Here is a 115,343-nt window from a genome sequence, read left to right as displayed (position 1 = left end):
AACATGCTCTACAGGGTACAAATCGTAATCCACCCCCGTAATATGTTCATTTTCAAATTTCTCCAGATAATATTTTTTTGAAAAAGAATGCCCTAACGGATAACCTATTAAACCAAGTTTTATCATCTATTGTGTCGTATATTTTTTTATTATCTCTAAAATAATATGATTGTCTTGCAACTGCGGCAGGTAATCAAATAAAATATGATGCTTTTCAGGGCCAAAAGCCAATGCCAACTCTAAGAAATTTAACGCCTCATTATACTGTCCGTTGGCAAAAAGATAGGCCACCAATCTATAATACAATTCTGCCGCTTCGGGGTTAATTTTTATCGCCTCCGATATTGTCTCAATGGCATTTTCAATTTTTTTCTGCTCAAAATATATCGACGAGAAATCTAGCCAAGCCTCAATATCCGTAGGGTTTAAGGCGACCACCTTTGCATAGGCGATTTCAGACGCTTCCACTTGCCCCAGTTTATAACGTGCATCAGCAATGGCAAACCAATAATCAGGGTTTGCATCATCAATATCTAAAGCCTTTTTATAAAAATGTAACGACTCGAAATAGCGCTCTTCAAAATCTAGTGTAACACCAATACCAAACCAAGCATCTGCCAAATCATTATCCAACTTTACCGCTTTCTTGTAAAACTCCCTAGCGGTATCCATTTGTTCCAACTTCTCATAACATTCGCCAATTGCGCAATACGTATCCGCATTCGGTGGTTCATACTCAAATGTTTGTTTGTACACCTCAATAGCATCCGCATATTTATCCAAATTTACCAAGGCATTCCCCTTATTGAAATACGCTGAAGCAAAACTTTCATTGATTAATATGGCATAATCGTATGCATCAATCGCTTCATTAAAACGTTGAAGTTTATGAAATGCATTCCCTAAGTTGTACCAGGCAATATAAGAGTAGGGGTCCCTATTTATAATCTCATTATAAAAGGTAATACTCTCTTCTTGGCGGTCCAAAATATCATAACAGAAAGCCAGTTCGTATAAGGCATCCTGATTATCCAGGTTTAGCTTTAATGTTTTCTTTAAATAATGTACTGCTTTTTCATATTCACCTTGCAGTTGGTATAAACCCGCCAGTTGATAGAATACGTCCTCCTTATTTTCGCTATTTTCCAAGGCCCGGTTTAAAGCCTCCTCAGCCTCCTTAAACTGGCCGTTAGAAGCAAATATAGAGCCCTTTATAAGCTGTATATCGCCTTCTGATGGCTCTAGCAGTGCCGCTTTTTCTAACGTTTCTAATGCCGCCGTAAACTGCTGCGTGCTTGCCAATAATTGTGCCTTCTTTAATAAGAAGGAAGTCTCAAAAGGATGCTGACTACCCGCAAATTCTATAACCTGTAAAGCCTTTACCGGATCATTTTTCTCCGTATAATAGTCAATGATGCTTTCAAAAGCTGCAGCGTCAAAAAAGTATTGGTCGTCATTTCGGATCATCTCCTCGTATCGATTCACCGAATTCTTTTGTTCCTCTGGTGATCCAAATTCAAATTCCTCTTCCATAAGCTACGATTTCGTGAAAAATACACTTTTTTATATATATTATAACACTTTATTTTCCACATTTACACATATTTAACAAATGGATAAATACCATAAAGCAGTAAAGCCACCACTAAAATAGTGGTGGCTTTTATTTTTAATACTTTGTAAGTAACTACAAATTATTTTTTGATTTCAACACGACGGTTTTGGATACGTCCTTCTTCAGTTGCGTTTGTAGCAACAGGATTAGCCTCACCGAAACCTTTAGCAGAAATGCTAGAAGCAGCAACACCAGCGTTAACTAAGTATTGTTTAACAGCATTAGCGCGGTCTTTAGATAAGTTCAAGTTGTAAGCATCTGAACCTTCAGAAGAAGCGTAACCATTCAAAGCTACAGAAGATTTACTGTCACGAAGTTCTTTCGCTAATTTGTCTAAAGTAGAGTATGATTCAGTTTTTAATACAGAGCTATCAAATTCAAATTGAATTGGAGCATAGTAACCGTTAGCTACGATAGTCTCTTTTACAGGCTCAGGAAATTTGATTGGACAACCAGAACCATCCACTACAGTACCTGCAGGAGTTCCAGGACATTTGTCAAATTTATCAGAAACACCGTCACCATCAGAGTCTTTGCTTAATTGATCAACTGTAGATTCTAAAGAAGATACACGTTGTTTTAAAGCTTCAACTTCATTACGTAATGAAGGGTCTTTTAACTCATCGTAAAGGTTTGAAACAGGGTTAGCAAAAGTTAAGCTTTCTTTAGATCTAGATCCTAAAGTAAACTCTAAACCACCGTAAACATTAGAGAATTTACCTTTGTAGTCTGTTCTTGCTGATCCGTATAATAAGTTATCATCCGTGAAGTTCATGGTGTAACCTAAGTTCAAGGCAACAACTTCAGATAATTTGAATTTAACACCAACACCAACTGGGACGTAAGTAGCTAATTTGTAGTCTTTATCGCCACCGGTACGTTCGCCAGAAAGTTCTCCATTCCAATTTCCTTTGTTGTTGTATACAACATTGTTAAAATCTTTATCGCCGTATTGAACAGGGTTGTTAGCCAATACCCCGAAACCCACTTTAGCGTAGAAGTTAACTGCGTTTTCTCTTCTTAAGAAGTCAATTGTACCCAATTGGAAAACCCCGTTTAAGCTCGCTGCCCAGTTTACATCTGTTTTTACAGAAGAAGCGTTGTTCTTACCTTCTGCAGCACCGTTGCTATTGAAAGTTTTGATCGAACCGCGGTTACCTTCAACTTCTAAACCGAATAAGTGAGAGAATTGTTTACGAACAGTTAAACCGTAGTACTCACCAACTTTGTTTTTGAAGTAACCAACTTGTTGACCGAAAGCGTTAGAACCACCAACGATAACGTTAGGAGTAGTAATACCACCTTGAACACCAATAGACCAAGTTCTATATTGACTACGGCCACCAAAAACTTGCGCTTGCGCTTGTGCATTTTCAGCGTAACCAAGAGCGGCTACTAAAGAAGCTGCAATAGCTGTTTTTTTAATTGTAGAATAGTTCATACTCTTTGTTTTAAGATTATTAAATTTTTAATTGTTCTCTTCGAAATTTAACATAACTTAACAATAACAATGCCAAAATAATTTAGCAAACCTGTTATGTATAAATAATTGTGTTATTATATATTCGACTGTAAAACTAAACATTTATACACTATATAACAAATGTTTAGTGCGAAATTCAACGTTTAACAATAAAAAAATTACAACCTATTTTTAAAAATTATTCGCTATATCAGATTCTTAAAAGAAATAATGAATAATTGCTAAAGTTGCTCCACCCAGTATAGCACTAACCGGTATGGTTAAAATCCAAGCCCACAGTAAACTGATTGTTACACCCCAGCGAACCGCAGAAACACGTTTTACCACACCAACACCAATGATAGCACCCGTAATGGTATGGGTAGTAGAAGCAGGGATACCAAAATGCTCCGTGATACCTAAAGTCAAGGCACCCGCAGTCTCGGCACTCACCCCCTCTAAAGGCGTAACTTTAGTAATCTTCGTGCCCATAGTTTTTACAATCTTCCAGCCGCCACTCATGGTACCGGCAGCAATGGCCACATAACAAGATAGAGGCACCCATTCCGGCATTTCCTCGAAAGAACCGATTACATTTTGAGCAATTAAAGCCGTAGCAATAATACCCATTACCTTTTGAGCATCGTTACCACCGTGCGCAAAACTTAACCCTGCAGATGAAATAAGCTGTAAAATTTTAAACCATTTCTCTGCGACACTAGGTTTTGTTTTTTTACAGATATTGATAATGATTAAGGTAATAATAATGGAAATTGTCATACCGATGACCGGTGCTAAAACAATAAAAGAAAGAATCTTTAAGGTCGCACTTAAGTTGATCGCATCTATAGGGTTGGTGCCCATAAATAAGGCATAAGCCATTCCCGAGCCTGCAAAACCACCGATTAAAGTGTGCGATGACGACGAAGGGATACCATAATACCAAGTAAATAAATTCCAAGCAATGGCTGCTACTAAACCAGCAAAAATTACTTCCAAAGTAATATACTCTTCAATAACCGTCTTTGCAATGGTATTAGCAACCTTATGGTCTGTAAATACAAAGTAGGCAATAAAGTTAAAAAGTGCCGCCCAAAGTACCGCTACAAAAGGTGTTAATACCTTTGTGGATACAATAGTTGCTATAGAATTGGCTGCATCATGGAAACCATTGATATAATCAAAGGCGATGGCCAAAACGATAACCACGACTAATAATGTTGTTATCATAATATTATATTTCTACGCTATTTGGTAATAGCCTTACGCATTTTTAACTAGAATACTTTCCAAAACGTTGGCTACATCCTCACACTTGTCTGTAGCATCCTCCATCGCCGATAAAACTTCTTTTTGTTTAATAAGGGTGATAGCGTCCTTTTCGTATTCAAACAGTTCAGCCAATGCTTTATCAAAAATATAGTCGGCTTTATTTTCTACACTATTAATGCGAACACAAGAGTCGGTAATATTACGGATGTTTTTAAGGTCCTTCAGTTCAAATAAGGCCTTAGCAACATATTCAGTAGCTTCCAATATCAGTTCCGAGATTTCAATCATCGGCTGTGTTGGTTTTTCAACCTTATATAATTGCATGCGGTTAGATGCGCCATGAATAAAATCGGCCACATCATCCAAAGAGCTTGCCAACGCATGAATATCCTCTCGATCAAAAGGGGTAATAAAGTTACGCCCCAATTCCAAATGAATTTGATGGGTAATATTATCGCCGGTATGTTCCAAATCTTCAATTGTTTTGGAAATTTCTTTTCTTTTTTCTAAGTCAACACAGTTAACACTCTCCTTTAGCAATTTAGCCATATCAATCAGATTAGCTCCTGCTTGTTCAAATAAAGGGAAGAATTTTTTGTCCTTAGGGACAAAATATTGAAAAATGCTATTTAAAGACATATTACTTATAGTTTGCTACAAAAGTATAACCTTAATGTTAATTTAATGTTAAGTTTGGTTTGACTTAGTTGTTTTTCGATTTGGACAATGTAAAACCAAAGGTCGTTCCCACCCCTTCGGTACTGCGAACGTTTACCGTTTGCTGGTGCGCCTCCATAATATGTTTTACGATCGAGAGCCCTAAACCCGAGCCGCCAACATCCCTGGATCTGCTCTTGTCGGTTCTGAAGAAACGCTCAAAAACGCGGGGGAGGTATTTTTCTTCAATCCCGTGTCCATTATCCGTAACCTCAATTAAAATCTGGTCTAAGAGCGGGAATATGCTGATGGTCGTTTTACCACCGTTTCGTCCATACTTAATGGAATTGTCGATTAAATTAATTAATACCTGTTGAATTTTTAAAAGATCCGCTTTCACAAACTGCGGGGTATGGTTTTTTATATCCACTTTCAGCACGATATTATGGCGGGAAGCCTTATCGACCAAATGATCAACCGTATCAAAAATTAAAGCCACAATATCGAATTTTTGAATATTTAACGATATTTTACCGGTTTCCAGTTTAGAGATCTCATCCAAATCATTGATAAGATACGTTAAGCGGTCGATATTTTTCGCCGCCTTATCCAAGAACATCGTCGCCATATCAGGGTCCTCCGCCAGCATGCCATCCTGTAACGTTTCTATATAACCCTGCACCGCAAACAAAGGCGTTTTAAATTCGTGAGAGATATTCGATAGAAATTCACGGCGGAATTTCTCCTGAGCCCTTAACTGATCAATTTCTGTAGACTTTTGCCGTGCCCAGTCGCGCACCTCCTGTTCAGCGCTCTTTACAGGGTCGTCAATCGCATGCTCGGCGAGCACCTCTTTCATCTCCTTGCCAAGTTTTAAGCTACGAATTAACTTATAAATATTACTTATACGTTCATTAATATAGCGATGGAAGAGCTGCGTTATCAGCATAAAAGATACCACAAAAGATACCGTGATAATTATAAAAAAATGATACCAGCTACGCTCGTAATAAAAGCTTAATACAGCTAAAGACGAAGCAATAGTTAGCGCAATATAAAAAACCAGAATTCTATAATTCATAAAAAAAGCCTCAAAAAATATGAGGCTAAAATTAGGTATATTAATATTAAGATACTATTAAAATCTAGCGATTACGGTTTTTCCACCCACGACTTTATCATCGATATTTACCTCCACCTTAGTTCCCAACGGCAAGAACAAGTCGACACGCGAACCAAACTTTATAAAGCCAAACTCTTCCCCTTGCTGTACCGTTTGGTTTTCCTCGACATACCATACAATTCGGCGTGCTAAGGCTCCTGCAATTTGACGGAAAAGCACTTCAACGCCATTATTTTTCTTTACGACTACGGTTGTTCTTTCATTTTCTGTGGAAGACTTCGGATGCCAAGCCACCAAAAATTTCCCGGGGTGATATTTAAAGTATGATACAATTCCAGAAATTGGGTTTCTATTTACGTGTACGTTTACGGGCGACATAAATACCGACACCTGAATACGTTTATCGTTGAAATATTCGGTCTCCACCGCTTCCTCAATAACCACAACCTTACCGTCGGCAGGACAAAGCACCACATTATCATCCAATTGGATGCTTTTATTCGGGCTTCTGAAGAATTGTACAATTGTAATAAAAAGAAATGCCGAAATAATGTATAATATCCATTGCACAACCTGATTTGCATCGAAATAGTTGGCAACAGCATTAATAACGAAAATGAATAATACGACTAAAGCTAAACTGGTGTAACCCTCTTTATGAAATTTCATGCTGAAAATAATTTTTACAAATATAGTTATCTATGTCAAATAAAAAACTACTGTCCTTTTTCTCTTTTAATTTCTACCGGAGGAATAAAAAACTGCTCACCCCTCGTTTTTAAATTTACGGTAACCGTCAGCTTATCTTGTATTGGTTTATCGTTTAAGTAAGACGGCAGGTAATAATAAATCTGATTGAATGCCTGTTTAAGCTTTGAAACGTTTGTTTTAGAAAGGTTTTCAGGCATGTTTATTATTTCTATTCGAGAGGGGTTCCCATCCTTAGACACCTGCACTTGGTAAACCAGTGTAGCATCTAAATCATCCGGACTCTGAAATAAAAGCTTCTCCAAAACAAAGCTGAATTTTTCGGCAATGAAAGACGAGAATCCTGTAAACTGGTCAAAAGTACAGTCTTTAGCCATTAAAGCCTCCGCCCGAGGGAAGAAATCTACCGGTATCAATTCAAATTTTTCCAGCGGAATATACATATCGCTAAAATCTGCATCCAACTGATGGCCGATGAGGCTACCATTTTCAAAGCGTTCCGTAAGCACCAAGTAACGCTGTGGTTTTTTTTCTGTCGTCACAAAAGAAGTATACCAAATTCCTGTAGGTTTACCATTGCTCACCCTACCGCTACGATTGTATAAAGGAAAGCCATGTTCGGTGAATCCATACACCGGAAAGGTCATATTATACTCCCCCTCACCATCTTTTACCTGTTGTTTTCCCAGCCGATCCCAAAATTGATTAATAAAAAAATCACTTTTGCTTATCGTTAAAAACAACATCGGTTTACCATCCGGATAATAATACTTCCATGAACCCTCAATTTCATTGTCTACAAATGCAGTTTCCCATTTCAGCTGTCCATTTGGGTGATACGCCTTAAACGAGCCATTCTTTTTTCCATCCGTATAGGAACCTGCCAAAAGCAGACGACCATTCGGGTCAAAATCCTTGAATTCGCCATTAAATTTCTGGGTTGCGGCATCAAAAACAGCAACCCTTTCCATAAATTTATAAGGACAATCTTTATCGACTAAGAAATAATTTTTATCATAATACAGGCGTGTCGTACCCTCAGGACCTTTTTCAAAGTATACCGATTTCTGTTCCTGCGCAGATAAAGACGGCGTTAGGAAACAAACAAAAAGGAAACAATAAATAATTCTGTACATAATTATAAAAATAAATTAATGTGCTTCAAGCCAATTCTTTCCTTCACCAATTTCTACCTCCAAAGGAACACGCATAGCAATGGCATTTTTCATACGATCCATAATAATAGCTTTAAAAGCGTCGACTTCGGCTTTCGGAACGTCGAACACCAACTCATCGTGAACCTGCATAATCATTTTTCCCTGAAGCTTCTGTGTTTTAATATCCTGTTGTATATTAAGCATAGCCACCTTAATCATATCCGCTGCAGACCCCTGTATTGGCGCATTTATAGCATTACGTTCGGCAAAACCGCGCACCGTCATATTAGCCGAGTTTATATCCCTTAAATAACGTCTTCTTTTTAGAATGGTTTCCACATATCCTTTTTCTTTGGCATTTTCTATGGCAGTAGACATATAATTCTTAATCCCCTTGTACTGCTCAAAATACTGCGCAATCATATCCGCGGCCTCCTTACGCGGAATACCGAGGCTCTGCGATAAACCAAAAGCAGACTGCCCATAAATAATACCAAAGTTTACAGCCTTTGCATTTCTACGTTGGTCCGATGTTACCTCCTCCAAGGCGACGCCATAAACTTTGGCCGCCGTGGCGCGGTGAATATCATGGCCTTTAGCAAAAGCATCCAACATATTTTCATCCTGACTTAATTCGGCCATAATACGCAATTCAATTTGCGAGTAATCGGCAGATAGTAAGATATGGTCTTCACTACGTGCAATAAAGGCCTTCCGTACCTCTCTACCCTTTTCGGTGCGAATAGGGATATTCTGTAAGTTGGGGTTGGTCGAACTTAAACGCCCCGTTGCCGCCACCGCCTGGTTGTAGGAGGTGTGAATCAAACCTGTTTCGGTATTTATTAAGGACGGTAAAGCGTCTACATACGTAGATTTCAATTTTTGATACTGCCTAAAATCCAGGATATCCTGAACAATATCCGATTTATGCGCTAAGGTAACAAGCACCTCTTCACCCGTTTTATACTGTCCGGTTTTTGTTTTTTTAGCCTTAGGATCCAGCTGCAGCTTGTCAAACAGCACCTCGCCCAACTGCTTAGGCGAAGCAATATTAAATTTTACTCCCGCCTTTTCATAAATACTATTTTCCAGCACATTAATATCCTTCTCTAAGGCTGCAGAAAAGTTTTTGAGCGTGTCGACATCAATTTTAACACCATTTTTCTCGATCTCCGACAGCACATACACCAAAGGGAACTCCACCTGTTCGGCCAAATCCTTTGTTGCTGTTTCAGCCAATAAAGGTTCAAATTTCTGGTAAAGCTGATACGTAATATCGGCATCTTCGCCCGCATATTCGCTCACCTTTTCTACGTCTACATCGCGCATATTACCCTGGTTTTTACCCTTACCCCCAATTAACTCGGTTATCGAAACCGGCGTATAATTCAAATAAGTTTCCGCCAAGATATCCATCCCATGGCGCGTATCCGGGTCAATCAAATAATGCGCCAGCATGGTATCAAACAAAGGCCCTTTCACCGTAATATTATAACGCGATAAAAGGAGGATATCATATTTAATATTTTGGCCGATTTTAAGGATATTTTCGTCCTCCAATACCGGTTTAAAGAAGTCAACAATACGCTGTGCCTCTGAAGGATCTTTCGGTGTAGGCACATAAAAAGCCTTGCCAGCCTCCATAGAAAAGGAGAGGCCAACGATCTCCACCGTTAGCGCATCCAGACCAGTAGACTCCGTATCAAAACATACGGCCTTTTGAGCAGACAATTTAGCGACCAGCTCCTTAATAGCTGTATCGCCTTGAACTAAGGTATAACTATGTGCAGTATTATGTATGTTGGACGCTGTAGCCGTAGCCGCCGCCTGCAGGTCGGCAGCATTACCCACATTAGCGCTTTCAACTACCGCAGCAAAAAGGTCCATCTGTCCGGCAGCAGCTTTAGCACCCGTTTCAGGAACAGAAAAATCATCGCCAAAGACACGCTTCCCTAAGGTACGGAATTCCAACTCCGCAAAAAGTGGTTCCAATAAAGACCTATCCGGAGCCTCCAGCAACAATTTATTTTCATCCAGTTCGATAGGGACATCCAATAAAATAGTCGCTAATTTTTTAGAAATCAAACCCTGCTCTGCGAAATTAATAACATTCTCCTGCTGTTTGCCTTTAAGTTTATCCGTATTCGCAATCAAGCCCTCAACCGAGCCATATTCAGCGATCAGTTTTTTTGCTGTTTTTTCGCCGATTCCCGGGATCCCTGGGATATTATCTACCGCATCGCCCCACAGGCCTAAGATATCAATAACTTGCTCCACCTTCGTAATTTCCCACTTGTCCAAGATCTCCTGCACACCCAATACCTCAGCACCATTGCCCATACGGGCAGGCTTTAAAATAAAAATATTTTCCGATACCAGCTGACCAAAATCCTTGTCAGGCGTCATACAATACACCGTATAACCCGCTTTTTCGGCCTTCTTTGCCAAAGTTCCAATAATATCATCAGCCTCAAATCCATCCTTTGTGATGATAGGGATATTAAAGCCCTCAATAAGTTTAAAGATATAAGGAATAGACTTACTTAAGTCCTCCGGCATCTCCTGGCGGTGAGCTTTATAAGCTTCAAATTCTATATGTCGGATGGTGGGTGCCGAAGTATCAAAAACAACCGCAATATGCGAAGGGCTATGGTTTTTCAACACCTCCAATAAGGTATTTGTGAAGCCCATGATCGCCCCAGTATTTAAGCCGTACGACGTTAAGCGAGGCGTTTTGCTCAAGGCAAAATACGCTCTGTAAATCAGCGCCATTCCGTCCAGAAGAAATAATTTTTTCACTAAAAATGTAATTATGTGTCCTATACAAAGGTAATAAAATCAATACACGATGATATTAATATTTTTTTGCGACTTTTGTAAAATGGTAACAATTTTTAACCCTTTAGTATAATTCGGTAATGAGAGGTTTGGTGATGAAATCGACAGGGAGTTGGTATTTGGTCGGTGCCGCGGATGGGCAGTATTACAGCTGTAGAATAAAAGGAAAGTTCCGTACCAAAGGCATGAAAACCACAAACCCAATTGCCGTAGGAGATTGGGTGGAGTTTGATAGGGAAGCGGAAGAAAATGTCGGAACCATTCATACCTTGGTACCGCGGCGAAACTATATTATCCGCAGGTCGGTTAACCTTTCCAAGCAAACCCAAATTATAGGGGCAAACCTTGACCAAGCTATTTTAGTCGTTACGCTAGCATCGCCACCGACATCCTTAGGCTTTATTGACCGCTTTTTAGTTACTGCAGAAGCCTATGATATTCCTGCAGTTTTGGTGTTTAATAAACTCGACCTATTTAGCGATGAAGGGTTAGCAATCCTTGAAGAATATATGCGTATCTACAAAGATATTGGATACCCTTGTTATACCGTATCGGCAATGGAAGGCACCCATATCGATGTTATTAAAGAGCTGTTGAAAGACAAGGTAACCTTAGTATCGGGGCATTCGGGGGTCGGTAAATCCACCCTAATTAACAGTATTATTCCCGATGCCGAGCTACGTACTGGAAAAATCTCAGCCTGGTCGGACAAGGGGAAACACACCACCACCTTTGCCGAAATGTTTGCTCTACCCTTTGGCGGCCATTTAATCGATACACCCGGTATTCGCGAGCTAGGCGTTGTAGATATCGAAAAACAAGAGCTATCCCATTACTTTCCTGAAATGCGACAGCTAATGAACCAATGTAGGTTTAATAACTGCCGACACATAAACGAACCCGGTTGTGTGGTGTTAGCCGCTGTAGAAGAAGGAGATATTGAAGTCTCTCGTTATGAAAGCTACCTTTCTATCTACCATAATGAAGACAATCGAAACTAAGGCAATCCTTTTGAAAGTCTATTTTTTCGCATTTCCATCAGGTTATCAAGCTTTTTTATCTCAGGGATAAAACAAAAAGCTATTTCGTATTGTTGTTTGTTATAAAACAATAAAATTTAACCATAATGAAGGCCGTTTGGAAATGGATTTTAGGAATTTTGCTTGCTATAATATTAATTTTAGCGGGGCTTATCTGGTATTTTAGCCGCAATTGGAAACCTATTGTCGACACAAAACTAAAAGAGGTCGTGCACAATGCAACCGATGGTCTATACAGGTTAAATTACGACAACCTGGATTTAAATATCGCCCTGGGGAATGTAACATTGTCCAATGCCGAGTTGATCCCCGATTCTACGGTATATCAGCAGCAAGTGGCTACGAAAGATGCCCCCAACAACCGATACCATATCAAATTAAAGGCATTAAAAGTGCGCAGCTTTAGTTTAATGGATATCCTGGCCAAGAAAAAGCTAAACATCCGTTCTATAGCGCTTATAGAGCCTAATATACAGCTTATATCGGAGTACCACGCCTATAACGACACCGTTTCTACCAAACCTAAAAAGACCCTTTATGAAAATGTTAAAGACATCTTCAACTCCATCAATGTTCGCGATATCCAGCTGGATAAGATAAAATTTAAATACTCCAAAATTGATCAGGGTAAAAGTAGCGACATCGACTTGGAAGAGGTGAATATTAAGGTGCATGATGTGTTGGTCGATGAGACATCCTTGAAAGATAGTACCCGATTTTTCTATACCAAAATGATAACGGTGGATGTACCCGGCTTTGCCTATAACCTGCCTGATGATTTTTACCAGGTGAAATTCGACAACCTGAGCATAAATACCCGCGAGCATAATGTATTGCTTACCAAGGTTGTCTACCAGCCCAAAATGAGCCGAGCAGCATTTTATAAGAAACAAAATAAAAATGTGACCATGGCAGTGTTGAAGTTTGATACGCTAAGATTTGAAAACCTCGACTTTAAGCAGCTCTTAGATAACCAACAAACGATTGCCTCGAAAATACAGGTTAAAAATGGCAGTGCCGATTTATATGCCGACAAACGCTACTACAGCAAGCCGGTGAATAAAATCGGTAAGTCTCCACATCAACTCTTAATGAAAGCGCAAAAGCTACTGCGTATAGACACCGTTTTTGTCGACAATATCTCTGTTACATACCACGAGTTTTCACAAAAGTACAACCGGGAAGGGTCGATAAGCTTCAACGGCGCCACTGGCACATTAACGAATGTAACAAACGATATACAGCAACTAAATAAAGACAAATTTATGCGCGCCGATCTTAAAGCGCAGATAATGAATTCAGGAAGCCTACATGCTAAATTTGGTTTCGATATGTTAAGCAGCAGCGGGTACTACACCTACAGTGGTACAGTAGGTAGCATGAAAGCACCTGCATTTAACCGTATTTTACAGCCGCTGTTGAATGTAGAAATCGGGTCTGGAAATATCAAAAGAATAGCTTTTAATATGGAAGGTACAGATCGAAAAAACTGGGGCTCCTTTACGTTTGACTATAATGAGCTTAAAATTAAACTCCTGGCAGCACCAGGGGAGGAGGAGAAGAAGAAAGGCCTAAAGGTAGCCTCCTTTTTGGTAAACCAGATTTTAATCAACGACAGCAATCCAGACGCGAATGAGGTATATCATAAAGGGAAAATAAACTATACCCGCGTGCCGGAATACCCATTTTTTAAAACCCTCTGGCAAAGTTTACTCGACGGCATAAAACAATGCGCCGGTATAGGGCCAGAGCGAGAAGCGAAGCTGATGGGAACGGCAGAGACAACAAAAAATGTAGTAACCGGAGCGAAATCTGCAGTGCAGAAAACAGGGGATTTTATTAAAGGGATTTTTAAGAAGAAAGATAAATCCAACGAAGAGGAAGAAAAGTAATTGCGATAAACGTAAGTATATTACTATGTTTGTACGATGGCGGCAATTTTAAGTTTTTTAAAATACGTTTTTCGGTATAGAAGTAAGGTAGTCGATCAAGTGATGTTATACATCAGTCTGCTCTGTACATTTACCGTTATTATACATGTAGGCTATATTACCGATGCAGCAGTAGGGCATAAAACACAATTCGCTATTCTGTGTATGTTTTATGGGCTTTTTATACTGGAGATTGTACGCACCACGTCTTCAATTTATGTACAGCGGCGCATTAATTTTTCGCACTATTCCGGTTTAGGGATTATTTTTTACTTTTTCTTTATCAGTATAGCACGTGTTGGCGACCTGCCATTTATGGCATTTATAGGCCATAACGAATGGCTGTATGTCGGTATAGGGCTGGTATGCCTATCCGAGTTGTCCAAGGGCAGCCTTTTCTTTGATAATTTCTATTTTAACCCCACCATATTATTCGTTATCAGCTTTATAGGACTAATACTTGTCGGCACCATATTGTTAATGTTGCCGCGTACCACTTTAATGGAGCCGCTGGGTTTTCTCGACGCCCTATTTATGGCTACCAGTGCGGTATGTATAACGGGGCTGACGGTAACCGATATATCGACAAATTTTTCACTCTTCGGACAGTCGGTCGTATTGCTTTTAATACAAGTTGGGGGGCTGGGTATTATGACCTTTACAGGCTTTTTCGGATATTTCTTTTCCGGTGGTTTTTCTTTTAAAAACCAGTTGATGTTTGGCGAAATCCTTGGCGAGAATAAGTTAAACTCTGTTATTTCTACCCTGTTAAAGATAATATTTATTACCCTGTTGTTCGAGTTGGTAGGTGCGGTGTTTATTTATTTTTCCTTAGAGCAGCAGCTGTTTAAAAATATGGGCGACCGGATTTTTTTCTCCGTATTTCATGCTATATCCTCCTTTTGTAATTCTGGGTTCAGTATCCTGCACGATGGAATAAGAAATGAAGGATACCGCTATAACTATAGCTTTCAGCTTGTGTTATCCCTAATCTTTGTTTTAGGGGGCCTCGGTTTCGGTACCGTGTACAACTTCTATACCTTTTTTCGAGCCAAGATAAGCCAGCTGACGAATTTGTTGCGCCACAAACAGCCTTTTGTCCATAAAGCACAGCCATTTAGCTTTAACACCAAATTTATATTGTTATGCAATGCCATTATGATTGTGCTCGCTACAGCCTCCTATTTCCTGCTAGAGCATAAGCATAGCCTCAACGATGACAGCCACCTCAGTGGGCAATGGATAACCTCTTTTTTTATGGCCAACTCCTCTCGTTCGGCAGGTTTTAATTCGGTAGATATGGGCGCAGTGGCCATGCCCACATTAATCATGATTAGCACACTTATGTGGATCGGCGCATCACCGGGCTCTACGGGTGGCGGCGTAAAGGTTACTACCGTTGCTGTAGCGCTCATGAATATCTTTTCGCTGGCACGAGGGAAGGACTCTTTGGAAGTATTTCGACGTAAAATTGCAACGGAATCCATTAATAAAGCCTTTGCGATAATACTATTGTCGATCCTTACTATTGCTATAGCTTTTGTGTTGTTAAATTTTTCAGATCCTGATAAAGCGATGAAATCCTTGTTGTTCGAGGCAGTATCCGCCTACACCACCTGTGGCCTTAGCCTTGGTGTAACGCCCAGCCTAAGTGCTGCGGGAAAATGTGTTATTATTCTTACTATGTTTGTCGGTCGGGTGGGCATGTTAACACTATTAGTAGCCTTTATAAAAAATACGAGAAGCAAAACCTATATTTATCCTACCGAAAAGTTATTGTTTTAAATGATTTAGCTAGAATTTATTGCCTATGAAATATATTGTTTTAGGGTTAGGGCATTTTGGCCGTTCCTTAGGTATCTACCTGACCGAGTTGGGGCATGAGGTGATCGGTGCAGACCGCAGTATCCAAATTGTCGAACAGTTAAAAGATAAAATTACCCATACCGTTTGCCTGGATACCACCGATAGGGAGGCCGTATCGTCGTTACCTATAAAAGATTCCGATGCCGTTATTGTCGCTATTGGTGAAGACGAGGGCGCTTCTTTGTTGACTACAGCCGTATTAAAACAGTTGGGTGTAAATCGTATTATCGGCAGGGTGGTGTCGGATTTACAGAAAACCGTGATGGAGGCCATGCAGATTGATGAATATATTATGCCTGAAGAGGAAGCGGCAGAAAGGCTTGCCATGCGGCTTGACAATATAGATATTGTCGATTCTTTTAAGGTGTCAGATCGCTATTCCATTATCGAAACCCGGGTGCCGGCCAAGTATGTCGGCAAAACCTTGCGCGAGGCAGACCTCACAAATCAGTACAAGGTGATTGTGCTGACCACGGTGCGCTTCGCCGACCAGTATAAAAAAGGTCGTCTCATACAGAATAAAGAAGCCTCCGGTATTGCTAAGTCGGATACCCTATTAAATGAAAATGATTTGTTGGTGCTATTTGGGGAGTTGTCGGATATAAAAAAATTGATCGAAAAAGGAAACTAATAGGAAAGCGTGCACGATTATTAAAATCTATTCTATATTTTTACGTTTTTAATACAAAGTGTAACCACTAAATTATTCATGAAAAACTGGTTTAAGGAAAACTCTTCCCATCTTATTGTTATTGCCCTTTTCGTGGCATTAGTGTTCTTCTATTTTTCGCCCATATGGCAAGGAAAAGCATTAATCCAACACGATGTTATGCAGGCTGTGGGTAGCCAAAAAGAAATCTTTGATTATAAAGCCAAGGATGGGCACGGCCCGCAATGGACAAACTCCATGTTTGGTGGTATGCCAACGTATCAGATATGGTACGAGCATGTTTCCAATGTTACCACCTATATCAATAGAGCGGTAAAAGCTGTTTTTCCAGTGCCCACCGATATTGTCCTATTATATCTTCTGGGATCTTACTTCCTTTTGGCCGTGTTGCGGTTAAAACCCTGGTTAGCGGCTATTGGCGCCGTAGCCATTACCTTTTCGTCGTATAATTTTATTTATATCGAAGCGGGACACTTAAATAAGGTTTACGCTTTGGCTTACCTGGCGCCAATTATCGGTGCTATCATCCTGTGTTACCGTGGTAATAGACTTTGGGGCCCTATTTTGTTAGCCTTGTTTTTAGCCTTGGAGATTCGCGCTAATCACATTCAGATGACCTATTACCTATTCTTGGCCTTATTGGTATTTATAGGTTTTGAATTGTACTACGCCATCCGCGATAAAAAATTAAAAAACTTCCTGCAGGCAACAGCTATACAGTTGGCTGCCGTAGTGCTTGCCGTTGGCGTCAATGCAACCATGTTGTTTCCTACATACGAGTATAGTAAACTCACTACCCGTGGGAAAGCCAATATCGTTAAGGTAGAAGAAGGCGGTAAGAAAGCGGGTTTAGACAAGGAGTATGCTTATGCCTGGAGTCAAGGTGTTGGCGAGACCCTGACATTCCTTATCCCCAATGCCTATGGTGGTTTAACTGCAGGGTCGACGGACGATAACTCGAATGTCGTTAAATTTTTTGTGGACTTAGGTGCTCCAAAAGATCAAGCCAAGGAATTGTCGCGTCAAGCATTCCCAACGTATTGGGGGGAGAAAAGTTTCACCTCAGGGCCTTGGTATTTTGGTGCTGGTGTAATCTTCCTATTTGTCCTTGGTATTTTTGTTGTTAAAGATCGTTTGAAATGGTGGATTGTTTCGGCTACGGTATTGACCTTACTGTTATCGTTTGGAAGACATTTACCCCTTATATCGGATATTTTCTTCGATTATTTTCCGCTGTACAATAAATTCAGAGCGGTAGAGTCTATTCTGGTTATACCAGCGATTTTAATTCCTTTGTTAGCCGTGCTTACGGTCAATGAGTTGATCAACCGTTCCGCAGAAATCCCTAACCTTAGCAAAAAAGTGCTCTACAGCTTTGCTGCTGTTGCGGCAGTATGTCTGCTGGTAGCATTAATGCCAAACGTTTTAGCTCTCCGTACGTCGACACATCAGGAGTATATTGCCATGCTGGCGCAGCAGTTTCAAGATCAGGAGCTCGCCTCTCGTGCGGCACAGGCCTTGCTTTCAGATCGTGCGGCCATGGCGGCGGCCGATGGATGGCGTTCTTTCTTTATTGTGGCTATCTTTTTTATGGCCGTATGGTTTTTTGTAAAGAAGAAATTAAGCAGTACCGTATTTATTGCGATTATCGGTGTCGTTACGTTGGTAGATTTATGGTCGGTAGATAAAAGGTACCTGAACAACGATACCTTTATGGACGAAAGTCTTACTAAAAACCCAATTCCTGAACGGGAAGTAGATCAGCTAATCCGTATGGATAAAGATCCGAGCTACCGGGTATTAGACCTATCTACAAGTCCGTTTTCGGATGCCAGAACTTCCTATTATCACAAAAGTTTAGGCGGCTACCATGCTGCAAAACTTATGCGTTTTCAAGAACTGTTAGAGCATCAGTTTAATGGTGCTGTAAATGAAGATGTATTGGATATGTTTAATGTACGGTATGTCGTTACGCGCGACCCGAGCAATAATGCAGAGCGTATTCAGCGCCGATCGTCGGCAGCCGGAAATGCCTGGTTTGTAGACCGTGTAACTTTCGTAAAAGATAACAGCCAAGAGATGCAAGCGATCAGTAGTTTTGATCCGTCAAAAGAGGCTTTTGTACATGAAGAGTTTAAGGGTAAGCTGAATGCCTCGCGCTTAGGCCAGCCTTCGAATGCAGAGATTAAGCTTACCTCCTACCATCCCGATACGTTGAAGTACGAGTATACGGCGCCAAACGATGTTTTTGCGGTATTCTCGGAGGTGTATTACGATAAAGGCTGGAAGGCATATGTGGATGGTGCTGAGGTGCCGATTATCCGTGCCGATTATATTTTACGCGGTTTGCAACTCCCTGGAGGGAACCATAAAGTCGAGTTTATCTTCGACCCGCAGACTATGAGAATATCCAATATTATCTCGTGGTTAGGTTCTGGAATATTGGTTTTAGGGTTAATAGCAACAATTTACCTGGCCAATAGAAAACAAAAGAAAGCTTAGGCTTTTATACCCAATACAAATTCAATATCCCCCTACAGTGTGCAGCACCTTTAGGGGGATATTTTTGTATACCCGCCACGCAGCATTAAAATAATTTTAACTGGGGGTCGCTGACGCGGAAGGTTTTGCGGTGGTGCGGACTAAGTCCGTATTTCAAAACGGCATTTCTATGCACTATCGTGGGGTAGCCCTTATTGGATGACCATTCGTACTGTGGAAATTCGTTCGCCAGCCCTAACATATAATCGTCACGGTAGGTTTTTGCCAATATACTCGCCGCAGCAATAGAAAGGTATTTTCCGTCTCCCTTTACAATGCATTCATGTGGAACACCGCTGTATGGAATAAACCTATTCCCGTCAATCAAAAGCAGCTCTGGTTTTAGGGGTAGCAGATCTAATGCTACATGCATGGCTTTGTAGGAGGCATTATGAATATTGATTTTGTCGATTTCTTGTGGAGAGATTTGTGCTACAGCAAAGGCCAATGCTTCCTGTTCAATTATGGGGCGTAAGGCCATACGCTTTTTTTCGGATAGCTTTTTCGAGTCGTTAAGTGTTGCGTTGAAATAATCCTTTGGGAATATGACTGCAGCAGCAAACACGGGTCCTGCCAAACATCCGCGGCCGGCTTCATCGCAACCCGCTTCCACCAAAATATCTTGGTAATGTGATAATAACATATTATTTGTATATCTATTTTAGCTGGCATGCTGTTCATGCTCAGTATTGTAACTTCTATGCGACAAAATTGGGTTTACACTAATTTACACTACTTATTAGTTTTTTTGTGCATTACTTCGCGTCGAAAAATGTATTAACCTAATTTTTCGCCGTAAATGTAAGTATAAATATAGGAGGAAGAAATAAACACTTCCTATGTGCGCTGTTGTTTTCCTTTTTTACGGGGTAAAGGCAGCAGGGGCTTTATACAGGGCGAGAGTTGGAAGCTATCCAGGTGGATGCTGATGTAAGCGAAGGGAATAGTGCCCTGCCGGGTGATGCTACTGCCTTAAACAAACGAAGAGCACCATTATAGGGACTGCTGAACGGAATATATTTTCTGCTGCTACCTGTTTTTGGTTTTTATAGGGATATTAAATAGAGAGAACTTATAGATTATGCGTTATTTAAAATTTGTCGTAGCCTTTATGGGGCTGCTATTTAGCGTCGGTGCTTCGGCACAAACAGGTAAAGTGCTGCAGGGGCTGCTGCGCGACTCTTTGTCGAGGGTGGTGTCAGGTGCTTCCGTTAAATTAATTCAAGGGAAGGATACCCTCAGTACAAGTAGTTCGGTGGGCGGCGTATTTACCTTTAATGAGGTAAAGGGCAACACCTTCACGGTAAAAATAAGTAGTGTAGGTTTCGAACCCTTTGAAAAGGAATTTACCTTTCCACAAAGTGAGACCAAGTTTATGGTGCCTGCTATTATTTTAAACGGAAACCCTAAAATGTTGGAAGAGGTAGTCGTTTCTGGCGTCCTCACGGTTCAGGTGAAGGGTGATACGGTCGAGTATACCACGAAAGACCTTAAACTGCGGGAGGGATCTGTTGCCGAAGATGCCTTAAAGAAGCTGCAGGGTGTAGAGGTCGATAATCAGGGAAATGTTACGGCCCAAGGGGAGGCTGTAACGCGGGTACGTATCAATGGTAAGGATTACTTCGGTGGCGATGTGAAAACTGCAACTCAGAATCTTCCTGCCAATATTATTGAAAAAATGCAGATTGTCGACGACTATGGCGATATGGCCAATATTACGGGTAATAAAACCGGGGAGTCGACGAAGGTTTTAAATATTCAGATCGACCCTAAATATAACAAAGGGTTTATGACCACACTTCGTGTTGGTGGTGGTACAAACGAGCGCTACCAGGCTACGGGGATGGTCATGGCGATGAACAATAAAACCCAGATCTCCATCCTCGGCAATCTTAATAATATGAATGCAGATCTATTTGACTTCAATGCCATGGGTGGGGGTGCGCGCGGTCGTCAAGGGGCTGCCGGTGGCCGTGGGCCTGGTTCGGGGATGTTCGGCGGTACGCCGGATGGTATCACCAAAACGGGTTCTTTGGGTGTAAACTTTCGACACGATTTTAGCGATAAATTAAAGCTGTATGGCAGTTATTCGTACGGTCATAATAACAACAATACCATCGCTAAGACCCATACCGAAAATGTGGGCGTAGATAGTAAAGGTAATATGATTACCGATGCCGAGTCTAATAGCACCAATATCAGGGCAAGCCATCGGTTTGAAGCTAACCTGGAGTGGAATATTTCGCCCAAGGACTACCTTAAAATAACGCCTCAATTTGGGTTTAACAATACGCGTGCCGACGCATGGTCGCATTCGGAGGTCCTGCTAAATGATCGATTAAACAATACACAGGATCAAACAAGCTGGTCCAAAGGAAACTCACCCCGGTATAATATCTCGGGTTTGTATAACCGTAAATTAAACGATAAAGGGCGTAACTTATTTGTAAACTTTAACTACGATAATGGTGCTACCAATAGCGATGTCGATCAGATTTTAGATCAGTATGTTGCAGACCCTGCTAATAGGGATGAGCCACTCAAGAACTTTTATACCCGTATCAATCGGGAGATAGAAAATAAAAGCTGGAATGCAGGATCTACAGTTTCCTATACCGAGCCGTTGACTTTAAAAAGTAAACTGGAGTTTTCTTATGATTTTAATACCAACGATTACGACAATAGAAATACCCAGATCGGGCGCGATTCCTTAGGCAATATTCTAACCGAAAAGGGTACCAATTACGATTATAATTACGATTATGCCTTTACGACGCATCGTGTGGGAGCAAGTTATATTTTTAGCGGAGAAAAACTGTCGTACTCCTTGGGCGCTGCAGTGCAACCTTCGTTATTGCGGGGTAATGCTTATGGGCAAAATGAAGCAGCCGTTATAGACCGTAAAAATTTTAATTTCGTGCCTATTGCGCGTTTGGAGTATAAATTCTCGAGACAGTCGAATATTACCGTAAACTATAGTGGTAGGTCAAATGAGCCTTCGGTTACGCAGATATTACCTTTTGAGGTTAGTACCAGCCAGGTGATGACAACCATAGGTAATGAAAACCTAAACCCGGAGTTTAGGCATTCCTTAAATGCGCGTTATCGTGCCGGTGATTTCCAAAAAGGAAAGACATTTTTCGCCATGTTGCGTGCCGACCTAACGCAGGATAAGATTGTATCGATGGTGCGTCGTATTCCTTCCGAAAGAAACGGTATTGTTCAGGAGGTAGGGTATGAAAACGAAAGTGCGCCGGTGTATAATATTGGGTCTTTTTATTTTATGGGGCGCTCGCTAAAGAACAAAACCTATACAATTAACTATGGCGGTGGTGTTAACTATTCGCGAAATATCTCTTATTTAAATGTGAATGCTACAGGCGGAACATTTGATAAACTAATTACCAATAATACGGTTATCAGCCAGATGTTATCCTTCCGCTATAACCCATCCGAGAAGTTTGAAATCGCTCCTGGTGTGCGTTATGCCTATAATATTTCGAGTACTACCTTGGCGCGGTTAAATGCCGCTAATACCTCCAAGTTAACGCCAAATCTTATCGGGTCGGTCAATATTACGCCTACATTAGTTTTTGGAGCCGATTTATCGAAAGAGTTTAACTACGGCTACCAAAACAATGCAAACCCTTTTGTTATCAATAGTTATGTAGAGCAGAAGTTTCTAAAAGGTCAACGTGGAGCATTCCGTTTGCAGGCCTATGATTTATTAAACCAGCAGGTAAACATCAACCGTACGGTAGGGGAGGCTTTGGTTGATAGCCAGACAAACCGTTTAGGGCGTTATTTTATGCTTAGCTTTACCTTTAAGCTGCAGAAATTCTCGGGCATAGCACCGGTGGAAGACAATCCATTTCCAGCAGGAATGAGACCCATGCGTCGTTAACGTCGCCAGCCTGTTACCCTGGAAAAAGGAGTGCCAATCGAAAAGGCGCTCCTTTTTTAGTACCTTTGCCCTTGAAAATGAAGGAATACAATATTATTCAATTAGATAATGGCATTAGGGTACTGTTGCATTATCAAAAATCGCCTATTACGCATACCTGTATGATTGTAAATGCCGGAGCACGGCATGAGGAGCAGGGCATGTATGGGGTGGCACATTTTATTGAGCATCTCTTGTTTAAGCGCACTGAACGTCGCTCGACCAATCAGATATTAAATCGTCTCGAAGAAGTGGGAGGCGACTTAAATGCGTATACTACCAAAGAGTATACCTGTATCCATGCTTCGTTTTTAAACCCCTACTTAGGGCGTGCGTTAGATCTTTTTGAAGATGTACTTTTTCATTCTACGTTTCCAGATACGGAAGTGGAAAAGGAAAAAGGTGTTATTCTCGATGAAATTGCCTCTTATCTGGATAGCCCTGAGGAGTCTATTATGGACGATTTTGAAGACCTCTTATTCCAAGGTTCTGGCTTAGGGCACAATATTCTGGGGCTTGCTGAAGATTTGGATAGCATGAAAAGAAGCCATATCGAAGCGTTTATACAGGCCAACTATAATACCGATGAATTGGTTGTCGCTATTGCGGGTGACTATTCTTTAAAGCAGGTGGAGCGCTTGGCGCAAAAGATTTTTGGCCCTATTGCAGCCAATCGTGTGGTTAAGCCGGCGCAGCAAATACCGGCACTTGTCGTGCAACAGACAGTCATTGAAAAGCCTATAAACCAGGCGCATTATATGCTGGGCACCCAAACTTTTGGTACCTTTGACGACCGTAAGATGGGGATGCTTTTGCTTAATAATATCTTGGGTGGTATAGGTATGAGTTCTATTTTGAACCTCGGCATTCGCGAAAAATATGGTATCGCATATACCATAGAATCTAACCTTACTTTATATAAAGATACCGGAAACTTCAGCATCTACTTAGGGACCGATGAGGAGAAGCTTAAAAAAGCCGTATCTCTAGTCTTCAAAGAGCTTGACAAATTGAAGAAGGCGCCTATATCTGCTATGCAATTGCGCAAGGCTAAAGACAAGTTTAAAGGGCAGATCGCGTTGGCGGAAGAGGGCCGTATGAGTATGATTATTGCTGAAGCAAAAAATATTATCGACTATGGAGACGTGGTCCGGCTTTCTGATGTGTTAGCAAAGATCGATGCGGTAAGCAGTGAGGCGCTGCTCGAACTGGCGCAGCTTTACTTCGATCGGGATAATTTAATGTCGTTAACCTTTATTCCCGAAGATTAATCGCTCCGTAGTAAATTAGTATATTTGTCGGATCGACATATTTTATCGTAGAAAAGTACAAATCAACTATATGAAAACAGCTTATATTTTCCCGGGCCAAGGAGCCCAGTTTGTTGGAATGGGCCAAGACCTGTATAATCAGAACGAAGCGTCGAAAGCCTTATTTGAAAAAGCTAACGAAATTTTAGGTTTCCGTATTACGGATATCATGTTCAATGGTACCGACGAAGATCTTAAACAAACAAAAGTAACTCAACCGGCGATATTTTTGCAGTCTGTAATTTTGGCGAAGGCACTGGGTGATAGCTTCCAGCCGAGCATGGTTGCAGGGCACTCGTTGGGCGAGTTTTCTGCCTTGGTAGCGGCCGGGGCGCTGTCTTTTGAGGATGGCCTTAAGCTTGTCGCACAGCGTGCGAATGCCATGCAGAAAGCCTGTGAAGTAGAGCCTTCAACAATGGCGGCAATTCTAGGTTTAGACGACGAAACAGTAGAGCGTATTTGTGCAGAGGTAGCAGATGTTGTTGTTGCAGCAAACTATAACTGTCCAGGGCAATTGGTAATCTCGGGGTCTATTGCCGGCGTAGATAAAGCCTGTGCCTTATTGACCGAGGCCGGAGCAAAGCGTGCTTTAAAATTGAATGTTGGGGGCGCCTTCCATTCGCCATTAATGGAGCCCGCAAAGCTAGAGTTGCAAGCGGCAATTGAAGCCACAAATATTCAGGCTCCAGTATGTCCAATTTACCAAAATATAGATGCCAAAGCGTATACAGACCCTGCAGCGATTAAAGCGAATCTTATCGCGCAGTTAACCGGCGCAGTACGCTGGACACAAACGGTACAAAACATGTTGGCAGATGGTGCTGACGCTTTTGTGGAAGTAGGTCCGGGTAATGTTTTACAGGGATTGGTGAAGAAGGTAGATCGACAAGCGCAAACTTCCTCCGCCGCGATTTAAAAATCGTTGCCAAGTGCGACAGGAAGCCTATAACATCATAACATAAGCAAAGACTGTAACGGTCTTTGCTTACTGTCTAAAGAACATGTAATAATGATCTTGTATGACCTGATTTATAAATACTTCAGGCGCTACCGGAGCCTTTACCTCTAACAGCAGCTCCAGCTTTGCCGCCAATGCCTGTGTAATCTGATAGTTTTTCTTTTTATAACTTAGCTGTAATACCGCTTTAATTTCATTGACATCGTGGTCCGTTAATCGAATAACCTCCGGATAGATAATTTGATGTTCAGCTGTTATTTCCTCGAAAAGTGTATTCTTTAGGTTCGTATTATCCGCTACCGTTATAACCGCAGTATCGGCCGCCATATCGCCAATACGTTGGCTCTTGTTGCTCAGGATAATCGTCGTCAGCCCTATACCGCCGAAGCCTATAAATATATCTACCGTATTACAGACCCAGCGGATGAAATACTGGTAAATGCTGGCCCGGGTGCCATCAATCATGACCACTTTAATTTTCATAATCTTCTTGCCTATGGTTTGTCCGTCCATAAAGGTTTCCAGCAGTAGCGGGTAGAATATCAAGGGTAAAAACAACAAAGACACTATACCAGCTATTAACCAATCGTCTTTACCCTCATATAGTCCAGATTTACTTAATACTACATTTATAAGAATCGCATAGACTGTCATTATGCCGATGTCGATAGCGAAGGAAATTATTCTTTTCCCTACAGGAGCTATGCTATAGGCGAAATTTACGTTCTGCGGTGTGTTTATTAATAGCTTATTCATATATTTGAGACCAAGTAAATATAGCTTAAATTATGCGAGAAGCATCCTTCATAGAACGAAATAAGCAAAAATGGATCTCAATAGAAAATAATTTGTTGAATAAAGACCGTGTTGATCCAGATGTCTTAGCCAGCGATTATTTAGAGCTGACCAATGATTTAGCTTATGCCCAGACGTTTTATACCAAAAGCAAAACCCAAGCCTACCTCAATGAATTGGCCATACAGGCGCATCAATTAATATACCGGGATCAGAAGTCGTCGAACAATAAATTGGCACATTTTTTTAAAATTGAAGTCTTTGAAGCCATTTGGCATATCCGTCGGCAACTGCTGTATGCGTTCCTTATTTTTTTGCTGGCCAGCCTTATAGGCGTGGTCTCGGCGCACTACGACGATAGCTTTATACGATTTATCCTGGGCGACCAATATGTTCATATGACCATCGAAAATATTAAAGAAGGCAATCCGGCAGCTGTATATCAATCGGGGAGCAATGTGGGGGGCGCATTAGCGATTACCATTAATAATATTAAAGTTGCTTTTTATGCTTTTGTCTTCGGGGTATTTGTAAGCTTAGGTACCGGTTATATCTTATTTACGAATGGGATAATGCTAGGCGCTTTTCATTATATGTTTTATAAGTACGAGGTACTGGGCAAGGCCATGTCGGCGATATGGATTCATGGCACCCTGGAGATTTCCGTTATTATTATCGCCGGTGGCTGCGGTATGGCGCTCGGAAACAGCATTTTATTTCCGAAGACGTACACCCGTCTGGAGTCGTTTAAACGGCAAACAAAACAGGCCGCAAAGGTACTGATCAGCACGATTCCATTTTTTATTGTTGCCGGTACCTTAGAAGGTTTTGTAACACGTTATTACCAGGTTTCCATAGGCTTGTGTTTAGGTATTATTTTTGTGTCGCTATGCAGTATAATATATTTTTACGGCATTAGACCACAGCAATTAGCTAAAAAATACGGATGGAATTAAAGGATTTTGATTTTAGTAAGGAGCGGAGCCTAAGCGAATTTGTTCAGGATTATATTAATTTACTTAAAATTATCATTACCCATTTTATGGGCACCTTGCTGCAGATGCTCGTATTTCCAATTGGCGTAATGCTGCTGTTAGGGTATTTTGTGTCTACCAAGTTGAACCTTAATATCGATTATACGGCACAAGATTTTAATGCACTAATGCTGGTATTGCTATGTGCTGGCGGAGCCTTGATGCTTGTCGCCTTACTGGCCTTTGGTTTTGCGACCGAATATTTTGTTCTGTTACGAAATAGCAAAAGTTTAAACTTTACCCATCGTGATGTATGGCAGTCGTTTAAGCGGCATAGCAGGCAATACCTGCGTTTTCTACTGGCCAGTATAGGGGTATGTATTCTTATTTGTATACCCGTGGGTATTGCCCTATTTATTTCCCTGTTTATTCCGCTGATAGGATTTGTATTATCTGGGGTTAGCGTAGCCCTCTTAGAACTCTGGTTTTTTATGGCTTTTATGCTATACCGGGAAGAGGAATACAGGATTGGAGGAAGTTTTAAAGCTGCCTTTAATATGGTAAAAAATAAGATGGTAGACTATGGCATGGCCGCATTTTTGGTGTCGTTTATTTTCCGTATCCTTATGTCGCTTATATTTATTTTGCCAAGCTTAATCCTCTGGATTTTATCGTTAAACTTTCTAGGCATGACGGAACAGTTTTATGAAACCTTCTCCGGACACCTGGTCATAACATTCCTCAGCCTTATGGGAACATTGTTTGTTATCTTCTCCTATATCCTATCCGTAATATGTTACGGTATAATCTATGAGGCAGCCAAAGAATTGCGGTTTGGCGATACGATATTCGATCGAATTCATGCCATTGGAAGGAGAAGCTCCGATGTGTAAACCGCTGTATTTACTGCTCTTTTTTACCATAACCACAACGTTACTCTATGCCCAGGACACGGCAGAGGAGGATACGGTAGCCGAGGTATCAAATCCCGATACCGTCGTTAGGAATCGGTATAGCTATTGGAAAAAAGGATACTATAAAGATATCCCTGTTGCACGGGATTGGGGTACAGCTCCCCAATCATCCTTTGATACGATGGTGGCGCACTATAAGAATAAAGATTTCGTGTATATACAAAGCATTAGCGATAAGGTGAATATTTTTGATACGCTGGTAGAGCGTTTCAACAGGCTGCTACGTCATCTTTTTCCCGAAAAGAAAGGAAACAGCAAATGGTTAAACGACAATTTATTTACCCTATTGGCTATAGTTGGACTTGCCGGAGTGCTTCTTTTGGGCTACAAACTGCTCTTTAACCGAAAAAAGATCTTTCTAAAACTAGCCACTGAAGGGCAAGACGAGGACGAGGAGCTTGCCTATGTAGAAAAGCACCTTATGGATATTGATTTAACTGGTTTTGTCGCTAAAGCTGTAGACCTTCAAAATTATGCCTTAGCGATCCGTTATCTTCAACTTCAAAATATACAACTCCTAAATCGCAAAGAAGTGTTCCGATGGAAGCCCAGTAAAACCAACGCTGAGCTGATGGACGAGCTGGAAGATCCAGCCTTAAAGGCAGACTTTAAAAGCTGTACGGTTCTGTTCGACCGGGTTTGGTTTGGCGGGTTCCCCCTGAACAAAATGGTTTTCAATGGGTATGCATCGCAGTTTGACGCATTTCAAAGGAGGTGGTCATGAAGCAGACCCTAATTTTCAGTGTGATGGCCCTATGCCTTGTTGTGCTCGGTATCGCGCTCATCGATGCGAGTTCGCAACGCCCCCTCGATTGGAATAAATCACTACGCTATCAAGCAAAGGCACCTTATGGGCTGTATGTCTTTCGGCAAGAGCTGCAGCAAGTCTTAGGCGGAAACAGGGAAATCAGTGACTTTTCAGTGTCTTATTATACTAAATTCAGCCAGTTAGACTCCCTAGGTTCTAGCGACAATGCCGTTGTTGGTATCAAATATTATAATTATTTGGATGAATATGAAACGACAAAAATGCTGGACTTTGTGGGGCAGGGGGGAGAGGTTTTTTTAGCTGGTTATGCTTTTAGTGATTCCCTTTTAGATAGTTTGGGAATAAAGCTGGAGGAGCTTAATGAGGTTAAATTTAGGCCTAAAGCGACTACTGTAGCGTATTCATTGGGCAACGATACGGCACTTCTACGTATGGATAAAGTGTCTGATTTTCTTATTTTCTCCAAGTTAGATCCTAAAACATGCACCATTATGGGGCAGCTGCAGGTAAACCAACAAAGTTTCCCGATGTTTATCCGTATAGCGTTTGGCAAGGGCTATTTATACCTGCACAGTCTGCCGGAACTGTTTACAAATTATTATATGCTACAGCAGCAGAGCTACCTTTTTGCAAGCCGTACCATAAATGTGATGCGAAGTACTAAGGTACATATTTACGACAGCCATTTTAAGGGTGTACAACCTGAAACACCCTTACGGGTAATATTAAGTATGCCCGGGTTTAACCAAGCATGGTACCTACTTCTGGTCGGTCTACTGGCATTGCTGCTCTTTAAGAGTAAGCGCGAGCAAGCTGCGATCCCGATACTACGACCCGAGCCCAACCGTTCTAAAGCGTTTGCGCAGGTGATAGGTTCACTTTATTATGAAAATGGCAACCCGGGAAATATTATACACAAGAAAATTGAATATTTTTTATATAGTATACGCGTAACGTATACCCTGGATACGACGGATTTGACCGACGAGCGGTTTATACGTCAGCTGGCCTCAAAATCTACGGTAAGTTTAAAGGATACGGAAGCACTTATAGCCCTTTTAAACCGGTATAAACAGCAGGAACACGTCACCTTTGCAGAGGTGAAAATGGTAAATCAACAGATTGAAGAATTTAAAAGCAAAGCGAATACATTATGATAAACGAAGAATCGTCTTTAGAAAACACCTATACACCTGATTTTGAAAATCGTTTGGATTTAACCCCCCTGCAGACAAAAATAGATGCGGTCCGCAAGGAGGTAAAAAAGGTGATTATTGGGCAGGATAAGGTTATTAATCTGTTGCTGGTTTCTATCCTTACCGGGGGCCATACTTTAATCGAAGGATTACCAGGGGTAGCCAAAACGCTGCTAGCTAAACTTATCGCTAAAGCGATTAGCAGCGATTTTAAACGTATACAATTTACCCCAGATTTAATGCCTTCGGATGTTACGGGCTCTTCCGTTCTAGACCTCAAGACCAATGAATTTGAGTTCCGTAAAGGCCCTATATTTGGTAATATTGTACTAATAGACGAAATAAATCGTGCTCCAGCAAAAACACAAGCCTCCCTGTTTGAATGTATGAGCGAGCGCCAAATAACTGTCGATGGCAATACCTATACCTTAGCCCAGCCCTTTATCGTATTGGCCACCCAGAACCCTATCGACCATGAAGGGACCTACCGTCTGCCAGAAGCACAGCTGGATCGCTTTTTGTTTAAGATCAATATGGGGTATCCTGAAATGGAACAGGAGCTTCGTATTTTACAAGAGCACCACCAACAACAGTCTCTTCGTAAAGAAGATCTTGTGCAGGCTGTAGTAAGCGGGGCGGAGCTTGTCGCTTTTCAGTCGCTCGTAAAACAATTGTATGTGCACGACGCTATATTAACCTATATTACCCATATTGTTTTGCAAACGCGTGTTAACCCAAATCTGTACCTCGGTGCTTCGCCACGGGCATCTATTGCGCTGCTGGAGGCTTCAAAAGGCTATGCCGCAATAAGTGGGCGCGATTTTGTAACACCGGAGGATGTGAAATACGTGGCTGCAGAAATATTGGGGCACCGCGTACAGCTTACACCCGAGAAGGAAATGGAAGGTTTTTCTCCATCATTTATCATCCATCAGCTTATTGAATCCATAGAAATTCCACGCTAATGAAAAGCTTAAAACGATTGTATATAAAAAATTTGTTTTTCTATATGCTACTAGGGCTGGCAGCATTATTTATCCTGTCGTTTTACGTGGAACATTTGCGTGTGCTGGGCTCCATATTGCTATGGCTGTTTATAGCGGTATGTTGCTGGGATATTATATTTCTGTTTTACCCTAAAAATAGGGTTGAAATTGAACGGAGGTACCCCGATAAGCTATCTAATGGCGACAAAAATCCACTTTCCTTGCAGGTCTGCAGTCGCTATCCGGTACAGATTAAAATTCGTATTTTAGAAGAGCTACCCGTACAGCTACAGTTGCGGAATCAGGAGTTTAAGCTTTTCTTATTACCCAATAGGCCCCAAGAAATTGACTTCGCGTTGTCGCCAAAGCAACGAGGCATTTACGCTTTTGGCTTCTGCAATGTCCTGGTCGCTTACCTCGGGCTTTTTGAGCGTAGGTTTGTACTTTCGCAGCCCCAGGAAATTCCCTGCTATCCCTCCTTTATACAAATGAGAAAATACCAGCTGCTGGCGACGACAGATCGTTTAGTCGAGTTGGGTGTTAAACGTATCCGACGCATCGGTAGCACGTTGGAGTTCGACCACATCCGAGCGTATGTGCGTGGCGACGAGTATAAACATATGAACTGGAGAGCGTCGGCGAAAAACAAGAAGCTGATGGTAAATCAATTTCAAGAAGAAAGATCACAGCCTATTTATTCTTTTATTGATCTGGGGAGGGTGATGCGTATGCCATTTAATGAAATGACCTTGTTGGATTACGCCATTAACGCATCCTTGGTCTTATCGAGCGCCGCCTTGTTGAAGCAAGATCGCGCGGGTTTACTTACCTTCGGTAAAGAGGTAACAAACCATATTCCAGCAGAAAAGCATAATGCGCAGTTAAAAAAAATATCCGATAATCTGTACAACATCACTACGGCATTTGAAGAGTCGGAATTTGGTAACCTATATGCCTTTGCGCGTAAACATATAAATAAGCGCGCGTTAATATTTTTATACAGCAATTTCGAAACCATAGCGGCCTTAAACCGGCAGATGCCTTATCTACGGATGTTAAACCAAAGCCATATTGTTGTGGTTATCGTTTTTAAAAATACCGAGTTGATCGATATGGCCAAGGAACCGGCAAAAAAAATGATAGCAATCTATTCTAAAATTATCGCCGAGAAGTTTGTCTACGAAAAGCAGCTCCTGATCCAAGAATTAACGCGAAATGGTTTACAAACGATTTATACCGCTCCAGAAGAACTAAGTATTCAAGCCATAAATAAATACCTAGAGATAAAAGCACGTGGCCTTATATAAAAATACGAGCGCATAAAAAAAGAGCGGTATTGCTACAGCTCTTTCTTATACTTATAAACCAAAAGAAGTTTTGATTTTATCGACATAGTCTAGTTTTTCCCAGGTAAACAACTCCACCTCTAAAGTCTTCTTGTCGCCATTAGAGTTTTCAAATGTTTTCGTAACACGTTTCGGCGTTCTCCCCATATGTCCGTAAGCTGCAGTTTCGGCATAAATAGGATTACGTAAGCCCAATCGTGTCTCAATACCGTACGGGGTCATATCGAATATCGATGCTATCTTAGTGGCAATTTCACCATCAGTAAAGTCTACTTTGCTGGTGCCATATGTATTAACATAAATCCCCATCGGGTCTTTAACACCAATAGCATACGAAATTTGCACCAAAATCTCGTCCGCAATTCCTGCGGCAACAAGGTTTTTGGCAATATGGCGTGTCGCATAAGCTGCCGAGCGGTCTACTTTCGAAGGGTCTTTGCCCGAGAAAGCACCACCACCGTGGCCACCTTTACCGCCATAAGTATCCACAATAATCTTACGGCCAGTAAGGCCCGTATCTCCATGTGGACCACCGATTACAAATTTACCGGTAGGGTTAATATGGAATTTAATATCATCGTTAAACAAGGCCTGCAACTCCGGCTTAAGCTGCGCTTTAACCCGAGGAATAAGGATATTTTTGATGTCTTCCGTAATTTTTTGAAGCATCGCTTTCTCCTCTGCAAAGTCGTCGTGCTGGGTAGAAATAACAATAGCATCTATACGCTGCGGTTTGTGGTCGTCGCTATAGGCTAGCGTTACCTGCGATTTGGCATCAGGTCGAAGGTACGTAATTTCGTTGTTCTCCCGACGTAAAGCCGCCAACTCAAACAACAAACGATGTGCAAGGTCTAATGCCAAAGGCATATAGTTTTCCGTTTCATTATTGGCATAGCCAAACATAATCCCCTGGTCGCCGGCACCTTGATCCTGTTTAGTTTTGCGGTCTACCCCCTGGTTAATATCTGCCGATTGCTCATGAATGGCCGAAAGTACACCACAGGAATTGGCCTCGAACATGTATTCAGACTTGGTATATCCGATTTTCTGAATCACCGAACGTGTGATTTTTTGAACATCTAAATAAATTTTGGATTTTACCTCTCCCGCCAATACTACCTGTCCGGTTGTTACCAATGTTTCTATGGCAACACGTGAATCTTCATCCCAAGCAAGGAAATTGTCAATTAATGCATCGGATATTTGATCGGCAATTTTGTCTGGATGGCCTTCCGATACCGATTCGGATGTAAATAAATATGCCATATTTAATTATTTGTTAGAAATTAAAAATGTAAGGAAAGCCGCATATAGGAAAGAAGTGGTAAACGTTGCTTAAAGAATATGGTTTTAGCACTTTTTTTCCGTGGTTGCAATCTCCCTTTACTACGCTATAGTAAAATGCAAATCAGTCCACATTTTGTGGGTACAAAGCTACAACTCTTTTATAATTATTAAAAATGAATTTTGTGGAATGCTGATATTAATCCAGTTAATGTCAAGGAGCGACGTAAAAATAGCCAAGTTAAATTTCGCGTGCCTCTGCTTTTGCGAATAACCTTTTAGAGGGCTTATGTACAAACTCATCTTTTGACGCTGGAGATAATAATTTTTACTAGGTAATTAATTCCTACGGATTACTATCTTTACCACGGGAAAAATTATTATGGTTGAGCAAAAGAAGATACTCTTTGTTGTGAACCCAATATCTGGGGGAAAGAAAAAGACAGCTTTTAATAAGCAGGTGTTGGAAGTCTTGGACTTAAAAAAGTTTAATCCTACCTTTCAGCAAACGACCAAACCTAATCATGCCTATGAATTGGGAAAAAAGGCCATCGAAGAAAAGTACGATGCCGTTATTGCGGTTGGTGGCGATGGTACCATTAATGAATTAGGCTCGGCTTTGGTGGGCTCGGATATTCCATTGGGTATTATTCCCGAAGGATCCGGAAATGGACTGGCCTTATATTTAGGTATACCCATGAATGAAACCGCGGCCATACGTAGAATAAACAAGTTCGAAACTGTAGCGGTAGATTCTGGAATTATAAACGGTAGGCCATTTTTTAATATCGCTGGTCTTGGTTTTGATGCCTCCGTAAGCGACCGCTTTGCCAACGACACTATCCGTGGGCCTATTGGCTACCTCCGCTCTGTAATCGATGTTTTAAAAAACTATAAACCCTGCCATTACACGTTAGAAATTGATGGCGTTAGTTTGGAGCGCGAAGCGTTTATGATATCGGTAGCAAACTCCCCCCAATATGGCAACAACGCCTATATTGCACCAAATGCTTCCGTAAGTGATGGTATGCTGGATGTTTGTATCGTGCGCAAGTTTCCCATGTACATCTTGCCCAAAATGGTCTTTCATTTATTTAACCGATCGGCAGATCAATCGGAATACGTAGAAATCATACCCGGGAAAAATATTAAAATTATACGTAAAGACAATGGTCCGGTGCATATCGATGGCGAGCCTTTGTCTTTAGTAGGCGACCTCGATATTCAAGTAAACCCGGGATCGTTAAATATTATTTGTTAAAAATGGCTAAACAGAAGAAACAACGCTTTGAGGGTATTGTGTACTCTACAGATGCAGACTTTTCGTATGATGTTGGGGAGGATAGTGTACCCGAGACATTAAGCAATGCACAGCAAAAGCTAAAAATCTCCTTGGATAAAAAGGCGCGTAAGGGAAAAATGGTTACCCTGATCGCCGGATTTATTGGTACAAATGAGGATTTGGAAACCCTAGCAAAATGGGTTAAACAGAAGTGTGGCGTAGGGGGATCTGCCAAAGACGGTGAAATTTTGATACAAGGAGATTTTAGGCAGAAGGTTTTTGATTTGTTGAAGGCCGAAGGTTATAATGTAAAAGGTATTGGCTTTTAATGGCCTTGAATTACTGTAACTTCCTTACTTTCAGCGCCTTTATTTTGCTTGCAAAAATGTTTTAGCGTGGCACGGTTGCAGAGTTGGGTGAGTGACAGCTCACTTATTTTTAAGCGTTAACGATTTATTAATTTGCATATCATAAAAAAAATAGTTTTTATTGCATAATATTCACAATCGGAAATACGTAAAAGGTATATGGAAGACAGGATTGCTGCTGACGCTAGTCTATCCATGTAATAATTGTAATGAATATAAAATTTAGCGTGAAAAAATTTGACTTTTGTAACAAAATAGTATATTTGTTTTGAGAGACGTCGAAATGAGGCGCAAGAGTATTGCACAAAATTGAATTGAACATAAATAATTAAACAACAGTAAAAATCTAAAAATTAGTAAAATGGCAAACGCACCAAAAACTACTAGCCCAGCAAAACAAGAAGGTGGAAACTCCGGTAATTTATTTGCGAGCTTGGCAATCGTTATTTGTTTAGTAATCGGTTACATCGTTTACAAATTTGTAATGGGTAATCCAGCAAACTTTATTGATAACAACCCAGAAAACCAACCGCTTCCAGGAAATTACTTAGGTATGGTTTACCATGCAGGAGCAATTGTACCTGTTTTATTAGGTTTATTCATTATGGTATGGGTATTCTCTATTGAGCGTTTTATCGTTATTGGTAAGGCTTCTGGGACAGGCAACGTAGGTAACTTCGTAAGAAAAGTTCAGTCTTTATTAAAATCAGGTAGCATTGATACAGCAATCTCTGAGTGTGATAAACAAAAAGGTTCGGTTGCAAACGTAATCAAAGCAGGTTTATTGAAATATAAAGATGTGGAAGCTAACCCAGGTTTAGACGCAGAAAAATCGTCTTTAGCTATTCAAAAAGAAATTGAAGAGACTACAGCTTTAGAAATGCCGATGTTAGAGAAAAACTTAAACGTTTTGGCTACTTTAGTATCTATCGGTACGTTAACAGGTCTATTGGGTACAGTAACAGGTATGATCAAGGCCTTCTCGGCATTAGCAACAGGTGGTGCGCCAGATTCAGCTAAATTAGCAAACGGTATCTCTGAGGCCCTTATCAACACGGCTACAGGTATTGCTACTTCAACTTTCGCGATCATTATGTACAACATCTTGACTGCAAAAATCGATAAATTAACATACTCTATCGACGAGGCTGGTTTCTCTATTGTACAAACGTACGCTGCAAACCACAAATAAGAAGTTTGGAATATTATTTTACTTTTTTTTATGGAAAGTGAAATATCGAAACATCTTAACGTAAAACATAGAGTTAGAGTTGTTAATTTAAAAAGATTAAAGAAATGGGTAAAGCAAAAGTAAAAAGAGCCAGTACATCCATCGACATGACGGCGATGTGTGACGTATCTTTCTTGCTGCTAACATTCTTCGTTCTTACAGCAACTGCTAGACAACCAGAAACGTTGATCGTGGATACGGCACCGTCGTACTCACAGGCTAAATTACCGGATGGAAACTTAGCGATTATCACCGTTGGCGATGAAGGAAAAGTGTTCTTTAAAATGAGTGATCCGAATGTTCGTGTACAGGCATTGCAAAATATGGCAGCCTTATACAACATTGAATTTACTCCGGAAGAATATGCAAAATTCAAAGGTCTAGAAGATTTTGGAGTATCTATGAAAACAATGAAAACATTGTTGGCTGCAGATGCTGCTGATAGAACAGGTGATAAGCAAAGAGGGATTCCTGTGGATTCTACAATGAATGCATCGAATGAATTATTTTCCTGGGTTAAACAAGCGCGTTTAGCATCTGCGAAAATATTAAAAGATAAAGCGATTGAAGATGGTAAAGACCCAGATGATATCGATTTAATGACTGTCGCAATTAAAGCGGATGCAAACGAGAAGTTTCCAAGTTTGAATTTAATAATTGAAACGTTGCGTAATCAGAAACAGAACAAGTTTAGTTTCGTAACTGGTCTGAAAGCTGATAATTAAGAAAGAAACAAATGGCAGAATTAAATCAAGACTCCGGTAAACAGGGTAAAGGCGGGAAAGTAAGATCCAAGAAAAATGGCGGTAAGGTCGATCTTACAGCTATGGTGGACTTAGCCTTCTTGTTGATTACTTTCTTTATGTTGACCACTTCCTTGAATAAACCGCAAGCGATGGATGTTGCGATGCCGGATAAAAACGTGGAGACAGATAAACAAACTGATGTCGACGTAGACGAGCACCGTAGTATAACCTTAGTATTGGGGTCAGACAATAAAATTGTTTGGTACCAAGGTGATGTCAAGAAGCCTTTGCAAGGTCCGACGGTTATCGATTATAGCAAAGATGGATTACGTGCTATTTTATTAAAAATGAAACAGCTAGTCCCTCAACAGACAGGTGGTAAAGATATAATCGTAGTAATACGTCCTAGTGAAAAATCAGTAACTAGAAATATCGTTGACGCATTGGATGAAATGAAAATTGCGGACATCAAACGTTACATGATTTCTAACCGAATTATGAACGACGAAATTGAGCTATTGAAAAAAGAAAACCTGTACAACGATTAATCGTTAGCAGGGGATCATAAAAAGAAATAATATGTTTGAAAAGTTGAATATATTTAAAAAAGAGTGGCTTGATGTTGTCTTCGAAAACAGGAACAAAGCTTACGGAGCCTACGAGCTTCGTAAGATTGGACCGAAAGCTACCAACACGGCCCTGCTTATTGTGGCGGCAGTAGTTGCGGCTTTCAGTATTCCTCAGGCATTAAATCTAAAGCTTTTCTCTGGAAAAGAGGCTCCGAAAGAGGAGATCGCTTTTACCGAAGAGGTTACTTTAGAGGATTTGAATGAGAAACTTCCTGAAGAAGAAGAAAAGCCAGTCGTGCAGGAGGAAGCACCAAAGATTGCTGAGTCCAAGCCTGCATTAGATGTAGTTGCTTTACCTGAAATCAAACCTGTGCCAAAAGAAAAGGCTGTTGAAACGGAAATATCTACCGTGGAAGAAGCTACAGATAAGAAAAAACTTATCGGTCCAACGGCAATGAAGGGGATGAAAGGTGGTAGTATTACTACAGAAGGTAAATGGGGTACTAAAGATGTAGCAGGTTCTGCTACAGGTAGTACTAAAGGCGTTGAAGGTGGTACGGGTTCGGGCGACGAGATTTTCGAGTCGGTAGAAATACAACCGCAACCTCCGGGTGGTATGGAGCAGTTCCGTAAATGGATTTCTGAAAACTACCAATACCCACAAGGTGCAATTGACGCTGGTGTAAAAGGTACTGTTCTGGTTTCTTTCGTAGTAGAGAAAGACGGTTCTTTGACTGATGTTAAAGTAGTACGTGATTTATCCTACGGTACGGCGCAAGCTGCTATCAACATGCTTAAAAAAGCTAAAAAATGGCAGCCAGGTATCCAAAATGGTAGACCTGTGCGTGTGGCATTCCAATTGCCTATCCGTTTGGACTTAACCAATATGTAATGGGTTTCAACTCCAACACAGATAATACAAAATTTAGACAGAAATCGCCGACACAGCGATTTCTGTCTATTTTAGGCCTATGCATGTTCCTATTCTATTTTATCATTGGTATTTTGATAATCTTCTGGAAGGACTTTCCCATAGAGATTGATAAGGCATACAAAAATATGTTCGGTATTTTGCTTATTGTCTATTCATTTATGCGGTTCGCTAGGTTATGGCAGAACAATTTTTTACGCTAAAATTGTTGAAGTTTACGCTTTTTTTTAATCCTTTTATTTTATTACAATGAAAGTATGGTATCCCTACGTTTTCTTAGGTCTGTTGCTTTTTGGACTTAATAGCTGTTCCAGTAATTCTTCGAAATCTGGTAATGAGGATGTTTTGGTGGGCAGCTTAAAGGTCGTTGCCGACGAGACGATTTTGCCGCTTATACAAGAACAAAAAGAAGTTTTTGAAAGTTCGTATACCAATGCGAAAGTATTGGAAAGCGGAAAGCCTGAAATTCAAGCAATTAATACTTTGCTTAAAGGTGAGGCAGATGTCGCTATTTTAACGCGCGCGTTGAATGCGGACGAAAAAAAGAGCTTTGAACAGCGTCAAATTACGCCTCGAATCTTTGCTTTTGCTTATGATGGCATTGTTTTGGTTAGTAATAAAAACGACATAGACACGGGGGTCGTGGTTTCCGATATTATTGAACTATTGAAGGGTAATAAAGTAAAACCTTATACCTTAGTTTTTGATAACGTTAACTCCAGTATTTTACGATACTTCCGCGATTTAGGGAATATAGAAAAAGTGGCTAATACCTTTGTAGAAGCAAAAACTAATGCCGAGGAGGTTTTAAAGACAGTGGCTTCGTCCACAGGAAAGATTGGTTTTTTGAGTTTAAATCAATATTTAACTTTCGAAAGTTCTTTTCAAGAAATGGATAAAATTCGTATCTTGAGCGTGCTAAATGAGAAATTAGCCACGCCAAAATACGTTAAACCCTCGCAGGCAAGCTTGTCTACCGACGAGTATCCGCTGAAACGGGAGATTTTCGTGTTAAATTACCAACCAAACTTGGGTTTGGGAATTGGTTTTTCGGCTTTTCTTACGGGCGATAGAGGCCAGCGCATTGTACTTAAAGCAGGTATGTTGCCTGTAACAATGCCAGGAAGAGAGATAATAATTAGAAATTGATAATACTTAACTAAGAACATAAACGGAATGATGACAAAAAGCAAATTGTTTTTAAGTTTAGCATTAGCTGGAGCTTTTGTTGGATCAGCTAGCGCTCAAAGTTTGAAAGATGCTCAGACAGCAATCAAAGCTGAGCAATATGACAAAGCAAAAGGAATTTTGCAGAGTTTAGTGCAAAAAAAAGGTAAAGACGGACAGAATTATTTCTACTTAGGTCAGGTTTATTTGATCAATGAAAAAGCAGATAGTGCGGCTGTATTTTTTAATGAGGGCTTAGTTAATGCGCCGAAAGAGGTGTTGAATACGGTAGGTCTTGGTATTGTAGACTTGCAAAAAAATAACGTTTCAGCAGCGGAACAGAAATTTGCACAAGCAACTTCGTCCTTAGGTAAAAAAGATTATTTGCCACTTTATTATATCGGACGTGCTTATATCGACGCGCCTAAACCGGATTACGCGAAAGCCGTAGATTATTTATCACAGGCCAAAGCTAAAAATGCGAAGGACGCTTCGGTGTCTGTAGCATTAGGGGATGCATACGTGGGTATGGGTGGTCAAGCGAGCCAGGCCTTCTTAAGTTATCAGGAAGCCGAAAACTTAGATCCTAATTTAGTGGAAGCGAGAATCGGTAAAGCGATTATCGTACGTCGTGCTCAGGCTTTTGAGGAAGCGTTAACGCAGTTTGAAACAATCGCTTCTGAATACCCGAACTACGGTCCTGTTTACCGTCAGATTGCGGAGACACAATTGCAAATTGCTAAACGTTTGCCAGATACAAACGATGCTGAAAAGGCTGCTTACGAAACGCAGGTTTCTAAAGCCGTGGATAGCTATAAAAAATATTTAGAGGTTACGGGTGATAATTCACCGGAAGCTTTAGTGCGTTACGCCGATTTCTTGGTTTACGGACAGCAGTATGAGCAATTGAAATCTGTTGCTCAGAAACTTGAAAATGTACCGGGTGTTGATGCGAAGGTATTCCGTTATTTAGGTTTGATCGCGGTTAACCAGGAAAAGGATTACGCGAAAGGGGTAGAGTACTTCGGCAAATTATTCGCTTCTGCGGATGCGGACCGTTTAATTGATATCGATTACTTGTTCGCAGGTTTGGCGTATGTTGAAACGGGCGATGTAGAAAAAGGTTTACCTTTATTAAAAACTGCCTTAGAGAAAAACCCTGAGATGATGCCTGAGATTGGATCTGCCGGTATGGTGGCTTACGGTCAGGGTAAATATGATGTTGCTGCGGCAATCTTCAATATCCCGGCAAACCAAAAAGGTACAGATTTCTACTACGAAGCGAATTATTTCTTAGGAAATGCAAACTTCCGTGCCGGATCGGCGAAGAAAGAAAAAGAGCAGGATGCTACAAAAGAGCTGAACGATGCGATTAAAGCGTTTGATGTAATTATCAAATCTAATGATCAGAAAGTTTACGATGAGTACCTAGCGGATGCTTTATATATGACAGGATTTGCTAATATGCAATTGGATGTTATTGACCCGGAAACACCGGAACTGGCTAAAGGTTTATTCGTGCCTGCTTTTGACCAGTTGGTACAGGTATTGAACGACAAAAAAACTAAAGGTGGTACCTGGTCGGATGATGATATCAATAAATTGGTTGACTCGTACAATAATGTGGGGTACTATTACTTATTAAAAGGTGATAACAAAAAAGCATTACAGTATTTCCAAAATACCATCAAAGTTAAACCTGATGATGAAAATGCTCAAGCTTATTTAGATTACTTGAAAGGGTAATTAATGGCTAACCATAAAAAAAGGGAAACTTTTCGAGTTTCCCTTTTTTTATTGCTTAAAATTCCTTAATTTGTTTACGTAACTGATACTAAACTTTTTATGGAGAATATGCACCCACAAAGCATGCCCATGGATTATGTCCCTATTCTAATTCAATTGGGTGTTGCAGCAGGCTTTGGAATTGTTACCATTATTGGTACGCATCTTTTGGGGCCTAAAGTAAAAACCGAAAATAAACTCTCTGCATTCGAATCTGGTGTGGAAGTCGTCGGGAATGCTCGCCAACCCTTTTCTATTAAATATTTTCTTGTTGCCATCTTATTCGTTGTATTCGACGTGGAGGTTATTTTTATGTACCCTTGGGCCGTAAATTTCCGCGAATTTGGTTTTCAGGGCTTAATAGAGATGTTCATATTTATGGGTTTGCTGCTTTTAGGCTTTATTTATGTCATCAAAAAGAAAGCGCTAGACTGGGATTAGAATTGTTCTAAATAGCTGATTTTCATTTTATTTACTTCAATTTATTGGTATATTGAGGTATTATAAACTTAACGAAGAGAGAACGCTAATTATGGACAAAGTCACCTTAGCGGAAGCGCCTCCAGGTGTAGAAGGAGCCGGTTTTTTCGCCACCTCATTGGATAAAGTCATTGGTTTGGCACGTGCCAATTCTTTATGGCCGTTACCTTTTGCGACGTCTTGTTGTGGAATAGAATTTATGGCCACCATGGGTTCTACATATGATCTCGCCCGTTTTGGTGCCGAGCGCCCCAGCTTTTCCCCGCGACAGGCTGATATGCTTTTGGTCATGGGTACGATTGCAAAAAAAATGGCTCCCGTATTAAGACAGGTGTACACACAAATGGCAGAGCCCCGATGGGTAATCGCTGTGGGAGCCTGTGCTTCTAGTGGGGGTATTTTTGATACCTACTCCGTTTTACAGGGCATCGATGAAATTATTCCTGTAGATGTGTATGTGCCGGGCTGCCCACCAAGGCCAGAGGCTATATTGGACGGCGTATTGAAGTTACAGGATATTGTACGTAGTGAGTCCTTAAACCGAAGGAACAGCCCGGCGTATAAAGCCTTATTGGATAGTTACGGAATACATACAGACCATGGATAAACTTGATAATGCAATTGTTTTAGCGCGTGTGTTGGATAAATTTGCGGATGGCGTGCAGCCGTTGGGGGAGCCCCATGGTTTGCTGACGATCTCTACCGACCCTGCGCATATCATCGCAGTGCTGCAGTTTTTAAAAACGGATGAGCAGTTACGGTTTAATTACCTAACAGATATTACCGCTGTGCACTACCCGAACCAGGAGCTAGCCTTTGCTGTTGTATATCACTTGCATAACCTTTTTCAAAACTTACGCATCCGGATAAAGGTGTTTGTACGTGCTGATAACCCCATAGTGCCTACGGCAACCACGGTGTGGAAGGGAGCGAACTGGATGGAACGGGAGACCTTTGATTTTTATGGTATACAGTTCGAAGGGCATCCCGATTTAAGGCGCATTTTGAATGTGGAAGATATGGATGTTTTTCCGATGCGCAAAGAGTATCCATTGGAAGACCCCAACCGCGTTGATAAGAAAGATTTTTATTTTGGCCGATAACCCAATAGGTAAAGAAGATGAGCAACCCAATAACCAAGATAACCCCAAACCAACCTGTTTTTTTCGATAATGACCCGCAAGACGAGCTGATAACGCTGAATATCGGGCCTACACACCCGGCCACACATGGGGTGTTTCAGAATGTGGTGCAGATGGATGGTGAACGTATTGTAAGTGGTGTTTCGACAATTGGTTACATTCACCGGGCATTCGAAAAAATTGCTGAACATCGGCCATTTTATCAGATTACTCCACTTACCGACCGGTTAAATTATTGCTCTTCGCCCATAAATAATATGGGCTGGCATATGACGGTGGAAAAGTTGCTGGGTATAACTATCCCGAAGCGGGTGCAGTATATGCGGGTTATGGTGATGGAGCTGGCACGGATTGCTGATCATATTATCTGTAACGGAATTTTAGGCGTCGATACTGGGGCCTTCTCGGGGTTCTTGTATGTGATGCAGGAACGGGAGGCGATATACGAAATATTTGAGGAAATCTGTGGCGCCCGTCTGACGACTAATATTGGCCGTATTGGCGGTTTTGAGCGCGACTTTAACGCCATTGTTTTTGAGAAGGTAAGGGCTTTCCTGGAGCGTTACCCTGCGGTGTTGTCCGAGTTTGAGGAGTTGTTTGTTCGCAACCGCATTTTTATTGAAAGAACATCGGGTGTAGCCGCCGTTACGGCAGAGGAGGCTTTGGACTATGCCTGGTCGGGGCCTATTCTGCGGGCTACAGGGGTGGATTACGATGTCCGTGTTACAGCACCCTATTGCGCGTATGAGGAGTTCGACTTCGATGTGCCTGTAGGTACGAATGGCGATGTATACGACCGTTTTATGGTGCGTAACGAAGAGATGCGACAGTCTATGCGGATTATTGCACAGGCGTTAGATAAGATAGCGCTGGAGCCGCCGGGAATATTTCATGCGGATGTGCCTGAGTTTTACTTGCCACCAAAAGAGCAGGTGTATACGAATATGGAGGCGCTGATTTATCATTTCAAAATTGTTATGGGCGAGCTGGAGACCCCAAAATCGGAGGTTTACCAGGCTGTAGAAGGCGCCAACGGCGAGTTGGGTTTCTATTTAATACACGATGCTGGACGAACGCCCTATCGTTTACACTTTCGGCGACCATCTTTTATCAACTATCAGATGTTTGCGCCCATGAGTGCCGGGATGCTGATCTCGGACGCGATTATTAATATGAGTAGTTTAAACGTTATTGCAGGAGAATTAGATGCTTAGTGTACAAGAAAACTATCCCGTAGAATTTGCTGCTGCCCTGCTTGAGAAGTTTGGGGAAGTAGTGAGCCGTTATCCTGAAGGCCGGCAGAAGTCGGCGTTGCTGCCTATTTTGCATTTGGTGCAGGCCGAATATGGCTGGCTAAGTGCACAGGCCATGGATGCCGTAGCGGCATACTTAGGTATACAGCCGATAGAGGTATATGAGGTCGCAACATTTTATAGTATGTATTTTTTACAACCTCAGGGCAAATATACCCTGGAGATTTGCCGTACCGGCCCCTGCTGTCTTGTGGGTGCCGAAAAAATTATGGAGCACATCGCCACTACCCTTGGGGTAAAAGAAGGCGAGGTTACGGAGGATGGCTTATTCTCTTGGCGTGGCGTAGAATGTTTGGCTGCCTGTGGTTATGGCCCCGTGCTCCAGATTGGTCCTGCCTATACTTTTTATGAGCAGCTGACCGCTGATGGAGTAGACGACTTAATACAATCTTTACGCAACAATACACAGCAGGAAGGGTAATATATTATGGGACGTAAACTATTATTACAACATATCAATACACCGGGCATACAAGGCTATGCCGTATATCGCGAAAAGGGGGGGTACCGGGCGGTAGAAAAGGCATTGAAAACCATGTCGCCGGATGATGTCGTAGAGGAGGTCAAAAAATCAGGCCTCCGTGGGCGTGGCGGTGCCGGTTTCCCGACGGGCATGAAATGGGGCTTTCTGGCCAAACCGGAAGGTGTACCGCGTTATTTGGTATGTAATGGCGACGAATCGGAACCTGGAACGTTTAAAGATCGTTACCTCATGACGCATATTCCGCATGCCTTAATCGAAGGGATGATTGTGTCGAGTTATGCCCTGGGGGCCAATACTTCGTATATCTATGTACGAGGCGAAATGATGCCGCAGGTGCGTATTCTTGAACATGCAATTGCCGAAGCTAAGGCTGCCGGCTTTATCGGTCAGAATATTCTGGGCACAGGTTATAATCTTGAAATTTATGTGCAGCCTGGTGCTGGAGCGTATATCTGCGGGGAGGAAACAGCGCTGCTGGAGTCGTTGGAAGGGAAACGGGGTAACCCCCGGATAAAACCGCCATTCCCGGCTGTAGCGGGCTTATATGGCTGCCCTACGGTGGTAAATAATGTGGAGTCTATTGCTGCTACCGTGCCCATTATAAACGATGGCGGTGAGGCTTATGCGAATATTGGAATAGAACGTAGTACAGGAACAAAACTTATCTCGGCAAGTGGCAATATCAACAAGCCGGGGGTATATGAAATAGAACTGGGGGTGCCGGTTGAAGAGTTTATCTACTCCGACGAATATTGTGGCGGCATGGCCAACGGTAAGCGGTTAAAAGCTTTGGTTGCCGGAGGTTCTTCGGTTCCGATATTACCCGCCAACTTGATTACGAAAACCGCAGCGGGCAATCCGCGCCTTATGACCTATGAATCGCTTGCCGATGGCGGCTTTCAAACGGGTACCATGATGGGTTCAGGGGGCTTTATTGTGTTCGACGAAGATCAGTGTATTGTGCGTAATACATGGAACTTTACGCGCTTTTATCACCACGAAAGCTGCGGACAGTGTTCCCCTTGTCGGGAGGGTACCGGATGGATGGAAAAGGTGCTTCATAAAATTGAACATGGCCGTGGCAGTATGGCTGATATAGACCTGCTGTGGGATATACAGCGTAAAATTGAGGGAAACACCATCTGCCCACTTGGCGACGCCGCAGCCTGGCCTGTAGCAGCGGCCATACGCCACTTTAGGGATGAATTTGAATGGCATGTCCTGCATCCGCAGGAATCGCAGCATACAAATTATGGTTTAGCGCATTATGCCGATCCGTTGGCACCTATTGCGCAATAGCGAAATATTGGTAAAGCATATTAGAGCAGATACGATGGCAGAAGAAGCAGTAAAATTTAAAGTAACAATTGATGGTATTCCTGTTGACGTAGATCCGGGCACCACAATTCTGAATGCCGCCCGCTTAATAGGTGGCGATATTGTGCCTCCGGCGATGTGTTATTACTCGACGTTGCAGGGGTCCGGTGGCAAGTGCAGAACCTGCCTGGTAAAGGTCGCTAAGGGTAGCGAAAAAGACCCCAGGCCCATGCCCAAGCTGGTGGCATCCTGCCGTACAACAGTGATGGATGGTATGGAGGTGGAGAACATCAGCTCTACGGAAGTGCTGGAAACGCGCAAGAGCATTGTCGAGTTTCTCCTAATAAACCATCCCTTAGATTGCCCCGTTTGCGACCAGGCTGGCGAGTGTAAACTTCAGGATCTGAGCTATGAACATGGCTCTGATGTTACGCGGTATGAGTTTGAAAGGCGTACGTTCGAGCGTATCGATATCGGCGATAAGATACAGCTGCATATGAACCGCTGTATCATGTGTTTCCGCTGTGTTTTTGTCGCCGAGCAGTTGACCACAAAACGGGAGCACGGCATCTTGAACCGGGGCGACCATGCCGAGATATCAACCTATATTCACCAGGCTCTAGACCATGATTTTATAGGCAACGTCATTGATGTTTGTCCGGTTGGCGCGCTGACCGATAAAACCTTCCGCTTTAAAAATCGGGTTTGGTTTACCAAGCCTGTGGATGCCCACCGAGATTGTCCTACCTGTGCCGGCAAGGTCACTTTATGGTATAAGGGCGACGAAGTACTCCGCGTAACAGGGCGTAAGGATGAATACGGTGAGGTAGCAGAATTTATCTGCAATACCTGTCGTTTCGACAAGAAACACACCTCCGATTGGGTACTGGAGCAGCCTACACCGGTAGAAGCCGAATCGGTAATTGCGGCCAACCATTACCGGGCCTTTCATTTACCAGCGGTAATTCAGGAGAATAAAAAACTACAAGAGGCCAATGCAGAACAGCTGGCCCGTACGGAACGATTAAAATAAATAGCCCATGGAAACAGCCTATATAATCGAAAAATTAATCCTTGTCGTTATCGTATTTACTATAACCTTGGTTATTGCCATGTATTCCACCCTTGCCGAACGTAAGATCGCCGGTTTTATGCAAGATCGTTTAGGCCCCGACCGGGCGGGGATATATGGTATGCTGCAGCCGCTATGTGATGGTGGAAAATTCTTCTTTAAGGAGGAGATTATTCCTGCAGGAGCCCATAAGCCACTGTTTATTCTGGGACCAGTAATTGCTATAATAACGGCATGTATCAGCTCGGCTGTAATACCTTGGGGGCAAGAATTAAGCATCGGTGGCCATACCATTAGCCTGCAGGTTGCCGAAGTGAATATCGGCGTATTGTACATTTTCGGCGTTATTGCCTTGGGTGTTTACGGCATAATGCTTGGGGGCTGGGCTTCCAATAATAAATTCTCCTTAATGGGTGCCATTCGTGCGGCATCTCAAAGTATAAGTTACGAAATTGGTCTCGGGCTGTCGTTAATCGCTTTACTGATGGTAACAGGAACGCTGCAAATTGGCGAGATCGTTGCCCAGCAGTCGGGCTTTGTGAATTGGAATATCTGGGTGCAGCCTTTAGGCTTTTTAATATTTATTACCTGTGCTTTTGCCGAATGTAACCGCGTACCCTTCGACTTGCCTGAGTGTGAAACCGAATTGGTAGGGGGCTACCATACCGAGTATTCCTCCATGAAGTTGGGGTTATATATGTTTTCCGAATATATCAATATGTTCGTCTCCTCGGCGCTTATGGCGGCTTTATATTTTGGGGGGTATAACTTTCCGTTTATGTACGATTTGGGCCTGTCACAGAATTGGATTACCCTGATCGGTGTACTGGTATTTTTTCTTAAAATCTTTGGCTTTATTTTCTTCTTTATGTGGATACGCTGGACATTACCGCGCTTTCGCTACGACCAGCTTATGAACCTGGGCTGGAAGGTGTTGATACCGCTTGCTATTGCCAATATCGTGCTTACCGGCGTTGTAACGCTATGGTTCGATAAGTAGCAGCCTGGAGATATAAACGGTTATTTTTTAATTATACAATGGAAAGTAGAGTTGTAGAAAACGGAGTATACTGGAGCCAAGCGCTTTAATGTTAGGGCTATAACCTTCAAAAAGATTAAACTATGCAATCATTAAGTAATAGAAAAAAAGTACTCGAACAGAAGCCCATGAATATCTGGGAACGTATGTATTTGCCGGCCATTGTGAAGGGATTATCGATTACTTTAAGGCATTTTTTTAAGAAAACACCAACGGTTCGTTATCCCGAACAGGAAAGACCGTACGCCAAGAACTTTCGCGGTCAGCACTCTCTAAAGCGCGATGAGCAAGGCCGCGAACGCTGTACGGCCTGTGGTTTATGTGCCCTTTCGTGCCCTGCAGAAGCCATCAGCATGATTGCTGCCGAACGGTCTAAAGAGGAGATGCACCTGTACAGGGAGGAGAAATATGCGGCGGTATACGAGATCAATATGCTGCGCTGTATATTCTGTGGTTTATGCGAAGAAGCCTGCCCGAAGGAAGCCATCTACCTCGATGGCCCGCACGTGACGGCAGAATACTTGCGTAAAGACTTTATCTATGGCAAAGACAAACTTGTAGAGCCCAAATTCGATATTACCAAACTTACACAAGAAACGCCCTAAGCCCATGAGTATATTCTATTTTGTAGCCTTTCTGTCGATATTTTTTGCACTGATGACTATTTTTACGAAGAACCCTGTGCATAGCGTGTTGTACCTGGTGATTACCTTTTTCACCTTTACCATTCATTACATTTTATTGAATGCCCAATTTTTGGCGGTCGTAAACTTTATTGTTTACATGGGCGCTATTATGGTGCTATTTCTATTTGTATTGATGTTGTTGAACCTAAACAAAGAAAGTGAACCCATAAAATCAAACCTTGTTAAGGTGATGGGGGCGATTGCGGGGATGTGTATGCTGGCCACATTTTTGGGCGCCTTCCGTATTATGGAAGTCGACAATGGCTTCATAACGGGAAATGCCGATGTGGGCTTGGTTAAAAACCTAGGTAAGATATTGTTTAACGAGTTTTTGCTCCCCTTTGAGCTGTCTTCAATTTTATTGTTAACAGCCATGGTAGGAGCCATATTATTAGCTAAAAAAGAAAGAAAAGAAGCCTAATGGACAATTTTATACAACATATTCAGGGTATACCCATAAATCACTATTTGATTTTTTGTAGTATCATTTTTGTGATCGGCGTAATTGGGGTTTTAATCCGGCGTAACGTGATTATAATGATGATGTCTATTGAGCTGATGCTGAATTCGGTGAATTTACTATTGGCTGCCTTTTCTGCTTATAGGGGCGATGGTAGCGGACAGGTATTTGTGTTTTTTGTTATGGCATTGGCTGCTGCCGAAGTTGCGGTAGGGCTGGCCATTGTCATTATGGTATACCGGAATACCAAATCCGTGGATATCGATTCGTTAAGTAAGTTACGTTGGTAAATTAGAAAGCTAAAAACCTCAAGTTATGATGGATATTCTTTGGTTAATACCGTTATTGCCGTTAATCGGATTTATAATCAATGGCCTAGGGCAAACAATCCTCCCCAAAAGTGCGATTGGCAGTATTGGGAGTGGTTTGGTGCTGGCGGCCTTTATTTTAAGCTGTACCGTATTTGCTACGGTGCTGAATGCGGCTAATAGCGGCGCTGAAACCTCCTTCAGCGCGCACCTGTTCGATTGGTTTTCTGTGGGCGATTATACCCTTAGCTTCTCGTTTTTAATTGATCCGCTGAGTGTATTAATGATGCTGATTATAACGGGAGTAGGTTTTTTAATCCACGTATACGCGATAGCGTACATGAAAAACGACCCTGGTTTTGGAAAGTTTTTTGCCTACCTGAATCTATTTATCTTCTTTATGGTCCTGCTGGTTATGGGGTCCAATTACCTGATTATGTTTATTGGCTGGGAAGGGGTAGGGCTATGTTCGTATCTACTTATTGGCTTTTGGTATACCCATAAATCCTATGCATCGGCAGCGAAAAAGGCATTTGTAATGAACCGTATTGGCGATTTAGGCTTTCTGATTGCTGTTTTCGCAATTTTGGCTGCCTTTGGCTCGCTGGAGTTTACGGCCGTATTTGAAAAGGCAAGTCTTTTTCCTATGGGCGACGCAACGCTACTGCTGATTACCTTACTGCTGTTTATTGCTGCAACAGGAAAATCAGCACAGATTCCGCTGTTCACCTGGCTACCGGATGCTATGGCCGGACCGACTCCTGTTTCCGCATTAATACATGCTGCCACAATGGTTACAGCAGGGGTCTATTTAATTGTTCGGTCTAATATTCTGTTTACACTATCGCCCATTACCTTGCAATTAATTGCCTGCATTGGTGTATGTACCGCCTTAATGGCCGCCATAATTGCGCTTACACAAAATGATATTAAAAAAGTCTTAGCCTATTCTACCGTATCTCAGTTGGGCTTTATGTTCCTTGCCTTGGGTGTTGGGGCATATACAGGGGCATTTTTCCATGTGCTAACCCATGCCTTTTTTAAGGCTTTATTATTCTTGGGTGCGGGCTCGGTAATCCATGCTATGCACGACGAGCAGGATATGCGTAAGATGGGCGGGCTCAAAAAGGCACTACCCGTAACGTATGGTACCATGCTGGTAGCCACCCTGGCCATTGCCGGTATCCCGCCCTTCTCGGGGTTTTTCTCGAAGGATGAGATCTTAGCTTTTACCTTCGCAGCGAATCCGCTACTCTGGATATTAGCCTTTGCCGCTGCATTATGTACCGCATTTTATATGTTCAGGTTAATGTACCTTACTTTTTATGGCACCTATAGAGGCGCTGAGTCGACGCAGCAAAAACTCCATGAGTCGCCATGGGCAATGCGGATACCTCTGCTTATTTTGGCTGTATTTGCTGGCGTTGCCGGCGCTTTAAATGTGCCCGAAGCACTTGGCGGCAGCCACTGGCTGGCCAGCTTCCTCAGTCCTATATTCGCATATAGCGAGAAACAGGTGGCCCCCGTTCATATTGCACATACGACCGAGTATATATTAATGGCTATTTCGGCAGTTGCCGCTATACTTATGGCCGGGTTAGCGTATGGGCTGTATGTTAAAAAAGGGCAGATCCCTTCGGAAGAGGGTAAAAGCCAGGGATGGCTATACAGGCTATCGTATCATAAATTTTATATCGACGAAATCTACCAGGCGCTAATTGTGAAACCCTTAAACCAGCTATCGAGGTTCTTCTATAAAGTCATAGACAGGGCGGGTATAGATGGTATTGTAGAAGGCATAGGCGAATTTTTTATGGCTTCGGGGCGCGGTATCCGCCAGCTGCAAAGCGGACATGTGGGGTTTTACCTCTTTATGATGGTCATCGGTGTCATAGCGATTATGCTGTATGGTTTTTTAAGTATTTAGATTTGTAAATAGAAGAGATTCATGGATAACTTATTTATACTGCTACTAGTACCGCTTTTAGGAGCAATGATCTTAGCTTTTGTAAAGACCCCGTCTACCGCGAAATGGTTGGCCTTGGGTTTTTCTGTGCTGCAGTTGCTACTTACGTTGCCTTTTATATGCAAGTTTAATCCCGATGCAACGGTTCAGTTTACACAGTCCTTTGCCTGGATAAGTCGCTTTACTATTCATTTTCATATCGCTGTGGATGGCATTAGTTTGCCCCTACTCGTATTGACCAACGGGCTAATACCCTGGATAACCTTATCCAGCTTCGCCAAAAAATATACAGGTAATTTTTATGCCTTGCTTCTTTTTATGCAAATGGGGCTCCTGCTGGTGTTTATGGCGCAAGATGCTTTCACCTTTTATGTGGGCTGGGAGATTGCCTTAATACCGATTTATTTTATCTGTGCTTTATGGGGAGACGGCGATCGTATTCGTATTACGATGAAGTTTTTTATCTATACCTTTCTGGGTAGTTTGCTTATGTTGCTCGCTATTTTGTACCTATACCAACAGACAGCAAGTAAAGACTTTGAATGGGCTTCCTTTCGGGCCTTATCCTTACCCGAAGACACACAACGCTGGATCTTCTGGGCTTTTTTTCTGGCTTTTGCAATTAAAATTCCGCTGTTTCCATTCCACAGCTGGCAGCCCGATACGTATACCCATGCGCCAAGTGCCGGCACCATGCTGCTGGCGGGTATCATGCTGAAAATGGGGATCTACGGCTTGATACGCTGGTTGATACCTATAGCACCCTTAGGCGTTGCAGCCTATGGGCCTATAGCCTTAATATTGGCTCTTATCGGCCTTGTCTATGCCTCGATTATAGCGTTTAAGCAAAACGATGCAAAGCGCCTTCTTGCGTACTCATCTATTGCCCACGTAGGGCTGATAAGTGCTGGCGTGTTTGCGTGGAATACCCTGGGGCTGCAGGGTGCCGTATTACAGATGGTAAACCACGGCATATCTGTTGTAGGTTTATTCTATGTGATCGATATTTTACAAGCACGAGCAGGCAGCAGATCGCTAGCCGATCTTGGCGGTTTGGCCAAGCGTATGCCTCGGCTTTCGGTGTTATTCTTACTGCTTATTATGGGCGCCATCGGTCTGCCGCTAACCAATGGCTTTATAGGCGAATTTTTGTTACTAAAGGGGTTATATCAAGTAGGCATCTGGTATGCTGCAGTAGCCGGCCTGACGCTGATTTTTGGCGCCGTTTATATGTTGCGGTTATATCAAAAGACCATGTTAGGTCCTTTAGCGGAGACCTATGTTGCGGTAAAAGATATTCAGGGTCGCGAGTTTGTCCTGCTTATTATCGCAGCAATAGCTGTACTATACTTAGGCATATTTCCGAATAGCGTCTTACAGCTTTCCGAAGCAGCAGTTGGACAATTAACAGAGCAAATACAGTTTTAGGCATAAATTTACTTTTAGATACTATGGGTGCGATTATTACGCTAGCATTATTGGGCATTGGGGTTTTATATGTAGGGCTGTTTAAAGCAAATAAAGCTTTATTACCGGTCAGTCTCTTGGGGCTGCTTGTGGCTTTAGGGTTTGAAATATCCTTATGGCATACGGATGCAAAACCGATTTATAATGGTATGCTGGTGTTCGACCATATGGCCTTGTCATTTTCCATATTATGCATACTGACAACCGCATTGATCCTGCTGCTATCGAAGGCCTATTTCCGCGAGATAAGTTCCAATGTAGCCGAGTACTATTGTTTAATTTTATTTTCATTGACCGGTGCCCTATTGGTCTGCGCGTTCCATAATTTTGCGATGCTGTTTATCGGTATTGAGATTATGTCGGTCGCGTTATACATTTTGGTAGGCATACGCCGCAAAGATTTAAGTGGCAACGAAGCATCTTTAAAGTACTTTATTATGGGTGCCTTCTCTACAGGATTCCTGTTGTTCGGTATTACGCTGCTCTACGGTGCTACAGGCACCTTTGCCATAAACGGTGTCGCAGAATACCTTATCCAAAACCCCACTGAGGTATCGCCCTTATTTTATGGCGGTGTGCTTCTATTCCTGGTCGGTTTATGTTTTAAAGTTGGCGCAGCACCCTTTCATTTCTGGACGCCAGATGTATACGAAGGGGCTCCCATTTTAATTACCAGTTATATGAGTACCGTCGTCAAGGTAGCCTCCTTTGCTGGCTTCCTACGTCTTTTTGGTACCGTGCTCGTGCCCCTGCATGCCTATTGGACGCCCGTTTTATTGGGCGTGATTATAATTACCCTCTTTGTCGGGAACATCTCGGCCTTGCTACAGAGCAGCTTTAAGCGCATGCTGGCCTACTCCAGTATCGCCCATGCCGGATATATGCTGTTTGCTATCGTCGGCATTGGTGCCACATCTACGGCGGCAATTTTCACCTATGCTATAGCCTACAGTTTGGCTTCCGTTGCGGCATTTGGGGCGCTGATATTGGTAAAAAGAAACCTAGGCTCCGATCAGATCATGGCCTTCAACGGGCTGGGAAAGAAAAATCCACTGTTAGCTTTAACCATTACCATATCGATGCTATCGTTGGCTGGAATACCCTTAACAGCAGGGTTCATCGGTAAGTTCATGATGTTTAATGCCGCGATGTCCGATTACCATATTATTTTATTAATCCTTGCCGTAGTAAATGCCGGGATTGGAGTGTACTATTACCTGAACGTACTGGCACATATGTATTTCCGCCCCAGCGACGATGCAACAGAAGCCATTGCAGTACCGTTAAACTTTAAAGTGGTGCTCCTGTTAACGGCAGCCTTAACGCTGGTATTAGGGGTTTACCCCGATTGTATCGTATCGCTATTTTAAAAGCATGCTATAAAACAGAGCTCCCCGTGCGGGCAACCGTAGAATTTGCATTTTACGGTTCACCTGTGTTAACGTGAAAGAAATTAAAGTTTCTTAGGATGAAAGTCTTAACTTGTGCTTTAGGGTTTTTTGCGTGCTTTAAAGGCTTTCTTTAGGTTTTCCGACTTTTTAACGCTTATAAATCAGTGTTAAATATCGACGTTGTCAAGTTAAGTTTTTTCTTTTTTTCTGATTGTCTTTTGAACTTTAGAGACAAATTGTATCTTTATAATTGACCAAGGTTGATTATGAGAAGCGGAAAAGGGCAACTATTATTCTACATTATTTTTATGCTGTTGGGGCTAGTCGGTACACTTTCGACTAGGGCACAAACCGTGGTTAAAGGTGTAGTGCTCGATTCGCATACCTTAAAACCTATACCCGGTGCTGGCATTGGAACACGGTATGGTTTACGCGAAGCATCAACCGATAAGCAAGGGCATTTTATTATTAAATCCGAGCTGCAGCAAGACAGCCTTTTTATTTATGCTATGGGCTACCAGCATAAGCATATGCTATTAAACGACTCCAGCCGCAGCTGGGTGCAAGTAACCTTAGTACCTACCAACAAAGAAATAGAAGCGGTAGACATTGTAAAAAAAGGGAAGTACAATAAAAACAACCCCGCTGCCGAACTTATCGATATCGTTATCCAGCATAAAAAACAAAATAAGCTCGCCCGGAAAGACAGTTTATATTTCCAGCAATACGATAAAGTGAAATTTGGCATGGTAAATCCGAAGCCAGGCATAAGCAAAACCCTAGGCGATATCGGCTTTTTCTTTCAAAATGTCGATACCAGCCTAATCCAAGGGAAAGCCCTTCTCACCATGTATCAACAGGAAGATCTTTCCGATAATTACATCAAGCAACAGCCCAGCAGAACAAAAAAGATAATCCGTTTTCGCGAAAAGACCGAATTTAACCCCAAGTATATCAATAACCCCAATATAGAATCGTACCTAAATTACCTGTTTCAGCCCGTAGACATATACGACGAAAGTATATTTTACCTCAATAAACTACTGTTAAGTCCGATTGCCGATAACGCCAAATTGTATTATAAATACCAGGTGTTAGATACGGTGAAAACGGCAACAGATTATTATGTGCGGCTGCGTTTCGAACCCTACAACATGAACGATGTTTTGTTTAAAGGCGAGCTGAAGGTAGCGCTGGATGGCAGTTATGCCATCCAAGGGGCAGACCTCCGGGTAGATAAAAATGCAAATATCAACTGGGTGAACGACCTGTCCATGCGATTGTCCTATTTTAAAGACCCCACAGGTGTGATGCTGCAAGATACCGTGCATATTGTCGTACTTTTTGGTCGAGGCAGTAAAGACGCCCTATTTGGAGAACGCCTCAGTTTAAGTCAGCACTACAACCTAAAGGACAGCAGTGCGGCTTCCGTATTTTCGGGCGCCCCGGTAGAACTACGGCTGGCAGAAAATCAGCAACTCGGAAACCGACGCCCTGTAGCCCTAAACCCCAATGAATCGAAGACCTATGCCTATGTCGACAGCCTGAATCAAATGCCCGCATTCAATAATTTGCTGGCTGTCGGATACCTAATAGCGCAGGGCTATTACTCGGTAGGGAAGTTTGAGTTCGGGCCATTGGAGTACCTGTATCATCGGAATAATCTGGAAGGCAACCGCTTCCGTGTTGGAGGAAGAACAACAGCAGAATTTTCGGACCGTATATACCTGCAAGGCTACCTGGCCTATGGCACGGACGATGCTCGTTTTAAATACTACCTCAAAACGGCCGTTGCCTTAAACAATAAAGCAATAACCACCTTTCCGGCACATTATCTGGAAGGCACCATTCAAAGCGATATTTTCGAACCCGGAAAAGGACTCGGCTTTCTTAAAGGCGACAGTTTTTTCCGCAGTTTCAGGTCCAACAGACCGTTAAAATGGCTGTTTACCGATTCCTACCGGCTAGGACACCTGGTTGAATTTGGAAACCATTGGAGCGTAGCCACACAGCTTACCCATCAGCGCCGACGTCCATTAGGCGACCTGCGTTTCCCCCTAAGCAGCGATAGCACCCAGTTTTTGCAGCATATACATACCAATGATATTCAAGTAGCGCTGCGCTGGGCACCCTTTGAAAAATTCTACTACCGTAACCTAGAGCGGTCCACCATTGCCGAGAAACATCCGGTTTTTGTCGTGCAATATAACCGCGGTATTAAAGGGCCTATGGGTGGCGATTACAATTACGATGCTGTACGTTTCTCCGTTGCCAAGCGCTTCTTTTGGAACCAGCTGGGTTTTGGTGATGCCATTTTTACGGCCGGCAAAATTTGGGGAACCCTGCCGTATCCTTTGTTAGAGATGCCCAATGTGCAGGAGCTAAAAGACCGCAATACCATTTCATATGATATGACCAACAGCATGGAGTTTGCTGCAGACCAGTTTGTAAAGTTTTCCTATGAGCATGAGCTAAATGGTTATATCTTAAATAAAATCCCCCTCGTAAAAAAACTTAAGCTCCGCGAGATTTTTGGGGTACGCGCATTTTATGGTGAAATATCTAAAAATAATAACCCCTACCTCAGTGCAGACGTGGTTTATTTCGATAAAAACGCCGACGGACAAACGATTACACACGCCTTAAACCGGAAGCCCTATTGTGAAGGATACCTGGGCCTAGACAATATCCTGAATGTCTTACGCGTTCAGTATTTTTATAGATTCAATTATAACGATAACCCAAACGTTAGGAAGCAGCGTTATGTTGTTTCCTTGAACTTTAATTTTTAATTGTATGGAAAATTATAGCACAATTCTAGTAAGCCAAGACGGTAAAACAGCCATAATAACCCTCAATAGGCCCGATAAAATGAATGCGCTGAATGCAGCTACGTTTAAGGATATCATTGCCGCTCTCGAACATATACAACAAGATGCAGCTATCGGCGGTGTAATTATTACCGGCGCCGGAGAAAAAGCCTTTATTGCCGGGGCTGATATCCAGGAGTTTGAGGGTATGACAAAACAAGGGGCTATCGAGAAGGCATCTTTTGGCCATGAGCAGGTTATGAACCGCATACAAGCGTTTCCGAAACCTATTATTGCGGCTATAAATGGCTTTGCTCTGGGGGGAGGATTGGAGCTTGCCTTAGCCTGCCATATCCGCGTAGCCGTGCCGACGGCAAAGTTAGGCCTTCCTGAAGTATCGTTAGGCCTAATTCCGGGGTATGGCGGTACGCAAAGACTCACCCAACTTGTCGGTAGAGGCCGCGCCCTGGAAATAATCCTTACCGGAGATATGATCCCTGCGGAACAAGGGTTGAACTGGGGCCTGCTGAACCATATATACGAAAAAGAAGCCTTAATCAGCGGTGCCAAGGCTATTCTGGAAAGGATATACCTACGGTCGCCACATGCCGTAGGCAGCGCTATTGCAGCCGTAAATACGGGTATCATAGACCCCGTTGCTGGAAACAAAAAGGAGATTGATTTATTCGGATCCTGTTTTGAGCACGCAGAAGGGAAAGAAGGAATTGCTGCATTTTTAGAAAAGCGCAAACCAAACTTCCCTTAACATTGTTCTTAGTAAAAAATAACATAGCAATTTAATTTATGGGGAATGCAGTTTTTTCGCAAAAAGAGCGGAATATTATCATATTGATTATCATAATCGTATTAGGTGGTATATTATTGTATGCCGTTAAAGGTATTTTCAGTGCCATCTTGGGAACCATGGTGATGTATACCCTGTTTCGCAATTTAAATATCTTCCTCATTGAGAAATGGCGCTTCCCAAAACCACTATCTGCGGTGCTGGTGATTCTCCTTTCTATTATTATTATTGTCCTTCCATTTGCAGGAATAGGCTCTATGATGGTCAATAAAGCCATAGAGCTACGCAATAACCCCGCATTTTTAAATGATTTTATAAATGCTGTAAACCAATTTGCAGGCGAGAAACTTGGCAAGCCCGATTTACTGAAAGAGCAGCTACAAGCCAGTATGGCCTATGCCGGAGGGCTGTTGAGCGCCGTAATCGGGGGTGCTGCGAATGCCTTTCTGATTATTACGGTCATGTACTTCCTGCTATACTTTATGTTTGTACACACCAAAGGATTCGAGAAAAGCCTGGCTTACTACCTACCCTTTGAAGGCGAGAGCACCTTGGTATTTGCAGAGGAATTTAAAAATCTAACCTACGCCAATATTGTAGGGCAAACGATTATTGCCATTGTACAAGGAGCCTGTTTAACGCTGGGATTTTGGCTGTTTGGCGTAAATGACGGATTGTTTTGGGGCGTTATCTGTGCGATTATGTCATTTGTACCCCTTGTAGGGCCCGTGCTAATATTCGTGCCTGCCGCAGTCATACTATTCTCGCAAGGACAAACCTGGCAGGGGGCAGGACTACTGATCTGGGGTTTCGGTTTAGTTATTAATATCGACAATGTATTACGCCTTATTATTGCCAAGAAAGTCGGCGATATCCATCCCATTATTACGGTAATAGGCGTTATTATCGGGTTACCATTGTTTGGTTTAATGGGCCTCGTATACGGACCCCTATTGCTATCGTTCTTTATTATCGCCGTTCGGGTATACAAAAGCAGTAAGTCCTTGGAGTTAAAGCGAGAGCAGCTGGAAGAGCGCCCACGCCTGCCATAGCCTACACTATTCTACAGCGAAGCCCAACATATAATTTTGGAAGGCCTCGTAATATACCTGAAATGTTTGTTTCTTAGCGCCCTTTGTGAGCAGCAAAGTCATTACACCCTGTGGTTTATACACGAAAGGCGCTATAGTCATATCGTCCAAAAAAGACACACCTTTATTGCCTTGCAGTTTGTATACAGCCTCCTTGGCACACCAGCAGGCATAAAGCTGTGGTATTTCGTTTTCCCCCTGAATAAAATCCAGCTCCTGCGGTTTTAAAAACTTCTCTTTAATACGGACAACCTTATCCTTCACGATCTCCAGGTCTATACCACATTCCCCTTGTTGAGACAACATCACGCCCGCATAATCAAAAGAATGTGTTAACGATATTTTATACGGGTAATCCGGTAAGTACGGTTTGCCGTTTTCATCGGAAGGGCAGTTTATATACGCGTCGGTCTGCAATAAATACCGCAGCAACACACGTGTGGCCAACCAGTGTAAGGTACGTTTGCCCTTACGCATTGCCGCTAGTTTTTGCTGCTCCAGCTCATTAAGCTGTAACTTTTCCAATAACTCCTCTGCAGTTTCTTCAATTTTCCATATTGCAAACTTAGTTTGCGTATTTAATTCCCGGAGATAAACGAGTGCCATAATGCAAAGGTAAGAAGGTTCGTAAAAGTTTAAGCTTAAAAACAGGTTTTCTATTTTAGAAAACCTGTTTTTTTTAAGGCCTTAAAAGGCTTTTAAAAGGTAAATCTATCTACCTATCGCCAAGCCTTATACTGGTTTATTAAACCATTGGTAGAACTGTCGTGCGAATTTACAGGAGCATTATCCTTTAATTCCGGCAAAATATTACTTGCCAACTGTTTACCAAGCTCAACACCCCATTGGTCAAAGCTATAAATATTCCAAATCACACCCTGCACAAAAATTTTGTGCTCATACAAGGCAATGAGTGTTCCCAAGGTACGTGGCGTAATTTTTTTGATTAAGAACGAGTTTGTAGGTCTATTCCCTTCGAACACCTTAAAAGCTTTTAAAGCTTCAATTTCAGCGTCCGATTTTCCGGCTTTCTGCAATTCCTTCACTACATCCTCCTCCGTTTTGCCATTCATTAAAGCCTCTGTCTGCGCAAAGAAGTTCGCCAGCAACATCTGATGATGATCGCCCAGCTGGTTGTGCGAAATTGCAGGAGCGATAAAGTCGCAAGGAATAAGTTTTGTTCCCTGGTGGATAAGCTGATAAAAGGCATGCTGACCGTTAGTACCCGGCTCGCCCCAGATTACAGGCCCCGTTTGGTAAGGCACAGGCTGGCCATTGCGGTCTACATACTTCCCGTTACTTTCCATATCCCCCTGTTGGAAATACGCCGCAAAGCGGTGCATATACTGATCATAAGGCAATATTGCCTGCGTTTCGGCATCAAAGAAATTGTTGTACCAAATGCCCAATACCGCTAATACCACAGCAATATTTTCTTCGAAAGGAGTTTCTTTAAAGTGCACATCCGCCGTGTAAGCCCCCTGCAGAAGTTCCTCAAAATTGTCGTAACCAATACCTAAAGCAATAGATAGACCAATAGCCGACCATAACGAGTAGCGGCCACCCACCCAATCCCAAAACTCAAACATATTTTTAGGGTCTATACCAAATGCCGACACCCCCTTTTCGTTGGTGCTTAAAGCCGCAAAGTGTTTCGCCACATCCGCTTCTACGGCACCCGATTGTAAGAACCAATCCTTTGCCGATTGTGCATTAGCCATCGTTTCTTGCGTAGTAAAAGTTTTGGAAGCGATTAAAAACAAAGTCGTTTCCGGGTTTAAGTCTTTTAAAGTTTCCGCGATATGGGTCCCATCCACATTAGAAACGAAATGCAAATCCAAGCGCGTTTTATACGCTTTCAAAGCTTCAGTAACCATAACCGGCCCCAGGTCAGAGCCACCAATACCAATATTCACCACATCGGTAATCTCTTTTCCGGTAAACCCCTTCCATGCCCCCGAGATAATACGGTCAGAAAAATCCTTCATATGCGCTAATACAGCCCGCACCTGTGGCATTACATCTTCACCGTCTACCCATACCGGAGAATTTCCCTGCTGGCGCAATGCCGTATGCAATACCGGTCTACCCTCTGTAGCGTTAATTTTATCGCCCGAAAACATTGCTTTTATAGCCTCATCCAGCTTACACTCTTTTGCCAGCTGTATCAGTAAAGCAAAAGTGGTATCGTTGATTCTGTTTTTCGAGAAATCCAATAAAATATCCTCCAAAGTAATGGAGAACTTACCAAATCGCTCTGGATCCGCCTCAAACAATTCCTTTAACGATTGCTGGTTGATATCTATATAATGATCCGTAAGGTATTTGTACGCCTGTGTTGTTGTAAAATCAATTTTTGGTAACATAATTATTCCATTAAAAGTTGACTATAAATATATAAAAAATGATTTTAAGGGCGCTATATTTTAGCAAGCAAAATACCTTTAGCAGGCTATTTATACATAAATTATACCGCATTACGCTAAGCAGAAATGAACAGCCATCTAGGCGTTGAATAAAACTTGCTTGAATTCAATCAATAACGTATTTTTGAAGTCCGATCAGCAAAGCTAATCGTTAATTTATCCATATGATTTTATCTGATAACAGAATCCTTGAAGAAATAGAGAAGGGTACGATTGTAATAGAGCCTTTTGACAGACAGTGTTTAGGAACAAATTCCTACGATGTGCACCTGGGAAAATACCTGGCGACCTATAAAGACGAAGAACTCGACGCAAAGAAACACAACGAAATTGCACACTTTGAAATTCCGGAGGAGGGTTTTGTCTTACGCCCGGGGACACTTTATTTGGGGGTAACACTGGAATACACCGAGACACACGGACATGTTCCATTTTTAGAAGGCAAATCCAGCACAGGGCGTCTGGGAATTGATATACACGCTACAGCCGGAAAGGGCGATGTAGGTTTTTGTAACACCTGGACCTTAGAAATTTCTGTGGCCCAGCCGGTACGCGTATATGCCGGAATGCCTATCGGGCAGTTGATATATTTCGTTGTTGAAGGCGATATAGAAACCTTCTACAACGCCAAAGGCAATGCCAAATACAACAACAAAACACTACGTCCCGTAGAAAGTATGATGTGGAAGAATGCATTTTAAAAATTAAAACCAAGGCCCTAAACGCATCGTTTAGGGCCTTGGTTTGCGCTACAATATAGTGACATATTAACCACCAAATTCCATTAAGTAAGCCTTTAAGAAAGCATCCAGATCACCATCCAGCACCGCTTGCGTATTTGAAGTCTCCGTATTGGTACGCAAGTCCTTAATCAGCTTATAAGGGTGCAACACATAATTACGAATCTGCGAGCCCCATTCAATTTTCTTTTTAGAGCCTTCGATTGCCGCACTTGCTTCCTGCCGTTTACGCATTTCAATTTCGTAAAGCTGCGATTTCAGCAACCGCAAAGCATTCTCTTTATTCTGTAACTGCGAGCGTGTTTCCTGGTTTTTAATAATAATTCCAGTAGGCTTATGGTGCAAGCGTACCGCTGTTTCCACCTTATTCACATTTTGCCCACCGGCACCACCCGAACGAAAAGTATCCCATTCAATTTCCGAGTCCTTCACATCAATCTCAATATTATCATCCACCAAAGGATATACATAAACCGACGCAAAAGAGGTATGTCTTTTAGCATTCGAGTCGAAAGGCGAGATACGCACCAAGCGGTGCACCCCATTTTCGCCCTTCAGATAACCGTAAGCAAAGTTTCCGGAAAACTGCAGTGTCACCGTTTTTATGCCCGCAACATCACCCTCCTGATAATCCTGTTCGGTAACCTTGCAGCCATGCTTTTCGCCCCACATAATATACATCCGCATTAACATGGCAGCCCAGTCGCAAGACTCCGTACCACCAGCACCAGCCGTAATCTGCAAAATCCCGTCCAGCTGATCCTCTTCGGCACTCAGCATATTTTTAAACTCCAGCTCCTCCACCTGCGTAAGTGCCTGCTCATACTGCTCCTGCGCCTCCAGCTCCGTCGCGTCGCCCGCTTGGAAAAACTCGTACATAACGCCCAAGTCCTCCACCGCATCAGATACCGCATCAAAATGATCGGTCCACACCTTAAGGTTTTTTATGGCATGCAACAGCTTTTCCGCTTCTTTCGGGGCATCCCAAAAGTCGGGGCTTAACGTGCTGGCCGTATACTTTTCTATTTCCGCTTTCTTGACATCGATGTCAAAGATGCCTCCTCAGGGACGTTACTCTATCCCTTAAATCCTGAATATGTTCTTTGGTCATAGCTTCAAAAGTAAGCAAAAAATAAAAAAGGACAGCCTACCAAGACTGTCCTTTTTCCATATTTCGATGGCAAGATTATTTTTTGATAAAATCGGCCATTACATTTAAGCTCTCCTCCAGGATAAAGTCAAACTCCACCTTCGGCTGTGGCTGTCCTTCTTTCCAAAGCGGCATACCATGCAATTCTAAAAGCTTATTGATACGCGCTCTATTCTTCGCTTTATTTTTATCACGCTCCTGTTTCAATTTCGTTTGGTTTAAGCTAATCTGCGAAATAGAATCCACCTTATTAAACTCTTCGATATCCTCCAGCAAAAACTTGTACTCCTGCGATTTCGCCATTCTTTTTTTATGGTTCTCCTGCAGCTTAGCGTTGATGTCTTTTAAGTCAGCAACTTTGGTAAAGTTCGTTTTGTTAATCTGGTCCCAAGGTAAAGCTGCCGCCTCCGAGCTTTCGCCAAACTTCTCTGCCGAGTACTGCGTTGGGAATACGATATCAGCGCTAACACCCTTATGCTGCGTGCTACTGCCGGTGATGCGGTAAAACTTACCGATGGTAACATTAATCTGTCCAAACTCTGGCGCCCCCTGAGGTGTATCCGAATCCTTATCAGCCCCCGACGCCTTCAGCAACAATTTGTTTGTAGGGCTTATAAAGCGCGACATCTGAACGGCCGACTGTACCGTTCCTTTACCATACGACGTTGAGCCCAAAATTATGCCACGGCCATAATCCTGAATCGCACCCGCAAATATTTCCGATGCCGACGCCGAGAAGCGGTTAATAATAACGCCGAAAGGCCCTTTCCAGGCAGCTCCAGGATCTCTATCCCGTTCAACATCCACGCGGTTACCCACATTTCTAACCTGTACCACAGGTCCCTGATCGATAAATAACCCAGTCAACTCGATAGCCTCTTGTAAAGAGCCACCACCATTATTACGTAAGTCTAATATGACAGCATCAACTTTCTCCTGGTTAAGTGTATCCAACAGAAGTTTGACATCGCGCGTTGTACTCTTATAATTGGCGTCACCATTTCTATACGCCTCAAAGTCGATATAAAACTTCGGCAATGTAATCACACCAACTTTATAATTTTTGCCATCGTCGCCCTTTACCGTTTTAATGGTTTTTTTCGCCGATTCCTCCTCAATAACAATTTTGTCGCGTGTTAGCGATACAATCGTCGGTTGTGCCGAGATATCCTGGCCTGCAGGTAATATTTTCAGGCGTACCACCGTACCCTTAGAGCCCTTAATTTTCGCAACAGCAGCATCCAAGCGCCAGCCAATAATATCCTCAAACTCACCATTTCCTTGCGCTACAGCCACAATGCGGTCATCCATTTTTAAGGTTTTATCCTTATATGCAGGGCCGCCGGCAATAATCTCTTTAATGGTTACCATCTCATTTTCCATCTGCAAGCGAGCACCGATACCCTCCAATGTATTCGACATACCCTCGTTGAAAGCCTGCGCAAAAGAAGGGTTATAATACGTTGTATGCGGATCCACAGCATCCGTATAAGCCGACATAATCAGCTGAAAAGCATCGTTAGCATTTGTTTTTTTCGCCTGTGAGATCAGGTTGTTATAACGTTTCTTCAACGTCTCTTTATTTTTATCGTCGTTCTTCACGCTATCCGCCGAAGCCAGGCGTAAGTTTAAAAGGTCAAACTTTACACGTTTACGCCATTGGTCCTTCAGTTGCGCTTCCGAAGTAAACCACGGCAATTTCTCTCTAAAATTCACATAACTCTCCTCCTTATTAAAATCATGAGGAACATCAATCTGCGTAAGCGCATATTCCATACACTCCAAATAGCGTTTCGAGTAAATATTAAAGATATAAAACGGCGTCGATAGGTCGCCATTCTTCATATCCTGGCTAATGGTATTTCTAAATTTCTGGATATCATCAATATCCGATTGCAATAAGTAATTCCTGCCCTGGTCAATTGTTTTTATCAAATTATCGTAAACGATATTAGATAGCGAGTCACTAACTTTAACTTTTTTATAACTATAGTTTTCCAGAATTCCCACGACCTCCTTGGCAATAATTTCATGCTGCAAGGTAGGTTGGATATTCATGCCCCCTTCGTCCAAAATCACACGTGGCTTAGAGCCGCAGGCTACCACAGAAATTAAGGCTAAACAAATTATTAAATTTCTAAACATATAGAATGGTTTATTGAATGTCATTATTTTTGTACGGTCAAATTCCAGGGCTTACACCTTCGAACACAAGCGCTAAAATTAAATAAAAAAATGTAAGCTTCTACCTTAAACACGTAATAAATACAAAAAATAGAATTTTTAGTTTACAAAAAGCTCCTTTCGCATTTTCCAATAGCTTGCCAGGTTTTGTTCGGCTTCAGCAACCTTATTTTGTTGTAGATTTATCTGTCCTAATTTCTCTTGAATGGCCAGCTGTAAATACTTGTTTCCTTGCTCCTGCGCCAGCTGTAGCGCCTGCTCCAGTTCCTTTCTTGAAATATCAAGATTTTTCTGCACCAATTTTGAAGAACCCAGGCGATAGAGAATCTCCGACAGCTCATGGTCGATTTTTTTAGAGTTGGCTAAGTCACGCGCTTGCAATAAAAACCACTGCGCTTCGGTATGCTTCTGCTGCATTTGGTAAATTGTTGCCAAACTCACCCAAGCCCCAATTTTACCTTCATAATCTTTCGATTTATTAAACAGCGGAATAGCTTTCCGGATTATGCTATTCTCGGCCGTCTTATAATCGTTATTATACGCCTGAATATAGGCAATCTTTACCCACGATTTTGCCTGATCCACCAGATTTTTACGTACCGCAGCTTGTTGTAAATAAGCCGCTTCATACCTGCCGGCCTGCTCGCTATTTCTGTCATATAAATACACCGACGCCAGGTTGGCTTGTATAGTCGCCATATCGCCACTATTTTGCTGCTGCATGGCGATCTGTAAGGCACTATCTAACAAGCTCTTTGCGCGGCTGGTGTTGTTGTGCAGCAGGGAAACCTTGGCATAAACATTCATAAATCCATAAATCAAACTACGATCCTCAGGATTACGATCCAAGTCAATCAAGGAATCCCAATTTAAAGAATCCGGAGGTATGGTCGATAGCCGCTGCTCAACAAGAGCCATATTGCTGGTATACTTAAAAGCAGTTAGCAACTCCTGAAAGCGTAAAGCCTGCACAATAGAATCCTGAAAAGCACCAATCTCGGCATAATTCTCCTGCAAGGCCTCTTTTTTAGACTTTGCTGCGGGCAGTATATACACCTCAGGGCCTATCCCCCGAAAGGTATGATTATATTTATGTACATAACCATCGGTAGGGGTTTCTTTCGTTACCACATTTTGCGCCAGAACCTGAAAATGAAAACTATTGAAACATAGCAATAACAATATGGTATTAAAAAAAATTACTCCTGGTTTTGGCCTCATAGATCAAATGTAAAAAATCTTGTCAACTTATAACAACGTAAACGTTAGCGGTTTTAGTATTAATTTTGTTTCTAAAGCCATGAAATAAGTAAGTTTGGTATTTTTGTAGGATAAAATTATAACGATATGGCAACACGCATTCCATTAGCAGAGCGGCTACGTCCAAAAACCTTGGAAGAATATGTCGGCCAACAACATATTATAGGTCCCGGTGCGGTGCTTAGCAATGCCCTGGCACGTAAGCATGTGCCCTCTATGCTGCTGTGGGGCCCCCCAGGTGTAGGGAAAACAAGTTTAGCCTATTTAATTGCCAAAGCCCTTGATCGCCCATTTTTTAGCCTCAGCGCCATTAAAGCAGGAGTAAAGGAAGTTCGTGACGTTATCGATAAAGCCGAGCAGCTTATGAATTTCAACCAAGAGCAGCCCATTCTATTTATCGATGAGATCCACAGGTTTTCAAAAAGCCAGCAAGACTCCCTGTTAGGAGCCGTAGAACGTGGGCTGATTACCTTAATAGGAGCGACGACTGAAAACCCTTCATTCGAAGTTATTTCCGCGCTTTTAAGCCGCTGTCAGGTATATGTACTCGAGAATCTCGGTGCCGACGAGCTTAAAGCCCTACTGAACCGCGCAATAACCGAAGACGATTTTTTAAAAAATGATACCATCGTCATCCAAGAATACGATGCCCTGTTACGCCTGTCGGGCGGAGATGCACGCCGTTTACTCAATGTCTTTGAATTGGTTGTCGATGCTGCCGTACCCCATAACACCCCATTACCAATGCCTTTGTTTTTAACCAGGTGCAGCAAAATATGGCGCGTTATGACAAGACCGGCGAGCAGCATTACGATATTATATCAGCCTTTATAAAGTCTATACGCGGGTCCGACCCAAATGCGGCGATCTACTGGTTGGCACGCATGATCGATGGGGGAGAAGATCCGTCATTTATCGCACGCCGATTATTAATATTAGCTGCTGAAGACATCGGCAACGCCAACCCCAATGCACTGCTGTTAGCTAACAACTGCTTTCAGGCTGTAAATGTTATCGGCTGGCCGGAGTCTAGGATTATATTAGCGCAGACCGTAACCTATTTAGCCTCGTCCGCAAAAAGTAATGCCTCCTATGCGGCAATAAACAAGGCACAGCAGATTGTAAAACAGACCGGAGACCTGTCTGTACCGCTGCATCTGCGCAATGCGCCGACAAAACTGATGAAAACATTAGACTATGGGCTGGATTATAAATATGCGCACGACTACCCCGGGAATTTTGTGATGCAAGAGTTTTTGCCAGAAGAGCTTAGCGGCTTAAAATTATACGATCCAGGTAAGAACGCTGCCGAAGAAAAAATCCGCCAGGCCTTGCGCGATAAATGGAAACAAAAATATACGTATTAGTAGGGCATATTTTTTCAATCTTGTAGTTGAAAATTTACCATTCCACGTTCGTGATATGCTTTTGTTGCCAATTCGCATTTAACTTTATACATTTGTGCCACATGGATACATTTACCGCAATAGATTTTGAATTGGCTACCGCCGCGTATACCTCCGTTTGTTCGGTAGGGATTGTAAATGTAAAAGAAGGAAAGATTGTAAACGAATTCTATAGCCTGGTGCAGCCACCCGACAATAAATACATGTGGCAGACGACACGCGTGCACGGCATCAAAGCTAAGGATACGGTAGAGGCACCCACCTTTTTAGCGCTCTTTCCAACGCTATTCCCGCTGCTGTTCAACGAGCATATGGTCGCGCACAACGAAGCATTCGATAGAGCGGTATTGCAGCAGACCATGAAATTATTCGGTTTGGATTACACCAGCTTAAAGCTACCCGAATTGTGGGAGTGTACAAGTTTAATCTATAAAGCAAAAGGCTTTCCTAAGACTAAATTAAGCATCTGCTGTCAGCTAATGAATATTCAGCTCGATCATCACGACGCCTTGTCGGATGCCCGAGCCTGCGCGTTGTTATATTTAAATCAAAACAATATCCCCGATAACTTACTGTTAAATACGTAATTATGAGTAAAATCGTCAATGTAATATTGGCTGGAGGAGTAGGTTCCCGTTTATGGCCCCTATCCCGTAAAGCTAGACCTAAACAATACATTCCTATATTTGAAGGGCGTTCACTTTTTGAGTTAACTGTTCAAAGAAACCAGCCGATTGTGAACCATACGATTATGGTAGGAAGCGTACAGAATGTAGATATTGCAAAACCTTTTTTACCTACCGACCATAGTGAGACTATAATTGAAGCGGTGCCCAGAAATACCGCTGCAGCCATCGCATTTGCCGCCCTATCTTGTGCTGGCGATGATATCCTTATTGTAACCCCTTCAGATCACCTTATTGAAAACGAAGACCACTACCAAAAGGTATTGAAAGAGGCTATAGAACTCGCAAAAAATGACTATTTGGTAACCTTTGGTATACAACCCACCAAGCCAGAAACAGGATACGGTTATATTGAAAGTGAGGGCAACGATGTGGTGTCCTTCCGGGAGAAACCAAACCTGGAAACTGCACGCGAGTTTTTGAAGAAAGGAAACTTCCTCTGGAACTCCGGGATATTTTGTTTTAAAGCTTCTGTATATTTAGAAGAGCTTTTTCGTTTCGAGCCTAAAGTATTCCGGGCATCGAAAGAGGCATTCGAATCGGCGCAAGGTGGACTATTGCCTGCCGATTTATCGGCAAAAATACCATCCAAAAGTATTGATTATGCCGTAATGGAGCGTAGTGAACGCATTAAAGTATTGCCATCGAATTTTGTGTGGTCGGATATGGGGTCTTACGATTCCTTGTACGATTACTTACGCCTTAAAAACCATCCGGTCGATGCGTCCGGAAATATGGTTATTGGAACGGATAAATATGTCTCTTTCCTAGGCCTTAATAATGCGATTTTAGTCTATACTGAGGATGCTATTTTGGTTGTCGACAAACAATCCTCCCAAGATGTTAAACATCTCTACGAAGAGCTTGAAAATATAAATTCGTCCTTACTGTAAAAAAGATAAATATCCAACAACAAGGTACCGCTGGCACATACCAGCGGTACCTTGTTGTTTTACATCACTTTTAAGGTCTATAACCTGATTGTTAAGCCAGTTATCTTTGGTTTTCCTCCCGTAGTGGAGTCCGCACTTCAACGACATCAAACCCCCGCATAAATACCCGATATCTTATCTTGTTTGGTCTCCCTAATTGATAGGGAAGGACTAGTAAAAGCAAAAGGTCAAACAGCAGGGGCGCTCCTGCAGCTTATAAGGAAGGAGCTGGCACATCCATAAATAAAGCAAAGCCTTCTGTTGGCAAGCCTACAGATTGGAGGCCGTATCTCCGCAGCCTATTTTTGTAGATCAGCAACAGCAAACAGCGACTGTAGTGCTGGAAAATAGTACCCTATTACAATTCTGAACACTTCCGGTAAAAACCAAACAGGTAGAGGTGTAGCGTTTCGGGAAATAAAAGTTGTGCTATCGGCAAAAAAAAGTTTTTTTGTAGTTTTTTATCCAATAAACGTTTTTTCTTTTTGTTATATCCCTATAATGCGAGTATTTTTGGGAAGTCTTTTTCGCCTTGTACAATTAACCTTACAAGACAACGATACATAACTATAACATCAACAACAATACACTTAAAATATGGCAAAGAACAAACACCAAGAAAAGCATGTGGATTATAATCCAGGACCCCGCGTAGGGATTACATTTTCAACATTTGATCTGCTGCATGCAGGACATATTATGATGCTTGCCGAAGCGAAAAGACAATGTGATTATTTAATCTGCGGGCTGCAGATGGATCCTACTTTGGATAGACCCGAAAAAAATGCGCCGTCGCAAACCGTTGTTGAAAGGTATATACAGCTGCGTGGCTGCTCCTATGTGGATGAGATCGTACCGTATTCTACGGAGCAAGACTTGGAGGATATTCTACGTTCGTTTAAGTTGGATGTTCGTATCGTTGGTGATGAGTATAAAGATAAAGATTTTACAGGTCGTAAATACTGCGAAGAAAAAGGTATTGAATTATACTTTAATAGCCGCGACCATCGTTTCTCTAGTTCAGGGTTGCGTAAAATTGTTGCCGAAAAAGAGGCGGCAAAAAGAGTTAAATAAGCAATACTATTTACATGGATAAGAATATAAAGATCTTTATTGCCGGGCATAACGGAATGGTGGGGTCGGCAATATGGCGCACGTTACTAGCAAATGGATACCAGAATTTAGTCGGGCGAAGTAGCGCCGAGCTAGATTTAAGGCAGCAGCAGGCGGTGTTGCAATTTTTTGCGCAGGAGAAGCCCGCCGTAGTAATAGATGCGGCAGCGCGTGTGGGCGGGATCTTGGCCAACAATACGTATCCTTATCAGTTTCTGATGGATAATATGATGATACAGAATAATTTGATCGATGCCGCATTGCAACAGGAGGTCGACAAATTTATTTTTTTAGGGTCGTCTTGTATCTATCCTAAATTTGCACCACAGCCTTTAAAAGAGGAGTACCTGCTTACCGATACGCTGGAGCCGACAAATGAATGGTATGCCGTGGCAAAAATAACCGGTGTTAAGGCCTGTGAAGCCGTTCGTAAGCAGTTTAATAAAGATTTTGTGAGCCTGATGCCGACAAACCTCTACGGTACGCATGATAATTTCGATCTGCAAACGTCGCATGTTTTGCCGGCGATGTTACGTAAGTTCCACGAGGCTAAGCTTAACAACCATGCTCCGGTAACCCTATGGGGATCCGGCACACCTATGCGAGAATTTCTTTTTGTCGACGATATGGCGAGCTCCGTACTTTTTGCGCTCGAAAATCGCCTGCCCGAGTATCTGTATAACGTTGGGACCGGTGTTGATCTTACAATCCGCGAACTGGCGTTATGTATTCAGAAAACAGTAGGTCATGCCGGCGATATTGTGTGGGATCGTAGCAAGCCTGATGGTACACCGCGCAAATTAATGGATGTTTCCAAAATGCATAAGCTGGGCTGGAAGCATCAGGTAGAGCTGGAAGAGGGAATACAGCGTACCTACGATTGGTTCTTGGCGCATATAGACTCCTATAAAGAAGTGAAGCTAGACTACGTTAAAAACACCAGCCTATAGCGGTATAAAAAATGCCGACCATAGGCCTGATGTTAATTGTTCCGCAGGTATGGAATAGGGTAGTACTTTTCTACCCTACCCCGGGTAGTGTCACTCGACGTTTCCTTTACGTCTTGATTTTCTTTTTATTAACTTTTTGTAAATTGAAAAGTCGCAATCGCCCTTAAACCCCGAAAATCTAAATTTTAGCTGGGCAGTATTAAATTGTCCACTCTTTGTCCCCCCTATGTAGCTTTTATTCTACAAGAAAATTCCGTTGTTTTGAAGCCTGTTAATCTTAAGTATTTATGGAAGAAAACTTTTATTATGTAGGCTTTGCCATTTTGTTTTTAATTGGTATTTGGACTTTTTTTGTAGAGCGTGGAAAATACAAACGCTTTCATACTATGATGGGGTTGAATATACAGGTCCGTCTTTACGAACCTAGTGAAGGGCGACGTAGCCCAAGCAAAGGGGTCGTAGAAATGAACTTAGAATGGATGGACGACAGTTTAAATGATATTGTTATTACCGATATCTCTTTTAATACCTCGGGGATGTATTTTCCATTATGGCAAAAAATCTATTTTGATTTTGGTACGCCAAAACCACAATTGCTTTCTATGGGTTTCCGGATGAAACCTAATATATATACCAAATACAAAGGAAAGAAGCGTAACCTACGTGTTTCCGGGCTTTTACGCCGTAAAAATGGGGATGTATTAACGTTTAAAACGCATTTAGCTTTTGTGCTTAATTATAAAGCAGAGGACGCTTTGGTTGAAACGTCTACGCCAGCGCTATAACCGAGCTGCTGCGGTATTAAAATTTGAGTTTTTACTTTTTTGGTATTTATATTTGAAATTAACAGCCATATCGAGTACTTTTGTTACTCAAACTATTGACCAATGCTGGATTCTTTAATTACATCCAAGACTCGATTAAAACTGTTGATCCGTTTTTTTATTTCGGCGGCAAACCGTGGTTATCTCCGCGGATTGGCCGAAGAGTTTAATGAATCTACCAATGCAATACGGAAGGAGTTAAATCAGTTGACGGATGCCGGATACCTTATCCGGGAAGAGGGGGAGTCAAAAATTTATTATCGAGCCAATAAGAGCCACGCTCTGTTTGGCTCCTTGCAGGGGTTAATCCATAGATTTTTAGGTATAGAAAAATTTGTCGATCAGATTTTTCAGCGTGCGGGATCTGTATCGCAGGTTGCCTTGGTAGGCGATTATGCGGAAGGTATTGATTCGGGCCATGTGGAGATCTTGGTATTGGGAGATGCTGTGAATAAGGATTATCTAACGCAGGCCGCAAAAAAGGCGGAAGTATTATTAGAGAAAAAGTTTACAGTCTATACTTCACTGCCTGAGCACATTAAATCGAAAATTGTTTTGTTTCAGAATAGCGAGCGTAAGGGAGGGATATGAAAAAGAAGATTTTAATTACAGGAGGAGCAGGTTTTATCGGTTCACATGTTGTCCGGGAGTTTGTAACTAAGTATAATAATTACCATATTATTAATTTAGATGCGCTAACATATGCCGGAAATTTAGAAAACCTAAGCGATATCCAAGATTTACCAAACTATACATTTGTAAAAGCCGATATTACCGATGCCGCACATATCGCAGCTATTTTTAAGGAATACCAGCCGGATGGTGTAATACATTTGGCCGCCGAGTCGCATGTAGATCGTTCCATTACCGACCCGACGGCATTTGTAATGACCAATGTTATTGGCACCGTAAACCTATTGAACGCCGCTAGAGAAAGTTGGAAAGATAATTATGAAGGCAAAAGGTTTCACCATGTTTCCACCGATGAGGTTTATGGTACCCTGGGCGAAACAGGTTTATTTACCGAGCAAACAGCCTACGATCCGCATTCCCCCTATTCTGCATCCAAGGCATCGTCGGATCACTTTGTACGTGCCTACCACGATACCTTTGCTTTGCCAGTTGTAATTACCAACTGCTCCAATAATTATGGGCCAAACCACTTCCCCGAGAAGTTAATACCGTTATGTATACATAATATCCTTACAAATAAACCACTTCCTATTTATGGAGATGGTAAATATACACGCGATTGGTTATTTGTAAAAGACCATGCTAAAGCCATTGATTTGGTTTTTCATAAGGGCAACAATGGCGAATCCTATAATGTAGGTGGTTTTAACGAGTGGCAGAATATCGACCTGGTTAAAGAATTGTGCCGACAGATGGACGATAAGTTAGGGCGACCAGCAGGATCTTCTGAACAGCTTATTACCTACGTTAAAGATAGACCGGGGCATGATTTGCGTTATGCCATCGATGCGACAAAGATCAATCAAGCGTTAGGTTATAAGCCTTCTGTTACCTTCGAAGAGGGCTTGTCGCTCACTATAGACTGGTTTTTAAATAACCAGCAGTGGCTGGATAATGTTACGTCCGGCGATTATAAAAATTATTACGCAAAACAGTATCAGTAATATGCAGGTAACAGAAACAAAACTTAAAGGCTGTTTTATTTTGGAGCCAACTAAATTTGGAGACCAAAGGGGGTATTTCTTTGAAAGTTTTAATGCACGAACTTTTAATACCCTAACCGGCACAGATACATATTTTGTACAAGACAACCAGTCGTTTTCTACCAAAGGGGTATTACGGGGGTTGCATGCACAGGCAGGAGAGTATGCGCAGGCGAAATTGGTACGCGTATTACAAGGCCGTGTAGTGGATGTTGCGGTAGACGTGAGACCCGGATCGGAAACTTTTGGACAGCATGTTGCGGTAGAATTATCAGCCGAAAATAACCTTCAGCTTTTTGTGCCACGCGGTTTTCTGCATGGTTTTGTCGTGCTATCGGAGGAGGCTACATTTTTTTATAAATGCGATAATTTCTATAATAAAGAATCCGAATGTGGCGTGAAATTCGACGATCCGACCTTGGCCATAGATTGGATTTTGCCACAGCATGACTTATTGATTTCCGAAAAAGATGCTATTTTACCCAGCTTTAAAGAAGTGTTTGGGTAAACGTTAAAAGTAAAAAGAACATGAGAATATTAGTTACCGGTGCGCAAGGCCAATTGGGGTCTGAACTTAAAGAGCTTTTATCTTTAGATAAGGATAAGGACTGCTTTTTTCTAGACCGTAAGCAGTTGCCTTTAGATCATATCATGCATATACAGGATATGTTGGCTATGTACGAACCGGATATCATAATCCATGCCGCAGCCTATACTGCTGTGGATAAGGCAGAAACGGAAACGGAGATGGCCAATATCGTTAACCACCTCGCTTCGGAAGAGATTGCGCAATACTGCCGCTTACATGGGGCTAAGTTAATCGCTATTTCCACCGACTATGTATTCGATGGAAATTCTGACATACCCTTAACCGAAGAGGCTGAAACAGCACCGATAAGCGCCTATGGCAAAAGTAAACTCCTGGGGGAGCTGGCGATTCAAAAGTGGGCACCCGACAGTATTATTATCCGTACCGCCTGGGTGTATTCTACGTATGGGAATAATTTTGTGAAAACCATGCTCCGGTTAATGAACGAAAGGGATGAAATTTCTGTAGTTGACGACCAGATAGGGGCGCCAACTTATGCCAGAGACCTCGCCCAAGCCATCGTTACGATTATCGATTCTGGGAAATGGGAAGCAGGTATATACCATTATTCCAATGCAGGTAGATTATCATGGTACGATTTCGCTGTCGCCATTCGCGAATTTGGACAACAGGATTGTAAAATAAACCCAATCCCAACCTCAGCATACCCAACGCCAGCAAAACGACCGAAATATTCATTATTAGATAAAACAAAAATCCAGCAGGTCTATGCTGTAAACGTGCCCGAGTGGTCGGATAGTTTGCGACAGATGTTGTCGGCGTTGCAAGTAGAACCTTATAAACAAAATAAAAAATAGCGTTATGAAAGGTATTATACTAGCAGGAGGCTCCGGAACGCGTTTGCACCCCCTAACATTGGCGGTATCAAAACAGCTAATACCGGTATACGATAAACCGATGATCTATTATCCACTCAGTACGTTGATGCTGGCCGGAATAAATGAAATCTTAATTATCTCCACTCCGCAGGATTTACCACATTTTCGGAAATTATTGGGCGATGGATCACAGCTTGGTTGCCAATTTTCCTATATCGAACAACCTAGTCCAGATGGCTTAGCACAGGCTTTTATCTTAGGTGCTGATTTTATTGGTGAGGATAAGGTGGCTTTAATTTTGGGCGATAATATTTTTTATGGTTCGGGAATGTCTAAGCTGTTGCAAAATTGTGCCAACCCGGATGGAGGAATAGTGTTTGCTTATTCCGTTAGGGACCCGGAGCGCTATGGTGTGGTAGCGTTTGATACGGAACAAAATGTGGTTTCCATTGAAGAAAAACCTAAACAGCCGAAATCTAATTATGCTGTGCCTGGTTTGTATTTCTATGATAACGATGTGGTTGCTATCGCAAAGCGTATAAAACCTTCCGAGCGTGGTGAATTAGAAATTACGGATATTAATAAGGAGTATTTAAAGCGCGGGAAATTGAAAGTGGGGATTTTTGATCGGGGAACCGCTTGGTTGGATACGGGGACTATTCAATCTTTAATGCAGGCTGGTCAATTTGTGCAGGTAATCGAAGAACGCCAAAACCTTAAAATCGCTGCTATTGAGGAGGTGGCTTTTCGTATGGGGTATATTAATAAACAACAACTTATACAGGTTGCTGAACCGTTGCGAAAAAGTGGTTATGGGGAATATTTATTGCGAATAGCAGAATTATAGGCCTTTTATTAAAAAATTTTTAAAAACGAGTACTTTTGGTACTCATTTTGTTAAGCTGTTTCCGTATTTTCTTTTATTAAAAAATCATGGATAACGCAAAACTATTGCAAACTGTGAAATAAATTATGGAAATCTTTGAATGGATAAAAAAGATTTTTCTGTTTAATTTTTTAAAACGATTTAGGATTGTTTATTTATAAATGTAGAATTATAATATTAAAAATAGAAAATGAGTAAAATATTAATTACCGGTGGAGCTGGATTTATAGGCTCTAACTTAACCGAGCACTTTTTAAAAGCAGGCCATAATGTGGTGGTCTTGGACAACTTTGCAACAGGACATTTGCATAATATTCAGCAGCACTTGGAGAATTCTAATTTTACTTTAATTGAAGGAGATATTCGAAACGTTGAAGATTGTAAACAAGCAGTAGAAGGGGTAGACTATGTGTTACATCAGGCGGCGTTGGGCTCGGTACCGCGTTCTATTAAAGATCCACAAACTTCGAACGAAGTAAATGTTACCGGTTTTTTAAATATGCTTGTTGCTGCACGAGATGCGGGGGTAAAACGTTTTGTTTACGCTGCCTCTTCTTCAACCTATGGCGATTCAGAAAGCCTTCCTAAGGTAGAAGATGTTATTGGAAAGCCGTTATCTCCGTATGCCATTACAAAATATGTAAATGAATTGTACGCAGATATTTTTTCCAAGACTTATGGGTTGGAGACAATTGGTTTACGCTATTTTAACGTATTTGGTCGTAGGCAAGATCCTAATGGTGCATATGCCGCGGTAATACCTTTGTTTGTCAAGCAGTTTTTAAACCACGAAAGTCCAGTGATTAATGGGGCAGGGGACTATTCTCGCGATTTTACCTACATAGATAATGTAATTCAAATGAACGCGCTTGCCATTACTACAACAAATCCAGATGCCGTAAATACGGTATACAATACAGCAGTTGGTGATCGAACTACTTTAAACGAACTTGTGGGGTATTTAAAAGAATTTTTATCGGAGTATGATGCTGAAATAGCTAATGTAGAAATTATTCATGGCCCTAACCGCCAGGGTGATATACCACATTCTTTGGCTTCTATAGCGAAGGCAGAACGTTTGTTAGGTTATAAACCTACACATGTTATCCGTGAAGGGCTGAAAGAAGCCGTAAAATGGTACAAAGAAAATCTTTAATAAAATTTAAATAGTAAATAACGTTTATATACATGAAAAACATTGCAGTAATAGGTTTAGGATATGTTGGTTTGCCATTAGCACGTTTGCTAGCTACAAAGTATCCAGTTATTGGTTTTGATATTAACCAAAAACGTATAGACGAGTTACGTCAAGGGAAAGACTTTACATTAGAAGTTGAAGATGATATTTTACAGGCTGTGCTGGTAAATGAAAATCCAATTCAACAAAAAATACAAGGTTTATACTGTTCAAATCAGCTGAATGATATTGAAAACGCAAATTTTTATATCGTTACGGTACCTACACCTGTAGATAAAAATAATAGACCAGATCTTACTCCGCTCTATAAAGCATCGGAAACTGTGGGTAAGGTTCTTAAAAAAGGAGATATTGTTGTTTATGAATCGACAGTGTATCCTGGAGTTACTGAAGAAGAATGTATTCCAGTTTTAGAAAAGGTTTCAGGTTTAAAATTTAATGTAGACTTTTTTGCGGGTTATTCTCCAGAGCGTATTAATCCTGGGGATAAACAACATACTGTAGAGAAAATCTTAAAAGTTACATCTGGATCAACACCCGAAATTGGTAAAGAGGTAGATGCTGTTTATAATTCTGTAATCACGGCAGGTACCCATTTGGCGCCTACAATTCGTGTAGCAGAAGCGGCTAAAGTTATTGAAAATTCGCAACGTGATATAAATATTGCCTTCGTTAATGAGCTTGCTAAAATATTTAATATCCTGGAGATTGATACTCATGCAGTATTGGAAGCTGCTGGCACAAAGTGGAACTTTTTACCTTTTAAACCGGGATTAGTTGGTGGGCACTGTATTGGCGTTGACCCTTATTATTTAGCACAAAAGGCACAGGAACACGGTTATCATCCTGAGATTATCTTGGCTGGCCGCCGTTTAAATGACTCTATGGGCGAATATGTTGCTTCACAGGTTGTGAAAACAATGATTAAAAAGGGTATCAATGTTAATGGTGCTGAAATTTTAATGTTAGGAATAACGTTTAAAGAAAATTGCCCTGATGTACGTAATACCAAAATTGTGGATGTTATTGCTGCATTAGAGGATTATGGCGTTAAGGTTACAGCTTATGATCCTTGGGCAAATCCTAATGAGGTAAATCATGAATATAAAATTTTAAGTGTTCGCGAGTTGCCTAATCAAAAATTTGATGCTATTGTCCTTGGTGTTGCACATAATGAATTTTTAAAGCTTGATTTGGATGAATTGAAAAAAGAACAGGCTATTGTGTATGACGTAAAGGGTGGATTAACTAATGTAGATGCTAAGTTGTAATATTTTTCTATGTCAGAACAAGCAGGCCAAATAAAGAGGAATTTAATATTTAACATTTTAAGTCTATTTGCAAATGTTGGTGTAGGAATTTTATATACTCCGTATTTGATAAAAAGTTTAGGTTTGCTTGCTTATGGTATCGTGCCTTTAGCTCTAATAATAAACCAGTATGTAAGTGTGTTAACTGGCTCGTTAACAAGTGCTTTGACGAGGTTTTATTCTATTGCCTTGCAAAAAAATGATCATAAAGAAGCTTCAAAATATTTAAGTACATCTTTGATTGTTGTATTAGGGGTAGTTCTTCTTTTGACTATCCCAATGTATTTTGTTGTTGAAAAAATAGATGTTATTTTTAATATTCCAAAAGATTTGGTACAATCCGCAAAGGGGCTATTCTCTTTCACACTTGCTTCTTTTGCATTATCATTATTTAGTAGTGTTTTCAATATAACACTATATGCTATTAATAGACTTGACTATTTGAATTTAATTAAGATAATTCGATCTGTATTTAAACTAGCAATTGTAATGGTAATTTTTTTCTTTTTAGATAAGGATATAAAATATGTTGGTGTAGCGAATTTTTTGACGGAATTGATAATTCTTTTTGTTTCGATAATTTTATTCTTCCAATTTACCAAACGAAGGGTAAGAATAAGCTTTAAATCATTTGATAAATCTAGTTTAAGTGTTCTTTCAGCAATGGCATCCTGGGTTATTGTCCAACAATTAGGAGACACTATGCTATACCGTATCGATAATGTTTTAATAAATAAATTTTGGACTACAAAAGAATCCGGCATAATTGGAGCATTTACTGAACTAGGTAGTTATACGATTATTGTATCAAGTGTAATTGGAAGTCTTTTTGGCCCATTAATTCTTCAGGCGTTTGCTAAGGATGATCATGAGACAGTTAAAAAAATGTCAATTGATCGATCCATAAGTATTGGTATTTTGTTGGCTGTAATTATTGGAATAATCTGTGGATTCTCATCTGTTATTTTAAAAGTTTGGGTTGGTGATGAATTTGTTCCTTTTCGATTCTGGATGTATTTAAAATTAATATTAATACCATTTTATGCAGCAGCAGGAGTTTTTGCATTTGCCTGCCGTGCATGGAATCGGGTTCGACAACCTGCTATAATTACATTACTTCTTGGAGTAGCAAATTTTATTTTTGTTTGGTTAATAGCTAAATATTTTCATGATTGGAACTTTGCTATTTCAACAATTCTGATAATTTGTTTAATCTTTGGTATTGGTCAGAGCTATTTCTTAAATGGAATAATTTTTTCAACGTTATATAGAGATACTAAAAGGGCTGTATATTGGGGCGCTCTGAAAATCGCACTATCATTGGGTTTAACATTTTTAATAAGTTTTGCAGTTTGCAGTAATTTTATGACTTCATCTAATGTTATCAATCTTTTATTAATAGGAGTATTTTCTATTATACTAACTGTACTATCTTTTCAAATTTTTCTAACAAAGAATCAGAAAAAAGGAATGTCGGAACTGATTTTTAGAGTAAAATAAATAGTTAGAGCATTTATAATAAATTAGTCTTTTATTTTATTAAATATATATATATGTTTTCAGTAGTTATTCCATTATATAATAAATTTTTTAGTATTGAAAAAACGATATTTTCAGTACTAAAACAGAGCTATAAAAATTTTGAAATTATTGTTGTAAATGACGGTTCTACTGATAATAGCTTAGAAATTGTTCAAAACATTCCGGATAAAAGAATTAAAATCATTGACAAACCTAATGGTGGAGTATCCAGTGCACGTAATGTAGGTATTCAAAATTCAAAATTTGAATGGGTGTGTTTTTTAGATGGGGATGATTTATGGGAACCAGAAAAATTACAAAAATATTTTAATGCAATATGTTTAGATGAGACTGTTAATTGGATATTTTCAGGTTATTACGTTGTGAAAAAAAATCAGCTAAATCCCTTAATTTTCAAAAACGGAAATGGTAGAATAGAAAATGTTTTTGATTCCCTATTGGATGGAATTAAAATCCATACAAGTACAGTTGCAGTCCGAAAGCATCTTTTTTATGATAATGAAGACCTTTGGTTTAGTTTAGGAATAAATAATTCGGAAGACAGGGAGGTTTGGTATAAACTATCTTGCATTGATAAATCACCCTATTATCTTGGAGAACCCTTGTCCATGTATCTTTTAGATGATGTTAATTCTTTAACCAAAAATAAAGGTTATTTATCTAAGAACCATTTTTTATCAATGAGAGATCGTCTTGATGGCTATTTGAATAGAATCTCACTGTCGGATAGATCTAAATTGTGTAGATATATTGAACTGTTTAACGAGAATGCCATTATACAACAATGGAGAAATGGCCAAATAGATGACAGCTTGTTTAAGTATATAGGAAAAAAACGGAAAATTATGGAATTCACAAATGGATTTCCAATTCTTTTAAAGAAAGTTTTATATGAATTTTGGTAATAGATTTATTAATTAGATTCGTGAAAATTTTTAGCGATTTGAGAGATACGCTCTATTCAAAAAGAAATTATCAATAAGGAATTTATGGTCGCAATCTATAGGTTTAAATAAAAGCTTCAATTCTTTGAAATTACTAGTTATCTAAAGAAATTGCATTTAATTAATCTATGGCAATTAGGAATTCTGAAATGATCTTTAATAACATTCATAAATTAGGACGAATATACCATCAGGATAATTTAAACAAAAAGGCATACTTTTTAAATGGAAGTGAATTTTTATTGACATAAGTTTTTGATATAAAGTACTTTATAAAACAAGTTAAAAAAATAAGATTATATTTATGGCTATTTATATCGGTTTATTGGTGATACATCTATTATGTGTAAAATTTTGTAACAAGATTTTACTTTTAATTAGCTTTATTCTCTTGTTTTTAGTTATGGGGTTTAGAGACATTAATTTAGGTACGGACGCGCTAAATTATCAACTAATGTTTAATATTTCTTCAGAAGGATATTCATTAGATATAGAGCCATTATGGTACTTATTAAATCGTTCGGTTTTTTTAATGGGTGGAGATTATGAGTCGCTTTTGATCATTTCATCAATACTTACTTTAACTCCAGTTTATATTGCTGCTTGTTTGGCGGATAAAAGAAGAGTTTTTATTATTATTTTCCTTTATATCAGTTTATATTATTATTGTTATGCATTCAATATAATAAGACAAAGTATTGGGATGTCTTTTGGTATTTTAGGCCTAGTTTTATTAAATGATAAAGACAAAAGTAATCATAAATATTTCTGGTTGTGCTTAGTAATCGGAGGTGGGTTCCATTCAATTATATATAGTCTTATTATTTTAAAATTTATTCCTAGACTGTTTGAGAAGGTTAATAATATTGTTGTTTTACAAATTGTTACATTTTTCATTGGTTTATTTTTTCATAATTATTTATTAACATTTTTATCTCGTTTTTTTTATTCAAAATATATAGATTTTGAAGGGGGAAATTTATTAGGAAATCTTATTTACCTGGTAATTTTAAATTGCGTATTTATAGCAATCAGTCAAGTTATAACATTAAAAAATAACTGGTATTATTATATGAGTTTCTTTGTACTAGTTTCTAATTTATTCATTCGTTTTCCGTTTGGAGCAAGGTTTATTTTATTATTTGGTATAATACAAATTGTTTTTCTTCCTTTTCTTTTAAAGAATAATAAACTGAATACAAAATACAAAAGCGTAATTCTTATTGCAATTCTTACATATGGCCTAATCAATTTTTTTAGAATTTTAGGTGCAGGTGAAATTGTCCCATATAAAGGCTATTTTTTTAATTTTATTATATGAAAATTTGTGTTTTTGTTCCAGGTGATAAACTTGGTGGAGCTGAACAATATTTAAAAAATATTACTGTTTATTATTTAAAAAATGGTGACGATGTAGATGTGTATTTTTTAAAATCTAAAAAATACAATGGTTGGGAGGACTTGAAGTTATTTTCAAATCTTAGGCTTTTTTATACTACTAAATTCAAAGAGTCAAAAGGAGCTTTAGCATTACTAAAAAAGATTCTCTTAATTAAGACAAAGTATGATTATGGTTTTTCGTCCCATGTGCATTTAAATTGTTTTCTTGGCTTTTTACGGTGCTTTCGTCTTTTTAATGTCAAGTATATAGTGAGTAGAGAATCAACTACTACACATAAACGGTTTAAAGGGATGAAACTACATTTATTTAATTGTGGTTATAAATTATTCTATAAATATTTAGACCTTTTAATTTGTCAGTCACAACTAATGCGAGACTCCTTAATAACAAATGTACCTTGTTTAGATCAAAGTGTTAAGGTGAAGGTAATACCTAATCCTATTATTTTGGAGGATATTAAATCTAAGTTATTGGAGCCTATTTCAGACGATATAAAATGTTTAGGTGAATTTATTGTGTCTGCTGGTAGGTTGATCCATTTAAAGGGTTTTGATATCCTAATTCAATCATTTGCAAGACTTGAGAATAAGAATTTAAAACTTGTTCTTTTAGGTGAGGGAAGTGATGAAGAAAAATTGAAGTTATTAGCTTTAGAATTAGGAGTAAGCGAACGGGTTATATTTTTAGGTTTTGTAAATAATGTTTACCCTTATTTTAAAGCCGCAGACGCTTGTGTAGTTTCCTCAAGAATAGAGGGTTTTCCAAATGTATTATTGCAAATGATGATGGCAAATGAAAATGTTGTTTCAACTCTTTGTGCTGGAGGGATAGATGATATTGATGGTCTTTCGTTATCTAAAATAAATGATGAAGAGCTTTTATTTTTAGCAATACAAAATGTCTTAAAAAATAGTCCAGAAACAAAAAAAAATATTAGAAGTTTATTTGATAAGGAGCTATTGGGTAGAGATATCTCTGTTTTCATTGAAAAAGTAAATTATTTTTTAAATTATGAAAAGATTTAAAATTTTATTAATGTCTGTAATGTGTTTGTTTTTTTTATGTAAAGAAGCAAAAGCACAAACTGACGAAACAATTGCCATACAGGAATTATTGGACAAGGCTTTTGATAAAAATGAAGCTGTTTATTTGGAAGCAAGATATTATTATGTCACGAATTTAAATATTAAAGTCAATATAATTGGTAAAAAAGGAACAGTTATTCAACGTATAAATAATAAAAGTTCAAAAGAAAAAGATGAAAAATATAATTTCTGCAGAATTGATAATATACATAATATTAAAATAGAAAATGTAGTATTTAATGGCAGTAATTCAGGTATAAATGATACAAGTGGTGTTATTCCTCTTTTCATTTTAAATAGTAGTAATATAAATATTCAGAATTGCCAATTTATAAATTCAAATACTGCAGGTTTAAGAATAAGTCACTCAAATAGTATTAGTATTCTAAATTCTAAAAGTTCAAATAATTATGGAACATTTGGTGATGGTTTTTATGTGGAACAATCAAATAATATATCTTTTGAAAATTGTGTTGCAGATAATTATAATCGTATAGGTTTTGTATTAGATTTAAACGTTAAAAATGTTGTATTTAAGAATTGCAAAGCAAGCAATGGTAACAATGCTTCAATTTTAACTGGTGGAATTGAGCAAAATGCTGGTTTTTGGTTTGAAAAAGCAGGTGATATTTCTGTTATAGATTGTACGGCAAATAATAATACGCATTATGGCTTTCTTGCTGTTTCGGGCTTAGATAAATCTGACGAAAACGTCTCATTTAACTTTCAGAATTGCCGTTCTTATAACAATAATATAGGCTTTAAGGCAGGTTCATTAGGAAAAAATGCGGTTAAAGTTTCTTTTAAAGGCTGCGAAACGACAAATGTTAAATCTGGTATCGAAATAAGTTGTAAGAATATTAATGACATTTATCTAATTGAAAGTTGTAAAATAGGCTATAATGTAGGCAATGATTATTCCACAGGAATATTTTTACACACAAGATATGATGGTAAATCATTAGTTAAGTGCGATGTTAGAAATACTATTTTCGTATATCCCCAAGGTGCATCGAATAGCTTTTTAAAATCAAAAAACTCTTATAATTCAGATATTTATATTGATAATGTAAATAGAGTATTATTTAATTTCTCAAACAACAGCAATAATATCAGCCGTAAAATATTATTAAAATCACCAACAATTAATTCTACATTTTCCTCTTCCATTAAAGATAAAGTTCTAACAGTAAACTCTATAAAATAGTATGGCGAAAAATATAATGATTGTCTTGCTCAATGATATGTTTGGGGGCGCCGAACAGGTAACAAAACAAATTGTAGATTATTTTTTAAGATCAGGAGATCATGTCGATTTGTTTTTTGTCACAAAATCAAAAGGCAATTTTTGGGATGATTATGAAAATCGTCGTGGGATTCAGATTTTTAGGACAAATGCAAAAAATGAGAAAAATGGGTTTGTCCCACTTGTTTTAAAATTCTTAAAAAGAAGAAAAAAGAACTATGATATGGTATTCTCTACACATATCTATTTGAATTCTTTATTATCTATTCTTCGAAAGTTAAATGTAATTAGAACAAATAGATTAGTTTGTAGAGATAGTCATGCATACTATTTAGTAGATAAAGGTAATAAGTTGAGGCTTTATAATTTTTTAATAAAGATTGGATATGGAGGGCAGGATCTAATTATTTCTCAAACAGAAGAAATGAAGAATCAGTTGCTGGTCAATAATAAAAAAAATAAAAGATTGCCTAAAATAGTTCATGTTTTGGGAAACCCAATAGATTTAAGAGAAATTATAATTAACGAAGATTTAAGTATTCCCAAAAAAACTATAATATCTGCTGGTCGATTAATCGAAATTAAAGGATTTGATATTTTATTGAGATCTTTCTCAAATCTGAAAAACTTTAAAGAATACACTTTAATTCTTTTAGGTGAAGGAGTTGAAGAAAATAATCTTAGAAAAATTGCCATTGATTTAGGAATCTCTGAAAACGTGAAATTTCTTGGTTTTCAGAAAGATGTTTTCAGTTATTTTTTTCATGCTGATGTTTGTGTTGTCTCATCTATCCGAGAAGGATTTCCAAATGTTCTACTTCAAATGATTAGTCAAAATAATAATGTGGTATCCACATTGTGTGCTGACGGAATTCAGAATATTAATGGTTTAATTACTTGCGAAAGCGGTAGCAGTCAATTGTTAACAAAGGCTATTGAATCTGCAATTAATAATCATGATAATATCAAGAATAGACCTGTGTTTGATGAAGAAATTTCTAAAAGGACAATTGATGGTTTTATGAATAAAATATTTGAAAATCTTAAACCTATAAAATAAGATTCAATTATGAAAAAAAAAATAAAAGTTTTACATGTCGTGTCTATTTCTTTTTCTATAAAGTATTTCATTGGCAATCAATTTTTCTTTTTTAAGAAAAGAGGGTACGAGTTTCATGTGGCTTGTACTGACTCTGAGGATTTACGTCAATTAGCTGATCATTTTAAGTTCACACCATTCCCAGTTCCTATTTTAAGGAATATTGCCCCACTACAGGATATTAAATCTATTTGGGAACTTAGAAATTATATCAAGAAGGAAAAATTTGATATAGTTATTGCACATTCGCCAAAAGGGGGATTGATTGGTATGATAGCCTCATACTTGGCAGGTGTTAAAAAAAGGATTTTCATTAGACATGGCTTAGTTTTTGAAACTTCTTCTGGTCTGAAAAAAGCACTTTTAATTAATGTGGAACGGTTAATTGGTTTATTTTCTACTAAAATCGTTAATGTGAGCCCTTCAGTTGAAAAAGTTGCGACAGAGTTAAGGCTAAATTTAGATTCAAAAAACACCCTTTTAGGTAAAGGGACTTACAACGGGGTAAATATTGATGTTTATAAAGCCGATAATAATATAAAATATGATAACACGAAGGTGATTGGTTTTGTTGGTCGATTGGCAAAAGATAAAGGGCTTAACGAATTAATTGAGGCGTGGAAAATGCTTATAAAAGAGTTTAATAATATTAAATTACTCTTAGTCGGGCCAATAGATGAACGAGATCCGATGGAATTAAGTGTTTTGGAATATATGAAGAATGAAAAGACCATCGAGTTTACAGGTGGTGTTTCAGATACCTCAAATTATTATAATAAGATGGATGTTTTTGTTTTACCGTCTTTGAGAGAGGGGTTTCCTACTGTTGTTCTTGAGGCTTCTGCATCTGAGCTACCAATTATTACAACTAAAGCTACTGGTTGTGTTGATTCAATCATTGAAAATGAAACAGGGATTTTCGTTGATTATTCTGCACAAAGTTTGTATAATGGGATAAAATATTACTTGGACAATCCATTAGTTGCTAAAAATCATGGGATTAATGGTCGTTCTTTTGTGAAAAATAATTTTGCAGAAGAAATTCTTTATACTAAAATTCAAGAACAACTTCTATGAAAAATATAGCTTTATTAGGAAGTAAGAAGAGCTTTTTAGCAAGAAATCTTGAGAAAATTTACAAAGACTCTATTGTTTCTTTACGTGATATTAATTGGATGAATAAGCTTGATCGCGTAGACTTTATTATTAATTTGGTAGGTAAGGCACATGATCATAATAAAACAGCGACGGAAGAGGATTTTTACTATGCTAATGTTGACTTAGTAAAACAAGTGTTTTATACTTTTGTAAAGTCCAATGCAAAATTATTAATACATGTAAGTTCCTTGGCCGCTGTCGAAGAATTTGAATCTAAAATCCCTCTTACGGAGGATGCAACCTGTAATCCAAAATCTTGGTATGGACAAACAAAAAGAGAAGCAGAAAAATGGTTGTTGAGTCAAGTAATTCCTGAAGGGAAAACAATAATTATTTTGCGTCCTCCAATGATTCATGGTGATGGAGATAAGGGAAATCTAGGGCTTTTATATAAAATTGTTTCAAAAGGAATACCTTATCCGTTAGCATCATTTGAGAATAGCAGATCTTTTATATCAATTGATAATTTTACTTTTTTTATCGAGAATATACTTGATAATTACGAAAAATTACCTTCTGGAATTTATCATGTATCAGATGATGAATCTTTGAGTACTCTTGAAATTGTTGATATAATAAAAGAGATTACTAAAAAAAATGGTGTAAATATTTTTATATCTAAACCTATTATTAAGACGCTAGCTAAAGTTGGTGATGTAATTCCGATCATTTTAAATTCGAATAAATTAAAAAAGATGACGTGTACTCTTTTAGTTTCAAATCAGAAGTTAAAAAAGATTTTAGGTATAAAACAATTGCCACTAACTGCGGAGGAAGGTTTACGTAAAACGATTGAATCTTTTAAAGCCCATTAAAATATTATGATTTACATTATTGTATTTATTACCTTATTTGCTGTTGAATTATTATACTTCCGAATTGCGGATCGTTTTAATATCATCGACAAACCGAATGAACGATCCTCTCATAGTTCAATAACCTTACGTGGTGGTGGAATAATTTTTTATATAGGAGTACTTATATATTTTATTTTATCTGGCTTTCAGTACCCTTGGTTTTTTTTAGGGTTAACTCTAATGACAGGGATTTCTTTTTTGGATGATATTTTTACATTGTCAAACAAATTAAGGTTGTTAATTCATTTTTCGTCTGTATTATTAATGGCTTTTCAGCTTGATTTATTTGATCAATCCTGGTATTTATTGCTGTTGGGCTTTGTTATTGCTGTTGGAGTTATCAATGCCTATAATTTCATGGATGGTATAAATGGTATTACAGCCTGTTACTCTTTAGCTGTTGCTGGGCTGTTGGTTCTTGTAAATCAAGAAATACAATTTATTGATCCCGATTTACTTTATTATACCATACTTGCTGTTTTGGTGTTTGCATTTTTTAATTTTAGAACAAAAGCTAAGTGTTTTGCTGGTGATGTAGGTTCTGTTGCCATAGCTTATATTTTACTATTTGTTTTAGGTTTGTTAATATTAAAAACAGGAAATTTAATTTATATCCTATTTTTGGCCGTTTATGGTATTGATGCAGTATGGACCATAGTTCGGCGGTTAATGTTGAAGGAAAATATATTCCAAGCACACCGTTCTCATCTTTACCAATATTTAGGAAATGAAGCGGGAGTTAACAGATTATTAATTTCCTTTTTATATGGCTTTATCCAGTTTTTAATAGGTATTGCAGTGCTATATGTATCTAAAGAAGACACTAGTTATCAACTGCTGTTTTCAATAGTTTTATTAGTGGTTTTAAGTGTAGTTTATCTATGGTTAAAGGCTTATATTTTAAAAAAGCATACTAAAAACTAAATATGAAAGAGATATCAATTCTTAAAGGTGGAGTAGCAAAGGATAATAGAGGACAGATTCGCTTCGTAAACGATTTTGATATGGAGGCTGTAAAGCGTTTCTATATTATTAAAAATTCAGATAAAGCATTAATTCGCGGCTGGCGTGCGCATCGTATTGAACAAAGGTGGTTTTATGTTTTATCAGGAAGCTTCTCTTTGAATATTGTTAAAATTGATAATTGGGAAAATCCTTCTAAAGATTTGGAGGTCCAGAATATAGTTTTAAAAAGTAGTGACATGAATCTTTTGCATATCCCTGCGGGGTATGGAACTGCATTTGTTGCCTTAGAGGAAGATAGTGAGTTATTAGTTTATGCAGATTATGGATTGGCGCATGCTGCTTTAGATGATTATACCTATTCTTTAGATTACTTTAATAAATTGGAATTACTTTAAAAAAAAGAAAAAATAGAATAGAAAATAATTATTTTTTGATGGCATTAAGAATGCATTTGAATTAAATATAATAAATATTCAAAAGTCTTTTTAGGCATAAAAAAGTATCTTTGTCATTTAGAATATACGTATTTTAAAAATTAAACTTATACCTACATTAATCAAGATAAATATGTTACGAGTTAATATTTTTTTAGGCGCTATTTTATTAACTATTATAGTGCTGTTTAATAGTTCATGTGCAAGCCGGAAGAATTTGGTTTATTTCCAACCAGATTCAACCCTGTTAAATTCGACCTATGAGCTAAATGTTCCGAAATTGCAACCAGGTGATATTCTGGCAATATCCGTAACCGCCGATGATATCCGGGCTACACAGGCATTTAATCAGGTTTCTCCTTATCAAGGCTCAAATGGTACTATTCAGGCTAATAATCCCTTTATCCCAACCTATGGTATTGATGTTAAAGGAGAAATAGACTTCCCCAAAATTGGGAAGGTGAAATTAGCGGGGTTAACCCGTACGCAGGCAATTGAATATTTAAAGAAAGAGGTATCAAAATATATTGTTGATCCCGGTGTAAGTATTGAGCTCCGTAACTTTAGAGTAACGGTATTAGGAGAGGTGAGAAGTCCGGGCACATTTCCTGTCACTAACGATAGAATTACCTTATTAGAAGCATTAGGTATGGCCGGTGATTTAACCATAAATGGTGTACGTAAAAATGTGTTGGTGGTAAGAGAGCAGGATGGTGTAAAAAAAGAGTATCGTGTAGATTTAACCGCACGCGATGCATTAAATTCTCCTGTTTATTACCTAGCGCAAAATGATGTGGTGTATGTTGAGCCTAATGGAGCAAGAGTGCAATCTTCAAAGTATACACAAAACACTTCCATTTTCGTTTCTATTGCTGGTGTGATTATTACCGTAGTTTCTGTTCTTACCCGTTAATAATAATTTGATGAAAAATAATAGTCCTGAAAAAATAACGATTGAAAATGATGATCAAGAGTTGAATTTAAAACAACTTTTTGAGCAATATGCCTATTATTGGAAATGGTTTGTTGTATCTGTTATGGTCTGCGTCTTAGCTGCATTTATTTACTTGCGTTATGCAGAACGGATTTATGCTGTCTCTAGTAAAATTCTTTTACAAGATGAAAAACAAGCGTCAGGTGAATTAGCGGGTCTTGCGGAAATTGCATCCTTAACCGGGGCAGGAAGTTCTACTTCTGCATTTGTATCCGATCAAATGGATGTTATAAAGTCGCGTCGTATATTGCGTAAAGTTGTAGAGTCAGATAGGTTAAATATTATTTACTATTCTAAGGGAAAAGTAAAAAATGCCGAATTGCTAGAAGTGGAATCGCCAATTAAGGTTATTTTATTAGAGCCAAATAATCCTAAATTAGATTCCATTAAATATTCTTTATCCATTATTGGAGATGGAAAAAAGTTAGTTGTAAAAGATAACGATAATGAATATGGGAATTACACCGCTGGACAAAAATTAAATACTCCAATTGGTCCTATTGTTTTAACATTACAACACGAAAAGTCATTTAATGGAAATTTAGAAGTTAAGTTTAATTCTGTTGATAAAACAATTGATGGCTTAATAAGATCAATAAATATTACCCCAAATAAAGAAAAGCAATCCTTTATTGTAAATCTTTCACTAAACCATTCGAATAAAAAGAAAGCAGAATTAATCTTAAACTCCCTGGTTGAAAATTATAATGCCGATGTAACAGAAGACAAGGCTAAGGTTAGCCGGGCCACCTCTGCATTTATTTCCGGGCGTTTAGATTTAATTGCTAAAGATTTATCTACTGCAGATTCTAAGGTTGCAGATTATAAGGATAACAACAACCTTATAGATATGTCGTCGGAGGCTCAGCTGTATATGCAGGGGGCAAACGATAATGAGCGTAAATTGGTGGAATACCAGACCCAGTTACGTTTGTCGGATATGATGCGTACGGCAACACAAGAAAATAATGGTTTATTGCCGGCTAATATTGGTTTATCGGATCCGTCAATTGAAGCTTCCATTACCGCCTACAATAATTTGGTATTGGAACGCGATGATTTATTAAAGTCTGCAACGCCACAGAACCCTATTGTGCAAAATCTAAATCGTAATATTATCGAATTAAATAAAAATGTACAATTGGCTTTAAATAATTACCGTCAGGTTTTACAAACCAACGTAAATAGTTTACAAAGTCAGAAAAATAAATTCGAAGGACGATTAAACCAATTGCCAAAGCAAGAACGTGGTTTTAAAGATATCTCGCGCCAGCAGCAAATTGTAGAATCCCTGTATTTGTTTTTATTACAAAAGCGGGAGGAAACAGAAATCAAGGCTTCTGCTACACCAGCAAATTTAAAAGTTATTGATTCGGCATACGGTTCGGATATCCCTGTTGCACCTCGGAAGTTAATAGTTCTTCTAGGAGCTCTAATAGCAGGCTTTATTATTCCATTTGCAATTTTATATATTAAATTCTTACTGGATAATAAAATTCATTCGCGGAAGGATATCGAAGAGAAAATGGCGACGCCAATTTTGGGCGAGATTCCTACCTCGGAAGACCCTATTGTTAAGGAGAACGACCGTTCGTCGTTGGCGGAGGCATTCCGGATTTTGCGTACCAACATCAGCTTTATGTTGGGGGCGAAAAAAGATTCTTCTGTAATTTATGTTACCTCGACAACATCCGGTGAAGGGAAGTCCTTCGTGTCGACCAACTTGGCTCGAATATTATCAATGTCGGGCAAAAAGGTGCTGTTGGTAGGGGCAGATATCCGTAGTCCAAAGGTATTGGATTATTTGGGTTTATCGCATTTGCAGCATACGAATATTGGTATAACGCAGTACCTCATTAATCCGGATATGGATTTGGATAATATTATTATCAAGAAACCGGCACCGTATAATTTTGATATTATCTATTCCGGATATGTGGCGCCAAATCCTGCGGAGTTATTATTGAACGGGCATTTTGATGATGTTATCGCCTATGGCCGTACGCATTATGATTATGTCATTGTCGATACTGCTCCGGTAAGTCTGGTAACCGATACGCTATTGATTGCTAATAATGCAGATTTAACCATTTATGTGGCGCGTGCAAATTACCTGGATAAACGCTTACTAAATGTGCCTAAGGAATTGTATGAGGATGGTAAACTTAAAAATATGGCTGTAATTATTAATGACGTAGATTTTGCTCGTGGTTATGGTTACGGTTATGGTTATGGCTATGGCTATGGCCAAGCGGAAAAGGAAACGTTTGGGTCTAAGTTTACGAAACGTTTAAACAGCCTTTTTAAAAGAAAATAAGCTACAAAAAACCTCAAGAAATTGAGGTTTTTTTTTACTCTTTGCGTTTTATGGAGCAGATATTTGACGCCTGGAATGAGCGGGTATCTGTTTCAATACCTATTATTGTTACCAAATCAAAATTTCGATTTATATAATATGGCATGTATTTTGTTATAGTGCATGCTATAGAATTTAGTAAGATAGACAATTAAAAGTTTTGCATACTGTGGCAAATTTCCATTATAAATCGTTTTAACTGTTGCTAACTATATTTTATACTTCTACTTAATTAATATTTTGATGGGTTTTTTTTCAAAACTATTTGGTAAAACAGAACAAGGAGCGAGCGTACGAACATTGGGGAAGTTGGGCTTCTTGGAAGTGGATATGCATAACCATCTCTTGCCGGGGATTGATGATGGTAGTCCGTCGGTTGAGCAGTCCTATCGTTTAATACAGGGTCTGCAGGGGTTGGGGTTAGACAAATTTATCTGCACTCCGCATATTATACAAGATATACACCCCAACACTAAAGCGAGCATCACACAGGCTTACAACAGCTTAGGGGAGTATTTAAAAGTAAATAACAGTAAAGTTGAAATATCTGCTGCGGCAGAACATATGATAGATGAAGGTATTCATGGGTTAATCGCTAAAGATAACCTTTGTGTAATGCCGGGGAACTATGTGCTGATAGAAATGTCGTATTTATCGGAGTCTAGAGCACTATTCCAAACCATACAAGACATTCAAAAGTTGGGTTATAAACCAATTTTAGCGCATCCGGAGCGCTATAACTACTACCATATGAACTTTGATATGTATAAGCAGATTAAAAATGCAGGTTGTTTGCTGCAGCTTAACCTGTTGTCGATCAGTCGTTATTATGGTACGGAAGTTAAAGTTGCTGCGTTGACATTGATAAAATCAGGCATGTACGATTTCGTGGGTACGGATATCCACCACGATAAACATTTGGCCGCATTGCAGGATGTCGTCGCAAAATATCCCGTTCGCGACTTGCTCAAGACCTGTAATATTCTAAATCCAACCTTGTTGGATCATTTAAATAATCAGAAGGTAATTGCTGTAGGTTAACAAATCAACCTGTGCAGGCCAACAAAAAAGAGGTGCTTTAATTTATAAATTGAAGCACCTCTTTTTTGTTATTCGCCGATCGCGTAATAGTTAAATCCTAAACTTTCGATCTGTTGTCGGTTCAATAATTTTCTGCCGTCAAATATAAAGGCCGGTTTTTTCATATGCGCTTTAATCTTTGCCCAGTCGTAATCTTTAAAAGCATCCCACTCGGTTAAAATTGCAACGGCATGTGCATCTTTGCAAGCTTCATAAGGGTCGGCACTCACCGTTACGAGGCTTTGATTTTCGGCAGCATTACGGGTGTTCAGGTTATCCAGGTCGATGTATATCTTCTCTGCCGGAACTTTAGGGTCGTAAACGCTGAGGTTTGCCATTTCGTTCAGCAGGTGGTCGGCGACATATATCGCTGCCGACTCGCGGGTGTCGTTGGTATCTTTCTTGAAAGCCCAGCCTAATATGGCGATCTTTTTGCCGTTTACGGTATTAAACAAAGTCTGAATAATATTATCGGCGAAACGATGTTTCTGGTGGTCGTTCATTAAGATCACCTGCTCCCAATAGTTGGCGACCTCCTGCAGGTTGTAACTGCGGGCAATATACACCAAGTTTAAAATATCTTTTTGAAAGCATGAACCCCCAAAACCTACCGAGGCTTTTAAAAACTTAGCACCAATACGCGAGTCCATACCTATGGCTTTAGCAACTTCCTCCACATTGGCTCCTGTTTTTTCGCATAACTCGGATATGGAATTTATAGAAGATACGCGCTGCGCTAAAAAGGCATTGGCCGTAAGTTTAGATAGTTCCGATGACCACAGGTTTGTCGTCAAAATTCTATCCGTTGGTACCCAACGGGCATAAATAGCGACCAAGGCCTGTATAGCGTCTTCATTTTCGCCCCCTATCAAAACCCTGTCGGGGTTTAACAGATCCTGAATTGCCGTTCCTTCCGCCAAAAACTCAGGGTTGGAGAGGATATGGAAGTTTACCGCAGATCCGGTATTATGTAGAATACTTTTCAGCGCTGCTGCCGTACGTACCGGGAGGGTAGATTTTTCGACTACGATTTTATCCGTAGTAGAGACCTCGGCAATCTGGCGCGCACAGAGCTCAATGAATTTTAAATCTGCGGCCATACCTTTGCCCTTACCGTAGTTTTTTGTCGGGGTATTTACCGATATAAAAATCATATCGGCCTCTTGTATGGCTTTTTCAATTTCAGTAGAAAAGAATAGATTACGGTTGCGGGCTTCCCCCACAACCTCGGCAAGGCCAGGTTCGTAGATCGGTAGCTCGTTTAGGTCTGCCGCATTCCAGGCCGCTATGCGCGCCGTATTCATGTCTACCAGGGTTACTTCAATATCTGGACATTGCTGTGCAACAACAGACATCGTAGGGCCTCCTACATAGCCTGCGCCGATACAACAGATTTTCTTTACATTAAAAGCCATCGCTGCATTGTTTATTTGTTACTGCAAAGATAAGGGCTTAATTGAATAATCTACTGTTTTACAAATTTTCAGCGCTATAAATTATCGAAATCCTGGGTTCAGATTTTTCAAATTATAATATTTACCTTTGATAATCTTGTCTTGACTTGGCATGCCTATAGGGGTTATTATGCTAGTTTAAGCCGGATATAAAAGTTCAAAGGGTAAACAAAATTAAGCTGAGGTTAGGTTGATTACAAAGGAAACAATAGAAAAAGTGTTGGATACTGCCCGCATTGAGGAGGTAGTAGGTGAATTTGTGGACCTTAAAAAAAGGGGTACCTCTTTGATTGGTAACTGCCCTTTTCACAATGAAAAGACACCGTCTTTCCACGTGTCGGTAGCGAAGGGTATTTACAAGTGTTTTGGCTGTGGTGTCGGTGGTGATTCCCTTAAGTTTGTCATGGAGCTCGAGAAATTCTCTTATCCCGAAGCGATACGCTACCTAGCGAATAAGTACCATATCGAGATTGAGGAGGTCGAGCGAACACCAGCGCAGCTGGCAATGCAGGATAAAAGAGAGAGTCTGTTTATCTTGAGCCAGTGGGCCGGCAAATATTTTAAAGAGCAGCTGTGGGATAGTCCTGCAGGGCGCTCCATAGGTCTTTCTTATTTTAAGGAGCGTGGGTATAGTGAAGCTATTATCAAAAAATTTGAACTGGGGTATTCTCCAGATCAGTGGACTGCAGTTGTGGATGCCGCCAAAAAGGCGGGGTTTCAGGATACTTACCTGGCCGAAATAGGCCTGGCCATTGAGCGGGACGATAAATCCTTGTACGACCGCTTTCGCGGAAGGGTTATTTTTCCGATCCATAATCTTACCGGTCGTGTGATTGGCTTCGGTGGGCGAACATTGAAAACGGAAAAGTCTGTCCCTAAATATGTAAACTCGCCGGAGAGTGATATCTACCATAAATCGGATGTGCTGTATGGTCTTAACCTAGCTAAAAAAGCCATTATGGATGCCGACCTGTGTTACCTGGTGGAGGGCTATGCTGATGTTATTGCCATGCACCAAACGGGGGTTGAAAATGTGGTCTCTTCTTCGGGAACATCTTTAACGACGGGGCAGATTAAGCTGATATCGAGGTTTACAAAAAATGTCGTGATCTTGTACGATGGCGATGCTGCCGGCATAAAGGCCTCCTTGCGGGGTACGGATATGCTGTTGGAGGAGGGCTTGAATGTTAAGGTGCTGCTTTTTCCGGATGGTAATGACCCCGACTCGTATGCCAAACAGGTAGGTCCTGCGGCCTTTAAAGATTATATCACCAGCAATCAGGAGGATTTTATTTTCTATAAAACGCATATTCTGCTGAAGGATGCTAAAGAAGATCCTATAAAACGGGCGGAGGTGATACGCGATGTGGTGCAGAGTATTGCCCTTATTCCGGACGAAATTAAGGTGTCCGTTTTTATACAGCGTTGCAGCTCTTTGTTGGATATCGAGGAACGTGTTTTATTGACAGAGTTAAATAAAATACGCCTGGGTAGAGCGAAGGAGCAGGATCGTAGAAATACCGCTAAAGGGAAGTCTTCGTCTTATACGCCGTCTGGCCCGGATTTGGGCGATGGCCCTCCGGCGGATTTTTTCCTTACCGAGTCGGAACGCGCTGAAGGTAGAGAGACGCCTTCGGCAGGGCTGCCGCCATCGTCGCAGCAGCAGTTGACGGCTGAAATATTGCAGGAGCGCGAGGTGGTGCGGATATTGTTGAACTATGGCCGTGAATTGGTGACTTGGGAGGGCGACGGTGATATTCCGGTTGCACCGTATTTGTTGGGTAGCATCGACGATATTGCTTTTGAGGATAAAGCGAGTGCTATTATTGTGCAGGAATTTATAAAACAGGCGGAAACCTTTGAGGTCCCTGAAGCCAAGTTTTTCTTGGGTCATGAAAATACCGAGGTGGCGAATCTTGTGGTGGATAGTATTGCTACACGCTATGAAATAAGTCCGAATTGGAACGACGATAAGCGCAAAATATATGTTACCCAGGAGATTGAGCACTTGAAAGATCTTGTTGTACAGGCAATATATAGAATTAAAAAGCGGAAATTTGAACGCGAGATGCATAAGGTACGCGAGGAGCTAAAAACTTGCACGAATGCTGCGGATCTGGAGATATGCCTCCATAAGTACCAAAAGCTTAAAGAGGCCGAAAAAATGCTTGGCGAGATGCTGGGGAATACCGTTGTGAAATAAAATATGTATCCAATTATATAGTTATGGCGAAACAGCAGGAGTACGGGAAATATGGGGAGGAGCTTGCTGTACAGCATTTAATGGCTTTAGGGTACACCCTGTTGCAGCGAAATTGGCGCTATGGCCATCTGGAGGTTGATATTATTGCCCGCGATGGCGATGTACTGCTGTTTATAGAGGTTAAAAGCCGCTCGACAACGGCCTTCGGCCACCCGGCAGATTTTGTCGATCTGCAGAAGCAGCGCTTCCTGCTGGAAGCGGCAGATGCTTATTTAGCCGCTTCGTTATTTGATGGGGAGATACGTTTTGATATAGTTTCTGTATATTTAGATTCGAAATTAATAGAGCATATTAAGGATGCTTTTTGGAGTGACTTTTAGTTTGTAATACATGAAAATAAAATCTTTGTTGGGGGCTGCAGTATTGTTTTCCCTAAGTTTGGCGGCCTGTAAAACGCAACAGGCAAAATTAAGCTTCCTGGAGCCGGAGTCTGGCAGTAGGGTCGGTTATGGCGAGCTGGTGAAGTTGAAGTTAAACTTCCCTGATGCGGGTATCGATTCGGTGGTGTACTCGGTAGATGGTAATGTGCTGGAGCGCCGTACCGATACGGCGGCGGTGCGTTTGGATACTAAAAAATATGGCTTTGGCGATCGCTCTCTTTCTGCCCGGGTATATGCTGCTGGCAAGGAGGATATTGTGTATAGTAATATTATGGTGCTGCCACAAAATGCTAAAAACTATGGCTTTGAGGTGGTGAACACGTATCCCCACGATACGGAGGCCTTTACACAGGGGCTGCAGTTTGCGGATGGTATATTATACGAGTCTACGGGCCGCTACGGCCAGTCGGAGCTGCGGAAGGTGGATCTACAAACAGGTAAGGTACTGAAAAGTATAAAACTCGATGAAAAGTATTTCGGCGAGGGGATGACCTTGCTGGGGAATAAGATCGCATTGCTGACTTGGCGGGAGAATGTGGGTTTCTTCTACGATAAAAATACCTTGCAGCAGACGGGAACTTTCAGCTATGAAAATAGTAAAGAGGGCTGGGGTTTAACCTACGATGGTAAAAATATGATTAAATCCGATGGTAGCAACAACCTGTATTTTCTGGACCCTGTTACGGGTAAGGAGCTGCACTCTGTTGCGGTATACGACGAGAATGGTGCCGTTGATGCCTTGAATGAGCTGGAGTATATCGACGGTAAGGTGTATGCTAATGTGTACGAGAAAGAAATTATTGTGATTATAAACCCCGAAAATGGAGCCGTGGAAGGTCGCATTAATTTGGTGGGTATGTATACAGAAAATAGACAGCAGTATGATAATGAGCTAAATGGTATTGCTTACGATGCTGCCGGAAAGCGATTGTTCGTTACGGGTAAACTTTGGGCTAAGCTGTTTGAAATAAAAATGGTGGAACGTTAGTTTTCCAGGTGCCGGATATATAAAAAAGAGGAGCCACGATTCATTGTAGGCTCCTCTTTTTTTGCGTTGTCTTTCCGTGCCCGTGCCTGCCGTTAGGGGATGAGGGTTCCTTTGCCTACCGAAAATTTAATTTTCTCGTTTAAGGGGATTTGGTTTTCCGCGACTTGTTCCTCTATACGGTCTGGAAAGAGTATGCCATACAAGTGGTCTACCTCGTGCTGAAAGATTACAGCCGTAAATCCTTCGATATTCTCTTCGATTATATTACCCTTGGTGTCCCAATATTGTAAACGTATGGCGTAGCTGCGTTCTACATTTTCCTTTTTATCGGGAATGGATAGACAGCCCTCAGCTCCCTCGCGGGTAAGTTTTGAACGCCATATAATTTTGGGGTTGATATAAAACTCAAAAGGTTCGTCTTTTTTATCAAAACGCTGTACCCAGATTAGGTTGCGGTTGATGCCGACCTGTGGTGCTGCAATGCCAACACCAGGGTGTGCCGGGTCTTGTACTGTCGCCAACATACGCTGTGCTAAGGTTGCAACCAGCGGGTCATCGGCTTTAATATCTGTCGAGCTACTTTGCAATACTGCACGCTCTTTAGCGTCGGTAATTTGGTAGACATGAAGTTTTTCGGTATTGTCGCCGGCCGTAATCAGCGCTTTTTCTTTTTCAGTGAATCCTTTTGCCATAGCTGTATTTACTGGACGTTCGTTTTTTGGTCCTTTATATTTCTTTTCGCCTGCTAATATACTAATCTGTAGGTTATTTTCCACAGGAGGTTGTGGGCATCGATAGCCCGAACTGTAGGCACAGTAGGGGTTGTAGGCTTTATTGAAGTCTACGCGGATTTTATGGTTGCTAATGGCTGTGGCATCCAGCTCCAGATAACGCCCGCCTTCATAGCTCTCGTTGCCGCTGCTTTTATCTGTGAAGGGTAAAAACAGGTAGTTTGCATAGTTGGGGTTTTGAAATAGGGCTACACTTTGATAAAGTGTTAGCTGCTGTGTCTCGCCGTCGATGGTAAAGGTAATGCGTGCATAGCGCTTGTAGGGGTTGCTCGTACCATCGTAGGTTGGCATCCGGAATTCTTTCTCGCCATAGAGCAACTGCAGGTCGGCGTCGACGATATACTTGCTATTGGCGGGGAAATAATTTACGTATTGCACATTCTCTGCCCGTAGGGGCCCAAAATTATCTTTTAGAAAATGTTCCTTTTTTGCCTGCCGGTATTCGGCTAAGCTGCTTTCGTACGACGGTGTCTGTGCTTTTGCCTGTACAGCGAAAGTGAATAACAACAGGATGAGGATGGTCTGGCGCATATGTTTTAAATATCTACCAAATTTATAGATTTTTATCCTCATTTGGGAATTGTACCTTTGCAAAAAAACATTTTATGCGATTAATGGCATTCGATTACGGCACCAAACGTATTGGCATTGCGGTAACAGACTCCTTGCAGATTATTGCTACCGCCTTAACAACGGTGCATCCCGACGAGGTATGGGCTTTTCTAAAAAATTACCTCGCCAGCGAGCAGGTGGAAACTTTTGTGGTCGGAAAACCCTTGCAGTTGGATGGTACCGATTCGGAATCGGCACAGCATGTGGTTGGTTTTATCCGTAAACTGAAAAAGGAGTACCCCGGGATTGCTGTTGAAGAGATCGACGAACGTTTTACCTCCAAGATGGCGTCGGCGGCTATAGCACAGTCGGGGCTGAAGAAAAATAAAAAACACAGCAAGGGTTTGGTCGATACGGTGTCGGCAACATTAATTTTACAAACCTATATGGACAAAAAAGCATTTTAATTTATGGCTATTCGAGACATTACATTTTTTAGTGAAGACATTGATTTTACCTTAAAAGATAAGGCTAAAGTTCGGGCTTGGATTTACGATACGATTAAAGCCGAAGGCTTCGCCCGTGTGGCCGAGTTAAACTTTATTTTCTGCTCCGACAGCTACCTTTTAGAGATCAATAAAAAGTACCTAAACCACGATACGTATACTGATATCGTAACTTTTGACGCATCGGAAGCGGAGGAGGTCATTGCGGGGGATATCTTTATATCTGTGGAGCGAACGACTGAAAATGCCGCTAAATTTGGCGTCAGTGCTGTCGACGAGCTGCACCGTGTTATTATTCATGGCGTATTGCATCTTTGCGGTTTCCTCGATAAAAAGAAAGCGGATAAAGATTTAATGACAGCCAAAGAAAATGAGTACCTCGCCAAAAGAGTACTATAAAATTTACAATACGATAAATTATATACTTAATAAGTTTTGTTATTTTCAGCCTTTTGAAGATTCTAATTTATTAGCGTATGCAGTTATTTTTACTCGTTGTACTTTTTCTTTTTACGGCGTCTTTTAGTTACGCACAGACACAGCAGCCACAGGCTTGGCTTATTTATTTTGGGCACACCAAAATTAAAGATAGCAAATGGGGTATTCACCATGAGTTGCAATTGCGCGACTATCAGATTATTGGCGACCATAACCAAACGTTGGCCCGGGTAGGGGCTCAGTATCAATTTAAACCCTACTTGCAGGGCACATTAGGTTATGGTTTTGTCTATACCGAAGCCATGGGCGCCCCCAATAACCCCTTTAATGAGCATCGCATTTATCAGGAGATTATGGCGTCGCATGGTATAAAAACTGCCAAGCTGCGGCATAGATTCCGCTTGGAGGAGCGTTTTATTGAAAACCAGGATTTTCGTGGCCGTTTTCGTTATAACCTTTTTGTAGATGTGCCTTTAACGAAATATGGCTTTTCTGCTAAAGGGTCTTACCTGGCTTTCTATGATGAGGTTTTTATAAATCTTTCCGACAATAGCAACATAAAGGCTTTTGACCGAAATAGGGCTTATGCGGGTTTGGGCTATAAGGTAAAAAATAACCTCGGCATTCAGTTGGGGTATATGCGTCAGCATGTAGGTACAGCAAAGGGCACGAATCATATTCTGCTATCTACACACCATCAGGTACATTGGAAATAAAACGTATATGGAAAAAAAAGAGGCGGTCTATACATTGTATAGACCGCCTCTTTTAGGGTAGTATCTTATCTATTCTTAGAATCTTTCGAATTGAGAGAAGAAGAAGTTTCCTTCGATCTGCGCATTTTCGTCTGAGTCTGATCCGTGGATAGCATTTGCATCGATAGATTTAGCATATTTGTTACGGATAGTACCAGCCTCTGCTTTTGCAGGATCTGTAGCACCGATTAATTGACGAAAGTCTTCAATAGCGTTATCCTTCTCTAAAATTGCAGCAACGATAGGACCTGAGGTCATAAAGTTTACAAGCTCACCATAAAATGGTCTCTCTTTGTGCACGGCGTAGAAATCACCGGCATTTTCTGCTGTTAATTGGATATATTTCATTGCCACGATTTTAAAACCGCCCGCAATAATGTCATTTAAAATAGCTCCGATATGACCATTTGCTACCGCATCTGGTTTAATCATTGTAAAAGTTCTGTTAGTTGCCATAACTTATAATTCAATTATATTTTTGCAAAGGTAAGTTTTTGTTTAACAAGTTCCCTGCATTGACATCCATCTTTTTTATTTTTACTTTTTAATTTTTCATTTTTACTTTTTTAACATTTACTTTTGCTAACTATGGGTAAGCATCTAGAAGTTACAATTGATAAGGATTCCGGTTTTTGCTTCGGCGTTGTCTATGCTATTGATATGGCCGAAGAGATTTTGGAAGATGAGGGGTATCTGTATTGCTTAGGCGATATTGTGCATAATGATGAGGAGGTTGCGCGGTTAAAAGCTAAAGGTCTTCGCATTATTAACCATGATGTTCTCCCGACGTTGCAGAATGAAAAGGTGTTGATCCGTGCGCACGGTGAAGCACCGGAGACGTACCGTATAGCACTGGAAAATAATATTACCTTAATCGATGCCTCATGCCCTGTCGTATTAAAGCTACAAAATCGAATAAAAACATCGTTCGATGATCAAGAGAAGATTCTGATCTTTGGTAAACATGGACATGCCGAGGTTATTGGCCTGCAGGGGCAGACAAATAATGAGGCCTTGGTGTTTCAGGATATCACAGAATTGGATCATGTTGACTTGCCGGCATCGTTTACCCTATATAGCCAGACCACAAAAAGTGTCGATAAATTCTACGCCATAAAAAATGAGCTTATCAGCCGTGGATATACGGTAAAAGCCAATGATACCATCTGTAGGCAGGTGTCTAACCGCTATGAAGACCTGGGCGATTTTGCCAAGCAATACGACAAAATTGTTTTTGTCTCGGGCAAAAAATCCTCGAATGGTAAGGTGTTGTACGATGTATGTAAAGCGGCAAACCCTAACTCCTATTTTATTTCCGAAACACAGGAGCTCGAAGGGTTGACGTTTCTTGCAGGTGAGCGTATTGGTATCTGTGGAGCCACTTCAACCCCCATGTGGTTGATGAAGGAAGTAAAAGCTGCCCTGGAGCAGTTGTAATCCAGTCATGTAATTTTCAAAATAACGATCTTGACCAACTGAACCGTTATTTTTTGCCTATTTTTGTGGCGATGAGAAACAAAGCTAAAAAAGGTGTTTTATTAGTACAATTGGGTACGCCCGATGCGCCACGGACTCCAGAAGTGAAAAAATATCTGACCGAGTTTTTAATGGACGGCAGGGTAATTGATATTCCTTATTGGACGCGGACGTTATTGGTAAAAGGTGCTATCGTGCCCAAAAGAGCGTCCAAGTCTGCGGCAACGTATGCCACAATTTGGGACGAAGAAACCGGGTCGCCGCTAATGCATTACAGTATATTGCAGCAGCAGCTATTGCAGCAGCAGCTGGGCGATGAATATCATGTGGAGCTGGCGATGCGCTACCAGAACCCATCCATAGAATCTGCATTAAAGAAAATGGAGGGTATGTTTTTTGATTCTATACAAGTTATTCCCTTATTTCCGCAATATGCTTCGGCAACTACGGGTTCGATAATCGAAAAGGTGATGGAGATAATGCGTAAGTGGCAGTATTTTCCTAAAGTTTCCTTTGTAAACAGCTATTGCGATGATGAAGGGCTGGTGGAAACATTGGCCGAGAATAGTAAAAAACACGATATCGATAGTTTCGATCATATCTTATTTAGTTACCATGGTCTTCCGGTACGTCAGTTAGGAAAAGTAGACCCTTCAGGCAATTTAAAGTGCCCAGATAATGGCTGCGACCAGTGTAAGGTAGAAAAGAATGCCTTTTGTTATCTTTCGCAGTGTTATGCTACAACCCGAGCCATTGCCCGTAAGTTGGGCCTAAGCGAAGACCGCTATACCGTTTGTTTTCAGTCGCGTTTAGGTAAAACCCCCTGGATACAGCCGTATACGTCGGATGCATTGCACGATTTAGCTCATAAAGGTGTTAAGCGTTTATTGGTATTCAGTCCGGCATTTGTTTCCGATTGCATTGAAACATTAGACGAGATTCAGGTAGAATATGCCAATGAATTCAAACAATTGGGCGGTGAAGACGTTGTTATGGTCGAAAGCTTAAACGATAATCCACGCTGGATACAATCGTTAAAGGAAATGGTACTTCAAAACTAAGATTTGTATGGTTATTTTTTTTGCGTTACTGCTGTTTGTACTCGATTTTTATATCTTTTTTGCCCTTCGCTCCACCAAGATTCGCTTTGCCCATAAACGCTGGTTTATGTTTTTATGGTGGGGTTTTTCGCTGAGTCTATTAACCGGTGTATTTATTGGTTATAAGTTTAATATTCCATTAACCCTGCGTTCTGTAATATTGGTGGCATTTTTTATGACCGCAGTGTCAAAGATAATCTATGCGTTAATTTTATTTATCGACGATATGCGCCGGGGTGGGGTATGGCTTTCTCGGCTGGGGGCTCCAAAAAATAAAGCCGCAAGCGTAGAGCCGATAACAGCTGTAGCACCGACAGCAGATAACGCAGCGAATACCATCAGTCGGTCCGACTTTTTATTAAAATCGGGCTTGTTAGTAGCATCCTTGCCCTTGGCTCCCTTAACCTGGGGTATTGTCTCTGGTGCTTACGATTATACTATCCGCCGGCAGAAGCTGCTGTTGCCAAATCTACCGAAGTCGTTTCATGGATTTAAAATCGCGCAGATTTCGGATGTGCATTCAGGGTCTTTCTATAACCATAAAGCCGTTTTGGGGGGTGTAGAGATGTTATTGGGCGAAAAGCCTGATGCGATCTTTTTTACGGGTGATTTGGTGAATAATGTGGCGACAGAAATGCGCGATTATCAGGATATATTCTCCAAACTACATGCCGACTATGGGGTGTTCTCCACATTGGGGAATCACGACTATGGCGATTACTATTATGGCCCTGAGGATAGCGCTGCAAAGCGTAAAAACCTGCAGGATTTGATCGATACGCATAAGGTTATGGGTTGGGATTTACTGATGGATGAAAATAGAACCCTTAAAGTCGGACAGGATGAAATTGCCATTGTTGGCGTGCAGAATTGGGGTACAGGGCGTTTTCCGAAAAAGGGAGATCTAAAGAAAGCCTTACAGGGTACCGACGATAAAGCGGTTAAGTTATTGCTGTCGCACGACCCTTCGCATTGGCGTGCCCAGGTGCTGGATACGGATGTCGATGCCATGTTTGCAGGGCATACCCATGGCATGCAATTTGGCGTTCGTGGGGAACACTACCAGTGGAGCCCGGCAAAATATATCTATAAAGAGTGGGCGGGTTTATATACCGAAGGGAAACAGCAGCTGTATGTTAATACAGGCTATGGGTTTTTAGGGTATCCCGGCCGTGTAGGCATTGTGCCTGAAATTACCATTTTTGAATTGTCGGCAACCTAATCGTTGCCTATTACGAGGCTGTTGTCGAACAGCGGCACATACTATACCCTAAAAAAAGGGAAATCTGCTGGCAGATTCCCCTTTTTTACGTATAAAATTAACGCGTTTATAGCGATAAAATCTCGACAATACGCGTAAGGTTTGTATTTACCTCGTTTATATGTTTAATAGCTTTGCTAAAAGGCGTAAATGCAATTTCGCCCGCAATAATACCCGCCATCTCACCTCTGCGCCCCTCTAATAAGCCTTCTACAGCAGCAACACCCAAGCGGCTAGCCAGCACACGGTCCATACAAGAAGGTTTACCACCGCGCTGAATATGCCCTAAAATCGAAACACGAACATCATAATGCGGGAAGTTTTCTTTAATTTTTTCGCCTACGACTAAACCACCTTCATTGTCGCCTTCGGCCACAATAACAATACGCGATGATTTATTGGCTCTAGACTTGTCTAAGCGCGTCATGATGGCATGGTAATCTACGGTTAGTTCGGGTATTAACACCGCTTCGGCACCTGTACTAATTCCCGAGCGTAAGGCAATAAGCCCAGAGTCTCTACCCATCACCTCGATAACAAATAACCGATCGTGCGATTCTGCTGTATCCCTGATTTTATCTACAGCGTCTACAACCGTATTGATAGCTGTATCGTAACCAATTGTAAAGTCGGTTCCGGCGAGGTCATTATCAATAGTTCCGGGTATACCAATAATCGGAATATCAAACTCCTGGATAAATTTATCCGCGCCCGTAAAGGTACCATCGCCTCCGATTACCACTAAGGCCTGAATATTTAATTTTTTGATATTTTCATAAGCCTTTTTACGGCCTTCTACCGTTCTAAACTCATCACATCTTGCAGTTTTTAAAATCGTTCCCCCCCGTTGGATAATATTAGCTACCGATTTGGCATCCATGGGTATAATTTCCCCGGTTACCAAACCGCTATATCCCCTACGTACACCATACATATTTATGCCGTGGTAGATACCGGCACGAATTACGGCTCTAATAGCGGCATTCATACCTGGAGCATCGCCCCCGGAGGTTAAAACTGCAATATTCTTAATTTCACTCATACTTCAAATATAGCAATGTTTGCTGAAAATCGTTATTAATTTTATATTAAACCCCTTATTTACTTGCTTTAAATGCATCAATTCCCGACTGCAGGTATGCTGCATAACTGTTGATATTATAGTCGGCACCACGCTGTGGTACCAAGACATTGCCCTCGGGATCTACAATAACATATAAAGGTTGTGAGTTGCTGTTATACGTTGAAGCTTGGAAGTCACTGTTTTTCTTTCCAATGGTATTAATCTTCTTACCACTGTAAGTTGATGTATACTGCTCCGATGCAGCAAGTTCCGTTCTGTCGTCTACAAAAAGCTCGGCCATAATAAACTCCGTTTTTAAAAGTGCTGCCACCTTAGGGTCGGTCCAAACATTAGCTTCCATTTTACGGCAGTTAACACAGTTCCAGCCTGTAAAGTCGATCAGTACAGGTTTGTTGGCCACCTTCGCTGCGGCGATAGCTTCGTCGTAATCGTAGTAAGGCTCAAAACCTTTCGGTGTACCACGCTCGTGGAAGATATCGTAATATTTACGCGTATGCGCATCGCTGGATGCTGGCGAACCGCCCACGCCAAGCTGAGCTACCGATAAATCGAAGTCTTGCGTTGCCGAAGGAGGCAAAAATGCGGATATCGCTTTTAAAGGTGCTCCCCACATGCCGGGAACCATATAAACGACAAAGGAGAATGTGATAATTGCAATAATCGTGCGTGGCACCGATAAATAAGGCAGGTCGCTATCGTGCGAGAATTTGATTTTGCCGATAAGGTATAAACCCAGGAGGCCAAATATTACAATCCATAAGGCTAAAAATACCTCCCTATCCAACCAATTCCAGTGGTAGGCTAAGTCTACGTTGGAAAGGAATTTTAAAGCTAAAGCAAGCTCCAGGAAACCCAATACAACTTTTACACTGTTTAACCAGCCTCCAGATTTTGGCATAGACTTCATCATAGAAGGGAAGATGGCAAAAAGCACAAAAGGTATTGCCAAAGCCAGCGAAAAGCCTAACATACCGATGGCAGGGCCCAAGCGCTCGCCTTTGGATGCGGCATCGACCAATAAAGTGCCGATAATAGGACCGGTACAAGAGAACGATACGACAGCCAAACTAAAGGCCATAAAAAATAAACCTATCAGTCCGCCTTGATCAGATTTGGAATCGATTTTATTGACAAATGCACTTGGCAGTGTAATTTCAAAGGCACCGAAGAATGATGCTGCGAATACCACCAATATTAAGAAAAATACAAAGTTAAAAATACCGTTTGTCGACAGCTGATTTAGGGCATCCGAACCGAAGGATATGGAGATAATCATCCCCAGTGCTACGTAGATAACAATAATAAATAAGCCATATAATAGCGCTTGCGATATTCCTTTGGTGCGCGAGGCCGCCCTTTTGGTAAAGAAACTAACCGTTAAAGGAACCATCGGAAAAATACAAGGCATAAAAAATGCCGCAAAACCACCTAACAGTCCGGTTATAAAGACCCCCCATAAGGATAATTTGTCGGAATCTGTTGGGGTCGGTGTCGGTGTCGTTGCGGTGCCGGAAGTTTTGCTGCTGTCTGCCAACTGCGCAGAGCTGTCCTGTCCATCCGAGAATACCAAATCATCGGGCACCGGCAGAAGCTCCGATTCTTCGGTGCTGGAGCCATCCGTAAACTCAAGCCCCTCGGTAGATAATAAGCTGTCTTTCTGTGCGAAGCTTATGGAGGTTGAGCCTATAAATAACAAAGTAATTAAGGCCAACAAATACGTTTTCATATGCTATTGTCTGTTTGTGTGTTTTGAAGATGTAAAAGTATAAAAAAAGGCAGTAGAAATACTGCCTTTTTATGTTTTATGGTTTTATAACTACTTTAATGTGACGGTAAAATTATACTCGTCTGGAGGAAGACATTGCGACTTGTCGCAGGCTTGCCACTCCACCGTTCCTTTAACCACTGCGCCCGATTTGTTAATTTTCACCTTTTGTTGAAATACCACCTCGTTTGTAAAGTAAGGGACATTCATTTTAAACACATCCTCATATTTCGTTTTTGGCTGCGGTTCAGCAACTTTTCCATTTAAGCTGAAGTCTTTGGAAGATGTAAACTTAAATGAAGTTGGAATCGGGCCGCCGTCAGGAACATTCTGTGCATAGATGTTCCATCCGTTTTGAATGGTAGCTTTAATAAAAATCACCGCTTCCGTTTTACTTAATACCTTGGATGCTACAGACCATTTTACAGGGGTGTGGATCTGTGCAAATGCACTAGCTACTGTCATCAGTACAGCAACAACCACTAGACTTAGTTTTTTCATAATTACTTTAAAAATACGCTCTCGCTACTATTGAACATTTGTCTTTCGACTCTAACTTTGTCCGTAAGTTTAATGCTAAGTTACATTTTATCTTTTGGTAAAGTCAAGTAAATTTTTTGTTATAGCTACAGCAGGTAACGAATATCTTTTAGGTCGAACTTATGGATCTGCTCTTGTATGCGTACACGCAGCAAACCATCTTGCTCTACATCCAGGATAGTACCCCTATGCTGCTGCCCATTGATCTCGTAGGTTGCAGCCCTGTTTCGGTTAAATAAGCGGCTGTTGTAAAGCGCGAGTACTGCGTCGAAATTTTCCTGGTACACCTGATAATAATGCAGTAGGCGCTGTCTTATCTGCGTCGACAAGGCGATAAATGTCAAATTAATATCAGAATTTTCTAATCGCAAGGAGGTCGTTTTGTGGCGTATATCTTCGGGAAATTCAGTACCATAAATATTGCAACCTATGCCTATAATAGCGTGTGAAATATTTGTACCGCGGATTTTATTTTCGATGAGCATGCCCGCAATTTTCTTTTTATTGACCAGGATATCATTAGGCCATTTAATCGATACAGGCTTTTTTGTCCATTCTTGTATACAGTCGTAAAGTGCTAAACTTGAGATTACTGTTAACGCGAACTGTTGATTTACGGGCAAGTTATCGGGACTGAAAACATAGCTTACGGTAAGATTTTCGCCGGGTTTGGTAAGCCAGGTATTGCCCCGTAATCCGCGTCCTTGACTCTGATGTCTTGCCAGAATGGCAGTAAATGGAATCTGTGGCTTGAAATTTGACAATAGCTGTTTTGCATAATCATTTGTGGACGGTATTTCCTCTAAAACAATTATACTATAAGGGGTAGAATGTCCAAAAAATGTATTATTTTGCAAAAGATATAAGATTTTATGTTTCGCAGTAAAACTATAACAATTCTTAATGAGTAAAAAGAAAAATTCAGAATTATCGAACAGACTGGCAGATATCGTTGTTCTTGGTATGCAAGAAAAAAAAGGCAATGATATTGTTAAACTGGATATGAGAACGATAAATGCTACTGTTTCGGATTATTTTGTGATTTGTCACGCGGATAGCAACGTTCAAGTTAATGCTATAGCCAATAGCATAGAAGAAGAAGTTTTTAAAGCATTTGGCCAGGAGCCTTGGCATAAAGAGGGGCATGGAAACGGCGAATGGTTGCTGTTAGATTTTGTAGATGTCGTGGTGCATATATTCCGGACAGAGAAAAGAGAACACTACCGTATCGAAGAGCTATGGGGCGATGCCATTGTAGAGCGGTTTAAAAGTGCATAAAGAGATTAATTTAATAGATACGTATTTAAATTGTAATGAAGAAAATTCCGAGTAAAAAGGTGACTCCTGTTCCGCCTAAGTTTAATATGATATGGCTATATATTGCCATGATAGTAGGATTTATCCTATTAAATTTTGTGTTTAGCGCCGGTAGTTCGAAGGAAACTTCCTATGAAAACTTTGAAAAAAACATGCTCCTTCCGGGAGATGTAGATAAGATTATAGCTTATAAAAACAACGATTTAGTAGAGGTTGAGGTGTATATAAAACCCGACCGCCTAAAAGAGGAGAAGTATAAAGATGTAGCCCCATCGGGCAATAGCCTTTCTTTCTCGCGTACCAGCGGACCGCAGTATACCTTTACTATGGGGTCTGTAGATACCTTCGAAAAACAGCTTGCAGCCTCACAGGAAAATTTGCCTGAAGGGACACCTAAAATAATGGCAAAATATGATACCAAGAACAACGCGTTCTCGAGTTTCTTCTTGTCGTTTATATTGCCATTTGTTATCCTTATCGCCATTTGGATCTTCTTTATGCGCCGTATGGGTGGCGGTGGTGCCGGTGGTGGCGGTGCCATCTTTAATATTGGGAAATCTAAAGCGCAGCTTTTTGATAAGGAGTCGCAGATAAATATCACCTTCAATGATGTTGCCGGTTTGGAAGAAGCCAAGACAGAGGTGATGGAGATCGTAGACTTCTTAAGAAACCCTAAAAAATATACCGACTTAGGGGGTAAGATTCCTAAAGGTGCTCTATTGGTAGGCCCTCCGGGAACGGGTAAAACGTTGCTGGCAAAGGCTGTTGCGGGTGAAGCGCAGGTGCCGTTTTTCTCCCTGTCGGGATCCGATTTTGTGGAAATGTTTGTGGGTGTGGGTGCCTCGCGTGTAAGGGATTTATTTAAACAGGCTAAAGAAAAAGCACCTTGTATTATCTTTATCGATGAGATTGATGCTATCGGCCGTGCACGTGGAAAGAACTCCATTATGGGTGGAAACGATGAACGCGAGAATACGTTAAACCAGCTTTTAGTGGAGATGGATGGTTTCGGAACAAATGTGGGGGTTATTATTCTTGCGGCCACAAACCGTCTGGATGTGTTGGATAGCGCCTTATTACGTCCGGGACGCTTCGATAGGCAGATTTCTATTGATAAACCCGACTTAATTGGTCGTGAGCATATCTTTAATGTACACCTTAAACCGTTAAAGCTTGCTGAAGAGGTTGATGCGAAAAAGCTATCCGCTCAGACGCCTGGTTTTGCCGGTGCCGAAATTGCCAATGTATGTAACGAGGCTGCCCTTATTGCAGCGCGTAAAAATAAAAGTGCTATTGAAATGCAGGACTTCCAGGACGCTATTGACCGCGTGATTGGTGGCTTGGAGAAAAGAAATAAAATTATCTCGCCGGATGAGAAACGTATTGTTGCTTATCATGAGGCGGGGCATGCTATTGCGGGATGGTTTTTAGAACATGCAGATCCTTTGGTGAAGGTGTCTATTGTTCCGCGTGGTGTTGCAGCGTTGGGGTATGCGCAGTATTTGCCTAAAGAGCAGTTTTTGTATACCACAGAGCAACTGATGGATAGCATGTGTATGACTATGGGAGGGCGTGTTGCAGAGGATATATCCTTCGGCAGAATCTCTACCGGTGCTCAGAATGATTTGGAGCGTATTACCAAGCTTGCCTATGCCATGACTGCGGTATATGGTATGAACGATAAAGTCGGCAATGTGTCTTTTAGAGATGGGGCTTCAGAATCGCAGTTTCAGAAACCTTACTCCGATCAGACGGCCGAGTTAATCGACGATGAGGTACGTAAATTAATCGCCGATGTATACGAGCGTACCAAGCAGCTGTTGTTAGATAAACAAGATGGCTTAATTCGTATTGCCGAAAAACTGTTGGAGAAAGAGATCTTGTTTCAAACGGATCTGGAGGAGATTCTTGGGAAACGTCCGTTTGCTAACCGTACAACGTATGATGAGTTTGTAAACGGTGGTGTTGATGGCGGTGGTGTGCCACCGACAGAATTGCCGTTACCTCCGATTCCTGAGGATGCTCAACCGGCTCCTGATCCTTCAACAAATGTTAAAGAAGAAGAAAAATAAAAATACATCATACTATAAGCCGTAAGCCCTCCGCTTACGGCTTATAGCTTTATGGCTTTGTATATAGCCTTTTAGCCTACTATTGCTGTCCATATGAATATTAGAAATACCACTGCGAAGGAAAAGATGCTGAAGAATATTAGGCAGGCTTTACTGCAAAGGCGGGATAATCCACATCCTGATTTTGAAGATTCTCCCTTGTATAAGGATGAAGAGGACCCTTTGGATGTTACCTTTGCACGCGAGTTTACGGCCATTGGTGGAAAGTTTATCTATTGCGATGGTGAGATTTCCGTTATCGAAAACTTGATCGATTTGGTTGAAGAGCTTTCCGTATCTCGGATTTATGCCTGGGAGAAGGAGGTGCAGCAATTGATGTATACCTATGGGTTTCCAATTTTAGCTGCTGATGACGGCTTTGAGGATGCCGATATCGGTATTACCCTATGTGAAGCCTTAGTGGCGCGCAATGGAACTGTTCTCGTTTCTAATGCCGGAAGTGCGGGTCGTAGATTAAGTATGTATCCGCCAATACATATTGTTTTGGCCAAGGCTTCTCAGTTGGTAATGGATATTAAACATGCACTAACGAAAGTACGCGACAAGTATCCGGAGCAACTGCCGACAACCTTAACCACAATCACTGGCCCGAGTCGTACTGCCGATATAGAGAAGAAAATAGTTTTAGGAGCGCATGGCCCAAAAGAGATTTATGTGTTTTTAATGGAAGATAGATTTTAATACCCCATGATTCAGTTTTATATAACCCATATGCCTGTAGCAAGTGTGATTTTTGCATTTACTATAGCCACAAGTTTATATGTGTTTTCTAATCCGCATATGTATGGAAAGCTTATGCTATCTCCATATCAGTTGCATCGAGATCGGTCTAACTGGTATACGATCTTCAGTAGTGGCATTATACATGCCGATTGGGGGCACTTGCTCTTTAATATGATAACCTTCTATTATTTTGCTTTTCCGCTGGAACATATGTTCGTTTTGCAGAGTGGGCCGATAGGGCATGTATATTTTGCTGGTTTATATCTGTTAAGTTTGGTGTTGAGTGATATTCCAACTATTGTACAGCAAAAAAATAACCCCGGATATGCCAGTTTAGGTGCTTCAGGGGCTATATCTGCGGCTTTGTTTAGTTATATCCTTTTTCAGCCTAAAACCATGTTAGGGATTTTTATGATTATCCCTATGCCGGCGTATATTTTTGCGGTGCTGTATTTGGCGTATTGTATCTGGGCATCCAAAAATGCTAACGACCGGATTAATCATGATGCCCATTTATTTGGCGCCTTATCGGGGGTGTTAATAACCATGCTGCTTTACCCCTGGATAATTCAGCATTTTATTGGCCAGTTTTAGTATCGCATGCAGGCCGACCTTGCGGCAGGAGGCTTGTAATCTTGTACCAGAAAAGACCATCTGTGCCGGCGCTGACTAGCCTGCTCGTTTTTAACTTAGTGTTCATCATCATGCAGATAAGTGGCTTTTTTAGGTATACGAAGGCTAACACAGAAGGCAATAATCAGCATAATTGTGATATAGATGTAGAATGTATGTTCAGATCCTATATTCTTTAAGTTGAGGGCCACAAATTCGGCACTACCGCCAAAAACTGCGTTTGCAATAGCGTATGATAAACCCACCCCGAGGGCACGTACTTCTACAGGAAACATTTCAGACTTTACTATACCGGCAATGGAGGTATAAAAACTAATGATACCGAAGGCCAGGATAATAATGATAAACGCAATATAGGGGTTCTGTTGGATATGGTTGAGGCTCAGGAAAATGGGGTAGGTAAAGAGGGCGCCTAAGCCCGAGAATAACAACATCGAATTCCGTCGTCCAATACGATCGGATAGGGAGCCAAACAAGGGTTGAATAAGCATAAACACAAACAAGGCTGCCGTCATAATTCGTGTTGCT

At 40.7% G+C, this 115,343-nt stretch carries 103 protein-coding genes and 1 pseudogene (2 of these 104 cut by a window edge); 79 read left to right on the top strand and 25 right to left on the bottom strand.

Annotation, left to right across the window (positions count from 1 at the left end; translation table 11 throughout):
• The 9 genes from ACL9RF_RS11330 to polA form a co-directional block, all read right to left on the bottom strand.
• Nucleotides 1-126, bottom strand: partial view of a shikimate dehydrogenase family protein gene (locus ACL9RF_RS11330; RefSeq protein ID WP_422800742.1) — the beginning only. 624 nt of this gene lie to the left of the window's left edge; the window shows 126 of its 750 coding nt (coding positions 1-126); it begins with the start codon at nucleotides 124-126; its stop codon lies off the left edge, out of view.
• Entirely contained in the window at nucleotides 127-1,533 is a 1,407-nt protein-coding gene (locus ACL9RF_RS11325) for a tetratricopeptide repeat protein (RefSeq protein ID WP_422800741.1), read from the bottom strand.
• Between the two features lie 161 nt (nucleotides 1,534-1,694).
• On the bottom strand, nucleotides 1,695-3,056 hold the full coding sequence (locus ACL9RF_RS11320; protein WP_422800740.1) for an OmpA family protein: 1,362 nt from the start codon (nucleotides 3,054-3,056) through the stop codon (nucleotides 1,695-1,697).
• A gap of 240 nt (nucleotides 3,057-3,296) precedes the next feature.
• Complete coding sequence (locus ACL9RF_RS11315; protein ID WP_422800739.1) at nucleotides 3,297-4,307, bottom strand: inorganic phosphate transporter; 1,011 nt, start codon at nucleotides 4,305-4,307, stop codon at nucleotides 3,297-3,299.
• Nucleotides 4,308-4,340: 33 nt separating this feature from the next.
• Entirely contained in the window at nucleotides 4,341-4,988 is a 648-nt protein-coding gene (locus tag ACL9RF_RS11310; protein WP_422800738.1) for a DUF47 domain-containing protein, read from the bottom strand.
• A 64-nt stretch (nucleotides 4,989-5,052) separates the two neighbouring features.
• The gene (locus tag ACL9RF_RS11305; RefSeq protein WP_422800737.1) at nucleotides 5,053-6,087 is read right to left on the bottom strand and encodes a sensor histidine kinase; all 1,035 of its coding nucleotides are present in this window, start codon (nucleotides 6,085-6,087) and stop codon (nucleotides 5,053-5,055) included.
• A gap of 57 nt (nucleotides 6,088-6,144) precedes the next feature.
• A complete protein-coding gene (locus ACL9RF_RS11300) occupies nucleotides 6,145-6,798 on the bottom strand; it encodes a phosphatidylserine decarboxylase family protein (RefSeq protein WP_422800736.1) in 654 nt (217 codons plus the stop codon).
• 47 nt (nucleotides 6,799-6,845) lie between these two features.
• Nucleotides 6,846-7,973, bottom strand: coding sequence for a toxin-antitoxin system YwqK family antitoxin (locus tag ACL9RF_RS11295; protein WP_422800735.1), 1,128 nt, complete (start codon nucleotides 7,971-7,973; stop codon nucleotides 6,846-6,848).
• Between the two features lie 15 nt (nucleotides 7,974-7,988).
• Nucleotides 7,989-10,793, bottom strand: coding sequence for a DNA polymerase I (gene polA / locus ACL9RF_RS11290; protein WP_422800734.1), 2,805 nt, complete (start codon nucleotides 10,791-10,793; stop codon nucleotides 7,989-7,991).
• Between the two features lie 119 nt (nucleotides 10,794-10,912).
• Between polA and rsgA the strand changes: the two genes are divergently transcribed.
• The 5 genes from rsgA to ACL9RF_RS11265 all read left to right on the top strand — a co-directional run bounded on the left by rsgA (nucleotide 10,913) and on the right by ACL9RF_RS11265 (nucleotide 18,841).
• On the top strand, nucleotides 10,913-11,833 hold the full coding sequence (gene rsgA / locus ACL9RF_RS11285; protein WP_422800733.1) for a ribosome small subunit-dependent GTPase A: 921 nt from the start codon (nucleotides 10,913-10,915) through the stop codon (nucleotides 11,831-11,833).
• Between the two features lie 125 nt (nucleotides 11,834-11,958).
• On the top strand, nucleotides 11,959-13,764 hold the full coding sequence (locus tag ACL9RF_RS11280) for a hypothetical protein (RefSeq protein WP_422800732.1): 1,806 nt from the start codon (nucleotides 11,959-11,961) through the stop codon (nucleotides 13,762-13,764).
• 36 nt (nucleotides 13,765-13,800) lie between these two features.
• Nucleotides 13,801-15,588 carry a TrkH family potassium uptake protein gene (locus ACL9RF_RS11275; protein ID WP_422800731.1) on the top strand — a complete coding sequence of 596 codons (1,788 nt, stop codon included), beginning with the start codon at nucleotides 13,801-13,803 and terminating at the stop codon, nucleotides 15,586-15,588.
• A 25-nt stretch (nucleotides 15,589-15,613) separates the two neighbouring features.
• Entirely contained in the window at nucleotides 15,614-16,300 is a 687-nt protein-coding gene (locus ACL9RF_RS11270) for a potassium channel family protein (RefSeq protein ID WP_422800730.1), read from the top strand.
• A gap of 78 nt (nucleotides 16,301-16,378) precedes the next feature.
• Complete coding sequence (locus tag ACL9RF_RS11265) at nucleotides 16,379-18,841, top strand: YfhO family protein (RefSeq protein WP_422800729.1); 2,463 nt, start codon at nucleotides 16,379-16,381, stop codon at nucleotides 18,839-18,841.
• A gap of 85 nt (nucleotides 18,842-18,926) precedes the next feature.
• Here ACL9RF_RS11265 and ACL9RF_RS11260 read toward each other — a convergent pair whose 3' ends face one another.
• Nucleotides 18,927-19,523 (bottom strand): ribonuclease HII, encoded by a 597-nt coding sequence (locus ACL9RF_RS11260; RefSeq protein WP_422800728.1) that lies wholly within the window; start codon nucleotides 19,521-19,523, stop codon nucleotides 18,927-18,929.
• A 438-nt stretch (nucleotides 19,524-19,961) separates the two neighbouring features.
• Here ACL9RF_RS11260 and ACL9RF_RS11255 point away from each other — a divergent pair, with 438 nt between their 5' ends.
• The 3 genes from ACL9RF_RS11255 to fabD all read left to right on the top strand — a co-directional run bounded on the left by ACL9RF_RS11255 (nucleotide 19,962) and on the right by fabD (nucleotide 25,049).
• Nucleotides 19,962-22,784 carry an outer membrane beta-barrel protein gene (locus ACL9RF_RS11255; protein WP_422800727.1) on the top strand — a complete coding sequence of 941 codons (2,823 nt, stop codon included), beginning with the start codon at nucleotides 19,962-19,964 and terminating at the stop codon, nucleotides 22,782-22,784.
• A gap of 77 nt (nucleotides 22,785-22,861) precedes the next feature.
• Entirely contained in the window at nucleotides 22,862-24,094 is a 1,233-nt protein-coding gene (locus ACL9RF_RS11250) for a M16 family metallopeptidase (RefSeq protein ID WP_422800726.1), read from the top strand.
• 70 nt (nucleotides 24,095-24,164) lie between these two features.
• Nucleotides 24,165-25,049 carry an ACP S-malonyltransferase gene (fabD, locus tag ACL9RF_RS11245; RefSeq protein ID WP_422800725.1) on the top strand — a complete coding sequence of 295 codons (885 nt, stop codon included), beginning with the start codon at nucleotides 24,165-24,167 and terminating at the stop codon, nucleotides 25,047-25,049.
• Nucleotides 25,050-25,118: 69 nt separating this feature from the next.
• Here fabD and ACL9RF_RS11240 read toward each other — a convergent pair whose 3' ends face one another.
• The gene (locus ACL9RF_RS11240) at nucleotides 25,119-25,847 is read right to left on the bottom strand and encodes an RDD family protein (protein WP_422800724.1); all 729 of its coding nucleotides are present in this window, start codon (nucleotides 25,845-25,847) and stop codon (nucleotides 25,119-25,121) included.
• 32 nt (nucleotides 25,848-25,879) lie between these two features.
• Here ACL9RF_RS11240 and ACL9RF_RS11235 point away from each other — a divergent pair, with 32 nt between their 5' ends.
• From ACL9RF_RS11235 to ACL9RF_RS11210, 6 genes are read left to right on the top strand one after another with little or no spacing between them, the layout of a single operon-like run.
• Nucleotides 25,880-26,842 (top strand): stage II sporulation protein M, encoded by a 963-nt coding sequence (locus ACL9RF_RS11235; protein ID WP_422800723.1) that lies wholly within the window; start codon nucleotides 25,880-25,882, stop codon nucleotides 26,840-26,842.
• Nucleotides 26,833-27,753: an ABC transporter permease gene (locus tag ACL9RF_RS11230; RefSeq protein WP_422800722.1), complete on the top strand. Its 921-nt coding sequence runs from the start codon at nucleotides 26,833-26,835 to the stop codon at nucleotides 27,751-27,753. The genes ACL9RF_RS11235 and ACL9RF_RS11230 overlap by 10 nt, the downstream gene beginning before the upstream one ends.
• A complete protein-coding gene (locus tag ACL9RF_RS11225) occupies nucleotides 27,722-28,558 on the top strand; it encodes a DUF4129 domain-containing protein (RefSeq protein ID WP_422800721.1) in 837 nt (278 codons plus the stop codon). Before ACL9RF_RS11230 ends, ACL9RF_RS11225 begins: the two co-directional genes overlap by 32 nt.
• A complete protein-coding gene (locus tag ACL9RF_RS11220; RefSeq protein WP_422800720.1) occupies nucleotides 28,555-29,760 on the top strand; it encodes a DUF4350 domain-containing protein in 1,206 nt (401 codons plus the stop codon). The genes ACL9RF_RS11225 and ACL9RF_RS11220 overlap by 4 nt, the downstream gene beginning before the upstream one ends.
• On the top strand, nucleotides 29,757-30,764 hold the full coding sequence (locus ACL9RF_RS11215) for an AAA family ATPase (protein ID WP_422800719.1): 1,008 nt from the start codon (nucleotides 29,757-29,759) through the stop codon (nucleotides 30,762-30,764). Before ACL9RF_RS11220 ends, ACL9RF_RS11215 begins: the two co-directional genes overlap by 4 nt.
• Nucleotides 30,765-30,808: 44 nt before the next feature.
• Nucleotides 30,809-32,092 carry a DUF58 domain-containing protein gene (locus ACL9RF_RS11210; protein WP_422800718.1) on the top strand — a complete coding sequence of 428 codons (1,284 nt, stop codon included), beginning with the start codon at nucleotides 30,809-30,811 and terminating at the stop codon, nucleotides 32,090-32,092.
• A 51-nt stretch (nucleotides 32,093-32,143) separates the two neighbouring features.
• Here the strand turns inward: ACL9RF_RS11210 and metK are convergent, their stop codons facing one another.
• Nucleotides 32,144-33,397, bottom strand: a complete 1,254-nt coding sequence (metK, locus tag ACL9RF_RS11205) for a methionine adenosyltransferase (RefSeq protein WP_422800717.1) — start codon at nucleotides 33,395-33,397, stop codon at nucleotides 32,144-32,146.
• 400 nt (nucleotides 33,398-33,797) lie between these two features.
• Between metK and ACL9RF_RS11200 the strand changes: the two genes are divergently transcribed.
• The 25 genes from ACL9RF_RS11200 to ACL9RF_RS11080 all read left to right on the top strand — a co-directional run bounded on the left by ACL9RF_RS11200 (nucleotide 33,798) and on the right by ACL9RF_RS11080 (nucleotide 59,286).
• Nucleotides 33,798-34,676 (top strand): diacylglycerol/lipid kinase family protein, encoded by an 879-nt coding sequence (locus ACL9RF_RS11200; protein ID WP_422800716.1) that lies wholly within the window; start codon nucleotides 33,798-33,800, stop codon nucleotides 34,674-34,676.
• Nucleotides 34,677-34,678: 2 nt separating this feature from the next.
• Nucleotides 34,679-35,026, top strand: coding sequence for a translation initiation factor (locus tag ACL9RF_RS11195; RefSeq protein WP_422800715.1), 348 nt, complete (start codon nucleotides 34,679-34,681; stop codon nucleotides 35,024-35,026).
• 400 nt (nucleotides 35,027-35,426) lie between these two features.
• The gene (locus ACL9RF_RS11190; RefSeq protein WP_422800714.1) at nucleotides 35,427-36,257 is read left to right on the top strand and encodes a MotA/TolQ/ExbB proton channel family protein; all 831 of its coding nucleotides are present in this window, start codon (nucleotides 35,427-35,429) and stop codon (nucleotides 36,255-36,257) included.
• Nucleotides 36,258-36,361: 104 nt separating this feature from the next.
• Nucleotides 36,362-37,021, top strand: a complete 660-nt coding sequence (locus tag ACL9RF_RS11185; protein ID WP_422800713.1) for an ExbD/TolR family protein — start codon at nucleotides 36,362-36,364, stop codon at nucleotides 37,019-37,021.
• An 11-nt stretch (nucleotides 37,022-37,032) separates the two neighbouring features.
• The gene (locus ACL9RF_RS11180; RefSeq protein WP_422800712.1) at nucleotides 37,033-37,590 is read left to right on the top strand and encodes an ExbD/TolR family protein; all 558 of its coding nucleotides are present in this window, start codon (nucleotides 37,033-37,035) and stop codon (nucleotides 37,588-37,590) included.
• 31 nt (nucleotides 37,591-37,621) lie between these two features.
• Entirely contained in the window at nucleotides 37,622-38,503 is an 882-nt protein-coding gene (locus tag ACL9RF_RS11175) for an energy transducer TonB (RefSeq protein WP_422800711.1), read from the top strand.
• 288 nt (nucleotides 38,504-38,791) lie between these two features.
• Nucleotides 38,792-39,691, top strand: coding sequence for a PstS family phosphate ABC transporter substrate-binding protein (locus ACL9RF_RS11170; protein WP_422800710.1), 900 nt, complete (start codon nucleotides 38,792-38,794; stop codon nucleotides 39,689-39,691).
• 27 nt (nucleotides 39,692-39,718) lie between these two features.
• Complete coding sequence (locus ACL9RF_RS11165) at nucleotides 39,719-41,455, top strand: hypothetical protein (RefSeq protein WP_422800709.1); 1,737 nt, start codon at nucleotides 39,719-39,721, stop codon at nucleotides 41,453-41,455.
• 108 nt (nucleotides 41,456-41,563) lie between these two features.
• The gene (locus ACL9RF_RS11160) at nucleotides 41,564-41,935 is read left to right on the top strand and encodes an NADH-quinone oxidoreductase subunit A (protein ID WP_422800756.1); all 372 of its coding nucleotides are present in this window, start codon (nucleotides 41,564-41,566) and stop codon (nucleotides 41,933-41,935) included.
• 91 nt (nucleotides 41,936-42,026) lie between these two features.
• Nucleotides 42,027-42,581 carry an NADH-quinone oxidoreductase subunit B gene (locus ACL9RF_RS11155; protein WP_422800708.1) on the top strand — a complete coding sequence of 185 codons (555 nt, stop codon included), beginning with the start codon at nucleotides 42,027-42,029 and terminating at the stop codon, nucleotides 42,579-42,581.
• Nucleotides 42,574-43,077 carry an NADH-quinone oxidoreductase subunit C gene (locus tag ACL9RF_RS11150; protein ID WP_422800707.1) on the top strand — a complete coding sequence of 168 codons (504 nt, stop codon included), beginning with the start codon at nucleotides 42,574-42,576 and terminating at the stop codon, nucleotides 43,075-43,077. The genes ACL9RF_RS11155 and ACL9RF_RS11150 overlap by 8 nt, the downstream gene beginning before the upstream one ends.
• Before the next feature lie 17 nt (nucleotides 43,078-43,094).
• Nucleotides 43,095-44,330, top strand: coding sequence for an NADH-quinone oxidoreductase subunit D (locus ACL9RF_RS11145; RefSeq protein ID WP_422800706.1), 1,236 nt, complete (start codon nucleotides 43,095-43,097; stop codon nucleotides 44,328-44,330).
• Entirely contained in the window at nucleotides 44,323-44,850 is a 528-nt protein-coding gene (gene nuoE, locus ACL9RF_RS11140; protein WP_422800705.1) for an NADH-quinone oxidoreductase subunit NuoE, read from the top strand. Before ACL9RF_RS11145 ends, nuoE begins: the two co-directional genes overlap by 8 nt.
• Nucleotides 44,851-44,856: 6 nt before the next feature.
• Nucleotides 44,857-46,212 (top strand): NADH-quinone oxidoreductase subunit NuoF, encoded by a 1,356-nt coding sequence (gene nuoF, locus ACL9RF_RS11135; RefSeq protein ID WP_422800704.1) that lies wholly within the window; start codon nucleotides 44,857-44,859, stop codon nucleotides 46,210-46,212.
• Nucleotides 46,213-46,246: 34 nt separating this feature from the next.
• Nucleotides 46,247-47,263 carry a 2Fe-2S iron-sulfur cluster-binding protein gene (locus ACL9RF_RS11130; protein ID WP_422800703.1) on the top strand — a complete coding sequence of 339 codons (1,017 nt, stop codon included), beginning with the start codon at nucleotides 46,247-46,249 and terminating at the stop codon, nucleotides 47,261-47,263.
• 7 nt (nucleotides 47,264-47,270) lie between these two features.
• Nucleotides 47,271-48,302, top strand: a complete 1,032-nt coding sequence (nuoH, locus tag ACL9RF_RS11125) for an NADH-quinone oxidoreductase subunit NuoH (RefSeq protein WP_422800702.1) — start codon at nucleotides 47,271-47,273, stop codon at nucleotides 48,300-48,302.
• A gap of 122 nt (nucleotides 48,303-48,424) precedes the next feature.
• A complete protein-coding gene (locus tag ACL9RF_RS11120) occupies nucleotides 48,425-48,946 on the top strand; it encodes a NuoI/complex I 23 kDa subunit family protein (protein ID WP_422800701.1) in 522 nt (173 codons plus the stop codon).
• Between the two features lie 4 nt (nucleotides 48,947-48,950).
• A complete protein-coding gene (locus ACL9RF_RS11115) occupies nucleotides 48,951-49,448 on the top strand; it encodes an NADH-quinone oxidoreductase subunit J (RefSeq protein ID WP_422800700.1) in 498 nt (165 codons plus the stop codon).
• Nucleotides 49,448-49,777, top strand: a complete 330-nt coding sequence (gene nuoK / locus ACL9RF_RS11110) for an NADH-quinone oxidoreductase subunit NuoK (RefSeq protein ID WP_422800699.1) — start codon at nucleotides 49,448-49,450, stop codon at nucleotides 49,775-49,777. The genes ACL9RF_RS11115 and nuoK overlap by 1 nt, the downstream gene beginning before the upstream one ends.
• A gap of 25 nt (nucleotides 49,778-49,802) precedes the next feature.
• Nucleotides 49,803-51,722, top strand: coding sequence for an NADH-quinone oxidoreductase subunit L (gene nuoL, locus ACL9RF_RS11105; RefSeq protein ID WP_422800698.1), 1,920 nt, complete (start codon nucleotides 49,803-49,805; stop codon nucleotides 51,720-51,722).
• A 21-nt stretch (nucleotides 51,723-51,743) separates the two neighbouring features.
• Complete coding sequence (locus ACL9RF_RS11100) at nucleotides 51,744-53,189, top strand: complex I subunit 4 family protein (RefSeq protein WP_422800697.1); 1,446 nt, start codon at nucleotides 51,744-51,746, stop codon at nucleotides 53,187-53,189.
• Nucleotides 53,190-53,212: 23 nt separating this feature from the next.
• Nucleotides 53,213-54,598: an NADH-quinone oxidoreductase subunit N gene (locus ACL9RF_RS11095; RefSeq protein WP_422800696.1), complete on the top strand. Its 1,386-nt coding sequence runs from the start codon at nucleotides 53,213-53,215 to the stop codon at nucleotides 54,596-54,598.
• A gap of 287 nt (nucleotides 54,599-54,885) precedes the next feature.
• On the top strand, nucleotides 54,886-57,411 hold the full coding sequence (locus tag ACL9RF_RS11090) for a DUF5686 family protein (protein WP_422800695.1): 2,526 nt from the start codon (nucleotides 54,886-54,888) through the stop codon (nucleotides 57,409-57,411).
• A gap of 4 nt (nucleotides 57,412-57,415) precedes the next feature.
• The gene (locus ACL9RF_RS11085; protein ID WP_422800694.1) at nucleotides 57,416-58,195 is read left to right on the top strand and encodes an enoyl-CoA hydratase/isomerase family protein; all 780 of its coding nucleotides are present in this window, start codon (nucleotides 57,416-57,418) and stop codon (nucleotides 58,193-58,195) included.
• Nucleotides 58,196-58,233: 38 nt separating this feature from the next.
• On the top strand, nucleotides 58,234-59,286 hold the full coding sequence (locus tag ACL9RF_RS11080) for an AI-2E family transporter (protein ID WP_422800693.1): 1,053 nt from the start codon (nucleotides 58,234-58,236) through the stop codon (nucleotides 59,284-59,286).
• A 6-nt stretch (nucleotides 59,287-59,292) separates the two neighbouring features.
• Here ACL9RF_RS11080 and ACL9RF_RS11075 read toward each other — a convergent pair whose 3' ends face one another.
• Nucleotides 59,293-59,931, bottom strand: a complete 639-nt coding sequence (locus tag ACL9RF_RS11075; protein WP_422800692.1) for a 4'-phosphopantetheinyl transferase family protein — start codon at nucleotides 59,929-59,931, stop codon at nucleotides 59,293-59,295.
• Nucleotides 59,932-60,044: 113 nt separating this feature from the next.
• Entirely contained in the window at nucleotides 60,045-61,691 is a 1,647-nt protein-coding gene (pgi, locus tag ACL9RF_RS11070; protein ID WP_422800691.1) for a glucose-6-phosphate isomerase, read from the bottom strand.
• A 224-nt stretch (nucleotides 61,692-61,915) separates the two neighbouring features.
• Between pgi and dcd the strand changes: the two genes are divergently transcribed.
• On the top strand, nucleotides 61,916-62,452 hold the full coding sequence (dcd, locus tag ACL9RF_RS11065; RefSeq protein ID WP_422800690.1) for a dCTP deaminase: 537 nt from the start codon (nucleotides 61,916-61,918) through the stop codon (nucleotides 62,450-62,452).
• Nucleotides 62,453-62,518: 66 nt separating this feature from the next.
• On the opposite strand, the gene prfB is transcribed toward dcd, so the two are convergent.
• The 3 genes from prfB to ACL9RF_RS11050 all read right to left on the bottom strand — a co-directional run bounded on the left by prfB (nucleotide 62,519) and on the right by ACL9RF_RS11050 (nucleotide 67,046).
• A protein-coding gene (gene prfB / locus ACL9RF_RS11060) for a peptide chain release factor 2 (protein ID WP_422800689.1) occupies nucleotides 62,519-63,602 on the bottom strand; the annotation gives its coding sequence in 2 pieces (ribosomal slippage) (nucleotides 62,519-63,541 and nucleotides 63,543-63,602; 1,083 coding nt in all).
• Between the two features lie 75 nt (nucleotides 63,603-63,677).
• Nucleotides 63,678-65,786, bottom strand: a complete 2,109-nt coding sequence (locus ACL9RF_RS11055) for a carboxy terminal-processing peptidase (RefSeq protein ID WP_422800688.1) — start codon at nucleotides 65,784-65,786, stop codon at nucleotides 63,678-63,680.
• Between the two features lie 138 nt (nucleotides 65,787-65,924).
• Nucleotides 65,925-67,046, bottom strand: a complete 1,122-nt coding sequence (locus tag ACL9RF_RS11050; RefSeq protein ID WP_422800687.1) for a tetratricopeptide repeat protein — start codon at nucleotides 67,044-67,046, stop codon at nucleotides 65,925-65,927.
• 126 nt (nucleotides 67,047-67,172) lie between these two features.
• Between ACL9RF_RS11050 and ACL9RF_RS11045 the strand changes: the two are divergent.
• The 26 genes and pseudogenes from ACL9RF_RS11045 to ACL9RF_RS10920 all read left to right on the top strand — a co-directional run bounded on the left by ACL9RF_RS11045 (nucleotide 67,173) and on the right by ACL9RF_RS10920 (nucleotide 94,618).
• Nucleotides 67,173-68,452 (top strand): annotated as a pseudogene (locus tag ACL9RF_RS11045) (replication-associated recombination protein A).
• A 101-nt stretch (nucleotides 68,453-68,553) separates the two neighbouring features.
• Nucleotides 68,554-69,078 (top strand): exonuclease domain-containing protein, encoded by a 525-nt coding sequence (locus ACL9RF_RS11040; RefSeq protein WP_422800686.1) that lies wholly within the window; start codon nucleotides 68,554-68,556, stop codon nucleotides 69,076-69,078.
• A gap of 2 nt (nucleotides 69,079-69,080) precedes the next feature.
• Nucleotides 69,081-70,070, top strand: a complete 990-nt coding sequence (locus ACL9RF_RS11035) for a mannose-1-phosphate guanylyltransferase (RefSeq protein ID WP_422800685.1) — start codon at nucleotides 69,081-69,083, stop codon at nucleotides 70,068-70,070.
• Nucleotides 70,071-70,706: 636 nt separating this feature from the next.
• Complete coding sequence (locus tag ACL9RF_RS11030; protein WP_422800684.1) at nucleotides 70,707-71,183, top strand: adenylyltransferase/cytidyltransferase family protein; 477 nt, start codon at nucleotides 70,707-70,709, stop codon at nucleotides 71,181-71,183.
• Between the two features lie 14 nt (nucleotides 71,184-71,197).
• Nucleotides 71,198-72,172 (top strand): GDP-L-fucose synthase family protein, encoded by a 975-nt coding sequence (locus tag ACL9RF_RS11025; RefSeq protein ID WP_422800683.1) that lies wholly within the window; start codon nucleotides 71,198-71,200, stop codon nucleotides 72,170-72,172.
• 287 nt (nucleotides 72,173-72,459) lie between these two features.
• On the top strand, nucleotides 72,460-72,957 hold the full coding sequence (locus ACL9RF_RS11020) for a hypothetical protein (protein WP_422800682.1): 498 nt from the start codon (nucleotides 72,460-72,462) through the stop codon (nucleotides 72,955-72,957).
• Nucleotides 72,958-73,059: 102 nt separating this feature from the next.
• Entirely contained in the window at nucleotides 73,060-73,587 is a 528-nt protein-coding gene (locus tag ACL9RF_RS11015) for an ArsR family transcriptional regulator (RefSeq protein ID WP_422800681.1), read from the top strand.
• Nucleotides 73,584-74,633: a dTDP-glucose 4,6-dehydratase gene (rfbB, locus tag ACL9RF_RS11010; RefSeq protein WP_422800680.1), complete on the top strand. Its 1,050-nt coding sequence runs from the start codon at nucleotides 73,584-73,586 to the stop codon at nucleotides 74,631-74,633. Before ACL9RF_RS11015 ends, rfbB begins: the two co-directional genes overlap by 4 nt.
• Before the next feature lies 1 nt (nucleotide 74,634).
• Nucleotides 74,635-75,180 carry a dTDP-4-dehydrorhamnose 3,5-epimerase gene (gene rfbC / locus ACL9RF_RS11005; protein WP_422800679.1) on the top strand — a complete coding sequence of 182 codons (546 nt, stop codon included), beginning with the start codon at nucleotides 74,635-74,637 and terminating at the stop codon, nucleotides 75,178-75,180.
• Between the two features lie 20 nt (nucleotides 75,181-75,200).
• The gene (rfbD, locus tag ACL9RF_RS11000; RefSeq protein WP_422800678.1) at nucleotides 75,201-76,079 is read left to right on the top strand and encodes a dTDP-4-dehydrorhamnose reductase; all 879 of its coding nucleotides are present in this window, start codon (nucleotides 75,201-75,203) and stop codon (nucleotides 76,077-76,079) included.
• A 4-nt stretch (nucleotides 76,080-76,083) separates the two neighbouring features.
• Complete coding sequence (gene rfbA / locus ACL9RF_RS10995; protein WP_422800677.1) at nucleotides 76,084-76,947, top strand: glucose-1-phosphate thymidylyltransferase RfbA; 864 nt, start codon at nucleotides 76,084-76,086, stop codon at nucleotides 76,945-76,947.
• Nucleotides 76,948-77,176: 229 nt separating this feature from the next.
• Nucleotides 77,177-78,142 carry an SDR family oxidoreductase gene (locus ACL9RF_RS10990; protein WP_422800676.1) on the top strand — a complete coding sequence of 322 codons (966 nt, stop codon included), beginning with the start codon at nucleotides 77,177-77,179 and terminating at the stop codon, nucleotides 78,140-78,142.
• Between the two features lie 32 nt (nucleotides 78,143-78,174).
• The gene (locus tag ACL9RF_RS10985; protein ID WP_422800675.1) at nucleotides 78,175-79,455 is read left to right on the top strand and encodes a nucleotide sugar dehydrogenase; all 1,281 of its coding nucleotides are present in this window, start codon (nucleotides 78,175-78,177) and stop codon (nucleotides 79,453-79,455) included.
• A 9-nt stretch (nucleotides 79,456-79,464) separates the two neighbouring features.
• On the top strand, nucleotides 79,465-80,994 hold the full coding sequence (locus ACL9RF_RS10980) for an oligosaccharide flippase family protein (RefSeq protein ID WP_422800674.1): 1,530 nt from the start codon (nucleotides 79,465-79,467) through the stop codon (nucleotides 80,992-80,994).
• Between the two features lie 53 nt (nucleotides 80,995-81,047).
• Nucleotides 81,048-81,941: a glycosyltransferase family 2 protein gene (locus tag ACL9RF_RS10975; protein ID WP_422800673.1), complete on the top strand. Its 894-nt coding sequence runs from the start codon at nucleotides 81,048-81,050 to the stop codon at nucleotides 81,939-81,941.
• A gap of 343 nt (nucleotides 81,942-82,284) precedes the next feature.
• Nucleotides 82,285-83,301 (top strand): EpsG family protein, encoded by a 1,017-nt coding sequence (locus ACL9RF_RS10970; RefSeq protein WP_422800672.1) that lies wholly within the window; start codon nucleotides 82,285-82,287, stop codon nucleotides 83,299-83,301.
• Nucleotides 83,298-84,407, top strand: coding sequence for a glycosyltransferase (locus ACL9RF_RS10965; protein ID WP_422800671.1), 1,110 nt, complete (start codon nucleotides 83,298-83,300; stop codon nucleotides 84,405-84,407). The genes ACL9RF_RS10970 and ACL9RF_RS10965 overlap by 4 nt, the downstream gene beginning before the upstream one ends.
• Entirely contained in the window at nucleotides 84,394-85,674 is a 1,281-nt protein-coding gene (locus ACL9RF_RS10960; RefSeq protein ID WP_422800670.1) for a right-handed parallel beta-helix repeat-containing protein, read from the top strand. The genes ACL9RF_RS10965 and ACL9RF_RS10960 overlap by 14 nt, the downstream gene beginning before the upstream one ends.
• A 1-nt stretch (nucleotide 85,675) precedes the next feature.
• Nucleotides 85,676-86,773, top strand: a complete 1,098-nt coding sequence (locus tag ACL9RF_RS10955; RefSeq protein ID WP_422800669.1) for a glycosyltransferase — start codon at nucleotides 85,676-85,678, stop codon at nucleotides 86,771-86,773.
• A 9-nt stretch (nucleotides 86,774-86,782) separates the two neighbouring features.
• Entirely contained in the window at nucleotides 86,783-87,889 is a 1,107-nt protein-coding gene (locus tag ACL9RF_RS10950) for a glycosyltransferase family 4 protein (protein ID WP_422800668.1), read from the top strand.
• The gene (locus tag ACL9RF_RS10945) at nucleotides 87,886-88,785 is read left to right on the top strand and encodes an NAD-dependent epimerase/dehydratase family protein (protein ID WP_422800667.1); all 900 of its coding nucleotides are present in this window, start codon (nucleotides 87,886-87,888) and stop codon (nucleotides 88,783-88,785) included. Before ACL9RF_RS10950 ends, ACL9RF_RS10945 begins: the two co-directional genes overlap by 4 nt.
• 6 nt (nucleotides 88,786-88,791) lie before the next feature.
• Nucleotides 88,792-89,751: an MraY family glycosyltransferase gene (locus ACL9RF_RS10940; RefSeq protein ID WP_422800666.1), complete on the top strand. Its 960-nt coding sequence runs from the start codon at nucleotides 88,792-88,794 to the stop codon at nucleotides 89,749-89,751.
• Nucleotides 89,752-89,753: 2 nt separating this feature from the next.
• Nucleotides 89,754-90,188 carry a WxcM-like domain-containing protein gene (locus ACL9RF_RS10935; protein WP_422800665.1) on the top strand — a complete coding sequence of 145 codons (435 nt, stop codon included), beginning with the start codon at nucleotides 89,754-89,756 and terminating at the stop codon, nucleotides 90,186-90,188.
• Nucleotides 90,189-90,360: 172 nt separating this feature from the next.
• Nucleotides 90,361-91,140, top strand: a complete 780-nt coding sequence (locus tag ACL9RF_RS10930; RefSeq protein WP_422800664.1) for a polysaccharide biosynthesis/export family protein — start codon at nucleotides 90,361-90,363, stop codon at nucleotides 91,138-91,140.
• A gap of 10 nt (nucleotides 91,141-91,150) precedes the next feature.
• The gene (locus ACL9RF_RS10925; protein ID WP_422800663.1) at nucleotides 91,151-93,538 is read left to right on the top strand and encodes a GumC family protein; all 2,388 of its coding nucleotides are present in this window, start codon (nucleotides 91,151-91,153) and stop codon (nucleotides 93,536-93,538) included.
• A 282-nt stretch (nucleotides 93,539-93,820) separates the two neighbouring features.
• Entirely contained in the window at nucleotides 93,821-94,618 is a 798-nt protein-coding gene (locus ACL9RF_RS10920; protein ID WP_422800662.1) for a tyrosine-protein phosphatase, read from the top strand.
• A 68-nt stretch (nucleotides 94,619-94,686) separates the two neighbouring features.
• Here ACL9RF_RS10920 and ACL9RF_RS10915 read toward each other — a convergent pair whose 3' ends face one another.
• Complete coding sequence (locus ACL9RF_RS10915; RefSeq protein WP_422800661.1) at nucleotides 94,687-96,072, bottom strand: nucleotide sugar dehydrogenase; 1,386 nt, start codon at nucleotides 96,070-96,072, stop codon at nucleotides 94,687-94,689.
• Between the two features lie 229 nt (nucleotides 96,073-96,301).
• On the opposite strand from ACL9RF_RS10915, the gene dnaG reads away from it, so the two are divergent.
• Genes dnaG through ACL9RF_RS10900 form a run of 3 tightly spaced genes read left to right on the top strand, consistent with a single transcriptional unit; the run spans nucleotide 96,302 to nucleotide 99,742 of the window.
• Nucleotides 96,302-98,314 carry a DNA primase gene (dnaG, locus tag ACL9RF_RS10910; RefSeq protein ID WP_422800660.1) on the top strand — a complete coding sequence of 671 codons (2,013 nt, stop codon included), beginning with the start codon at nucleotides 96,302-96,304 and terminating at the stop codon, nucleotides 98,312-98,314.
• 23 nt (nucleotides 98,315-98,337) lie between these two features.
• Nucleotides 98,338-98,694, top strand: coding sequence for a YraN family protein (locus ACL9RF_RS10905; protein ID WP_422800659.1), 357 nt, complete (start codon nucleotides 98,338-98,340; stop codon nucleotides 98,692-98,694).
• Between the two features lie 10 nt (nucleotides 98,695-98,704).
• Nucleotides 98,705-99,742 (top strand): glutaminyl-peptide cyclotransferase, encoded by a 1,038-nt coding sequence (locus ACL9RF_RS10900; RefSeq protein WP_422800658.1) that lies wholly within the window; start codon nucleotides 98,705-98,707, stop codon nucleotides 99,740-99,742.
• Nucleotides 99,743-99,834: 92 nt separating this feature from the next.
• Here ACL9RF_RS10900 and def read toward each other — a convergent pair whose 3' ends face one another.
• On the bottom strand, nucleotides 99,835-101,064 hold the full coding sequence (gene def / locus ACL9RF_RS10895; protein ID WP_422800657.1) for a peptide deformylase: 1,230 nt from the start codon (nucleotides 101,062-101,064) through the stop codon (nucleotides 99,835-99,837).
• A 74-nt stretch (nucleotides 101,065-101,138) separates the two neighbouring features.
• Between def and ruvX the strand changes: the two genes are divergently transcribed.
• The 3 genes from ruvX to ACL9RF_RS10880 all read left to right on the top strand — a co-directional run bounded on the left by ruvX (nucleotide 101,139) and on the right by ACL9RF_RS10880 (nucleotide 102,745).
• Nucleotides 101,139-101,552: a Holliday junction resolvase RuvX gene (ruvX, locus tag ACL9RF_RS10890; protein WP_422800656.1), complete on the top strand. Its 414-nt coding sequence runs from the start codon at nucleotides 101,139-101,141 to the stop codon at nucleotides 101,550-101,552.
• Nucleotides 101,553-101,555: 3 nt separating this feature from the next.
• Nucleotides 101,556-101,990, top strand: a complete 435-nt coding sequence (ybeY, locus tag ACL9RF_RS10885; protein ID WP_422800655.1) for an rRNA maturation RNase YbeY — start codon at nucleotides 101,556-101,558, stop codon at nucleotides 101,988-101,990.
• Nucleotides 101,991-102,067: 77 nt separating this feature from the next.
• Nucleotides 102,068-102,745 carry a DUF2490 domain-containing protein gene (locus ACL9RF_RS10880; protein ID WP_422800654.1) on the top strand — a complete coding sequence of 226 codons (678 nt, stop codon included), beginning with the start codon at nucleotides 102,068-102,070 and terminating at the stop codon, nucleotides 102,743-102,745.
• A 75-nt stretch (nucleotides 102,746-102,820) separates the two neighbouring features.
• Here ACL9RF_RS10880 and ACL9RF_RS10875 read toward each other — a convergent pair whose 3' ends face one another.
• Entirely contained in the window at nucleotides 102,821-103,240 is a 420-nt protein-coding gene (locus tag ACL9RF_RS10875; RefSeq protein WP_422800653.1) for a nucleoside-diphosphate kinase, read from the bottom strand.
• Between the two features lie 132 nt (nucleotides 103,241-103,372).
• Here ACL9RF_RS10875 and ACL9RF_RS10870 point away from each other — a divergent pair, with 132 nt between their 5' ends.
• The 3 genes from ACL9RF_RS10870 to ACL9RF_RS10860 all read left to right on the top strand — a co-directional run bounded on the left by ACL9RF_RS10870 (nucleotide 103,373) and on the right by ACL9RF_RS10860 (nucleotide 106,582).
• Nucleotides 103,373-104,221 (top strand): 4-hydroxy-3-methylbut-2-enyl diphosphate reductase, encoded by an 849-nt coding sequence (locus ACL9RF_RS10870; RefSeq protein ID WP_422800652.1) that lies wholly within the window; start codon nucleotides 103,373-103,375, stop codon nucleotides 104,219-104,221.
• 71 nt (nucleotides 104,222-104,292) lie between these two features.
• A complete protein-coding gene (hemH, locus tag ACL9RF_RS10865) occupies nucleotides 104,293-105,321 on the top strand; it encodes a ferrochelatase (RefSeq protein ID WP_422800651.1) in 1,029 nt (342 codons plus the stop codon).
• 7 nt (nucleotides 105,322-105,328) lie between these two features.
• The gene (locus tag ACL9RF_RS10860) at nucleotides 105,329-106,582 is read left to right on the top strand and encodes a metallophosphoesterase (RefSeq protein WP_422800650.1); all 1,254 of its coding nucleotides are present in this window, start codon (nucleotides 105,329-105,331) and stop codon (nucleotides 106,580-106,582) included.
• A 106-nt stretch (nucleotides 106,583-106,688) separates the two neighbouring features.
• Here the strand turns inward: ACL9RF_RS10860 and pfkA are convergent, their stop codons facing one another.
• The 4 genes from pfkA to ACL9RF_RS10840 all read right to left on the bottom strand — a co-directional run bounded on the left by pfkA (nucleotide 106,689) and on the right by ACL9RF_RS10840 (nucleotide 110,867).
• Entirely contained in the window at nucleotides 106,689-107,663 is a 975-nt protein-coding gene (gene pfkA / locus ACL9RF_RS10855; RefSeq protein WP_422800649.1) for a 6-phosphofructokinase, read from the bottom strand.
• Nucleotides 107,664-107,718: 55 nt separating this feature from the next.
• A complete protein-coding gene (locus tag ACL9RF_RS10850; RefSeq protein ID WP_422800648.1) occupies nucleotides 107,719-109,431 on the bottom strand; it encodes a protein-disulfide reductase DsbD family protein in 1,713 nt (570 codons plus the stop codon).
• A 90-nt stretch (nucleotides 109,432-109,521) separates the two neighbouring features.
• Nucleotides 109,522-109,971, bottom strand: coding sequence for a protein-disulfide reductase DsbD domain-containing protein (locus ACL9RF_RS10845; RefSeq protein ID WP_422800647.1), 450 nt, complete (start codon nucleotides 109,969-109,971; stop codon nucleotides 109,522-109,524).
• Between the two features lie 125 nt (nucleotides 109,972-110,096).
• The gene (locus ACL9RF_RS10840; RefSeq protein WP_422800646.1) at nucleotides 110,097-110,867 is read right to left on the bottom strand and encodes a biotin--[acetyl-CoA-carboxylase] ligase; all 771 of its coding nucleotides are present in this window, start codon (nucleotides 110,865-110,867) and stop codon (nucleotides 110,097-110,099) included.
• A 46-nt stretch (nucleotides 110,868-110,913) separates the two neighbouring features.
• Between ACL9RF_RS10840 and rsfS the strand changes: the two genes are divergently transcribed.
• The 4 genes from rsfS to ACL9RF_RS10820 all read left to right on the top strand — a co-directional run bounded on the left by rsfS (nucleotide 110,914) and on the right by ACL9RF_RS10820 (nucleotide 114,776).
• The gene (rsfS, locus tag ACL9RF_RS10835) at nucleotides 110,914-111,288 is read left to right on the top strand and encodes a ribosome silencing factor (RefSeq protein ID WP_422800645.1); all 375 of its coding nucleotides are present in this window, start codon (nucleotides 110,914-110,916) and stop codon (nucleotides 111,286-111,288) included.
• 35 nt (nucleotides 111,289-111,323) lie between these two features.
• Nucleotides 111,324-113,399: an ATP-dependent zinc metalloprotease FtsH gene (gene ftsH / locus ACL9RF_RS10830; RefSeq protein ID WP_422800644.1), complete on the top strand. Its 2,076-nt coding sequence runs from the start codon at nucleotides 111,324-111,326 to the stop codon at nucleotides 113,397-113,399.
• 93 nt (nucleotides 113,400-113,492) lie between these two features.
• Entirely contained in the window at nucleotides 113,493-114,140 is a 648-nt protein-coding gene (locus ACL9RF_RS10825) for a LutC/YkgG family protein (RefSeq protein WP_422800643.1), read from the top strand.
• Nucleotides 114,141-114,146: 6 nt separating this feature from the next.
• Entirely contained in the window at nucleotides 114,147-114,776 is a 630-nt protein-coding gene (locus ACL9RF_RS10820; protein WP_422800642.1) for a rhomboid family intramembrane serine protease, read from the top strand.
• 95 nt (nucleotides 114,777-114,871) lie between these two features.
• Here ACL9RF_RS10820 and ACL9RF_RS10815 read toward each other — a convergent pair whose 3' ends face one another.
• On the bottom strand, nucleotides 114,872-115,343 hold the final stretch of the coding sequence (locus ACL9RF_RS10815) for an MFS family transporter (protein WP_422800641.1). 836 nt of this gene lie beyond the right edge of the window; 472 of the gene's 1,308 nt are visible here — the last part of the coding sequence; the start codon falls outside the window, past its right edge; it ends in the stop codon at nucleotides 114,872-114,874.

The organism is Sphingobacterium sp. Mn56C (assembly GCF_049319645.1).
Taxonomy (GTDB): Bacteria; Bacteroidota; Bacteroidia; order Sphingobacteriales; family Sphingobacteriaceae; genus Sphingobacterium.
Note: the sequence above shows the minus strand (reverse complement) of the source record. Positions and strands in the feature narration are given on the sequence as shown.

Excerpts from the sequence above, each read along its gene's own strand:
- ACL9RF_RS11315 (WP_422800739.1), bottom strand. The coding sequence starts at position 4,307 with ATGATAACAACATTATTAGTCGTGGTTATCGTTTTGGCCATCGCCTTT.
- ACL9RF_RS11155 (WP_422800708.1), top strand. The coding sequence starts at position 42,027 with ATGGACAAAGTCACCTTAGCGGAAGCGCCTCCAGGTGTAGAAGGAGCC.
- ACL9RF_RS11265 (WP_422800729.1), top strand. The coding sequence starts at position 16,379 with ATGAAAAACTGGTTTAAGGAAAACTCTTCCCATCTTATTGTTATTGCC.
- ACL9RF_RS11145 (WP_422800706.1), top strand. The coding sequence starts at position 43,095 with ATGAGCAACCCAATAACCAAGATAACCCCAAACCAACCTGTTTTTTTC.
- ACL9RF_RS11260 (WP_422800728.1), bottom strand. The coding sequence starts at position 19,523 with ATGTTATTATCACATTACCAAGATATTTTGGTGGAAGCGGGTTGCGAT.
- ACL9RF_RS11200 (WP_422800716.1), top strand. The coding sequence starts at position 33,798 with ATGGTTGAGCAAAAGAAGATACTCTTTGTTGTGAACCCAATATCTGGG.
- metK (WP_422800717.1), bottom strand. The coding sequence starts at position 33,397 with ATGGCATATTTATTTACATCCGAATCGGTATCGGAAGGCCATCCAGAC.
- ACL9RF_RS11165 (WP_422800709.1), top strand. The coding sequence starts at position 39,719 with ATGATGACAAAAAGCAAATTGTTTTTAAGTTTAGCATTAGCTGGAGCT.
- ACL9RF_RS11190 (WP_422800714.1), top strand. The coding sequence starts at position 35,427 with ATGGCAAACGCACCAAAAACTACTAGCCCAGCAAAACAAGAAGGTGGA.
- ACL9RF_RS10880 (WP_422800654.1), top strand. The coding sequence starts at position 102,068 with ATGCAGTTATTTTTACTCGTTGTACTTTTTCTTTTTACGGCGTCTTTT.
- ACL9RF_RS10870 (WP_422800652.1), top strand. The coding sequence starts at position 103,373 with ATGGGTAAGCATCTAGAAGTTACAATTGATAAGGATTCCGGTTTTTGC.
- ACL9RF_RS11085 (WP_422800694.1), top strand. The coding sequence starts at position 57,416 with ATGGAAAATTATAGCACAATTCTAGTAAGCCAAGACGGTAAAACAGCC.
- ACL9RF_RS11310 (WP_422800738.1), bottom strand. The coding sequence starts at position 4,988 with ATGTCTTTAAATAGCATTTTTCAATATTTTGTCCCTAAGGACAAAAAA.
- ACL9RF_RS10825 (WP_422800643.1), top strand. The coding sequence starts at position 113,493 with ATGAATATTAGAAATACCACTGCGAAGGAAAAGATGCTGAAGAATATT.
- ACL9RF_RS10930 (WP_422800664.1), top strand. The coding sequence starts at position 90,361 with ATGTTACGAGTTAATATTTTTTTAGGCGCTATTTTATTAACTATTATA.
- ACL9RF_RS11090 (WP_422800695.1), top strand. The coding sequence starts at position 54,886 with ATGAGAAGCGGAAAAGGGCAACTATTATTCTACATTATTTTTATGCTG.
- rfbA (WP_422800677.1), top strand. The coding sequence starts at position 76,084 with ATGAAAGGTATTATACTAGCAGGAGGCTCCGGAACGCGTTTGCACCCC.
- ACL9RF_RS11210 (WP_422800718.1), top strand. The coding sequence starts at position 30,809 with ATGCTACTAGGGCTGGCAGCATTATTTATCCTGTCGTTTTACGTGGAA.
- ACL9RF_RS10905 (WP_422800659.1), top strand. The coding sequence starts at position 98,338 with ATGGCGAAACAGCAGGAGTACGGGAAATATGGGGAGGAGCTTGCTGTA.
- ACL9RF_RS11275 (WP_422800731.1), top strand. The coding sequence starts at position 13,801 with ATGGCGGCAATTTTAAGTTTTTTAAAATACGTTTTTCGGTATAGAAGT.
- pfkA (WP_422800649.1), bottom strand. The coding sequence starts at position 107,663 with ATGAGTGAAATTAAGAATATTGCAGTTTTAACCTCCGGGGGCGATGCT.
- ACL9RF_RS10850 (WP_422800648.1), bottom strand. The coding sequence starts at position 109,431 with ATGAAAACGTATTTGTTGGCCTTAATTACTTTGTTATTTATAGGCTCA.
- ACL9RF_RS11170 (WP_422800710.1), top strand. The coding sequence starts at position 38,792 with ATGAAAGTATGGTATCCCTACGTTTTCTTAGGTCTGTTGCTTTTTGGA.
- ACL9RF_RS11250 (WP_422800726.1), top strand. The coding sequence starts at position 22,862 with ATGAAGGAATACAATATTATTCAATTAGATAATGGCATTAGGGTACTG.
- pgi (WP_422800691.1), bottom strand. The coding sequence starts at position 61,691 with ATGTTACCAAAAATTGATTTTACAACAACACAGGCGTACAAATACCTT.
- ACL9RF_RS11075 (WP_422800692.1), bottom strand. The coding sequence starts at position 59,931 with ATGGCACTCGTTTATCTCCGGGAATTAAATACGCAAACTAAGTTTGCA.
- ACL9RF_RS10875 (WP_422800653.1), bottom strand. The coding sequence starts at position 103,240 with ATGGCAACTAACAGAACTTTTACAATGATTAAACCAGATGCGGTAGCA.
- ACL9RF_RS10960 (WP_422800670.1), top strand. The coding sequence starts at position 84,394 with ATGAAAAGATTTAAAATTTTATTAATGTCTGTAATGTGTTTGTTTTTT.
- ACL9RF_RS11100 (WP_422800697.1), top strand. The coding sequence starts at position 51,744 with ATGGATAACTTATTTATACTGCTACTAGTACCGCTTTTAGGAGCAATG.
- ACL9RF_RS10900 (WP_422800658.1), top strand. The coding sequence starts at position 98,705 with ATGAAAATAAAATCTTTGTTGGGGGCTGCAGTATTGTTTTCCCTAAGT.
- ACL9RF_RS11220 (WP_422800720.1), top strand. The coding sequence starts at position 28,555 with ATGAAGCAGACCCTAATTTTCAGTGTGATGGCCCTATGCCTTGTTGTG.
- ACL9RF_RS10970 (WP_422800672.1), top strand. The coding sequence starts at position 82,285 with ATGGCTATTTATATCGGTTTATTGGTGATACATCTATTATGTGTAAAA.
- nuoL (WP_422800698.1), top strand. The coding sequence starts at position 49,803 with ATGATGGATATTCTTTGGTTAATACCGTTATTGCCGTTAATCGGATTT.
- ACL9RF_RS10925 (WP_422800663.1), top strand. The coding sequence starts at position 91,151 with ATGAAAAATAATAGTCCTGAAAAAATAACGATTGAAAATGATGATCAA.
- nuoE (WP_422800705.1), top strand. The coding sequence starts at position 44,323 with ATGCTTAGTGTACAAGAAAACTATCCCGTAGAATTTGCTGCTGCCCTG.
- ACL9RF_RS11050 (WP_422800687.1), bottom strand. The coding sequence starts at position 67,046 with ATGAGGCCAAAACCAGGAGTAATTTTTTTTAATACCATATTGTTATTG.
- ACL9RF_RS11150 (WP_422800707.1), top strand. The coding sequence starts at position 42,574 with ATGGATAAACTTGATAATGCAATTGTTTTAGCGCGTGTGTTGGATAAA.
- ACL9RF_RS11130 (WP_422800703.1), top strand. The coding sequence starts at position 46,247 with ATGGCAGAAGAAGCAGTAAAATTTAAAGTAACAATTGATGGTATTCCT.
- ACL9RF_RS10940 (WP_422800666.1), top strand. The coding sequence starts at position 88,792 with ATGATTTACATTATTGTATTTATTACCTTATTTGCTGTTGAATTATTA.
- ACL9RF_RS10950 (WP_422800668.1), top strand. The coding sequence starts at position 86,783 with ATGAAAAAAAAAATAAAAGTTTTACATGTCGTGTCTATTTCTTTTTCT.
- ACL9RF_RS10980 (WP_422800674.1), top strand. The coding sequence starts at position 79,465 with ATGTCAGAACAAGCAGGCCAAATAAAGAGGAATTTAATATTTAACATT.
- ACL9RF_RS10860 (WP_422800650.1), top strand. The coding sequence starts at position 105,329 with ATGGTTATTTTTTTTGCGTTACTGCTGTTTGTACTCGATTTTTATATC.
- ACL9RF_RS11015 (WP_422800681.1), top strand. The coding sequence starts at position 73,060 with ATGCTGGATTCTTTAATTACATCCAAGACTCGATTAAAACTGTTGATC.
- ACL9RF_RS10955 (WP_422800669.1), top strand. The coding sequence starts at position 85,676 with ATGGCGAAAAATATAATGATTGTCTTGCTCAATGATATGTTTGGGGGC.
- ACL9RF_RS11295 (WP_422800735.1), bottom strand. The coding sequence starts at position 7,973 with ATGTACAGAATTATTTATTGTTTCCTTTTTGTTTGTTTCCTAACGCCG.
- ACL9RF_RS11080 (WP_422800693.1), top strand. The coding sequence starts at position 58,234 with ATGGGGAATGCAGTTTTTTCGCAAAAAGAGCGGAATATTATCATATTG.
- ACL9RF_RS10965 (WP_422800671.1), top strand. The coding sequence starts at position 83,298 with ATGAAAATTTGTGTTTTTGTTCCAGGTGATAAACTTGGTGGAGCTGAA.
- nuoF (WP_422800704.1), top strand. The coding sequence starts at position 44,857 with ATGGGACGTAAACTATTATTACAACATATCAATACACCGGGCATACAA.
- ACL9RF_RS11095 (WP_422800696.1), top strand. The coding sequence starts at position 53,213 with ATGGGTGCGATTATTACGCTAGCATTATTGGGCATTGGGGTTTTATAT.
- ACL9RF_RS11225 (WP_422800721.1), top strand. The coding sequence starts at position 27,722 with ATGCCATTGGAAGGAGAAGCTCCGATGTGTAAACCGCTGTATTTACTG.
- dcd (WP_422800690.1), top strand. The coding sequence starts at position 61,916 with ATGATTTTATCTGATAACAGAATCCTTGAAGAAATAGAGAAGGGTACG.
- ACL9RF_RS11040 (WP_422800686.1), top strand. The coding sequence starts at position 68,554 with ATGGATACATTTACCGCAATAGATTTTGAATTGGCTACCGCCGCGTAT.
- ACL9RF_RS10945 (WP_422800667.1), top strand. The coding sequence starts at position 87,886 with ATGAAAAATATAGCTTTATTAGGAAGTAAGAAGAGCTTTTTAGCAAGA.
- ACL9RF_RS11030 (WP_422800684.1), top strand. The coding sequence starts at position 70,707 with ATGGCAAAGAACAAACACCAAGAAAAGCATGTGGATTATAATCCAGGA.
- rsgA (WP_422800733.1), top strand. The coding sequence starts at position 10,913 with ATGAGAGGTTTGGTGATGAAATCGACAGGGAGTTGGTATTTGGTCGGT.
- fabD (WP_422800725.1), top strand. The coding sequence starts at position 24,165 with ATGAAAACAGCTTATATTTTCCCGGGCCAAGGAGCCCAGTTTGTTGGA.
- ACL9RF_RS11270 (WP_422800730.1), top strand. The coding sequence starts at position 15,614 with ATGAAATATATTGTTTTAGGGTTAGGGCATTTTGGCCGTTCCTTAGGT.
- rsfS (WP_422800645.1), top strand. The coding sequence starts at position 110,914 with ATGAGTAAAAAGAAAAATTCAGAATTATCGAACAGACTGGCAGATATC.
- rfbC (WP_422800679.1), top strand. The coding sequence starts at position 74,635 with ATGCAGGTAACAGAAACAAAACTTAAAGGCTGTTTTATTTTGGAGCCA.
- rfbB (WP_422800680.1), top strand. The coding sequence starts at position 73,584 with ATGAAAAAGAAGATTTTAATTACAGGAGGAGCAGGTTTTATCGGTTCA.
- ACL9RF_RS11180 (WP_422800712.1), top strand. The coding sequence starts at position 37,033 with ATGGCAGAATTAAATCAAGACTCCGGTAAACAGGGTAAAGGCGGGAAA.
- ACL9RF_RS11185 (WP_422800713.1), top strand. The coding sequence starts at position 36,362 with ATGGGTAAAGCAAAAGTAAAAAGAGCCAGTACATCCATCGACATGACG.
- ACL9RF_RS11055 (WP_422800688.1), bottom strand. The coding sequence starts at position 65,786 with ATGTTTAGAAATTTAATAATTTGTTTAGCCTTAATTTCTGTGGTAGCC.
- ybeY (WP_422800655.1), top strand. The coding sequence starts at position 101,556 with ATGGCTATTCGAGACATTACATTTTTTAGTGAAGACATTGATTTTACC.
- ACL9RF_RS11175 (WP_422800711.1), top strand. The coding sequence starts at position 37,622 with ATGTTTGAAAAGTTGAATATATTTAAAAAAGAGTGGCTTGATGTTGTC.
- ACL9RF_RS11160 (WP_422800756.1), top strand. The coding sequence starts at position 41,564 with ATGCACCCACAAAGCATGCCCATGGATTATGTCCCTATTCTAATTCAA.
- ACL9RF_RS11215 (WP_422800719.1), top strand. The coding sequence starts at position 29,757 with ATGATAAACGAAGAATCGTCTTTAGAAAACACCTATACACCTGATTTT.
- nuoH (WP_422800702.1), top strand. The coding sequence starts at position 47,271 with ATGGAAACAGCCTATATAATCGAAAAATTAATCCTTGTCGTTATCGTA.
- ACL9RF_RS11280 (WP_422800732.1), top strand. The coding sequence starts at position 11,959 with ATGAAGGCCGTTTGGAAATGGATTTTAGGAATTTTGCTTGCTATAATA.
- ACL9RF_RS10845 (WP_422800647.1), bottom strand. The coding sequence starts at position 109,971 with ATGAAAAAACTAAGTCTAGTGGTTGTTGCTGTACTGATGACAGTAGCT.
- ACL9RF_RS10820 (WP_422800642.1), top strand. The coding sequence starts at position 114,147 with ATGATTCAGTTTTATATAACCCATATGCCTGTAGCAAGTGTGATTTTT.
- ACL9RF_RS11020 (WP_422800682.1), top strand. The coding sequence starts at position 72,460 with ATGGAAGAAAACTTTTATTATGTAGGCTTTGCCATTTTGTTTTTAATT.
- ACL9RF_RS10920 (WP_422800662.1), top strand. The coding sequence starts at position 93,821 with ATGGGTTTTTTTTCAAAACTATTTGGTAAAACAGAACAAGGAGCGAGC.
- ACL9RF_RS11320 (WP_422800740.1), bottom strand. The coding sequence starts at position 3,056 with ATGAACTATTCTACAATTAAAAAAACAGCTATTGCAGCTTCTTTAGTA.
- ACL9RF_RS11255 (WP_422800727.1), top strand. The coding sequence starts at position 19,962 with ATGCGTTATTTAAAATTTGTCGTAGCCTTTATGGGGCTGCTATTTAGC.
- ACL9RF_RS11035 (WP_422800685.1), top strand. The coding sequence starts at position 69,081 with ATGAGTAAAATCGTCAATGTAATATTGGCTGGAGGAGTAGGTTCCCGT.
- ruvX (WP_422800656.1), top strand. The coding sequence starts at position 101,139 with ATGCGATTAATGGCATTCGATTACGGCACCAAACGTATTGGCATTGCG.
- ACL9RF_RS11300 (WP_422800736.1), bottom strand. The coding sequence starts at position 6,798 with ATGAAATTTCATAAAGAGGGTTACACCAGTTTAGCTTTAGTCGTATTA.
- ACL9RF_RS11325 (WP_422800741.1), bottom strand. The coding sequence starts at position 1,533 with ATGGAAGAGGAATTTGAATTTGGATCACCAGAGGAACAAAAGAATTCG.
- ACL9RF_RS10915 (WP_422800661.1), bottom strand. The coding sequence starts at position 96,072 with ATGGCTTTTAATGTAAAGAAAATCTGTTGTATCGGCGCAGGCTATGTA.
- rfbD (WP_422800678.1), top strand. The coding sequence starts at position 75,201 with ATGAGAATATTAGTTACCGGTGCGCAAGGCCAATTGGGGTCTGAACTT.
- nuoK (WP_422800699.1), top strand. The coding sequence starts at position 49,448 with ATGGACAATTTTATACAACATATTCAGGGTATACCCATAAATCACTAT.
- ACL9RF_RS11120 (WP_422800701.1), top strand. The coding sequence starts at position 48,425 with ATGCAATCATTAAGTAATAGAAAAAAAGTACTCGAACAGAAGCCCATG.
- hemH (WP_422800651.1), top strand. The coding sequence starts at position 104,293 with ATGAGAAACAAAGCTAAAAAAGGTGTTTTATTAGTACAATTGGGTACG.
- ACL9RF_RS11230 (WP_422800722.1), top strand. The coding sequence starts at position 26,833 with ATGGAATTAAAGGATTTTGATTTTAGTAAGGAGCGGAGCCTAAGCGAA.
- ftsH (WP_422800644.1), top strand. The coding sequence starts at position 111,324 with ATGAAGAAAATTCCGAGTAAAAAGGTGACTCCTGTTCCGCCTAAGTTT.
- ACL9RF_RS10985 (WP_422800675.1), top strand. The coding sequence starts at position 78,175 with ATGAAAAACATTGCAGTAATAGGTTTAGGATATGTTGGTTTGCCATTA.
- ACL9RF_RS10975 (WP_422800673.1), top strand. The coding sequence starts at position 81,048 with ATGTTTTCAGTAGTTATTCCATTATATAATAAATTTTTTAGTATTGAA.
- def (WP_422800657.1), bottom strand. The coding sequence starts at position 101,064 with ATGCGCCAGACCATCCTCATCCTGTTGTTATTCACTTTCGCTGTACAG.
- ACL9RF_RS11305 (WP_422800737.1), bottom strand. The coding sequence starts at position 6,087 with ATGAATTATAGAATTCTGGTTTTTTATATTGCGCTAACTATTGCTTCG.
- ACL9RF_RS11240 (WP_422800724.1), bottom strand. The coding sequence starts at position 25,847 with ATGAATAAGCTATTAATAAACACACCGCAGAACGTAAATTTCGCCTAT.
- ACL9RF_RS10990 (WP_422800676.1), top strand. The coding sequence starts at position 77,177 with ATGAGTAAAATATTAATTACCGGTGGAGCTGGATTTATAGGCTCTAAC.
- ACL9RF_RS11235 (WP_422800723.1), top strand. The coding sequence starts at position 25,880 with ATGCGAGAAGCATCCTTCATAGAACGAAATAAGCAAAAATGGATCTCA.
- ACL9RF_RS11195 (WP_422800715.1), top strand. The coding sequence starts at position 34,679 with ATGGCTAAACAGAAGAAACAACGCTTTGAGGGTATTGTGTACTCTACA.
- ACL9RF_RS11115 (WP_422800700.1), top strand. The coding sequence starts at position 48,951 with ATGAGTATATTCTATTTTGTAGCCTTTCTGTCGATATTTTTTGCACTG.
- ACL9RF_RS11025 (WP_422800683.1), top strand. The coding sequence starts at position 71,198 with ATGGATAAGAATATAAAGATCTTTATTGCCGGGCATAACGGAATGGTG.
- ACL9RF_RS10935 (WP_422800665.1), top strand. The coding sequence starts at position 89,754 with ATGAAAGAGATATCAATTCTTAAAGGTGGAGTAGCAAAGGATAATAGA.